This is a genomic window from Mastigocoleus testarum BC008 (assembly GCF_001456025.1).
GTDB lineage: Bacteria > Cyanobacteriota > Cyanobacteriia > Cyanobacteriales > Nostocaceae > Mastigocoleus > Mastigocoleus testarum.
The window spans coordinates 57,672-173,014 of record NZ_LMTZ01000140.1 but is presented as its reverse complement, the minus strand read 5'-3'; the positions used below and the strand labels follow the sequence as shown (position 1 = coordinate 173,014).

The 115,343-nt window shown below is 36.7% G+C and carries 78 protein-coding genes (2 of these 78 cut by a window edge); 31 read left to right on the top strand and 47 right to left on the bottom strand.

All coding sequences use genetic code 11. The annotated features are described in order from the left end of the window. From gmd to BC008_RS37655, 3 genes are all read right to left on the bottom strand, one after another. Positions 1-469, bottom strand: partial view of a GDP-mannose 4,6-dehydratase gene (gene gmd, locus BC008_RS37665; protein ID WP_027838846.1) — the start only. It extends 611 nt beyond the left edge of the window; the window shows 469 of its 1,080 coding nt (coding positions 1-469); it begins with the start codon at positions 467-469; its stop codon lies off the left edge, out of view. A gap of 798 nt (positions 470-1,267) precedes the next feature. Beyond that, on the bottom strand, positions 1,268-2,215 hold the full coding sequence (locus BC008_RS37660; RefSeq protein WP_407657097.1) for a sugar transferase: 948 nt from the start codon (positions 2,213-2,215) through the stop codon (positions 1,268-1,270). Between the two features lie 89 nt (positions 2,216-2,304). Continuing rightward, a complete protein-coding gene (locus BC008_RS37655; protein ID WP_036262338.1) occupies positions 2,305-3,483 on the bottom strand; it encodes a glycosyltransferase family 4 protein in 1,179 nt (392 codons plus the stop codon). A gap of 216 nt (positions 3,484-3,699) precedes the next feature. On the opposite strand from BC008_RS37655, the gene BC008_RS37650 reads away from it, so the two are divergent. Further along, entirely contained in the window at positions 3,700-4,635 is a 936-nt protein-coding gene (locus BC008_RS37650; RefSeq protein WP_027838844.1) for an NAD-dependent epimerase/dehydratase family protein, read from the top strand. 196 nt (positions 4,636-4,831) lie between these two features. On the opposite strand, the gene BC008_RS37645 is transcribed toward BC008_RS37650, so the two are convergent. From BC008_RS37645 to cysC, 4 genes are all read right to left on the bottom strand, one after another. Further along, a complete protein-coding gene (locus tag BC008_RS37645) occupies positions 4,832-5,383 on the bottom strand; it encodes a WcaF family extracellular polysaccharide biosynthesis acetyltransferase (RefSeq protein ID WP_027838843.1) in 552 nt (183 codons plus the stop codon). Next, entirely contained in the window at positions 5,370-5,999 is a 630-nt protein-coding gene (locus BC008_RS37640) for a YdcF family protein (protein ID WP_027838842.1), read from the bottom strand. Before BC008_RS37640 ends, BC008_RS37645 begins: the two co-directional genes overlap by 14 nt. 439 nt (positions 6,000-6,438) lie before the next feature. Then, the gene (gene sat, locus BC008_RS37635; protein WP_027838841.1) at positions 6,439-7,623 is read right to left on the bottom strand and encodes a sulfate adenylyltransferase; all 1,185 of its coding nucleotides are present in this window, start codon (positions 7,621-7,623) and stop codon (positions 6,439-6,441) included. Positions 7,624-7,730: 107 nt separating this feature from the next. Then, positions 7,731-8,285, bottom strand: a complete 555-nt coding sequence (cysC, locus tag BC008_RS37630; protein ID WP_027838840.1) for an adenylyl-sulfate kinase — start codon at positions 8,283-8,285, stop codon at positions 7,731-7,733. Positions 8,286-9,307: 1,022 nt separating this feature from the next. On the opposite strand from cysC, the gene BC008_RS37625 reads away from it, so the two are divergent. Beyond that, a complete protein-coding gene (locus BC008_RS37625; protein WP_027838839.1) occupies positions 9,308-11,098 on the top strand; it encodes an SLC13 family permease in 1,791 nt (596 codons plus the stop codon). Positions 11,099-11,205: 107 nt separating this feature from the next. Here the strand turns inward: BC008_RS37625 and BC008_RS52545 are convergent, their stop codons facing one another. From BC008_RS52545 to BC008_RS37545, 16 genes are all read right to left on the bottom strand, one after another. Beyond that, positions 11,206-12,645 carry a calcium-binding protein gene (locus BC008_RS52545; RefSeq protein WP_058184488.1) on the bottom strand — a complete coding sequence of 480 codons (1,440 nt, stop codon included), beginning with the start codon at positions 12,643-12,645 and terminating at the stop codon, positions 11,206-11,208. A gap of 1,004 nt (positions 12,646-13,649) precedes the next feature. Continuing rightward, the gene (locus BC008_RS37615) at positions 13,650-14,417 is read right to left on the bottom strand and encodes a glycosyltransferase family 2 protein (RefSeq protein WP_027838838.1); all 768 of its coding nucleotides are present in this window, start codon (positions 14,415-14,417) and stop codon (positions 13,650-13,652) included. 51 nt (positions 14,418-14,468) lie between these two features. Next, positions 14,469-15,653 carry a glycosyltransferase gene (locus tag BC008_RS37610; RefSeq protein WP_027838837.1) on the bottom strand — a complete coding sequence of 395 codons (1,185 nt, stop codon included), beginning with the start codon at positions 15,651-15,653 and terminating at the stop codon, positions 14,469-14,471. Between the two features lie 10 nt (positions 15,654-15,663). Then, positions 15,664-16,794, bottom strand: coding sequence for a glycosyltransferase family 4 protein (locus BC008_RS37605; protein WP_027838836.1), 1,131 nt, complete (start codon positions 16,792-16,794; stop codon positions 15,664-15,666). A 371-nt stretch (positions 16,795-17,165) separates the two neighbouring features. Continuing rightward, on the bottom strand, positions 17,166-18,119 hold the full coding sequence (locus tag BC008_RS37600) for a sulfotransferase family protein (protein WP_027838835.1): 954 nt from the start codon (positions 18,117-18,119) through the stop codon (positions 17,166-17,168). A gap of 256 nt (positions 18,120-18,375) precedes the next feature. Further along, complete coding sequence (locus tag BC008_RS37595) at positions 18,376-19,665, bottom strand: hypothetical protein (protein ID WP_058184486.1); 1,290 nt, start codon at positions 19,663-19,665, stop codon at positions 18,376-18,378. Continuing rightward, positions 19,658-20,794 (bottom strand): glycosyltransferase family 4 protein, encoded by a 1,137-nt coding sequence (locus BC008_RS37590; protein ID WP_027838834.1) that lies wholly within the window; start codon positions 20,792-20,794, stop codon positions 19,658-19,660. The genes BC008_RS37595 and BC008_RS37590 overlap by 8 nt, the downstream gene beginning before the upstream one ends. Further along, positions 20,770-21,954 carry a glycosyltransferase gene (locus BC008_RS37585; RefSeq protein ID WP_027838833.1) on the bottom strand — a complete coding sequence of 395 codons (1,185 nt, stop codon included), beginning with the start codon at positions 21,952-21,954 and terminating at the stop codon, positions 20,770-20,772. The genes BC008_RS37590 and BC008_RS37585 overlap by 25 nt, the downstream gene beginning before the upstream one ends. Before the next feature lie 64 nt (positions 21,955-22,018). Beyond that, entirely contained in the window at positions 22,019-23,038 is a 1,020-nt protein-coding gene (locus tag BC008_RS37580; protein ID WP_027838832.1) for a methyltransferase domain-containing protein, read from the bottom strand. Positions 23,039-23,050: 12 nt separating this feature from the next. Next, complete coding sequence (locus tag BC008_RS37575) at positions 23,051-24,256, bottom strand: glycosyltransferase family 4 protein (protein WP_027838831.1); 1,206 nt, start codon at positions 24,254-24,256, stop codon at positions 23,051-23,053. 268 nt (positions 24,257-24,524) lie between these two features. Then, the gene (locus BC008_RS37570) at positions 24,525-25,709 is read right to left on the bottom strand and encodes an acyltransferase family protein (protein WP_153009733.1); all 1,185 of its coding nucleotides are present in this window, start codon (positions 25,707-25,709) and stop codon (positions 24,525-24,527) included. After that, entirely contained in the window at positions 25,661-26,776 is a 1,116-nt protein-coding gene (locus BC008_RS37565; RefSeq protein WP_027838829.1) for a glycosyltransferase family 4 protein, read from the bottom strand. The genes BC008_RS37570 and BC008_RS37565 overlap by 49 nt, the downstream gene beginning before the upstream one ends. A gap of 45 nt (positions 26,777-26,821) precedes the next feature. Continuing rightward, positions 26,822-27,697 carry a sulfotransferase family protein gene (locus BC008_RS37560; protein WP_153009732.1) on the bottom strand — a complete coding sequence of 292 codons (876 nt, stop codon included), beginning with the start codon at positions 27,695-27,697 and terminating at the stop codon, positions 26,822-26,824. Positions 27,698-27,711: 14 nt separating this feature from the next. Further along, a complete protein-coding gene (locus BC008_RS37555; RefSeq protein WP_058184483.1) occupies positions 27,712-29,553 on the bottom strand; it encodes an ABC transporter ATP-binding protein in 1,842 nt (613 codons plus the stop codon). Positions 29,554-30,410: 857 nt separating this feature from the next. Next, complete coding sequence (locus tag BC008_RS37550) at positions 30,411-31,490, bottom strand: MraY family glycosyltransferase (RefSeq protein WP_027838827.1); 1,080 nt, start codon at positions 31,488-31,490, stop codon at positions 30,411-30,413. 117 nt (positions 31,491-31,607) lie between these two features. Next, on the bottom strand, positions 31,608-32,912 hold the full coding sequence (locus tag BC008_RS37545; protein WP_027838826.1) for a glycosyltransferase family 4 protein: 1,305 nt from the start codon (positions 32,910-32,912) through the stop codon (positions 31,608-31,610). A 1,495-nt stretch (positions 32,913-34,407) separates the two neighbouring features. Here BC008_RS37545 and BC008_RS37540 point away from each other — a divergent pair. Further along, the gene (locus BC008_RS37540; RefSeq protein WP_027838825.1) at positions 34,408-36,612 is read left to right on the top strand and encodes a GumC family protein; all 2,205 of its coding nucleotides are present in this window, start codon (positions 34,408-34,410) and stop codon (positions 36,610-36,612) included. A 57-nt stretch (positions 36,613-36,669) separates the two neighbouring features. On the opposite strand, the gene pgsA is transcribed toward BC008_RS37540, so the two are convergent. Next, entirely contained in the window at positions 36,670-37,203 is a 534-nt protein-coding gene (gene pgsA, locus BC008_RS37535; RefSeq protein WP_027838824.1) for a CDP-diacylglycerol--glycerol-3-phosphate 3-phosphatidyltransferase, read from the bottom strand. A 570-nt stretch (positions 37,204-37,773) separates the two neighbouring features. Between pgsA and BC008_RS37530 the strand changes: the two genes are divergently transcribed. The 4 genes from BC008_RS37530 to BC008_RS37515 all read left to right on the top strand — a co-directional run bounded on the left by BC008_RS37530 (position 37,774) and on the right by BC008_RS37515 (position 43,284). After that, entirely contained in the window at positions 37,774-39,198 is a 1,425-nt protein-coding gene (locus tag BC008_RS37530) for an aspartate ammonia-lyase (protein WP_027838823.1), read from the top strand. Between the two features lie 231 nt (positions 39,199-39,429). After that, entirely contained in the window at positions 39,430-40,548 is a 1,119-nt protein-coding gene (locus BC008_RS37525) for a hypothetical protein (protein WP_058184481.1), read from the top strand. Between the two features lie 269 nt (positions 40,549-40,817). Then, on the top strand, positions 40,818-41,783 hold the full coding sequence (locus BC008_RS37520) for a DUF362 domain-containing protein (protein WP_027838822.1): 966 nt from the start codon (positions 40,818-40,820) through the stop codon (positions 41,781-41,783). Positions 41,784-43,104: 1,321 nt separating this feature from the next. Further along, positions 43,105-43,284, top strand: a complete 180-nt coding sequence (locus BC008_RS37515) for a hypothetical protein (protein WP_058184480.1) — start codon at positions 43,105-43,107, stop codon at positions 43,282-43,284. A gap of 1,390 nt (positions 43,285-44,674) precedes the next feature. On the opposite strand, the gene BC008_RS37510 is transcribed toward BC008_RS37515, so the two are convergent. The 3 genes from BC008_RS37510 to BC008_RS37500 all read right to left on the bottom strand — a co-directional run bounded on the left by BC008_RS37510 (position 44,675) and on the right by BC008_RS37500 (position 47,835). After that, positions 44,675-45,499 (bottom strand): PspA/IM30 family protein, encoded by an 825-nt coding sequence (locus BC008_RS37510; protein WP_027838821.1) that lies wholly within the window; start codon positions 45,497-45,499, stop codon positions 44,675-44,677. Positions 45,500-45,737: 238 nt separating this feature from the next. Next, positions 45,738-46,415 carry a PspA/IM30 family protein gene (locus BC008_RS37505; protein ID WP_027838820.1) on the bottom strand — a complete coding sequence of 226 codons (678 nt, stop codon included), beginning with the start codon at positions 46,413-46,415 and terminating at the stop codon, positions 45,738-45,740. Between the two features lie 94 nt (positions 46,416-46,509). Beyond that, a complete protein-coding gene (locus BC008_RS37500; protein WP_027838819.1) occupies positions 46,510-47,835 on the bottom strand; it encodes a hypothetical protein in 1,326 nt (441 codons plus the stop codon). 186 nt (positions 47,836-48,021) lie between these two features. Here BC008_RS37500 and BC008_RS37495 point away from each other — a divergent pair, with 186 nt between their 5' ends. The 6 genes from BC008_RS37495 to BC008_RS37475 all read left to right on the top strand — a co-directional run bounded on the left by BC008_RS37495 (position 48,022) and on the right by BC008_RS37475 (position 58,178). Further along, entirely contained in the window at positions 48,022-48,573 is a 552-nt protein-coding gene (locus BC008_RS37495; protein ID WP_027838818.1) for a DUF721 domain-containing protein, read from the top strand. Positions 48,574-48,618: 45 nt separating this feature from the next. Beyond that, complete coding sequence (locus BC008_RS50015) at positions 48,619-48,780, top strand: hypothetical protein (RefSeq protein ID WP_161938210.1); 162 nt, start codon at positions 48,619-48,621, stop codon at positions 48,778-48,780. Between the two features lie 836 nt (positions 48,781-49,616). Beyond that, complete coding sequence (locus BC008_RS37490) at positions 49,617-51,374, top strand: VWA domain-containing protein (protein ID WP_235596000.1); 1,758 nt, start codon at positions 49,617-49,619, stop codon at positions 51,372-51,374. Positions 51,375-51,408: 34 nt separating this feature from the next. After that, the gene (locus BC008_RS37485) at positions 51,409-54,141 is read left to right on the top strand and encodes a tubulin-like doman-containing protein (protein WP_027838816.1); all 2,733 of its coding nucleotides are present in this window, start codon (positions 51,409-51,411) and stop codon (positions 54,139-54,141) included. Positions 54,142-54,242: 101 nt separating this feature from the next. Further along, positions 54,243-57,344: a GumC domain-containing protein gene (locus BC008_RS37480; protein ID WP_027838815.1), complete on the top strand. Its 3,102-nt coding sequence runs from the start codon at positions 54,243-54,245 to the stop codon at positions 57,342-57,344. A gap of 576 nt (positions 57,345-57,920) precedes the next feature. Continuing rightward, on the top strand, positions 57,921-58,178 hold the full coding sequence (locus tag BC008_RS37475) for a hypothetical protein (RefSeq protein ID WP_058184478.1): 258 nt from the start codon (positions 57,921-57,923) through the stop codon (positions 58,176-58,178). Between the two features lie 376 nt (positions 58,179-58,554). Here the strand turns inward: BC008_RS37475 and menB are convergent, their stop codons facing one another. Then, a complete protein-coding gene (gene menB / locus BC008_RS37470) occupies positions 58,555-59,388 on the bottom strand; it encodes a 1,4-dihydroxy-2-naphthoyl-CoA synthase (protein ID WP_027838814.1) in 834 nt (277 codons plus the stop codon). 676 nt (positions 59,389-60,064) lie between these two features. Here menB and BC008_RS37465 point away from each other — a divergent pair. Then, positions 60,065-61,465: a lamin tail domain-containing protein gene (locus BC008_RS37465; RefSeq protein WP_063800848.1), complete on the top strand. Its 1,401-nt coding sequence runs from the start codon at positions 60,065-60,067 to the stop codon at positions 61,463-61,465. Between the two features lie 239 nt (positions 61,466-61,704). Here BC008_RS37465 and BC008_RS37460 read toward each other — a convergent pair whose 3' ends face one another. After that, positions 61,705-63,393, bottom strand: coding sequence for a Vgb family protein (locus BC008_RS37460; RefSeq protein WP_063800847.1), 1,689 nt, complete (start codon positions 63,391-63,393; stop codon positions 61,705-61,707). Between the two features lie 114 nt (positions 63,394-63,507). Next, on the bottom strand, positions 63,508-64,992 hold the full coding sequence (locus BC008_RS37455) for a sodium:solute symporter family protein (protein ID WP_036262330.1): 1,485 nt from the start codon (positions 64,990-64,992) through the stop codon (positions 63,508-63,510). A 1,396-nt stretch (positions 64,993-66,388) separates the two neighbouring features. On the opposite strand from BC008_RS37455, the gene BC008_RS37445 reads away from it, so the two are divergent. From BC008_RS37445 to BC008_RS37415, 7 genes are all read left to right on the top strand, one after another. Beyond that, positions 66,389-67,141 (top strand): winged helix-turn-helix domain-containing protein, encoded by a 753-nt coding sequence (locus BC008_RS37445; protein WP_027838812.1) that lies wholly within the window; start codon positions 66,389-66,391, stop codon positions 67,139-67,141. Between the two features lie 40 nt (positions 67,142-67,181). After that, positions 67,182-68,522 carry a sensor histidine kinase gene (locus BC008_RS37440; protein ID WP_027838811.1) on the top strand — a complete coding sequence of 447 codons (1,341 nt, stop codon included), beginning with the start codon at positions 67,182-67,184 and terminating at the stop codon, positions 68,520-68,522. 709 nt (positions 68,523-69,231) lie between these two features. After that, positions 69,232-69,894, top strand: a complete 663-nt coding sequence (phoU, locus tag BC008_RS37435) for a phosphate signaling complex protein PhoU (RefSeq protein WP_027838810.1) — start codon at positions 69,232-69,234, stop codon at positions 69,892-69,894. Positions 69,895-70,498: 604 nt separating this feature from the next. Next, positions 70,499-72,760: a PhoX family protein gene (locus tag BC008_RS37430; protein ID WP_027838809.1), complete on the top strand. Its 2,262-nt coding sequence runs from the start codon at positions 70,499-70,501 to the stop codon at positions 72,758-72,760. A 658-nt stretch (positions 72,761-73,418) separates the two neighbouring features. Further along, positions 73,419-74,027 carry a Crp/Fnr family transcriptional regulator gene (locus tag BC008_RS37425; protein WP_058184473.1) on the top strand — a complete coding sequence of 203 codons (609 nt, stop codon included), beginning with the start codon at positions 73,419-73,421 and terminating at the stop codon, positions 74,025-74,027. 153 nt (positions 74,028-74,180) lie between these two features. Then, positions 74,181-75,803 (top strand): iron uptake porin, encoded by a 1,623-nt coding sequence (locus BC008_RS37420; RefSeq protein WP_027838807.1) that lies wholly within the window; start codon positions 74,181-74,183, stop codon positions 75,801-75,803. A 1,315-nt stretch (positions 75,804-77,118) separates the two neighbouring features. After that, positions 77,119-78,699, top strand: a complete 1,581-nt coding sequence (locus BC008_RS37415; protein WP_027841572.1) for an iron uptake porin — start codon at positions 77,119-77,121, stop codon at positions 78,697-78,699. Here BC008_RS37415 and BC008_RS52850 read toward each other — a convergent pair. Next, complete coding sequence (locus BC008_RS52850; protein WP_407657096.1) at positions 78,689-78,757, bottom strand: hypothetical protein; 69 nt, start codon at positions 78,755-78,757, stop codon at positions 78,689-78,691. The genes BC008_RS37415 and BC008_RS52850 overlap by 11 nt on opposite strands. A gap of 252 nt (positions 78,758-79,009) precedes the next feature. Continuing rightward, positions 79,010-79,267 carry a hypothetical protein gene (locus tag BC008_RS37410; RefSeq protein ID WP_058184471.1) on the bottom strand — a complete coding sequence of 86 codons (258 nt, stop codon included), beginning with the start codon at positions 79,265-79,267 and terminating at the stop codon, positions 79,010-79,012. A gap of 49 nt (positions 79,268-79,316) precedes the next feature. Between BC008_RS37410 and BC008_RS37405 the strand changes: the two genes are divergently transcribed. Continuing rightward, positions 79,317-79,898, top strand: a complete 582-nt coding sequence (locus BC008_RS37405) for a DUF3318 domain-containing protein (protein ID WP_027841571.1) — start codon at positions 79,317-79,319, stop codon at positions 79,896-79,898. A gap of 138 nt (positions 79,899-80,036) precedes the next feature. Here BC008_RS37405 and BC008_RS37400 read toward each other — a convergent pair whose 3' ends face one another. Both BC008_RS37400 and BC008_RS37395 read right to left on the bottom strand, forming a co-directional pair. Next, positions 80,037-81,977: a glycosyltransferase family 39 protein gene (locus BC008_RS37400; protein ID WP_027841570.1), complete on the bottom strand. Its 1,941-nt coding sequence runs from the start codon at positions 81,975-81,977 to the stop codon at positions 80,037-80,039. A 278-nt stretch (positions 81,978-82,255) separates the two neighbouring features. After that, positions 82,256-83,602, bottom strand: coding sequence for a glycosyltransferase (locus tag BC008_RS37395; protein WP_027841569.1), 1,347 nt, complete (start codon positions 83,600-83,602; stop codon positions 82,256-82,258). 262 nt (positions 83,603-83,864) lie between these two features. Between BC008_RS37395 and cofH the strand changes: the two genes are divergently transcribed. From cofH to BC008_RS37380, 3 genes are all read left to right on the top strand, one after another. Continuing rightward, complete coding sequence (cofH, locus tag BC008_RS37390; RefSeq protein ID WP_058184469.1) at positions 83,865-85,058, top strand: 7,8-didemethyl-8-hydroxy-5-deazariboflavin synthase subunit CofH; 1,194 nt, start codon at positions 83,865-83,867, stop codon at positions 85,056-85,058. Between the two features lie 102 nt (positions 85,059-85,160). Next, complete coding sequence (gene psb27, locus BC008_RS37385) at positions 85,161-85,565, top strand: photosystem II protein Psb27 (protein WP_058184467.1); 405 nt, start codon at positions 85,161-85,163, stop codon at positions 85,563-85,565. 650 nt (positions 85,566-86,215) lie between these two features. Further along, entirely contained in the window at positions 86,216-87,712 is a 1,497-nt protein-coding gene (locus BC008_RS37380) for a family 10 glycosylhydrolase (protein ID WP_027841568.1), read from the top strand. Positions 87,713-87,809: 97 nt separating this feature from the next. Here BC008_RS37380 and BC008_RS37375 read toward each other — a convergent pair whose 3' ends face one another. The 6 genes from BC008_RS37375 to BC008_RS37350 all read right to left on the bottom strand — a co-directional run bounded on the left by BC008_RS37375 (position 87,810) and on the right by BC008_RS37350 (position 95,481). Then, the gene (locus BC008_RS37375) at positions 87,810-88,274 is read right to left on the bottom strand and encodes a DUF2141 domain-containing protein (protein WP_036264809.1); all 465 of its coding nucleotides are present in this window, start codon (positions 88,272-88,274) and stop codon (positions 87,810-87,812) included. Between the two features lie 315 nt (positions 88,275-88,589). Next, on the bottom strand, positions 88,590-89,333 hold the full coding sequence (locus BC008_RS37370; protein ID WP_027841566.1) for a hypothetical protein: 744 nt from the start codon (positions 89,331-89,333) through the stop codon (positions 88,590-88,592). A 285-nt stretch (positions 89,334-89,618) separates the two neighbouring features. Then, entirely contained in the window at positions 89,619-91,190 is a 1,572-nt protein-coding gene (locus tag BC008_RS37365; protein ID WP_027841565.1) for an NAD(P)H-quinone oxidoreductase subunit 4, read from the bottom strand. Between the two features lie 313 nt (positions 91,191-91,503). Continuing rightward, on the bottom strand, positions 91,504-93,585 hold the full coding sequence (locus BC008_RS37360; protein WP_027841564.1) for an NAD(P)H-quinone oxidoreductase subunit 5: 2,082 nt from the start codon (positions 93,583-93,585) through the stop codon (positions 91,504-91,506). Positions 93,586-93,899: 314 nt separating this feature from the next. After that, positions 93,900-94,286 (bottom strand): thioredoxin family protein, encoded by a 387-nt coding sequence (locus BC008_RS37355; RefSeq protein ID WP_027841563.1) that lies wholly within the window; start codon positions 94,284-94,286, stop codon positions 93,900-93,902. A 478-nt stretch (positions 94,287-94,764) separates the two neighbouring features. Beyond that, entirely contained in the window at positions 94,765-95,481 is a 717-nt protein-coding gene (locus BC008_RS37350; RefSeq protein ID WP_027841562.1) for an NnrU family protein, read from the bottom strand. A gap of 209 nt (positions 95,482-95,690) precedes the next feature. Here BC008_RS37350 and BC008_RS37345 point away from each other — a divergent pair, with 209 nt between their 5' ends. The 4 genes from BC008_RS37345 (at position 95,691) to BC008_RS37325 (ending at position 103,022) form a co-directional block, all read left to right on the top strand. Continuing rightward, entirely contained in the window at positions 95,691-96,707 is a 1,017-nt protein-coding gene (locus BC008_RS37345; protein WP_027841561.1) for a LysR family transcriptional regulator, read from the top strand. Between the two features lie 1,301 nt (positions 96,708-98,008). Continuing rightward, positions 98,009-99,424: a serine/threonine-protein kinase gene (locus tag BC008_RS37340; protein ID WP_027841560.1), complete on the top strand. Its 1,416-nt coding sequence runs from the start codon at positions 98,009-98,011 to the stop codon at positions 99,422-99,424. 1,414 nt (positions 99,425-100,838) lie between these two features. Continuing rightward, entirely contained in the window at positions 100,839-101,879 is a 1,041-nt protein-coding gene (locus BC008_RS37330) for a PstS family phosphate ABC transporter substrate-binding protein (protein ID WP_027841559.1), read from the top strand. A 78-nt stretch (positions 101,880-101,957) separates the two neighbouring features. Beyond that, on the top strand, positions 101,958-103,022 hold the full coding sequence (locus BC008_RS37325) for a PstS family phosphate ABC transporter substrate-binding protein (protein WP_027841558.1): 1,065 nt from the start codon (positions 101,958-101,960) through the stop codon (positions 103,020-103,022). 1,257 nt (positions 103,023-104,279) lie between these two features. Here BC008_RS37325 and BC008_RS37315 read toward each other — a convergent pair. Next, complete coding sequence (locus BC008_RS37315; RefSeq protein ID WP_027841557.1) at positions 104,280-104,999, bottom strand: Crp/Fnr family transcriptional regulator; 720 nt, start codon at positions 104,997-104,999, stop codon at positions 104,280-104,282. Between the two features lie 387 nt (positions 105,000-105,386). On the opposite strand from BC008_RS37315, the gene BC008_RS37310 reads away from it, so the two are divergent. Continuing rightward, entirely contained in the window at positions 105,387-106,232 is an 846-nt protein-coding gene (locus tag BC008_RS37310; RefSeq protein WP_153009731.1) for a DALR anticodon-binding domain-containing protein, read from the top strand. A gap of 322 nt (positions 106,233-106,554) precedes the next feature. Here the strand turns inward: BC008_RS37310 and BC008_RS37305 are convergent, their stop codons facing one another. Together BC008_RS37305 and BC008_RS37295 are read right to left on the bottom strand one after the other, a co-directional pair. Then, positions 106,555-107,433, bottom strand: coding sequence for a Cof-type HAD-IIB family hydrolase (locus BC008_RS37305; protein WP_058184462.1), 879 nt, complete (start codon positions 107,431-107,433; stop codon positions 106,555-106,557). A gap of 422 nt (positions 107,434-107,855) precedes the next feature. Further along, on the bottom strand, positions 107,856-108,659 hold the full coding sequence (locus tag BC008_RS37295; protein WP_027841554.1) for an exosortase-dependent surface protein XDP2: 804 nt from the start codon (positions 108,657-108,659) through the stop codon (positions 107,856-107,858). Positions 108,660-109,193: 534 nt separating this feature from the next. Here BC008_RS37295 and polA point away from each other — a divergent pair. Next, entirely contained in the window at positions 109,194-112,178 is a 2,985-nt protein-coding gene (gene polA, locus BC008_RS37290) for a DNA polymerase I (RefSeq protein WP_058184459.1), read from the top strand. 429 nt (positions 112,179-112,607) lie between these two features. Here polA and BC008_RS37285 read toward each other — a convergent pair whose 3' ends face one another. From BC008_RS37285 to BC008_RS37270, 4 genes are all read right to left on the bottom strand, one after another. Further along, positions 112,608-113,174 carry a hypothetical protein gene (locus BC008_RS37285; protein ID WP_027841552.1) on the bottom strand — a complete coding sequence of 189 codons (567 nt, stop codon included), beginning with the start codon at positions 113,172-113,174 and terminating at the stop codon, positions 112,608-112,610. A gap of 32 nt (positions 113,175-113,206) precedes the next feature. Then, positions 113,207-113,479: a LapA family protein gene (locus BC008_RS37280; protein WP_027841551.1), complete on the bottom strand. Its 273-nt coding sequence runs from the start codon at positions 113,477-113,479 to the stop codon at positions 113,207-113,209. 145 nt (positions 113,480-113,624) lie between these two features. Then, entirely contained in the window at positions 113,625-115,064 is a 1,440-nt protein-coding gene (locus BC008_RS37275) for a phosphoglucomutase/phosphomannomutase family protein (RefSeq protein ID WP_027841550.1), read from the bottom strand. Positions 115,065-115,223: 159 nt separating this feature from the next. Continuing rightward, positions 115,224-115,343, bottom strand: the 3' end of a protein-coding gene (locus BC008_RS37270) for a transglutaminase domain-containing protein (RefSeq protein ID WP_027841549.1). It continues 1,551 nt past the right edge of the window; the window shows 120 of its 1,671 coding nt (coding positions 1,552-1,671); its start codon lies off the right edge, out of view — the gene reads right to left on this strand; the stop codon is at positions 115,224-115,226.

The window sequence follows — 115,343 nt, the reverse complement described above, 5'->3', positions numbered from 1 at the left end:
GATAAAAAGGAGTAGTTTCTTTTTGAGGAACAGCTTGTACTAAACCAAACATTTCTGAAGAACCAGCTTGGTAAAAGCGAACTTGGTTTCCAGTACGACCTTGATAGTCCCGAATTGCTTCTAGCAATCGCAATGTCCCCATTCCCACAGCATCAGCTGTATATTCAGGTGAGTCAAAGCTTACTCGCACATGAGACTGAGCCCCTAAATTATAAATTTCCGTGGGCTGAACTTCCTCGAGTATGCGACGCAAAGTCGTACCATCAGTCAAGTCACCATAATGAAGAAATAAACGTACACCTTGTTTGTGAGGATCTTCATAAATGTGATCTATGCGGTCTGTGTTAAAAGTTGAAGTACGACGGATAATTCCGTGAACTTCATATCCTTGTTCCAGCAAAAACTCGCTCAGATATGAACCATCTTGTCCTGTTATACCAGTAATCAATGCCCGCTTGTTTTGCATAATACTTGACGCTTCCTTATTTTCCCTAATAGTAAACTACTCGAACTAGGTATAAGTTAACAGGCTAAAATTTTATCTCCCACGTAAGACTTACCAGTTTTACGTACTTTATTTGGTATAACTTGCCTTTTCCCACGAGTAAATGTACTTAAGCAACTTTAAGTTTAACAACTTACCTATTTTGCATATTTATCAAATAAAGTGCTTATTTGATGGATACAAACTGTTTGATTTTCACGAAAACTTTATTAGTATATTCCTTTATATCAGAAATTTGCTAATTCACAATTACGCTTAGATGAAATTAAAAATTAAATTCAAATAACTAAAATTATTATTCGGGAAACTACAGCCTGTACTATCTGGGCCTGCTGGAAATCTACAATATCTTCTGATTAGATAATTATCGCCTTTGGACGCAGTGCGTCCAAACGGCAGAAGGAAGAGGGTTTGAGCGGAAGATGCAAGAATTAAGCTCAATAAAAACAACACGACCATTTGTACGCACTACGTGAACGCCCTGCAGGCGCGTCCAAATAAATACAACTAACTTTTGGGCAGCAAATGGGTTTAAAACCCCATCTAATTGACCTTCTTCCTCCTTACTTCTTCCTTCGTTTATTAATTTTAAGAAATCAAATAGGAATATTAGAATATTAATACTTGGGAGAATAATTTAGTCTGGCGATTAAAATTCGTATAAACATAGTTTTTAATTTATTCAAAAATAAACTAGTTTTATTTTTATTTAAGTAAAAAAATTGGGGCATAAATAGCCCCGTATTAACGAATTAAAAACTGTCAATAAGCACCGTTATCTTTTGGAATCATTACCACACCAACAGTTTTGATAACTATCCATAAATCCAACCAAAAGTTTCTAAATTTAACATAGTGTAAATCTATTTTAACTCTTCGAGGATAGGGAATATCATTACGTCCAGAAACTTGCCATAAACCAGTAATTCCTGGTCTGATCGTGAGAATTTCATCTATGTAAGGACCATATTTAGGCAACTCTTCAGAAACTAAAGGTCGCGGTCCCACAACACTCATATCACCCTTTAAAACATTCCAAAATTGGGGAAATTCGTCCAGGCTGGTGATACGTAAAAATCTACCGATCGCAGTAATTCGGGGATCTTTTTTAAGCTTAAAGTTTGTTTTAAACTCTTGACGTATCTGGGGCGAAGTTTCCATCATCTGCATGAGTATTTCATCAGCATTAGTCACCATTGTTCGGAACTTAATGCAATTAAAAGGTTTGTAGTTTTTCCCTACCCGTTCTTGAACATAAAAAATTGGGCCATCTGAGTTTAAAGCAATCAGTAAAGCCAAAAGTAAGTATACGGGAGAAAATAAAATCAAAACCAAAAGCGAAAACGTAATGTCAAATAATCGCTTAGTAAACTCTTTGTTGAAAGTTTGCGAAAATAAACCTCTGAGCCGAATTTTAGGGGTCTTTTTCCGTTGGATACGTTTTACAACATCACGGGGTGATGCATAACGCTTCCTACCTTTGAGAGATTTGCCAACGCCAGATATATCAAAATTTGGTTTCACCCTTTCTTCAACCGGATAGGTATTGTTGCTAAAACGACGCCTCGTACCGGATTTTCTACGCGAAGGCGCATAGATAGTTGAAGACGCGCGAAGCATAGCTTCCCGCAGGTTTAAGCGGCTTCTCTCAGCATCTGGTTCGCTCCCAGACGAAGATTTGCTCGAGAGGAGTGAGCTCTGTGCCGTCATCATACTCCTTAACAATCCACACCACACATAGTCCCAATCTTAAAGCCAAATGTAGTTGCTTCTAGAAGTGATTTTCCAAAAGCAAGGCTTTACTCAATATTTCTCAAGATATTTTTCAAGATTTTGCCCTTCTGAGACGATCTATTTTGATTGCAGGTATCGATAAATTCAAAGTAGCGTTGTGCAAAGGCTTGAGAAGAAAACTGGACAGCATTTTCTCGGGCTGACTCTGGGTCGAATTTCCCTTGGTATGCTTCAAAAGCTTCTACAGCTTCTATCAAAGCAGCTGTTGTTTGCTCCTTGAATAAAATTCCCGTACCTTTATGACCTGATGAGCGGATATCAAGCACAGTTTCTAATGCACCACCAGCCCCGTAAGCAATCACCGGAGTACCGCAAGCTTGGGCTTCCACTGGGGCAATGCCAAAGTCTTCACATGCTGCATAAACAAAACCTTTAGCACTAGCCATATATTTTTTTACCACATCATCAGGTTGCCACCCAAGTATTTTGATGTTAGGTTTAGCTAATTTCTTAATTTTTTGCATTTCATTACCTGTACCAATTATTACCAGTTCTTTTTTTAACTCATTAAAAGCCCTGACAATTAAAGATACTTTTTTATAACTAACTAACCGGGAAACTATTAGATAAAAATCTTCTTTTTCAGTTGAAAATGGAAAATGTTCGATATCAACAGGGGGATAAATTACAGTTGCTTCACGACGATAGCAGCGCCAAATCCGACTGGCGGTATACTTGGAATTAGCGATAAAATGATCGACCCGATTTGCTGTTAGCACATCCCACTGACGTAAGCTGTGTAATATATATCTTGTTAGCCAACCTGCTATTCCGTAACCAAGTCGACTTGCTTTTAGGTAATCAAAAGTCAAGTCCCAAGCGTAACGCATAGGGCTATGACAATAACAAATGTGCAACTGGTCAGGAGTAGTGATTACTCCTTTAGCAACAGCATGGGATGAAGACAAAATTATGTCATATTCCCGTAAATCTAACTGTTCAATTGCTAGCGGTAACAAAGGTAAGTACTTTTGAACCCCATTACGTGCCAAAGGAAGCTTTTGCAGAAAGGTTGTACCAATTTGCCGTTTATATAGATAACTTTCTTTTTGGCTGGATTCAAAATCAATCAGGGCATATAAATCAGCATCAATGTGATTCAAAATTTCTCGAACGACGAGTTCCGAACCACCAGTGGCTTTTGGTGTTAACCACTCATGCACCAAAGCATATTTCAAGGGCACAGTTAACTTCTCACACCTAGAGAAAACAAAAATCGGTAGATTTAATTTTGAGATTAAACGAAAAAATTGCCACCGTAAGTAAAAATTTGGACAATTTTCGCATCTAACTTCAGACGTTATCTTAACAACAGAGGTTCCAGAAGGACACCACAAGCTGATAACCTCAAAAATAAGGGAAAATCTCAATCTTTAAAAGTAAATCGAAAAGATTAATTTATGCGCATTTTAATTATGGGTGGCACCCGATTCATTGGTGTTTACCTAACTAAACTGCTAGTAGAAGCTGGGCATGAAGTAATATTATTTAATCGCGGTAATCGACCGTTACCTGTAAATGGTGTAGGACAAATTATTGGCGATCGCAAAGATCCCAGCCAATTACAGGAAAAACTAGGAAAAGAAAGATTTGATGTTGTTTTTGACAACAATGGAAGAGAACTTACTGATACTCAACCACTAGCGCAAATTTTTCAAGATCGCGTGCAACATTTTGTGTACATGAGTTCTGCTGGGGTATACCTGAAATCAGACCAAATTCCTCATATGGAAGGCGATGAAGTAGATCCAAAAAGTCGACATCGTGGTAAGCATGAAACGGAAGCTTACTTAATGCGATCGGGCACACCATTTACTTCTATTCGACCTACTTATATTTACGGTCCTCAAAATTATAACGACCTTGAAGCTTGGTTCTTTGACAGAATTGCTCGTGATCGTCCTATTCCAATTCCTGGTAATGGAATGCACATTACCCAGTTAGGTCATGTTGAGGATTTAGCCAAGGCAATGTGCCAAGTATTGGGAAATCAAATGGCTATAAAACAAATTTACAATGTATCCGGCAATCGCTTTATCACTTTTGATGGTCTAGCACGGGCTTGTGCGATCGCTGCAGGTAAGTCACCTGATGAGATTAAAATTGTGCATTACGATCCCAAGCAATTTGATTTTGGTAAACGAAAAGCTTTCCCAATGCGGTTACAGCATTTCTGTGCTTCTGTGAATAAAGCGATGACCGAATTGAATTGGAAGCCAGAGTACGATCTAGTTTCCGGCTTAAAAGATTCCTTCGAGCATGATTACCTGAGATCGGGAAGGAATCAGAAAGAAATAGATTTTTCCATTGATGAAGAAATCTTAAAAGTATCGTGATTTTTCGGTGAGTTCAATTTTGGCCGTCCATTTTTGTTAGTTCAATTTTGTAAATCACTTTTCCCAATAGAGTCTTGCAAATTAATTTACAATCTTAAATTCATTTCTGTTAATTAATTTTGACAAATTTATACTGAGAAATATTGTGAAGAGTTTGCAAAGAATCACAATATAATTCATCTGCATAAATAAAAAATCATTGTGGTTCTTTGTCTTTTTTCTTTTTAATTGCTCGAGCAGGATTTCCCGAATAAATGGTCATTGCTTCTAAAGAATGTCCAGTTACTCCACCAAGAGTTAATACTGTTCCCTTACCAACATTAACTCCAGGACCGATTGCTGAGTTTGCTGCGATCCAACTACTTTCTTGAATATGAATTGGAGCAGGAGTTAGTTTGAATTCAGGATGGTTCCAGTCATGATTACCGGTACAAAGATAAACTCTTTGTGATATACAGACATGACTTTCGATGGTCACGGGAGCTATATTATCAATCCAAGCCTCTTCACCAAGCCAAACATAATCTCCAATTGTCAATCGCCAAGGAAACTTCACCCTGACTCCTGGTTTTATTCTCACCCCTTGACCAATTTTGGCTCCAAATATTTGTAGTATCCACACCTTAATTGGTGAAATAGGAATCAGATGACTTTCAACCACAGGAGAGCCGAAGAAATACCATAGAAGTTGTTTCCAGTAGGGTGCTCCAGGAGTATAGGTACCAACAGTGTAATTATCTAAACGCATAATATTTATGACTTTTGAGGTCGGGGTTAAGGCTTGCTCCTGTACGACCGGTAAAAACCCAAATCAAAGAACGACCCGCATCGCGCATTACGTGAAGAGTAGATTCTTGAGGTCGATTTGACGGTATGGGGACAGTAGTAAAAGTGATTTCTTGACTACCAAGAACAAATGTAGCTATTGTTTTTGCTCGCCTCATATGAAATTCAGAAGTAATGAGATAGAGATGGTGAATGTTGCGACTCTTAAAATCTTGCACAAGAGAAGTAAAATTAGTTACAGTGTCTGCAGCGCGGTAGTCGAGGTGAACTCGTTCCAGATTTATACCAGCATTAAGGAAAATTTTATTAGCTTGTTTTGATGGAATTCCTGTAGATACCCAAATTTCGAGAGAAGGATAAGACTGAGCAAAAACAGCTGTGAATTCTTCTCTTCGTGAACCTCCACCTAAGGTGAGAATTGCTTCAGGTTGGGGTGATCTATAAGAAGCGATCGCTAAACGGATAGGAATATTAAGTACGGGAAAGGTGATAGTAGCAAAAATAATTAAACAAATAAATATTTTTATAATTCTTTTTTCTAAAATTTTGACTTTAAGCCTATATAGTAAAGCTTTCATCTTGTAGCTATGAGTAAAGACACGAGCATTATCTATGATTTATAGGTATTTTTTTCTTTTCACTTCTGGCTTGTTTTATTTTACACATTTTAGTAAATCTAGCAATAAAGTGAGAATAGATTCGATTTTAGTTTAGGCAATGTAAAAAATAAAATATATCCCCCGTTTGATATCATTTGTTGTTACCAATATTTTTAAATTAAACTTCTTAAATCTCTATATAATCGAAAGTTTCGAATTACTGTCTAATAGGAATATTTCTCTTCAAGAAGAACAGTTTGAAAGATTTGACTTATACAATTACATAGAAATTTTCAACCTCTTTCAGGATGAGGATTGTAGTAATCTAATCATGTCAAAAAATACAGGCAACAACAAAGTTTTATATTCCGGGGAATAATTAGGTAAATTGAACTACAGGAATTGAATAAAAGTTAATTTAATTATTTTGTTGCATTGCTTTAACTAATTCAGCTGCAACTTCTGGTCTCGAAAACTGGGGTGGTGGTAATTCACCATTGCGTAACATTTGACGTACTTTAGTTCCTGATAAGTGAATTCGTTCGTCTTGGGTGCTGGGACTAGTTTTTGCTGTAGCCATTGACTGGGTACGGGTGCAGTAAAAAGCATGTTCAAACTTCATTGGGGTAATACCCAATTCTCCAGGCTGAAACTCATCAAAAATATGCTGAGCATCGTAAGTTCCATAATAATCACCGACACCAGCATGATCTCTTCCGACAATGAAATGGGTACAGCCATAGTTACGACGCACCAAAGCATGAAAAATAGCTTCTCTAGGACCTGCATAACGCATTGCTGCCGGGTTGATCGCTAAAATAACCCTGTTATTAGGGAAATAATGCTCCACTATGATTTCATAACAATGCATTCGTACGTCTGCTGGTATGTCGTCACTTTTGGTTGCACCAACTAAAGGATGGAGAAACAAACCATCAACAGTTTCTAAAGCACACTTGATAATATATTCATGAGCGCGATGAATTGGGTTACGAGTTTGGAAACCAACTACAGTTTTCCAACCTTTTTCTTGAAAATGGGCTCTGGAAGCAACTGGGTCGATTTGATAAGAGGGGAATAAAGGATGCGGATCGCGTTGTAATAACCAAATTGGACCTGCTAAATTAACCTCTCCCTGTTCGTATACAACTTTCACACCAGGGTGTTTATCTTCAACAGTACGATAAACTTTAATCGCTTCTTGAGTCTTATCGTAACGATACTTCTGAGTTAATTCTAAGACGCCAATGAAACGTCCAGTGGGATCGTCCAAACGGATTAAATTACCCTCTTGTAAAGATGCTGCAACTTCTTCACCCACCGAAAGAGTTACAGGAATTGACCATGGTTGACCATTGGCTAATCGCATATTTTCAACTACTGATTCGTAATCAGCTTGTTCTAAAAAGCCTTGTAGTGGGCTAAAACCACCAATCGCAATCATTTGCAGGTCTGATGTAGCTCGTCCATCGAGCTGAATTCGAGGTAAACTATCGGCTCTATCTAAAAATTGAGCTCTATGTTCGGGGGTTGCAATCCGATTAACTAACTGATTACTGCTAGAAATGGTTTGTTGATGATTTTCTAGAGTTAGGCTCTGCATATTTTATATATTCGGTGTAGTGGAATATCTGTCATATAAGTGGCAAATATATAACTGCCACTCATTGCAAATTCTTATACATAAACTACTGTTTTAACAAAAGTAATTTAAACAGCTTGCATTTCTATTACTTTATTGAGATAACCTAATTCTTCAAGTTTTTTCAAAACTTTTGCTATACTCTCTTCTAAATCTTCAAGGTCGGTACGACATTCAACGTTAGGTTTAAAAGGTGCTTCATAGGGGTCATCAATTCCTGTAAAATTCTTAATTTCTCCTGCACGCGCCCGTTTGTAAAGCCCTTTAACATCTCGCTCTTCACAAACTGCCAAAGGAGCGTTAACATACACTTCGACAAAATCTTCTATCTTCTGCTTAACTTCCTCACGAATTTTAGAGTAAGGGGAAATTGCAGATACCAACACAATCACGCCATTACGAGTCAAAAGATGAGAAACAAAACCAATACGACGAATATTTTCATCTCTATCTGCTTTACTGAAACCCAAACCTTTTGTTAAATTTTCACGCACTACGTCACCGTCAAGAATTTCTAATCTATAACCCTGTAAACGTAGTTTTTCTGCGACAGCTTGGGAGATAGTAGTTTTTCCCGCACCACTTAAACCTGTAAACCACACTGTAACTCCGCGTTGATTCATGATTTTCTCCAATATTTTTTACTTGTCCGTGGAAATAACAGCATATATCAACAGGAATTAATTTCCACTCTTTATAACCAAAAAAATATTATCTAAATATAAGATTTACCAGTATCTCAGGATACAAATCATCAATTGTTATATTTTCTTATTTGGGCATCAAACTATTTTTTTATTCAAAAGTATTTATAAACACCTGTAGCAAATAAAATAATACATATAATGCCGCTATATTGTTTTTGCTTATATAAAAATTTAGTTTTATTTATACAGCAACAGATACATTGTTTAGGACATCACATTCTAACTAAAAGGAAACGGGAAACATGGAACAGTGCTTAGCTCACGCACTTTTTTCAAAGCTAAGCAGGAAAGATTTGCAAAACAGGGGATAGAAAATGTCCTAAAAATTATGGCGAATACTACAAATAAATGATTAATTTAGAATATTGTATTACCATGTGGTTTTTTAAGTTTTAGTATATTTTAAACCTCCACTGTAATTTCTATCTTAACGCCATATAACGCACTGTTTTAATAAGTAAAATTATCAAATATCTGTCTTCATATCGTTTAAGGTATATCAAATCTTTTGCACCCGACAATTAATCAGCGGAAATATATATTCTATTATCAATAAATTCGAGTTAGTCCGGGCACGCACTTCGCTTAAATCACCAAAATGATGAATAAATACATGTTTTTATTATTTATATCGGAGTCGTAAAAGAAAAAATTAACAAAAATTAATATTTGTACGTTACTAATTTATTGCATAATCTAGTTTGGATTAAATTTTTCTTCAATTAGTAATTTATGAATATCAAATTTATTGAATATCAAATTTATAAACATAAAATCATAAATATAATATTATAAATACAAAATTCAGAATTATATTTTAATTTAAGTCGATTTTTTATATTTAGATTAATACATTTTTCTGGTATAGATAACTTTTAAATGCAGCTTTATTTGTAACTATTCTTGGAACAAGATAAGGTATTCGACCTGAATTATCTATGAGTATTTTTGCAACCCTCAGTATCGTTGTTTTAACCTTAATTTGTTTTGTTTATGAATGGTTACCTGTTGATATGACTGCATTAGCAGTTATCGTAACTCTGATGGCTTTGGGATTAGTGACTCCCGATGAAGGTATTTCAGGTTTTGGAAATTCAGCAACTATCACTGTGATGGCTATGTTTATCCTAAGTGCGGGAATTGCTCGTACAGGAGCGATCGGATTAGTTAATGAATTGCTATTAAAATGGGGAGGGAAATATTCAAATAGACAAATATTAGCTATTGGAATTATTACAGGTCCAATAAGTGCTTTCATTAATAATACAGCAGTAGTTGCTGTTTTTCTACCAATAATAGAAAACTGGTGTCACAAGCAAAGAATTTCTCCCTCAAAACTATTGATGCCTCTATCTTTTGTCACCATTTTAGGAGGGATGTTAACAACAATTGGTACTTCTACAAGTGTTTTAGCAAGTGGTTTGTCTGAAAAATTAGGTTATGGTGCTTTTAACTTATTTCAGTTTACCGAATTGGGGTTGGTAGTTTTTATTATCGGTTTAGTATATTTAACTTTTATTGCACCCCGACTGTTACCAGAACGCGAAACATCAAACATTAATGTAATTACTCAAAAGTACGACCTTAAAGATTATGTTAGTGAATTTATTATTGCACCAACTTCTAATTTAATCGGACAAACTTTAAGAAGAAGCCAACTTCAAAGAAAGTTTGATTTAGATGTCCTGGAACTTATACGTAATAATAATCATTTTCCTCAACCCTTAGCGGATAAACTTTTACAAGCGGGTGATATTTTAATAGTCAGAGGTAGAAAAGAATGTTTACTCACGGTCAAGGATGAAAGAGGAATAGAAATCTTACCAGACGTTAAATTTCAAAATGGTTTCTGGGAAAAAGATCTCAGCTCTGGAGAAGAACGTATTGCAGAGGTTTTAATTCTATGCAATTCCAACTTAATTGGCTCTACTTTGAAAGATATAAGATTTAGACAACGCTATAATGCTACAGTTTTAGCAATTCGCAGAGGAGAAGAATTAGTTCGAGAAAGGCTTGGTCAAGTTAGGTTACGTTTTGGTGATGTACTCTTATTACAAGGACCTAATGAAAGCTTTTTAGGGCTACAAACAAGTAGAGATTTATTAGTTATTGGTGAACGAGATATAGAAACTTTACGGAAAGATAAAGCTGGTATTGCTGTCACCATTGGCTTGGGAGTTGTTATAGTTGCAGCTTTAGGAATAATGCCAATTTTAGTAAGTGCTTTACTGGGGGTAGTACTAATGGTTTTAACTGGTTGTCTTAAACCTGGTGAAGTTTATCAAGCTGTCCGTTGGGATATTATTTTTCTGCTTGCAGGGTTAATTCCTTTGGGGATAGCAATGGATAAATCGGGAACAACTCAATGGTTAGCACAAACTTTGGTTGCAATTGGAGGAAATCTCTCAGGTTACTGGCTACTAACTTTTTTCTATTTAATTACTGTTTTACTTACAGAAGTTCTTTCTAATAATGCTTCTGTAGTTTTACTTTTACCAGTCGCGGTACAAGTTGCAAAAAGTCTTCATTTTAACCCAATGGCTTTTATTTTAGTGGTGACTTTTGCAGCTTCTAGCAGCTTTATGACTCCAATTGGTTATCAAACTAATACTATGGTTTATAGTCCTGGTGGTTACAAGTTTTTAGATTTTGCTCGGGTTGGTGCGCCGTTGAGTTTTCTGATTATGCTGATTATTCCGCCACTGATTATTGCTTTATATGGTCTGTAAAATGATGAAAATATGCCATTACAACATTATCAATTATTCGAAATAAAAAACGATCGCTCTTTTTGTTGGAAGGGCGATCGTGAATATTATTAACTTTTTCAATCTGTTTAGATTGCAATAAAGTTACTAGCTTCTAATTCTAGTCCACTGCTCAAAACAGCAATCTTAACTTGTGCATTACCACCAACGCCATCAGCATCGAAGAATAGATCGCCGTTAGCACCGTTATAGATCACGCGGTGACTACTGTCTGAAGCACTCGAGCCGAAAGTGAATTGTGAATTGTCTAAGGCTCCGATGCTCAGTCCACCACCGAATTCATTTCTAGAAATTAGGATTTCATCATCTTGCAGGTTAAAGTCAGTAATCGTATCGACTCCCTCTGTCAGAGAATTGAATCTGAAATTATCGTTACCAGCACCTCCTGTGAGAGTGTCACTACCAGTACCTCCAACTAACAGATCGCTACCTTCTCCACCACGTAAAGTATCATTACCGTCACCACCACGTAAGGTATCATCTGCGGCTTCGCCAAATAAAATATCATCATCAGTACCGCCGTTTAGAATATCTTGTCCAGTACCACCACGCAAACTATCTTCACCACTACCGCCGTTAAGGGTATCTTGTCCTTCACCGCCAAACAGAGTATCATCACCTGTTCCAGCAGTGAGCCTATCATTTCCTAGATCGCCAAATAATCCATCGTTACCAACACCGCCGTTAAGGATATCTTGTCCTGCACCCCCAGAAAGGGTATCGTTACCAGTTCCACCTCGTAACTCATCATCTCCAACGTCAGCCAGTAATCTATCATTACCAGCTCCACCATTCAACGTGTCTTCACCAGCACCACCGTTTAAAGTATCGTCATCATCAAGACCGTTTAAGACATCGTTATCTGCCTCACCAAACAATCTATCGCTACCAACGCCACCGTTTAGAGTATCCTGTCCTGCTCCAGCACGCAGTTCATCTTCACCATCACCACCGTTGAGTATATCATCACCATCACCGCCGGAAAGAATATCATTTCCTATACCACCGCCTAAGCTATCGTTCCCGGCTCCGCCATTGAGAGCATCGTTCCCGGCACCTCCGCTCAAGGTATCATTACCATCATCACCAAACAGATTGTCATTGTCCGCGTTACCATCTAGACTGTCATTTCCCGCACCACCGTTTAACTTATCATTACCAGCTCCACCGATGAGGATATCATTTCCTGTATTACCGCGCAGAGTATCTTCGCCACTACTGCCAGAGAGAGTATCTTCTCCATCTCCACCAAAAAGGCTGTCATCTCCAGCACCACCATTTAAATTATCATTATCAGCAGCACCGTTGAGAGTATCATCTCCAGCACCACCTCCAATGGTATCTTCGCCATCATTACCAAATAGGTTATCGTTACCGGAACCACCGCTTAAACTATCGTCTCCTGCAGCACCGTTGATGTTATCGTTACCAGCAAGTCCCTGCAATGTATCATCATTACTTGTTCCTAAAATCAAATCATTGCCAGGTGTACCTGAAATATTAGCCATTTTTTGCTCCTTAGATTATAGTAATTACTGTCATTTAATGAACTGTGAAAGAGGAATATATATCGCAATCTTGGATAAAATTGAAAATCAAGTAGCTTGAAATCAATTGACCGCAAAAAGTGATACTCTAAAGTCAAGCAAGATTGTTACATCAATAAAAAATTGAATTTAAAATTTGCCAAATATTACCGTAAAGACTACCTTTTCAGGTGAAAAAATATACATTTGCTTCGCCAGTATTAGACTACTACAAACGTGTAAAGCAATTATGATGTCTAAATGCTTACATAATATAGCTTACAAGGTATACTGCTGGGTATGATTCAGTACATGATATCCTATGATTTAGTACCTGACATCCATCTAGTCATATTCACGGAGATAATTTGTCTTTAAATTCCAAAGTAATTACCAATACTATTAAACAGTTTTGTCTATTAATTTGTTATCAATAGGATCGGTAATTACTAAAAAATATTATCTCATATCCTCGATAATTCTTGTAACTTAAATCACACGTAGCTACTATCAGAACTAGTGTGCATTTAGAGGTAAAGTAGCACAAAAAATAGTAAATATGGAGGAGAAGCTCTGTTCGAGCTTGGTTAAAAGAAAGAATAGAACTATATTATCAGCGAAAGTGTAATGATTTTGTGAAGTGAATTCTAATTCTTTTTGACGTAGAATTTTCGTTTTTTAGGGGGGCTGCAAACGTACAAAATATTAGAATATATTTATAAATAAAACATAAAATTTTTGCGTTGTATGGATTATAGTCCACAACCGAGTATCCCTGTTAATAATAATTTAATTATGTCTAACAGATTGATAGAGTAGTGCTTGGTGGGAAATTACGGATCGCCCAAACAGTTAAATCCTCCTCAGGTAGCCATAACATAGCTTAATTTCAGATTTACTCTGCAAATACCATTTTGTATAAAATTCATATTGCTAAAAGTTGATTCTCTGATTTTACTTAACTATATTTTTACTTAACCATATTTTTACTTATCTAATTTTTCAAATTCTATTAATCTAATAGATAAAAGAGTTTCCACCAGCATTCTTTGAAACGCATAATACCAACCATGCCAACCATCGAAAATACCACCTTTAAATATTAAGCAGTAGAAAAAAATAATTAAAGGAGCGAGAATTTTCTGTTTGCGAATTCTATCGCTTAAGCTTAATTCATTATTTGAAGTGCTTGTTATCTTTTTTACTTCAATCGCCACATAACGATCTTGAGCCCACAGCCAACGAGTTAAAGATTTACGGTCGTCATGATGTATATATGAAGAGAGTTTTCCTGACTCCCCCTTTACACTGACTCGATGTGCGTGACCATCATCTTTATAAACTGCATTTTCTTTTCTGTACAGTACTGTGCGAGGTGGTAGCAAGGTATTATACAGAGGCTTACCAAAAACACAATACTTAAATTTGAGACTATAACTGCTTACCTCAGTTTCCGCCTGTAAAACTTTTAATTCTTCAATTAGCTCATCTGTTAAAACATAATCTGCATCTAATGATAATACCCATTGAGATGATATTTTTCCAAGTCCGTAATTACATTGAGCAGCGAAGGAATCAAACTTTCTTTGAAACACTTTGACTTGAGGAGTTGAATATAAAATTTCCAAGGTTTTATCTGTACTATAGCTATCAATTACAACAATCGTTTTTGCCCAGGTAAGACACTGAAGCGTACGGTGGATATTTGGGGCTTCGTTATAAGTGAGAATGAGTGGGGTAATTTTGTCTAGCATTTTCAAATAAGTTAGTAGTTATTTATAGCCTTAATTTATTATTTACCTATGTTAATTTAAACTAAAATTAGGTTTATCTAAGATGATATTTTTGTAAACTCCCATCAGTTTCTCCGCTATTGAATCCCAGGTATATTTTTCGAAGATTAGTTCACGAGCCCGCTCGCCCATTTTCTTCGCATCTATAGGAGATTTAAGACATTTGATAATCCCTCGAGCTATTGCATCGGCATCAATGTCAACCACATATGCAGCGTTAGTTTTTGCAGCTTCTGGGAAATTGCAACCTGTGGTGATTACGCAAGGTAAACCAGATGCCATACCTTCCAAGACAGACATGCTGAATCCTTCAGAGTAGGATGGAGCAACATAAATATTAGCAGCAGCAAGGGCAGCATATTTCAGAGGACCCGTCAACATTCCTGTGAAAGTAACAAATTCTAGACAACCGACCCTAGCGAAAAAATTTCTTGCTGTATGGGAAAAACCAATGTTGTCTGGACCGGCAACTATTAAGTGAGTGTGGGGAAATTGAGAAAGTGTATCGCTAAAAGCTTTTGCTAACAAATCAAGCCCTTTTTTGGGATCTATACGCCCTAAGAAAAGAATTAAAGTTTTATTACGAATCTCCGGAAATTTTTGGTAGAAAACTTCCGGATTAGGGAGTTTTTCAAAGTCGCGACGATGAATTCCATTAGGAGTGATAGCAGTAGGAACTGTCAGATTAAGTGATTTTATTTGTTCGGCTTCATTTACAGCCAGGGTTTGAATTAACTTAGCATTTTGGAGGGCAGGTTTTTCCAGTAAATTATAGTAAATACGTTTTTTCAGAGCTTTATAAGAAAGCGCCCAAGGATCTAGCATTCCATGAGGAATTACCACATACGGGACATCATATTTTCGGCAAGCCCAATAAGCGGATAAGTTTGAAAGCGAAAAAATTGCGTTGATTTGTACTAAGTCATAATCTTTGACGTGTTTGTACAACCAACTATTTAAAGAGAGACTAAATTTGTAATCCCCAATTCCTTTATAAGGGAAATACTGGGTCTGATAAGTTGTTTTAGATAACCATATTTTCAGTGGTACTTCCAAAAGTGTAGAACCATTGGCGTTAGTAGTTACTAGATCGACATCAATTTTTAATTTCCCCAGAGCTTGAGCTAGTTCTACTACACACTTAGATGGACCACCATAGACACCACCTAGAGCAGGAGTAACAATAAGAAGTTTCATCAGTCATTAATTAATTGTAAGTTAACGCATATTTAACGGCTCCAACCAAGCCTTGGGCGAAATATTCTGGAGAGAATTTCTCTATATGTTGCAGCGCAGCTTGACTCATATTTTTTAAGTTAACTTCACCCGAACTAATTTTAAGCATTAAATCGATTAGCTGCTGGCGGTCGTATGGGCAAAAACCAAATCCATTGATAGGTTCGACAACTAGATCTTCAAAACATCCGCAGCGATTAGATACTAATACCGGTAAGCCAGCAGCCATTGCTTCATTAACTACTAAACCCCATTGTTCATGGGTACTGGCATGGATAAAGCAGTTAGCATGAGCAAAGTAAGGTAATAGTTGATCTTGTTGTAAAAAGCCAGGAATATGAATAAAGTTGCTTAATCCTGATTCATTAATTTGTTGTTCGATTTGAAGGCGCATTTGACCATCTCCACAAAGTACCAAATCCCAAGCATTGTCTCCCATGACTTGGCGATACATACCATAAGCCTCGACAACAAAAGGAAGATTTTTCTTGGGAATGAAGCGGTTAATGGCTAAAAAGTAAGGTTTACGTAAAGGTATTTTGAGAGATTTAATTTTATTTGGATGTAAGACTTTGTTACCTACTACGTTATAACCAAAAAAGATAGCCGAACTTGGCATACCTAATTTAGTCAAATAGCGTTTATGAACTTCTCCACCGACTAAAGCTGCTTTGTAAGCTTTAAAGAGCCAAAATTTAAAAGTTTCTTTGAACCAATTACGAGAACCATCATCTTCTTTTGATTCTGATAGAAGAATTGCAGGTTTTCGCTTCCATACACTCCACCCTAAAGCTGCAATCATGGAAAGTCTAAAATATCCGGCAATTGCTATCGCATCAGGATTTACATCAGATAAAACAGCATAAAGTTTTTCTTGCAAATAAGCAAAACTTACCTCTCCAAGCTCTTTTTCCCCTAATACAGAAATAATTGAAAATGGAAATTTTTCTGGCTGAGTTTTCCAATCATAAGCGACTCCTGACCGAGTTAATTCAATACCAATTGCACTCCATCCTAAAACGCTGCATTGCTTTTGGAAGCCATTTAACCTTTCTAGGTGATAGGGTCCATAATTGACAAAAAGTATAGCAACTTTAGTCACTCCTCAAGTTCTCCTAAATCTTTTTCTGAAAATATTTTTAGATATTAAAATACTTTATCTAAATAAGTACGTAGTTACTATGTACGATATTTGATGATGCATGTAGTTTTTTTTTAGAAAAAGTTACTATTATCTAATAATTTCAACGTGTCCGTCAGCAAAATTAATACAGATAAATATGTCCCGCGATGAAACATAAGGCTCACCTCAACACAGTTCCATTAGATAGAGGGGATAATAGGCTATATAGTTATAAGATTATTTTCCAACAAATTTTAAGACTCCAATTGCAATAGTAAATTATTCTGGTGTCAGTCATAGTGGATAATTATTTACGGGCTTTACTTGCTTAAATACAGTGAAGAAAAATACTAATTTGAGTCGATAGCACGATTAACAAATCCATATCTTTCTTGATATTGATTAAAACTCGTAAGCATTTTTGGCGGTAAGTTTAGATTAGTTCCTCGATTGTGGGGACGAGAAGTAATTGCACCTGCAGCATCATCTAACCAAGATTGTGGTGAGTCAATATTTAAAAAAACACATAAATTTTTGAGTGTTGATTCTGGTTGTGCAATCAAGGTGTCATAAGTAATTTCTTGCAGTTGTTCGCCCAGATTTTGTTTCCAACTGTCAATTTCATGAAGAGTTACTAACCATTCGTATGCACCTTTAGACAAGTGGTTTTCTAGAGAATATACTTCATCACTATAATAGCCAGCAGCTGTTCCATCACGAACTAAAGCTTTCCATTTAGCATAATCTACTCCCCACCACTGATTTAATGCTGGTTTACCGGCTATTTTGTATGAATTAGTGCTAGCAAGTCTCTGAATAGAGCGACAAACATCTACACCGTCGCGGACAATATGGATAAACTTTGAGTTGGGTGCTATTGATTGGATATAGCCAATCCGCAAAGCATTTAAGGGGGTTTTTTCAATCAAAATTTTCGCTTGGGAGCCACTATTAAAACAACGAATGAGATGGTTGAATCTAAAGTGAGACTGTTCGCTGTAGTGAGAAGCATCCATCAAAAGTGTCCCATCTATCTGCTGAAAAAGGTTGAGTACATCGCATTTGCGATCAATCGCAGCCCACAGATGATAAGGCTCAAACAAATAACTTACTTGCGGATGATTAGAAAATATATCTCCTAAAATTGTAGTCCCCGAACGGCCGCAACCGATTATAAAACTTATTGGTTTGTAATTAGTATGCTTTATCTTTGAATTTGCATTAGCCTGGGAAAGAGCAGACCACCATAACCAATTATATTTAACTGCCCTCAAAGAGGGCTTTAATAGTTTATTAATAACCATTTTGTCGCGTTTAAATTTACGTAAAAGATATTTGCAATTACTTAATTGATATTACATTAAAACTCATTAATTGTATAAAAGATATTTACTGTTGATGAAAGCTATATAATTAAATTCAAATATAACCTAAAGTATTCAATAATATGAAACCTATTTTAGGTATGTTCAAATCAATTAAGACATGAAAAATATATTTTAATTTTTTTGAAGAGTCCTAAATATATCTGCTTGATTATTATTGACTTTCACTTTCACTTTATTCTTCAATTATTTCGCTATGACTATGATTTAGGAAAGTTGAACTTTTATCTTTAATTTTAGAATAATAAGCGACCCAACTTACAAATATAAATTGAAAAATTGCTTCTTGGATAAATCTTCCAATACCATGAGTAACACCAACTAAAGTAGGACTAATAAGTCCTGCATACAAAATCTGACTAAATATACTTCTTTGATAAACAGAAGATATCCAAAGGTGTTTAAAAAAGTAAGCAATACAGGCGAATATTAGACAACCAAAGTATCCAAATTCTAAAAATGAATCTCCAATTCCTGTCACAGTTGAACCTCTGGGTATCGAATACCCAAATAAGCTAGATAAGTCAAATGAAGTCCAATTAAATTGAAGAGAATTTTTAAAGTCTAAACCCACAATTTGACCCGGTACATATTGAAATATAATACGGTCCCAAAAACCAGTTCCATATCCATATTGATTATTTTTAACAGCCGCTTCAATTAAAATTGCTGCATTTCTTAATTCTAGTATTTCTCCCTCAATAATTTTGGCAAAGCCACTTTGTAAATTAATATTCTGTAAATTACCACTAACTATCGCCAACCAAAATTCCTCTCTTAACATACCAACAAGAGGTATAATAAAAATACCAATAATAATTAGAATCATTACTACTAACTTTGGTGGTAACAGGCGTCTAACATATAACAATGAAATACCAATAATTATCAGGAATGTAAATGTATTTTGACGGCGACCTTCCAAAAATGCACTTACAAAGATAGGATATCCTGCAATAATTGCTGCTGTAACATTTGCAAATTTTGGTTTCTTTACTACAGCCAACATAAAAATCGCAAAAGCAATTTCAACTACTTGAGCAAAAAATATATAAATAGTCGCCGGACCTGTCCAGTTACTATTTTCTCCTACTTGTATATTTGTTCGCAAAAGTAAAATTCTAAAAATATAGCCTATTATAGTTAGGATAATTCCAGCTTTAAATAATCTGCGTTCGTTTAAAGGAATATATAACTTCTTCAGTAGTCTAGTATTTATTTTATGTTGATAACCTAGCCAGCACATAGCAGCGCAAAGGCAGGACATAAGCAGAACTCTTTCTAAAGCTAGTTTGCTTACAACACCTGGATTATTAATTAAAGCAAATGCTTGAGGTAAGAGAAATGAAACAAAAATGGCTCCCATTAAAAAGGGATACTGGTAGATTCTATCTGAGCGATTTAATCCCCACAGCAATAAAGCGAGGCAAATAGCTAAAAATAAATATAGAAATAATTCAACCATTAGTTTTTTGTTTAACTAATCCTTTGTAAATACGGGCTAGGCTAGAGGCATTTTTCTCCCAGTTATGATGTTCTCGTAACTGAGATTGAGCATTTCTTTGACGCTGTTTCCATTGTTCCGGATACTGAAAAATCTCAATGATCGCTTGAGCCATCACTGCAGTGTCCCTTGTTGGTAAGATACAACCTGTCAAAGGAGTTAATAACTCTTTTACTCCCCCAGCACATGGAAACCCAATAACCGGAACTCGACAAGCCATTGCTTCTGCTACGACTAACCCAAAAGGTTCCCAATGAGAAGTAAGACAGAATACATCCATTGCTTGATAAGCAGAAACTGTATTCTCCAATATTCCAGTAAAAATAACCCGATCACCAATTTTCAAATTTTGGGCTAGTTGCTTTAAAATTTCAGCATCAGTTCCACAGCCCACAACCAGAGCATAAAAATTAGATGGTAAGAGCGCAATGACTCGCAAAAAATCATCTGTTCCTTTCATTGCGCAGTGAAGCCGACCAACAAAGCCGATTAAAATTGCATTATCAGGTATTCCAAATTCCTGACGCGCATTTAGCCTGTTCTTTGTTTGAGGTGGATAAAAGCGCTTCGTATCTACACCATTATAAATAACTTGAGTTTGACTCGGTAAGTATTTTCCCTGTTCGATTTGGCTTTGACGAGTATCTTCAGTAATGCATATCAATGTATCTGTGGACCAACGTTGTAACCAGTTAGCTAAGGTTGCTTTTGAAAATATTATCTTGTTAGGAGCAGGTAAGTGAGCGTGAGCAACTTTCACCATACTAGGATGGGAAAAGGTGAGTAATTGACACCAAAGGAGTCCATCATGGTGATGAATAACATCTGCTTGAAATTCATCCAAGAATTTTGTTAAGCGCCTGAATTTGAGAAAATCCTTTGAATTTTTAATATTTAAATAATGAGCATAATCTCCTAATTCTGACTTAAAGTAACCGGGAGAACCATATAAAAAAAGGCAATGAGCATCTATCTGGTAGTCACCTAAATGTTTGACGTACTCAACTGCTACGCGAACTGCACCACCTGTAGCAGGATCGTCTCTTTGGCAAATATGAAGGACTTTTAAACACTTTGCTGGGATAACCACTTTCTTTCCTCCAGCTGATAATGAAGTTTTTGTGCTTGCTTTTTCCAAGTATGATCTTGAGCTACCTCCCATCGTTGTTGTGATTTCCAATCTGGATTGGCTAGAGCGAATCTGATATTCTTAGCAAATTCTTTTGGATTTTTTGAAACGAGAATAATGTCATTCCACAAATTTACTTCTGGTACGACATCATTTGCTACGATTGGCAGGGAAGTTCCCATATAATCCCACAATTTCATGGGACAGGCGTTGAGGTTGAAGTTGCATTGGGAATAGGGCATTAAAAGTACATCAAAAGATTGTAAATATTCACCTACTCTTTCATGAGTAACCCGGCCAAGAAAATGAATATTAGAAAGACTACGCAAAGCTTCGACTCCTTGAAACCATTCAGGAGAACCATCGCTGGGTTGAGGAGGAGAACCACCTAAAACAATAGTGACATCTGATATTTGCTTAGCAACTTTTGCCAAGTAATGAAAATCAAAACGATAATTTAATGCACCAATATACCCTACAAGAGGACGAGAGTAAGATCTTAGCTCTACTGGCAAAGATTTGGGTTTTGATAATGGCTGCTCGACCATGAATTTTGGCGAGCATCCGTGGGGAATATGAGTAATTTGGTTAGCTTCTAATGGATATACTTTTTTAAGATATAAGGCTCTGTAGTTGGCTGTACATAAAGTTAAATTTGCACAATTTATTGCTAACTTTTCAATTTCTAAAGTTTGAGTTTCACGACCCATCCAGTAGTAACGATAATCATCAATATTGTAATAAATCGAATAAGACTTTAGCTTTCTAGCTAATGTGTGATAGTAGGGATAGCTAAACACGAAAATCAAAGGATTATTTCCTTGAAATTTTTGAATAGTATAAGTTAAAAAACTTTCTGTTAAGAACCAATAATGAAAAAGCCATCCGGGAGGGCAACAAATTTTCTGTTCCCAAACACCTTCGTTAATTTGCCTTGGTTTTAAATCAACAAAGTAACTTCCATATCGTTTCTTAAATGTCCGAAAATCAACAGGACGTAGTAGTAGGATATCTGCATAATCGCTGTATGCAGAAAATAGTTGTTCTGCCCAATAAAAATTAGCATCGAGAATAACTAGCTTTAATTTTTTCCTATTACTAACTAATTTTTGGGAATTCATTTTCGATTAAAATAATTTTTATGATTACAGATTTCCATTTGTATATGACTGAACTACTAGAATTTTACGGTTTTTGTAATATTAATAAGTCATTGCCAGCTAATAAACGACTGATTATAGTTTTGTGAGAGATGATTTTATATCCACGAGATTCGAAATATAATAATCCTTCATAACAATCAATATCAGCTGTTGCATCACAATCTGCGATAAAAACATCATTTCCTAAATAAGGATTTAGTTTTCTATACCTTAGTTTTGTGGGAATTTTAGAAGAAAAAAATGAGTAAGATAATTTTCTGATCAGCCTTTGAGGAATTTTTATTAGAAATTTATATGCTTTGCTTTTCAATAAAGGAATAAGAAATTTATGACAGCGCTGAAGAAAATTTAATTCACAATATGATTTAATTGGTAAAAGTTCGGTATTATATTTTGTACAATGCCAAGCAGGTTTAAGGATTGCATATCCACTAGGAACTAATACTCTATCAATTTCAGAAAATGCCAATTCTGGGTTTGGAATATGTTCTAAAGTATTGAAAGAAAATACTAAGTTAACTGATTGACTTTTAAGAGGAATACTTTCAGCAGAAGCTACTATTCTTGCATAGTCTGTAAATCCTTTGGCAAAGACACTAGATAAGCTATAGTCAAGACCTAAATATTGCGTGGAAACATCTGCAAATATACCTGTACCACATCCCACCTCCAAGCATGAACCATTGATACAATTTTCTTTAATAAAAGTTTCTATTAAATTGCGTTCTTTTAATAAATATGATGACTGTAAATCAATCGTTCTACTTCTATTGGAATAGTGTTCGTAATAAAAATTCTCGCGGTTCAATTGATTGTCTTGAATGTTATAATTTTTAGTATTATTGGTTCGTCGTATTATATGAGAACTTGAGTAATCTTCCGCTAATATTGGAACTCCATCCATAACATCATAAGTCATAGAGCAGCTAGCACATTTAAATTTATCAGAGTTAAGAATTAACTGATTAAAAGTATTTTTTTCCCTATTGCATTGCGGACAAATAAGAATATCTTTGTATTGCAAAGCTGTTTGAACGGTCATTTTTAATTCTCCCTATAAGTTATTGAGTACTGCTAAAATTCTCTGGGCGTATTTATCCCAGACATAATCTTTGGCACGCTCTTTTGCAGCATTAGCCACGCGGTCGCGTAACTCTCGGTTTTCAACTAACGCTTCAATAGAATCTGCTAATGCATCCGGATCGCGCTCTGATATGATCATTCCCTCGATACCATCTCGAACAACTGAACCAGCTGCTTTAGTTGTAATAATGGGTAAACCAACTGCTAAAGCTTCGTAAGTCACCCCTGCAGATCCTTCTGCAAGACTTGGAAGTACAAAAATATCTGCATTAGCGTACTCTTTTTGAATATCAGCTCTTGGAATCCGCCCGAGAAATTTCAGGCTCTGAGTTAATGGATGATTGCGAATGACATCAGAAACTCCCCCTGCAACTCTGAATTCATAGTTGTGATGAGCTAATTTTTGTGCAGCCATTCCCAGAATATGAATTCCTTTTCTTAAATCAGCGGTACCAACAAATAAAATACTTCCTCGATTCGGCTGATTATTGACGTCCAACCAGGATTCCCTTACTGTAGAAGGTACAATATGACACCGAACTGAATCTACACCAAACGCCTTTAAGCCTTCTTGAACGAACTCTGAAGGAACAACGTAAGCATCAGTAAACTGACACAATTTACGAAACCATTTGTAATCTCTTTCGATAATTTCATCAGGTAGCTTAAGTTCTAAATCTGGGAAAGACTCTCTTTCTTTTTGGAGTATCTGATGAGTTAAAGGAGAAATGTAGATATCTGTAATAGTTTTGAGACCTTGTCCTTTGGCAAATTCTAAAAAATCCAAACCTTCTCCAAACATGGAAAAAACATGAGTAGAATTACCTAAGCCTTTTTGAATTGCTGCTTGACCAAAATCTTTTACAAATTGGGAAAGTATCTGATGTTTTTTGACTGGACTGGCTTTTGTAAACTTCTGTCTTAATAGGTACTTTATGCTCGCTCCATCACAAGTACGAACTTTATTTTTAAGATTTGCTGGAACTCGTCGATTGAGAAGTCGCTGAAGATCGCTATTTTTCAAAAAATCAGGACAATAGCAATCGAGCCACTTTCCTAAGCCAGCATCAGCACATAAATCAGTATAAAAAGCCTCAAGAATGCCTGCTTTTTCTAGAATCGCTGGCACTGCATAGTTGCGACGAGCACCAACCTGAATAGTGATAAACCTGTTCATCTATTATTATTTTTATAAGAAATTACAATTAATAGATCCTAAATGTCAGATCGAAAACTTTTAACTTTTTTACGTTGACTAGTGAACGATAACTCTAATAATTTTTTTTTGGACGGTCTGTAGATATTTTCTTAAACTACATCCTTACTAAAACTACTGCAATCTAATTTTTAATTTACAAAAAATTCTCAATCATCAGTCTTTATTTCTTAAAAAATCGACTTAACAAGGAATAATAGAAAGTCTTATCTACTAATGTCTCATTTTCCTAATTAACTTTTTTAATTGAATAAGGTTTTACAGTCCATCGCTCAACTAACATGAAAAAAAACCATCCCACAACTAATGCTAGTGCAGTTGCAAGTAAAGTTGGCATAAGATTAGTTGATTTTGCGCCATCAGGAGCAAATTTGGCTTGAAAAAACAATAAAACTGGTCGGTGAATAGCATAAATTGAGTATGAAAAGACTCCAATTATAGATAACCATTTTCCTATTAATCCTTTCCAAAAATATTCTCCATCTTTGGAAATACTCCAGTACAATAAACCAGCAAATGCAAGCCCAGAACTAAATCTGGCTAGAGGCCAAAAATCTAACAATGACATCGGGACTGTTAGTATAGCTGCAATTAATGTAACTGGTAGGAACTTTTTAGGAAGACTAATTCGACCAGCCTCGACCTCTGCTAAATAAAAACCCAGTCCCCAAATAAACCAATATGATAGGAAAACAGGTCCTCCAGAGCCCTTATGTGGAAATTTATCAGATAAATTGATTAATACATCCACAATTATATAGCCCAAGCTCGATATCCAAATAAATCCGAGAGCTATAACAGTTCCATATCTACGACACAAGTAATAGCATAGTGGATAAAATAGATAGAAATGAATCTCTAAAGCTAAAGTCCAAAATACTGTATTGCTACCAAATGTCGGAGCTACTAAACCTTGTAGCGATAATAAGCTCGTCAAAAAGCTAAAAAGTGAATTTTCCTGCCCACTTATAACTAATTCTGGATTATTAAAAATAATATAATAATCAACAATTGCTGTTACACAAAGAGAAAAAAAATAGACTGGATAAATTCTTAAAAAACGGCGTAAGAAAAACTGCCTGAGATTAAGTTTTGAATGTGAGTTACTTGCTAAATTTCTTGCACCCCTACGATGAATACAATACCCACTAAGTACGAAAAAAAGGTCTACAGCTAGCCCACCAAAGGATAAAGGGAATGTCGCATATCCTAACCAAGCGTTTATATTTGGGCTTAAACCGTAACTTCTCCAAGTTTGTGCTAAACCTATCCAAAATATAGGTCTTGCGTGGTAAATAACTATAATAAGTGCAGCTAAACCTCTTAAAGCATCAATAGATGTTAAACGACTTTGAATAGAATTATTTACTGAAGACATAAATAAGATAGCCAAGATTGTTTTAGTACTGACCAAGAATAATTCTGAAGGTAAAACTGCTGTAATCGAATTCGATCTATTTCACCTTGACTTAAATTGATTGCCATTTGCTTAACTGCCGATATAAACTCATTTTCTTTTACTGGAACTACTAATACATCTGGATTATTAGTTGCGTAGTCAGATATTCCACCAACCCCGTAGGCAACAAATGGTACTCCACAAGCCATAGATTCCAAAAGTACTAAGGGCGCTCCTTCAGCACCAATAGTTGGAAGCAAAGTTAGATCATAACTACTGAGAAGGTCGATATATGCTTGACCTTCCGGATATCTACCAAAGCACTTCACGCGATCGCCTATGCCTTGCGATTTGATATATTCTCGAATTAGCGCTTCTTCTAGTCCCGAACCATGGATGTGTAACTCACCTAAAAAATCTTTAAGTAAATCCCACTGTTGCACTAACCAAAAAGCTTGTTTGTGGGGTGCTAAACGACTAAAAATTGCTGCTTTAGCTGTACCTAATTCCACAATTTTATGTACGGGTTTGGGCAAAGATGCGGTAATTTCTAGAGGTTCTGGCATTGCTGGAAGTGATTGGACTGGTTTGTTCCAGCCAAAGCACTGTGCAAAAGTCTTAGCTACATTGGGCGACTGTCCTATAACTTCATCAAAATACCAGCGCACGCACCAACGAGAGTCGCGGTATCCACTAGGAACACCTGACATAACCTCATGGAAAACAAGTCTTGTCTTTGACTGAGAAATTAGAGGAGGAATAAATAAATTCCAACCAGTACCAACAGCTAGATACACATCTGGTAAGAATTCTTCAATCAGGTTTTTGACTTCCAAAAAACGTTTAATTTTCCCAAAATCTAGAAAAGAATTTCTACTTTGATCGGGAGTACAAATGTAAGTACGAGCCCCTGATTCTTCAAAGGCTTGCAAAGTATGAGAATAATCTTCTGGACGCTTATCACCTCTTAAAGAAATAACAAGAGTTTCGACTCCCTTATCTCCTAAAGCTTTAGCTAACCATCTTAGGTGACTTTGAATCCCACCTTTTCCTAAAATGTGACCAGCAATAATAACTTTCATAGCTGTAATGACTTTTTAGTCTCAAACTAAGTAGTTGATAATTTCTTAAATGACTTCATAGTTGAATTGTTTCAATTGACTACCTGCAATATTCTGAAAAAGATTAATTTCTTCACTAGTCATTTTCTCTCGCCATTGACCTATACTACTAGGCTTTATAGGTTGCTTTAATCTTTCATGACCACTTTCACCGGCAAACATTTTAGTTTTTGAGTAAGAAGTTGTTTTGACTTGCTCCTCTAAAAAGTCTTCACCAAGAAAATTCATTATTTTCTGGGTTATCTCTAAAGGTTTATGGGTAAATTCTTCATACCTTATATCTATAATTTGTCGACTTTCTCCTAAGGATTGTCGTGCTTTAATAGAATCGCACCAGAGAGTTGCCTCCTTAGATAAAGGTTTATGGTAATGAGCAGCTAAGCGTTTACTAGAAAGATAACAATCGCGTCCATCACGAATCATGTGTATAAACTTAGCATTAGGAAAATGATTAATTAAAAACTTAAGATATAGAACATGAAAAGGAGTTTTTTCAAGGAAACGTTGTTTGCGATCGCGTTGTTTAATTAAGTCAGCTACATTATCATAAAGCTCTACAAGGTTACTTGAAGCTTTAAAGATATCTTTGATTTCTTGCTTTGTTGGACCACCAAAATTGGAAAGACGAGTGTAACATTCTAGATCGAGGACATTCCTAGGCACAAAAAAGAAGGTTTCTCTCTCTATAAAAGAAAAAGCCGGATGAGAGGCTAAAACAGAAAACATTAGGGTAGTACCACTTCTGGGAGCGCCGACAACGAACACATGAGGTTCCACAGATGTAGTCGAACCATAGCGCCACTGTATATTTTTGATGACTTTGATAGGATTGCAAATATTAACAAGCTTTCTTTGGAAGCCAAATATAACCGGGTTTTTCATAGCAATATTTATCACTATTTATGAGCAACAACTTGATTCTGAGGAATAACTTGAGTCTTTGATGAGGCTTGAGAATTATAAAGCGACCAATACTCTGCTTTTTTTTCTATCAATTCATTATGGGTCCCTTGTTCTACAATTTTCCCATTACAAAGGACGATAATATTATTCGCTTTTTCAACAGTAGACAAACGATGGGCAATGACGATAACGGTGCGAGCGCGACTAACTTCTTCGATCGCTTTTTGAACTATCTTTTCAGAGTTCGTATCTAAAGCACTAGTTGCTTCATCTAAGATTAATAAATCTGGATTGCGCAATATAGCTCTTGCGATGGCAATTCTTTGACGCTGTCCACCTGAAAGTTTTGTACCTCTATTTCCTACAATAGTTTCAAATCTATCGGGTAAATTTTGGATAAATTCATAAGCATATGCTTTTTTCGCAGCTTCAATGATTTCTTCATCTGTAGCATTTGGGTAACCATAGGCAATATTTTCTTTCACTGAAGCATGGAACAAAAAATTGTCTTGACTAACCATTGCAATAGAGTTTCTCCAAGAATTAATTTGAAACTCTCTTAAGTCAACTCCATCTACCTTTATGCTGCCTTTATCTGGGTCGTAAAATCTTATTATCAGGTCTGCTAAAGTTGATTTACCACTACCTGAGGGACCAACCAATGCAGTAGTAGTTCCTTTATTTATCTGGAAACTAACATTTGTTAAAGCTGGCTGGGAGTTACTGGGAAAAGTAAAAGAAATATCTTCAAATTTCAAGCAGGATCCAATTTCTCCATATCTAATTGAACCGTTACTCAGATGCATTTTATCGGTTCTCGACAAGAAATCTTGAATTGCTTCTAAGTTTGCAATTTGCAAAGAGATTTCGGATCTATAAGTATTGAGTTGACTAATTCTAGGCAATATTCGCATTAAAGCGAAAGTATATGTCAACAGTAATGGTAAAACAGTAGTCGAGGAGCCATTCAAAAAACCTGCCCCTATTGCTAATAGTAATAAAAGCGTCGTAATCCCTACTGTTTCTGTTAAAGGATGTATTGCAGAACTGAATTTTTGGGCTGATAGTTCTGCTTCATAACGATTTAAAAGAGAATTTTCTGCGTGTTTTAACTCTCTATTTTCAGCGCTAAATCCTTTAATTACACGAATACCACTAATCATCTCTGTTATAACAGAAGAAAATTCTTCGACGGACTTAGCTGCTTTACGCCCTTGTTTCTGAATATTTTTAAATATAGGTCTAAGTAGCTGAAATACAAGAAAAAATATAGAAGTTGCGATTAGAGTTAAAGAAGGAGAAATAAGAAAAAGTACATATATCAAAATAAGAATTGTTAATAAATTACGAATGATTTGTAATAAAAAAGCAACTAGTAGCTCACTACGTTGAACGTGCTCGCTGACATATGATAATAAGTATCCAGTTTTTGATTGGTTGTAGTAAAGTAATTCTAAATTTAGGAAACGTTCTACACATTTACGTCGGATAGATAGTCCTGTTTTAAGTCTCAACTTATGAATACTTATGAGACACACATACAAATTTATATTTTTGACAACCGTTACAATTAAAAAAGTTCCAATTACCGCAATTAATCTCTCCTGTCCTGAGAAGTTAGTATAAAAATTAGTTAATGACCGAATAAACTTAGGAAGATTAGAATTAATTACTGCACTTTCGTTACTAAGACTTTGGAGCAACGGTACTACCAGCGAAGTTGAAAAACCTTCTAGTAAAGATGCAGTAATAGCAAAAACTACAGCTGCGCCTACAAGGAATTTGTGTTGCTTTATAATTGGAATCAGTATTTTAGATGCTGGCGAATTTATCATTACAATTAATTTATATTACTTGACTAAATACTGAGTAACTTTTGAATAAAATAATCTAGATATTTTTTGAGCAAATTAGCCATTTTGATTTCAAACCTTGTGCTTACTGATTTTAATGTTTGATACTTAATTTTCCGAACTAAATTTTCTTTCTTTTGCCTTGGTCGTTTTTCTTGTCTTCTGCATAAGTAGAGAAGATACTTTTTTGTAGTAGTCCAATAGTCCACAAATTGATTCTTTTCTTATTAGTTTTAATTCATCTTATACTCTAAACAGTTATAAATTCTCCAGAACCTTTACAAATGAATTTGTTCTGAATAAATTTCTTACTATTAAGAAATAAGCATCACCAGATAAAAAATCTCATTAATCTACAGTGAAAGCTTTTCGGTATTACCAAGAAAATATCTCTGCGTCTCTTTAGTTTTATTAGGGCTTACGCAACGCCGCATATTTTTATTGTAGGGCATGTGACACTGAGAATTAATTTGAACCAATTAATAAGGTTTTTGGTGTCACGCACCACCCACATATTGTGACAGTTGCGTAATTTCTGTCCGTAATAAAGCGCTACTTACTCTATTCAATCCGGTATTTGTCTACCTCACAGTTTAGTTATATAAGAAAGAGTCAATATTCTCAAATGTAGACTCTAAAAAATTAGGCTCAAATAACGAAAATACTTTTTGATATAAGTTAAGCTTTTTCTACATAAGTGATTTTACTGTTAATAATCTTACCAGAACTAAATAACATGGATAGTGATTTAAAATACCTTCATGAATCATTCAAATAGCTTGACAAAAAGCATGGAGTGTTATAAGTGAATATAACAATCAGATACCAAAATTTAGTAATTAAACTCTCCACATTCTCAGGGAAACCGTAAAACCTAAAAAGACGAAAATACTAATACTAGTTGCAATCATTACGATCAAAGTCATTCCTTGTAATTTCATTGCTAGTTGATTAAAAAACCAAGTACAAAACCAAAGAGCAAATGCAGCGTGACGCTGAGATAAGCCCGAAGCTAGCAAACGGTGATGTAAATGATCTTTCCCTGGCGTATTCAAAGGGTTCTTACCCATCATCAGACGCCGAATAAATACTTGAGTCGTATCTAATACCGGTAAAAGTAGAAATAAAACCGGAGGTAATATCGTAACGACTGTGGTTATTTGTAATTTACCCAGAATGCTGGTTGCAGCTAGTACGTAACCAAAAAAGTAAGCTCCAGCATCGCCCATAATAATCTTTGACGGATGAAAGTTATGTCGTAAAAAACCCAATGCGGCTCCCGCTAATGCTGCAAGTACTAAAGTTGCTGCAGCACGGTTAGGAAACTGTGCGGAAACTGCTAACAAACTCATGGCGGTAATAAAACTAAATCCTCCTACCAAACCATCCATCCCATCCATTAAGTTGATAGCATTAGTAATTCCTACTACCCAAAGCAGTGTTAGTGATACTGACAAAAATAAGTCACTCGAAGTACCTAAGTCAAAGTCGAACCTGATACCATTGGCAATTAGTAATAGTGCGGACAAAATTTGAATTAATAAACGAAATGATGATGGTAAACCGAACTGATCGTCGATAAAGCCGACAAGAACTAAAATCGACCCACCCAACAAAATTGTTAACACTTGAACTAAAACACTCTGCAATTCAATTGGACGGATAAGAATTGCTAAAACTAAAGCTACAATTACCCCTGCATAGATCGCTAAACCACCTGCATTGGGTAAAGGTTCTTTATTTAAACGCCGTGCATTGGGTCTATCAGCCCAACTTACTTGCAAAGCAAATTTCCGTATTACTGGAATTAAAATCCATGTTATTGCCCAAGTAAATACCAGAATGAATATTACTGCAAGCCAACCAAAATTATAGGGGTTAGAAATTCCAAGCTCATTCAGGTTGTTGTAAAAATTCATTTTCCTACACCCTCTAGGTTTTTAACCTCCTTTATCACCAAATATTTGTCGGGCCCGACAGAGCCTATTTTTATGTAAAGAGAAAATATCCGTCTTGATGATTATTTAAGAGCGGACTCATTTTTTCGCTTGGTACAAAACTTCTAGATACTGCTTTGTTATTACCTTAGAGCTAAAATGAGACTCCATATACTCACGCGCTCTAATTCCCATTTTCTTGGCTAAATTGCGGTTTTGCTGGAGATTTTGAATAAATTTAGCTAATCCTTCACTATCTCCATTTTCAAATGTACTACCACATCTTCCATCTGCAATTAATTGTTTCAAATATGAAGTTTGTGGACAAACTACAGCCACTGGACGTCCAGTTGCTAGAGCTGGGTATAGCTTGCTAGGTGCAACGAGACTTTCAAAACCTTTATCCACACTCACCAAAGATAAATCACAAGCAGTCAAAGAATAAGGAAGTACTTGCTTATCTTGATATGGTAAAAACAAGAAGTTATTAAGCTTTAATTGCTCTATTTCCTTGATTAATTGCTTGTGTTTTGCTCCAGCACCAATACATAAAAACTGGATAGGCTCATCTTTAAGTAATTTTGCAGTTTCTAGAATTGTATCTACATCATGACATCGACCCATATTACCAGAATAGAGGACTGTAAATTTATTGTTGAGGTCATATTTTTTCGCGAACCAATTATCTTTTTTAGGTATGGGCTTTACAATTTCCGGGTTTCCCCAACTGTGAATAACAGAAATTTTTTCGCTTACCTCTGGACAGATTCCTGTGACTCTCTGCTTCATTGCTGGGCTAAGAACAACTATTCCAGATGCTTTGCGCCAAATCCTTTTATTGAGACTTTGCCAAACTTTTGCTAACCAATGATTCTTTTGAACTACATTCAAAGCGATCGCAATGTCTGGATAGAGATCGTACAAAATGCAAACGTAAGGAATCCGGTAGAAAATATGAATTAAATACCCCACAATTGGTAAAAATGGAGGAGCAGTTGTCAATAGCAAAATATTGTAACAAGATCCATGTCTTAACAGATGAAGCATTGCCCGTATAGTAAACAAGACTCCACCAAGGGTTTTACCACGAATTCTTTGGTGCCAAACATTAGTAGCCCGAGTACGTTGGATTCGGACTCTACCAACTTCTTCGCGTGCTGGAGCATGAGAATCTCCAAAAGCATATCCTGGTTGACCTGTAAAAACCTCAACATCAACCCCTTCAAAGCCTAAAGATTTTGTAAGCTCTTCTATTAACTGTCCTGTTGCAGCATAATCAGGTGGAAAAAATTGCGTGATGACTGATAACTTCACCGACGCTTTCATTTCACTGGAGGGATTGCTTTTTTTTGGAAGAGGTAAGTCTATCGAAAATCTATTTTGTGCCGGTTTAGAAATTTTCATCAGTCATATATACTCATGAAGTATTGTATCAATAGAAACAAAAGGAATTATACAACAGTACGAGTGATATAAATATGAATGTGGTAGATAGTGGATAATTTCAAAGAAAATTATTAATCGGGCCCGGAGATATTTTTTCGGTGGTTCTAGCGTTCGAATAAACTACTATGACGCACGATGAAAGAGATATCAACTTAAAAAAAATACACCTATATTGAGTTCCTAGATTGGTAGTAATAACCCAAAAAATATTTATTTTCTAATAGTAAAATAGAATAAGCTTATCATCATATCTGTGACTCAACACACAGCTGTCATGTTTTCTCCGTCAAAGGAATTTATGAAATTAACATCCTTTTGGGAACAAAGGTTTAAACCTTTAAATTCCTCTATCATCCTGCACTGTAAGATGTGAATATAGCTTGAGCATAAAAACATCATAATACAAATGCAGATTCTGTTTACAATGTTTTAATTTAGACAATTTAATTAATAATCGACAAAAATTCTTTAAACAAGAGTTCTAAATTACATTTTTATTTTTTTATTTATATACTCTTTACATTAAATCTCCAATAATTCGAAAATCTCCAATAATTCGAATAAGTAAGCATTTCAGCAACTAATACATTTCTACATAGCTTTTTAGGATTATTGTTTTAAAGTTTAATCCCCATTCAGTAATCTAGATTGTTCATTCTACCTTTAAGTTATAAAAACTATAAGTTATACATAGAGATTACGCAAAATTAACATTATTACGTATGACTAACGTCACGCTTTGCTAATAGCTACGCTGCGGGCTAGCGTTAGCGACGTAATCTCTAGATATGCTGGAATTACTTACCTAAACTACGTTTTGTCGCAATGACAAATCTATGTCCTACGGACACGCTATGCTTATGTTGCGTAAGTCCTGATACAATATAAGGGTTTGTTTGAAGTTTCAAAATCTATATAGATCGTGAGTACAATTACTCCTGAATAGCTTATATATCTATTTTTACTCTAACTTCAGCTAGATTTAGATACAAGTATGATAAAAACTTATATAAATTTATTTTAAACACAGTAATATTATTCTTGACTGTCTTCTAGTATTGCAAAGTGAAATGGCTATTTATCGTATTGATAATTTAAGTTATACGGGGAAAGGAAGGCATTATATTTATCTATATGAGAATTAGATTACAATCATGCACAAAAAAAAATGATACTTTTGCTTTTAAGATTGCCTAGGAATCATGCTATACATAATTATTTTGATGTAATCCAAGTTCTAATATTTATATAATCTAATCTACTTGATCGAGTAAATATAACGTTAAATCATTTATGAGATATATGTGAGAAACTAATTTAAATAGATCCTTCCTTTATAGATACACTCAAGTTATTAATTGTTTGCCACACTACAATACATATAAATTAGAACTACTCCGATACTAGAGTAAATCCGCTTTAAGGCTTACTAGAATTATCATTATAAAAATTTATGACACATAATTCTTTTGATTTTAACCAAGAAGATGACGATTTTATCGATCTGCAGCAATATTGGCTAACTCTAAAAAGGCGTTGGCTACCTGCATTAATCGTGAGTAGTTCTGTGTTTGGGATGGCAGCTTTTAATACACTTAAACAAGAACCGATTTATAGTGCAGAAGGTAAACTGCGATTTAACAGCGACCGCGTTTCTGCATTAACAGCTTTAAATAGTCAAATGGGAGAAGTTGCAGCAATCACTGGAAAAGGTAATCCTTTGGCGACAGAAGCACAGATTATTCGTTCGCGTCCCATAATTCAAAAGACTATTAGCAAGCTCAATTTAAGAGATAGTAAAGGCAAACTCTTAAAGCCTAGTGTATTGATATCAAAACTTAGGGTTAATGCCGTAGGTGATACAGATATTTTGAATCTTTCTTATGAGAGTAACGATCCACAAAAAGCTGCAGCGATTGTTAATTCTTTAATGAAAGACTATCAGGAAAATAATATTAGTACAAATACAGCAGAAGCAAGGTCAGCGCGCGAGTTCTTAAATAAACAACTACCTGAAGTAGAACAAAGATTAATCCGAGCAGAAGCAGAATTGCGTGAGTTCAAAGAGAAAAATGGAATAGTAGCTCTCGAACAAGAAGCACAAACAGGAGTTGAGGCTCTCAAGGATTTATCAGAAGAAATTGTCAAAGCCCAAGCATATCTAGGAGAAGTTACGACTCGCTCTGAGGGTCTGCAAAAGCAATTGCAATTAGAAACTCAAGAGGCTGTTGCAATCTCAACACTGAATCAGTCCCCAATAGTACAAGAAGCACTGACACAATATCAGAAAGTGCAGGATGAGCTAGCTGTTGCACAAACTCAGTTTACTAGCGAACATCCAATGGTTATAAGTTTGTTAGGAAAAGAGCAAGCTCTAAGAAATCAACTAGGAAAACGAGTCGGTCAACTTATAGATAATGGGAACTCCATATCCGAAAGAAATTTGCAAATTGGTGAAATTAAACAGAATTTAACTGCTGAATTAGTTAAATCGGAGGTAGAACGTTTAGCAGCAGCTAATCGGGTTGGGATATTAAGAAAAAACTTTATTACCCAACAAGGACGTTTGCGTAGTCTACCAAAATTGGAGCAAACACAGCGACAGTTGCAACGAAAGTTGGAGGTCGCACAGCTAACCTATACGGAACTACTAAAGAAACTGCAAGAAGTACAGGTAGTAGAAAATCGGAGTGTAGGTAATGCGACTATTATTTCCGAAGCTTTAGTTCCAGAACATCCTATATCTCCAAATATTACGCGTAACCTTTTATTGGGAGGAATCGGAGGAATTCTTCTAGGCGTCGGAACAGCTCTACTACTGGAAAGAACGGATAAATCCCTCAAGACAGTAGATAAAATTAAACAGTTACTGGATTATCCTTTACTAGGAACAATTCCAAAAACTCCTAAAACTACCAAGGGAAGTACTGATAATCAAGAAATTGAATTACCCGTATTAGACAACCCCTACTCATCAGTCACTTCAGCCTTTGAAATTCTCCAGACAAATCTAGCATTTACAGTTTCTGACAAAACTCTCAAAGTAATTGTCGTAAGCAGTTCTAATCCAAACGAAGGTAAATCCTTTGTTTCTGCAAATTTGGCAGTAACCTTATCTCAGCTAGGACGTAAAGTATTATTAGTAGATGCAGATATGCGTCGTCCTCGTCAGCATAGAATTTGGAGACGACCGAACTTAATCGGTTTAAGTAACGTCCTTGTCGGTCAATCAAAATTACAAGATACTCTTCAAAAAGCTTTACCTGCATTGGATGTGTTACTGGTAGGGAAAATTCCTCCCAACCCATTAAAATTATTGGAATCCCAGCGAATGTCTTCTTTAATTGAAGAAGCAAAAGGAAAATATGACTTTGTCATTCTTGACACTCCACCCCTAACAGCAGTTGCTGATGGACTAATGCTCAGTAAGCTAGCAGATGGAATATTATTGGTAGTACGTCCAGAAGCTGTTGACTCTGATACTGTTAAAGTTGTCAGAAACAGATTAAAGCAATCAGGTCAACAAGTTTTGGGAATGGTGGTTAATGGTGTTACCCCTAAAAATGGATCTGCTTACTACTATTACAACAAGGGTTATTATGGAGAACCAAGTAAGTCTAAGGAAAAAGTAGAAGTTTTTCAAGTTAGCAAACATTAAATACTGCGCTTCCAGAAGCTAAGTCAAAAGTATCGCACAACATAACAATTTATTCAGTTAGTCAGAACTGTCCTCTTTTGCAAGGTTTGATTGTTTTGGTAAAAGGTAAATTGCTCCGGAAATCAAAGTAAAACCTACGGAAATCCAGAAAACAACCAAAGAAGGTAACTGCCAAACTTGAGACAGAGGTGCGATTAAAAGTGCGATCGCAATTATTTGACTAACTGTTTTTAATTTTCCCCAAATATTAGCACCGGTAATAGTAGTTTTATTTGCGCGCCAACCAGCAATTGCTAGCTCCCTAGCCAAAATTAAAAATACGCCCCACGCTGGTATCTGACCCAGTTCAATTAAGGCTAATAATGGAGCTAGCACTAATAATTTATCTACCAAAGGGTCAAGAAACTTACCCAAATCGCTAACTTGGTTGAGTTTCCTGGCTAAATAACCGTCTAACCAGTCAGTTCCAGCCGCGATCAAAAAAATTATCAAACAGATCCATCTCGATTGTGGCGTTGGATTTTGTAAGCCATAAAGTATGAAGGGTATTCCAAGTAAACGTGAAAAAGTAATCCAATTGGGAAGTGTCACTCGCTTTGTTCCTATTTAATATTTTGGGCAAGAAGAAACATTTTGGGCAAGAAGAAACAACTATTTAGAAAGGTCTATATTTATCAAATATATTTGCTAAGTCGGTGAATTGTAGCACTGTGCAATATAGCACTACGTAATAAAGTTGGGACATTGGTAAATCCCAAAAGCTATGATTTATAAGCTTTTGGTCACCAGAGCCGTGTTTGTGACGTTAAGCCTAGGCACGGTCTATTATGTCCTACGAACACGCGCTTAGCCTTTGGCTGCGTCTGCGCTACCTATAGCTGCGCTACCTACGGAGCTGCTACCTACGGATCCGGAGCCGCTACCTATGGATCGGATTCGCTAATTACTTGCCCATCGCACCACATCATCTTTAGGCTCAATTTTATATAAAAGGGTAAGTTTATTTTATGCTGTTGCTGTAAAAAATAAATTATAATTTTCTTGCCCTTTCAGATTTATAAATTTATTGACGATTTTTAATAGTTAATAATAGTTTTCCTAACTAATAAGTAACAATAAATAGCCACCGTAAATAGCCACCGTTCATATTTGTAATTGCTGATGACCGAACAAACTAATTCTCAATTCCGCATTGAAACAGATTCTATGGGGGAACGCCAAATACCAAGTAACGTTTATTATGGTATCCAAACCTTACGAGCAGTAGAAAATTTTGCTATTAGCGGCATAAAGCCCCTACCCACTTATGTAGATGCTGGGATATTAATAAAAAAAGCAACAGCAATTACCAATGGAGAACTTAAATGTATCCCCCAAAATATTAGCAATGCCATTGTCCAAGCTGCGGATGAGGTCCTAAATGGTAAATTTCGCGATCAGTTTGTTGTAGACATATATCAAGCTGGCGCAGGGACTTCCCATCATATGAATATTAATGAAGTTCTGGCAAATCGAGGTTTAGAAATTCTTGGTTTCGCAAAAGGAGAATATAAGTGCCTCAACCCGAATGACCACGTCAACTACGGACAATCTACCAATGATGTTATTCCCACCGCAATCCGTATAGGTAGCTTACTGGCATTATCAAAAACTCTACATCCAGCTTTGGAGAATGCGATCGCGATTTTAGAATCAAAAGCAGAAGAATTTCAAGAAATAGTCAGATCTGGTAGAACCCACATGCAAGACGCAGTACCGGTGCGTTTGGGCGAAAATTTTCGTGCTTGGGCGCAAATTATTACGGAACATCAAAACCGGATTTATACTGCCTCAGGAGATCTAATGGTACTAGGTTTAGGAGGTAGTGCCACAGGTACGGGGTTAAACACCCATCCCCATTATCGAGCCCGAGTAGTAGAAGTTTTATCAGAAATTCTTGACATGCCTTTAACTCCTGCTTCCCATCCTATGGCAGCAATGCAAAGTATGGGTTGCTTTGTGAATGTATCTGGCTGTTTGCGTAATTTAGCCCAAGACCTAGTAAAAATTTCCCACGATCTACGTTTGATGGATTCCGGACCAAAAACTGGTCTGAAAGAAATCCAATTACCTCCCGTGCAGCCCGGTTCATCTATAATGCCCGGAAAATACAACCCAGTAATGGCAGAGATGACTTCAATGGTATGTTTTCAGGTCATGGGTTATGACAATGCGATCGTTTTAGCAGGGCAAGCAGGACAGCTAGAACTCAACGTAATGATGCCATTAATCGCTTATAATTTGATCCACAGTATTGAAATTCTTGGTAATACTATTGCTAGCCTTACCGAAAGGTGTATTAAAAATATAAGTGCTATGCCTCAGCGTTGTTTGGAATATGCAGAAGGTAGTTTAGCTTTAGTTACTGCACTCAATACTCATATTGGATATCTAAATGCTGCTGAAGTTGCAAAGGAATCTCTATCAACTGGAAAATCCTTGCGGCAAATTGTCTTAGAAAAAGGTTTATTGAGTGAAGTAGAGCTAGAAAAAGTATTGAATCTCGAAAAAATGAGTCAAATAGTCCCTTTAGTTGATAGGGATTAGGAATTGGTGATATCAGGAATAATATGCGAAGAGCAGAAGATCAGTAATTGGTCCCTAACTGTTGATCTAGATATTTATTCTTCCCGTCACAAGTCCTATATCCTATTCTTCTTTTTCACCCTTCGGAAAAAATTTCTAATTTCAATAAAATTATGTAACTATACGGGAAAGCTTATGGGACTATTGTAAAGCAGTACTGTAGGCTTTGAAATAGTTTAAAAGTAACGACATATGTCTGCACAGCACCGGCAAAATTATGCAATATCACCACCGAAGAAGAAAGCCAGTGACAACCTAAAATGGTTTTGCTCTGGTGCCTTACTTTGTTGTTCTGTTTTAGGAGGTATAACCGCCTGTCAAAACAGTAATTCATCTATAAATGATTCCACTCCACAACCTGCCAATTCTGTAACTAGCAAACCTTCAACTCTTACATCTTCTCAGGTTAAATTTGGAGAAAAACCTTTACCAAGAACTGTTGTTCAAAGTTCAACACCCAAAAGTAGTCGTGAAGCGATCGCACAAAATACAGCTAAGCCAAATTCAGAAAATCATTCTGATTCGAGATTGAAAACTCCTATCTTTCCTTCAATTGATCGAAATAATATATCTAATGCGACCCGAGCACTAGATGCTCCAGACTATAGTTTTCCCACCAAAGCACCCCATGTTTTAGAAGGAAAGACAAATCCCAAAGAAAAAATAAAACCAGCCAAAGAGGAATTAGATATCAGCCCCCAAGAAAATATCAGTCCCCAAGAAGAAAATAGTACGACTCAAAAACAAACCAATAAACAAGAAACTGGTAAACAAAAAACTAAGAAACAAGAAAAATTAATCAAAGCAATTTCTAAAGTTAAGACACCACAAATATTTAGTAGCCAGCAGTTGGGCTTTAGCTTTAAATATCCCAAGGGTTATGTAGTCAATAAGGGTCAGAATAAACCTAGTATTGAACCTGGTACAGTACAGCAACGAATAGATGTATGGAGTAAGATTGATTATCAAGCAATTAAATCTGGTAAATTTCAGGGTTCCGAATTACCAGCAAATGTGAGCATTTCCATCGAAGAAAATCCCAAACGTCTTAATGCCAGCGAATGGTTGAAAGAAAACAAAGATGAGTTTGGTACCACTCAAAATCAAGTAAAGCAATTCATTGCAGGTCAAGAAGCTGTTATCTTTCATTCCAGTGGTTTATATGAGGCTCAAAATATTGTCCTACCGAACCAAAATGGTAACAAAGTAATCGTAATTAGCCATTCCCAAAATCACAATTACTCAAATAGAGATTACGAAAAAGTATTTGAGCAAGTAGTTTCTAGCTTTGAACTTCGCAAACATCAATAGTCATCAAAAATACTCATAAAAATGTTAATTTCATGTATTTATATCAACAATTATGTTAGCAAATCAAACTAACCAGCAAGTTCAACTAATAGTTGATTCGTAATTTTAAAAATTCAATATGCCCTGGAGAAAATATTTTCAAATAGGCATCCCAAAATGGTCTTAGCCGAATATTTTTGATTTTTCTCTGCTAGACTTACCTATGTTCCACATTTAAAACTGTTACGTACTTCCTTCTTTAGAGTTTGCGAATAATTTAGGATCGCTATATGCAATCACCATCTGTCAGTTTAATCCGTGCTAATTCGTATCGTAGAGAAGTGTTGAGAAATTCTTTAGAAACATTGCTCGAGCCTCTTGGGGGCATAGCAGGATTTGTCAAGCCGGGACAAAAAGTTCTTCTGAAACCTAATTTACTTACCGGTTCGCGTCCAACGAAAGAATGTACTACCCGAACAGAATTAGTATACGTGGTAGCACAGATGGTAATGGAAGCTGGAGGTAAGCCATTTTTAGGAGATAGTCCCGCTTTTGGTTCGGCAAAGGGGGTAGCGATCGCGAACGGTTATCAATCAATTTTAGAAGATCTCAAGTTACCAATCGTAGAATTTCATGGCAAGCGTTATCAGGTAGTTAATAAAGAGTTTAATCACTTACTGTTGTCCAAAGAAGCAATGGAAGCAGATGTTGTAATTAATTTGCCCAAAATAAAATCTCACGTTCAGTTGGTATTAACTTTAGGCGTAAAAAATTTGTTTGGTTGTGTACCAGGAAAGATGAAAGCTTGGTGGCATCTCGAAGCGGGAAAAGATGTGAGCCGCTTTAGTAGTATGTTGGTAGAGACAGCTAAAGCTGTCAATCCAAACCTAACTATAGTTGATGGAATTATCGGTCACCAAGGGAATGGACCAAGCGGTGGTGAACCTCGCCATCTAGGAATTTTAGGCGCATCTGCAAATATATTTGCTTTAGACAGAACCTTAGTGGAAATACTAAAGGTTTCTCCAGATAAAGTTCCAACTATTAATGCATCGATGCGATTGGGAATTTGTCCATCACTTGCTGAAATTAATTTCCCTCACTTACATCCAGAAGTATTGCAAGTAGATGATTGGCTACTGCCAGATAGACTAGTACCTATAGATTTTCGTATGCCTCGTCTCATTAGATCCACCTTCAAGCATCTCTACATTCGATTTATTAAAGAACCAATGAGCGCATATGCAAAAAATTAGTTGTAATTTGAGTGGGATATATGACAATTAACGCAAAGTTTGTTACAACAGTCAGGAAAATAGCAAAGTAAGCTATAAATACCCTCCGATTGCTTAACTAGACCGCCCTATATTAGCGGCGGTTTTTTATCAGTACTTACTAGTGTTGGCATTTATTAAGTTTATATTTTTTATTTCATTAAAATAGTCATATATCTAATTAGTTGGTTAAAGATAGATTTACTTGAACTAATGACTCATGACCAAAATTAATTATGTGAATTGCTTAATTATGTGAATTAATGTAGTTCAAACCGGAACTAAATATATCTCAAACACTTAGAAAGTTAACAAAGTTAAAGTTCCGGGAGCATATTAAATGAATATTTTGACATTTTTCGCTTAAGATATACCTTAAATTAGCTTAATACTCGCAAAAAATACTACATCAGACAATCAAAATTAAAGATTCACATCTCCGATTTATCAGCAATTTTCGATCTCACGCTTTTGCAATCTGCTGATAGGATTTTATATTTATATAAATTAAATTTGTTATGAGGCCAAATTATCTTGGCCTATTAAAAATAATATTTTTATCTTCAAATTATCAACCTTGACTCTATCAATATATATATTGACAAAATTGATATTTATTGGGTCTAGAGAAAAGTATCTATCAATCGACATCACTATCCAAAATGCTTTGGAAAATATAAATAAATATCGACTAAATGTTATTTGTTCATTTTATTAAAAATTTTAAGTTAAACTACTTGTATCTCACTACAACTGAAACACATATCTGTATTTTTTCGGTATATAAACGCTGTTAAAAAAGTTTTATAACTATATTAGCCCATAGTATTTTATGCTTGAGTGCAAGCACTGATTTAGCAATTGAATATCTTATTAGCACTCAGTGTATTCGCGGTATATATAACCTGTATTATAATTAGTATTTATAAGCTATAACCCTTATGTGTCAAGAAATTCAATATTTTGACTATTTAAAAATATTCATTATTTCATTGGTATTTACTAAATACCATTAGTGACAAATGTGTTTTTTTATGCCATTCATTATAAAGATGAATGACGTAATCATTACACCACGTGTTGAGAGGTCTTGCTAGATTGATAACAAGTCGTATTGGGTATTATTTGATTTTTTTGTTTGTATCAACAGTTGCTAATATAAATTAAAATGTTAAGTAAATTAAAAATACTCTCAATATTAGCGATTAATGTATGTCTTAATTTCAAGAAAATAGCTAAAATAGGAATAAGACTCTTGAGTAAAGAGTTGAGATAAAACTGATATATCAAAACTAGATTTTTTATGGACTCAAATAGTCAGTCTTCCAATTCTGTCGACCCACACTCAATTCGGGTAGTAGACGTTTTGGGAGCTGCAATTGCTCTACTAACTTTGGCAACACCCCTGTTTATTATCGGCAACTATTCTCAAAGTCCTGTTCTGAATCAGCAGTCGGTGACCTACAATCCTAGCAATAGATAAACTTGAAGTGATTTTTTCAACTTTTGATGAGTGTTAAAGTGATAAAAATACCCTTCAATACAGAAAACCGCATTTTGCATTAAAGGTAGTGTATGTAGCCAACTGAATATAAAACAATTTTTTTGGAAAATAATTCTGAATTTAAATACTCATTGATTGAGTAAAAATATAATTGTTGACCTCAGAATCAACTATCTGCAAAAATATTCTACTGTTTGATGAACACAAATTTTATTTATTTGTGTCTACAGAGGGAAGATTGTTTGTCGGAAGTACTTAACAGGAAACTTCTGGTTAAACAATCTTCCTTCATTCCCATTCAACAACAAAATAAGAAAAAGAATCTTGATTAGTAGTATTCAGTATTTTGATCGTTTTTGCTGAAAACTATTGCCCTAGTTTCAGCAGTAACTAATCACTAAAAAATCATGCATTTATAGAAATATAGCGCTACTTAATTAGGGTCGAATATTTATGAATGCTAAAGCTATGAGTAGTAAATTTTTGGTCGCCTTACGGGCGCGCACGGTCTATTATGTCCTACGGACACGCGCTTAGCCTTTGACTGGGCTACCTACGGATCTGCTAACGAATTGCGCGTAGCGCCATATGACCCCACAGGTAAGTCTATGATATCTGGCACTAATATATTGTTAAGTTGTTTGCAGCTAAACCTAAAAAGCTTTGTTGCGAGCTAGTGAACGATGCATATCTCCTATTGTAAGGCAGCTACGCCGAGTTTAATATTGGTGAGTCGAACGGGTCAAACGAACACTGTCCGCAAATTCTTCCTTTGCAATGATGGTTATAGCGTTTTCACTTGAATCAAATTCCCAAACTTAGAGACAGGTTAGTGTTGCGCGATCGCTAGATTAAAATTTAGTTAGAGGGGTCTATATCCTGCAGACACGATTTCCTAACAATGAAGGCGTTTCTACAGACTGTACTGTACTCAAGTGTGAGATTACAAAAAGCTAAATCTTATTCACGGAGATTGTATTTTGTTGTGCTTACAGCCTACCGAGCTAATGATATGGTACGACACTATTAGGTTAGGACATTGCTGAAAGCTCAAACCAATTAGTAATAAAATGTATGGTGTGCTGACGCCCCACAAGGCTGGGCATTAACGTCATACGTGCGTCTATTTTGACTTTCAAGTTGCCCTTAGGGCTATATGTGCCGACGGATGCTGTGAGCAAAGGAGGGCGCGTAAACTTACATGGCCCATTATTCTGCGATAAATATTTAGCTTGGGAAGTTTGTACTCCAGAAAGGTAAAGCGACAACCCGCTATTAAATCTGAATTGTTAATTAGTTTAATTTTGATTGAGTAAACAAAATCCCACAACCGAGAGGAGGTGGGACAAATAAAAAAGATTATCAAAAGTTACATTTGATCTAATTGTTTGCGTAATGCTTCCAACTCAGCATCAACAACTTCGTTAGGTTGATTACTGGATTGATTACTGGATTGATTACTGGATTGATTACTGGATTGATTATTGTTTTGAGAGGTATTTCCTTGCTCTGGTAGTTGAGGTTGTTTAGGTGAAGCACCAGAAAGTTGTAGTTTCATTGCAGCCAACTCATCATCGATATCGCTCCCAGCTTCCAATTGGGCAAATTGGCTTTCTAAATCAGCACCGGTCAATTCTGCTGCCGATTGAGCGCGAGCTTCTTGGATCATGACTTTTTCTTCCATCCGCTCGAATGCTGCTGCTGCACTGCTAGTATTCATACCACCAACAATACCTTCAAGCTGTTCTTGAGCTTTGGCGGCTCTACTGCGAGCTTTAAGCATTTCTTTCTTGGTTTTTGCCTCAGAAATCTTGCTTTCTAGCTGAATCAAACTGCGCTTGAGATTTTCTACCGTCGCACTTTGTTGGTCCAAAGTACCTTTCAAAGCATTAGCATTTTCGTCAAAACTTTTCTTGCGTTGCAAAGCTTGACGTGCAAGGTTCTCATCACCTTTTTGTAAGGCTAGTTGAGCATTACGCTGCCATTTAATCACTTCATTGTTAGCATCGTTATATTGTTTTTCTGTTCGTTTTTGGGCAGCAATTGCTTGCGCTACGCCTTGACGTAGCTTGACTAAATCTTCCTGCATTTCCAGAAGAGCTTGTTCTAGAATTTTTTCAGGATCTTCAGCTTTAGCAACTAAATCATTAAGGTTTGCACTAACTACTCGTTTAAGACGATCAAATAATCCCATAATTTTTACTTTTCCTGTTTAGATTTACGCGCTGTATAGAACCGCGAGATTTTTTACGATTTAATAACTACTAATTCAAATGTAATTTTTTCTGTCTATACCCCTACCTCCAGGATAAAACTTTATTCTTAAGATATTCTGAACGATTGGTAATTGCCCAATATTAATAATTCTAGCTTTCAGGATTCTAGCTTTGAGATCAATTAGATTGGAACAAACCCCTTAGGTCGAAATCAGCTTATCTTTCATTGTTTTTATCCATTCCATCTGCAAGTTGCTGTTTCATTGCTGTTAATTCCGAATCAATTTCTTTACTTTTCTCTAGAGCCGCAAATTTTTGTTCTAATTCATTATTTCCACCAACAGAAGCAGCTTCTGATTGAGCTTCTATTCCTAAAATCTTCTCTTCCATACGTTCAAAAGCACTTTGTTCGCCAGTTAGATCGCCCAACATTTCTTGAAGCCGATAGGAAGCTTGGGCTGAACGAGCACGGGCGATATACATATCCTTCTTAGTTTTTGCCTCAGAAATCTTTATTTCCAAGCTTTGCATATTTTTTTTCAGCTTTGCTACCACCGTTTTTTGAGAATCTATATGATTAAATAATTCTTTAGCTGTATCTTGATAAGCTTTGCGCTTTGTCAGGGCTTCCCTTGCTAGGGATTCATTACCTTGCTGCAGTGCTAATTGGGCTCGACGATACCATTCTTCCGATGTAGATTGGGTTTGAGCGGCTTGTCTTTCTGTACGTTTTTGAGTTGCGATCGCCTGCGCTACACCTTGTCGCAATTGCACCAAATTATCCTGCATTTCTTTAACAGTTTGCTCCAGAATTTTTTCAGGATCCTCTGCCCCTTTTATTAAACTGTTGATATTAGCGCGAAGTACTCGCAGGATACGATCGATCAGCCCCATGAAAGCTCTCCAAAATTGATGAATTCGCTGTTGGCGCTAGTCTTTAACACCATACTATCCTACGATAGTCAGCATCTTGCTTACTTAACGTGGCTTATTTAATTTTTGCATTAAGCCCTTTACTTTTGAGTTCGGAGACAAGTTTTTTAGCTCTTTCTTTAGCTTTGAGAGCGCCAAGATGAATTAGTTTACCATCATCAGATACGTAAGCATCAGGAACAACTTGGCGAGCTTTAGTAACGGATTCTTCTCCTTGATTATCCACAACTACATGATAGAAACCATCAGCGCTGGGTTTGATATCTGCATCAGATTCGGTTTTTTGTGTTTCTTCAGTTGCTTGAGGTATCTCGACTTGTGTTACTGAATCATCGTTAACGGAAGATTGGGATTCATTGCTCTCAACATTAGGTTTGTTTACCGGATTTAATTCTGGTTCCAATGTTGTTGTTGGTGTGGGTTTTGGTTTAAGATTCACCACATCGTCAGGATTTTTGACCTCTGGAAATTCTTGGGTCGCTAAGTTTGGCTGTTTGGGAATAGGAGTAATTTGCGGTTGTGTCAAACTTCTACTACTACCTTTAATAAGGGAATCATCCGAGTCATTGTCAGAGTTTTGCTTGAATAATCTACCAAAACTCAGTTTTGGCAAATCACCAGGATTAGCAGCTACCCAACCAACTAAAATACAGGTGATTAGCAGCAACAACATCGAAGCGATACCCAAAGGTGTAAAAAAAATATCTGTTTTTGCTTCTGATTTTTTGCTTGATTTTTTTTCTGCAGAAAAACTTCGTAGAAGTTCTTCGGAAGATTCTAAATAGTCTTCTGGCGACTGAATAATAGTTTGGTCTTCTGTAGGGGAAGCCTGAGTTTTTTGATTCTGGGGAACTTCAGCAGCGATAATATTCCCCACTTTAGGTTTTACTTGTGACGAATTAGGCTGTTGTGAATTAACCTGTTCTGAATCAACATGCTCAGGACTAACATGCTCAGAACTTTGTTTTTCCTTGACATCACGATCAATTTCTAGTTTTTTTGTATCCCCCCTGGATAAATTTGATGGTTGTGGGTTAACCTGGGAGTGCGGAGGTACTGATGTCGTTGCTTCAATTTTGTTGACCGAAACTTGAGACTCAGCATTTGCTTCCTCTTTAGGAATATTTCCGACTTCCGGAGTTAAAGTTTGATTCGATTGTGTAGTAGGAATATCTTGTGATTGCGCCAATCCATTCGTAGTAGATGCCCAAAATTGGCTTCGATCTGGTTTTCGTTCTCTAAGACGCGTGCGTCTATATCGGGCTAGTTCTCGATCCAGTTGTACTTCTAAACTAGCTAAAGCTGCTGCTAGCTTTGGCTTAATATAATGAGTGTTTGATGATTCATTATCGCCTGTATCTGTTTTTAATTTTTGATTCATTCCCTGTGTGCCTTAAACTTAGACTGCTGAATTTAAACAATTGAAAAATATAAAATCAAACTTGAATATAAAATAAAAAATAATTTCAATAAAATACTTTTATGCCTATTTAGCACGAAAATTATCATAAAAATATTACAAAAACATTGCACGAACACTTTATTTTTTTGAATTAGAACCGGCAGAATGTCTTTTAAGTCTGTTAATAATATCTTAGATGTTCTGAAAAATCAGGCAAAATGGCAAGAAGATCCTTTTCAGAATTTGCTAGATAGTTGGTCGCAAATTGTAGGTAAGGTAGTTGCTACCCATACTCAACCCTTATACATTAAGCAGGGAATATTATGGGTTGCGACTTCCAGTGCTGCTTGGGCGCAGAATTTGACATTCGAACGACAAAACTTGCTTGTCAAGTTAAATGACTTGTCACTCGCTCCTCTGTTAGATATTCGTTTCTCCACTTCAGGGTGGAAACGTCAAAAGAAACATAATGAAGTTAATCAAAATCTATCACCTTCTCATCATCCCAGTTACATTGGTCGCCAAATAAAATTAGAGTCCAGTACAAAACCTAAGAAAGATAATCCCCAAAAAGTTTTTCAGGATTGGGGAACAACAATAAAAATGCGATCGCGTGGTTTGTCCCTCTGTCCTCAATGTAATTGTCCCACTCCACCAGGGGAATTAAAGCGTTGGGAGGTTTGTTTTTTGTGTGCAGCAAAAAGAGCAAAAAGATAATAGCTTGGCGTGTAGTGCACCTTATTTACTCATAAAGTGCTGTAAATGGAACCAATTCCTACTTTGTCAATTCCAACAAAAAACAATATTAAAACTTACCGCGCCCTTCGGGCTGTTCGTGGCGCAATGCCTACGGCATGCTACGCTAGCAGCCGCGCGTCTTTCATAGTCAGAAGTCAGAAGTCAGAAGTCAGAAGGGCGCGGTAACTGATTTAGCAGACATGACATCAATTAAACTTCATGTAATATAACCGTAAGCAAAGATGTAGGCTGATTAATATTACTAGTAATTTATCAGAGTAAATAAATAATTTAGAGCTTTTCAATCTATAAAGATATCAACAGGTGTTTAAGACATAGACTCTAACTTTCAGCAATATTTTAATTAAGACTTAATTAAAGACCTAAATTAAACATACCAAATAATTACATATATTTAGCTATCAAAATATTCATATAGCTTATTAAGCTTCAGTACTACTACTGAACAGCTTTCAAGTACTATGTCATAAAATTGTATAGTTAACATATACATTAGTAAGTTTATCTAGATTAATTATTTCTGCAAATACTTAAATATTTTACGACTTCAATTGTAGGACATAATACATTAAAGTAATTCTATGAAATAATTATTATTTGATATATTCAAGTAATAATCTACAGCAAAAATTTTACTTTTTCAATAATTTTTAATTTTTGTACTAATGAATAAACTCAACATTTATTATTTGTTATCACATATATTTAATAACAAATATTATTAGTTTATCTAGACTTTTTATAAGCCTATAAATTATTTGAAGATTAGATTTTAGTGGATATTTCAAGATTCTCTTTAAGAGATAATCCCTGAATAAATCTGTAAAATATACCATTTCATTCAGTAGTAAAATAGAAAAATTAAATCATAAAAAAAAAACCTATAAATCAGCAGATAAAAGTCATAAATGTATGACTGGAGACATCTATCCATGAATTTAAAATATATAAAAAAATGGTTTAAATTTACTTCAAACCTAAGTATTTTAATTTTGTCCTTCGTGTCAATTTCCCAGTTTAGTAGAGCTTTTGCTCAGAATTCAAAAGGTGGAATTGACTGGATTGTGGTAATAGATACTTCTGCTTCTATGCGAGGTGCAGGTGGTACAAAAAATATTTTTCCTCAAGTTAAGAGTTCTATTACTCAATTTGTTAATACTGCCAGATTAGGTGATACAGTCACTATTTATAATTTTGATAGTGACGTAACTCTACAAGCTCAAGAAATTACTATTAGAACTAATCCCGACCGGGGTAAACTCAAACAAATAATTAATAACCTCAAAGCTGATGGAATACGCACTCACACGGGTAAAGCAGTACAATATGCGCTGAAAAATTCCGCCAGATTAAACCAACGCCCCAATGCTGCAAATAGGACTGTGAGTATAGTTTTTCTTACTGATGGATTGGAAGATATTCGAGGGATTTCTAACCCCGTACCCATCCCTCAAAATAACCAACTTTTAAGGGAACAACAATGTAAACCTTATGTATTCTTCGTATCTTTAGGACAGACAGAACACGAAAAACAATTAAACAAATTTGCGAATCATCCAGCACTTTGTGGAAAAGGAAGGGTATTACGTGACCCCGGAGGAATACGATTAAATAAGCTGGCACACAATATTAGACCAGTATTAATAAAACCGCAAATTGATGCTAGTTTATCTGCAATTAATTTACCGCCTGTTCTGCCGGGAAAAACTATAAAATCAATCCGTATTAATAGTATTAGTAATGTTGACACTAAGGTAAATTTACAACTCAAAGATATAGAAAAAAGCGGCGTTAAATTAGTTTCACCTAGCACAGTTGACTTAATTGCTAATCAAGCAATAGCTATCCCTATAAAATTACAGATTCCAGCAAATACCAAAGGAGGTATCCGCAAGCTGCGCTTGGTATTGCAAGCAACAAATAAAGCCATTGCACCGCAAACAATTGATTTATCTTTAACTATTAAACCGCAATTATCAGTGCAGCCCAAAAAATTAGATTTTGGTTCTGTAGTTACAGGGAAAACCAGCGAAATAAAAACTTTGGTAGTTCGCAGCACAATTTCAGGAACCGCTAGCTTAAAACTGCAAGGGAATTTTCAAGATGTTTCCCTAAAACAACCTTCAGAAACTGTATCCTTAACTGTTGGAGAAACCAAAATACCTGTACAATTTAAGGCTTCCGAGAGCAGTTTTGAAGGTAAGCGTATCTTTAATGTGGTTGTGACTCCAGACGATCCGCTTGCAACTCCCCTCACTACTGAAGCGGAAATACAAGTTTTGATTCCACTAGGACGGAAAATAATCTTTTGGTCACTGTTAATATTACTACTACTTTTAATTGCTTTAACTATAATTTGCTTTATTCAACGTAAAACCCCCTGGGAATTACTTCAAGATATTCGCAGTCGCAAACATTTAGAAGGTGAATTGGAACTAATAGAACCACAACCAATATCACCGGAAGAAGAATATATCAGTCTTACCCATCAGCAGAAACCAAAAGTCAACCTGAGTGCATTAATACCAGCGATCGCAGCTACAAATTGTGATGCGGAATTAATCGTAAATTGGCAATCGGGGAAAAAATATGTATATATACGGGTTTTAGAAGGTGTAATTTTTGTCAATAATGAAAAAATAACTACATATCAACTTTACGACGAAGACACAATCGGGCTTGGTAACGTGAAGCTGCGATTTAACTGGCTCGGAAACCAAAGGCCCTATGAACCAAACAGTGGGCTAGAAAACTTTTGACTTTTAACTAATAACTAAAATTAGAGGAAATTAAATGCCGCGTCCCACAGTTGTTTTTCGCCCCACTGTTGTCATTGGGCTAGGAGGTACTGGTTATGAAGTCGTACTCAAACTAAAAAAGCGATTTATTGATGTTTATGGCTACGTACCAGAAATTATTCGCTTTATTTCTATTGATACAACCGAAAATATTCAAAGTCGAGAAAAAACACCTGATGGCACTAAAGTTATTTTAGAACCTAATGAACTTTATGCGATTTCAGTGGCAAATCCATTACCGTTAACCCGCAACGATCATATTGACGAATGGTGGCCTAAAAATATTCCCACATCTAGCTTGATTAGTGGTGCGGGACAAATTCGAGCGCGAGGACGACTAGCATTTTTTGCCAAGGTGGGCGATATTAACGGTTTGATAAGTCAAGCAATAAATGCTGTACGGGAGATTCGCACTAGCAAACAAGCATTTTCAGATAACTTTCAAGTTTCTAACCGTGATGGTATTGAAGTTTTTATTGTTGGTAGTTTAGCCGGTGGAACTGGTAGTGGTACTTTTTTAGATGTGGCATTTCTAACACGGCAATATCTCAACAGCTTTTCCAATATTACGGGGTTATTTGTATTACCCAGAGTATTTGCCAATCTTCCTCAAACTCATTTGGTAAAATCCAACGCTTATGGCGCTCTAAAAGAGATCGAACACTTTTGGGGATTGTCTCCATCTCATCCTTTAGAAATTGATTACGGTATTACCAAAGTCAAAGCAGATCGACCTCCCTTTGATGCAGTGTTTTTGATGGACGGTATCAATAAAAATGGTACTGTAGTTAGCCGTCCGAACGACCTGCAAAATTTAATTGCTGATGGCTTATATATTCAAATTGGCTCTCAAATTGGTTTAGATGCTGCTAACGTAGCCGACAACATTCGGGCTTATTTAGCAACTGGTGAAAAAGTTCGAGGACGAAATATAAATTACTGTAGTTTTGGCTTTGCGACCCTAACTTTGCCAGTACATCAGTACAAGCGCATGAAATTAGAAGATGCACAAAAGTTACTCAAAAATGAGTTGATGGCTGCTACTACCAGTATCGATATCGGAAGTGAAATTGATCGTTTTTTACAAGATTGTAAATTGGAAGACACCACCACTATTCTAGATAGTTTAATACAGAGCGCTCGCGGCGGACAAATCAAACCAGAATTCAGAATCGGTGAAATGAAATTTGATCGTACCTCCCCACAGACGATCAAAGACCTGTACAAGCGGCAGTTAGACCAAATGGAACAACGGACTGCTAAAGATTTAGCGATGAATTTTTACCGTTTAGAACAGACTGCGACAGCTACAATATCAGCTTGGTTAGAGCGTGGTATAAATCATCCTAATGGTTTAGCTTCTACTCTGCAATTTGTAAATAATCTTGCCCATAAACTAGATGAGTTACAACAAACCGTTCAACGCAAATCAAAAGAAGCACAATCTAGTTTTTCTGCTTTAAAGTTAGAACCACAAGAAGAAAAAATTAAAGAAGTTGCAAAAGGTTGGTTCCTGAATAAAAATAATCTTCAAGCAGCTTGTCAAAGGTACAAAGAACGGACGGATCAAAAGTGGAAGATATATTTACATTGGAAGCGTTGCGATAAAGCTGCAGAACTCTGCGGTGTCTTGCGGACTAAGGTAGAGCAAATTCAGGAAAAATGCCAACGTATTCACAGCAACTTAGATAAAGTTTATCGAGATTTGGAACAAAGTTACGCTGAAGTTAGTTTGCAAGGTAATTCTGATAATCCTTTCATTCATACCATTCAGCGCATTGACTTAGAATCAAAACGCCCGAAATTTACCGGGGAAGACTTCATCCGTTGGTATCGAGAACAATCTCAAAGCTTAACTAATTGGTCTGAGAAAAAAGCTGAAGAAGTCAAAGATGACATCTTAAGTTTTATGGAGGAAACTTATCGTCCGCTCACCAGTATGAGTATTGAGCAAGTTCTGGCAGATAGCAACCCAGAAGATGCAGGAGAAGATTTACAACAACTTGGTAAACTAGCAGTTCCATTGTGGCAGTATCAAGATTCAGAAATTCCAGCCAAAAAGCAGCATATAACTACGGAATTTTATTATTACGGCGTCGAGAGTAATAACACTATTTTTAGCGATCCACCCCTTTCCAATCGGATACCTAAAGGCAAAGGTAATGTTTCTTTTGTACCCACAGGTGAACCCCACAAACTTACGCTATTTCGAGTGGAAATAGGTGTACCTTTGTTTGCTCTCAATGGTATGAAAGATATGGAGTTAGCTTACCTAGATCCAGACAAAGTCTTTAAACATTTGCACCGGGGTTGGACAAATTTAGCAAATCTAATTCCCCCGGAAGATGACGGTGGATCGCTGCGCTGGTTTGCCTTAGCCTTAGCACCTAATCCATATTCATTGATTATTAATCATAAAAGAAAATATTTTATACATACCGAACAAGCAAGAAAATTAGAAGATGGAATTTTGCTGTTGGGGAACGATCGCAGATCAGCATTCAGAGCTTTTAAGAGTAACTCGTCATTGGTTAAAGAAATTGCTGATAAGGTTGATAAAATCACCCACGAAGATCTAGAAAAAGCAAGATTTTCCTTGGAAAATTACATTAAACAGATTAACCAACTTTTGAAGAACAATAAAGTTGCCGTTCAAATTAAAGAACAGGTAGAAATGGAAATTCAAGAAATTGATGCTTACTTGGAAGATTTGGATGTGATTAGCTAGTCACGAATAAGGTAAATAAAGCTACTATCACAAATTTTATTGAAACTTTGCAAACAAGGATTCTACTTCTGAATTTAGCTGCATAGCAGCTTACTAGCATCATGCCAAAACCAACTATCCTAATTGCCCTCGACCCCCATAGCGCTGCTTTATGTGCAGCTATCGAAGGACAACTCCAACAACTTCCTACGGTTCAAAGTCACTTAATTCAAACTTATACTCTCACTTGGGATGGTCAAGTTCTTGGGTTTAGTAAGGAGTTAGATCGCTTTGCCGATGGGAGTTTCGAACTCAAATTGAAAAATCCCAAACAAGCTTCTGTATCTCAACTGAGTCAACAGTTTGAACAGGGAGCCAAGGAACTGCAAACAACTCTAATTGATTTGATTAAATCAGTTAATCAATCTCCTGAAGTGATCGCAGCGAGAAATTCCGGAGTTGATATTAGTTCTTGGTATAGAATTTACATCATGTTCTCCGCTAGCGACCCTTGGGTACGAGAACTGGTATTTGACCTATCCCGCTTGATTCATTGGCTATTTAATATCTACTTTACTGATATTCCCCATAGCCTAGAAGCTTTGTTGCTCCTACCGGGGTTATTTGCTCAAGCTAAAACTGAACATTATGCTGCTGCTTACCAACTGCTCAAAGAGTTAGACGAAAAAATGACCAAAGGAGTGGTGATTTCTGGTGCTCAAAAAAAACCACCTTTTGATAATTGCTGGTTGATCGACGAACGCATTGGAGAACTGGGAGTTAATTTGGATAGCTACGCCGATGCTTTTGCAGGTTTTTTGACCGCTGAGCCAGAAACAGGCGGATTGTTAATTGGAACCCATACAGTACGGGGAAAAATTCCAGCATATAGTACATTCGGCTATGGAGAGTTACTTTTTCCCGCACAGACAGTTATAGATCGCTTGAGTTCAACCTTAGCAGCCGATATTCTGAGCCAAGAGTTTCTACCACAAGCAAAGTTTACTCCAGAAGCACATCGTCAATTACTTTTGAATGCTAAAGAATTTGTCCTGAGTGAAGATTATAACGATGCTTTACAGCAATTAGAAAGAGACAACGGTAAACCAGTTTGGCAAGATTTTAATCCCCGACTTGATATTCGTCCCGGTAAAGTTCAAGAATATGGAATTGAATTGGAACGTGCTTATAAGCAATTTGAAGATACAAAACTTCTTTCATATAAGCGCACTCTAGAAAATTGTGGCAAAAAAACGCAAGCTAAACTAACCGAACTCTTGGATCTTAGAATTAACCAATATGTTGATGCTGTCACCAATGGCTTGCAGAAAACAGTTAGGTTATCAAACATCCTGACTAATCCTTATTTGGAGTTACAAACTGAATTTATTAGCGATCGCCCCGAAAATTTAGTTACAGAATTACGTACTGCTGAAGCATTATTAGATTCTCGATTGCACGTTGCAATTAATAAAGAAAATAGTCAAAAGCTACTCGAGCAAGTTTTCACTTTAAAATCACAACAGCAACAACTAAAAGATAACTTAACCCAAGGTAATTTAAACCAGAATAATTTAACCCAGGATAATTTAACTGATCCTAATTCGGAAACAGTTATTGAAGAATTAGATAAAATTCAGGAACAATTAAAAATAGCTGTTACTGAATATCACCAAGCTATCAATGCAGAAATCGAACAAGCCCGCCAAACTCGCCTTACTGCAATTGATGATGCTCGCGCCAAAACATACGCAGCTATAAATCAAAGACAAAAACTGCTAAATTCTTTAGAAAATCAGCATGAAACAGCTACAGATCGGTTAAATGAACTGATAACAGAAGAGAAGCGGTTTCGCTCTTTATATCTAGTTACCCTTCCTGTTGTTGTTGTTATTTTTTTGATTGGAATACTGGTTGTAACTGGTCTTTTTAGTCAATCAAAATTTTGGTCACTATTACAACATATCGGAGTCAACTTACTTAACTATCTACTTTTGGGTTTAGTCGCAACGTTGACTTACTCGGTGGTCATTTGGCTGAAATATAGCAGTGGTATTCGCCAGCATATTCAGAAAGTTCGGAAACAGGTCGAACGACTTGAAAGCAGTTTAAAGGCTACTGCTGTAGAACTACGTCATAGCTATAACGATCAACTAAAGTTAGAGTACGAACTATACGCTCAAAATATTCGCGTTGAAACCCTAAATTATCTCATTAAAATTACCAAACAAAAAACAGAAGTTTTACGCCAAACTTTGTCGAATTTATCTCGAATACATGAAAATTTAATTAACAAACGCGATCAACTCTCTACAAATTCTTCTGAAACTAGATTAGCAGTTTTAACAACCTCTGATATTGATACTTATTATCATCAGAATTTTCCATCAACCCTATCCATTAATAAATTTTCACGAGAAGAAATTAGTCGTTCTCAATCGTGGCAAATTACTGCTACAGAATTTCGCCAGCGACTGCTATCATTCTCAAAAAAACAGTTTGAAAATTTAAGTCAATTATCAATTGGAGAAGTTTTAAAATCGGATTTAATTGCAAACGAGACAGCAAATGTCCGACTGAATCAACTTTCTCATAGTGCAAAAATACTGTTGCGCCTTCAAGATAGTGACGCTCATTTAAATCCGACTTCTCAACCAGAAATTACCCTTTGGGTAGGAGCAAAAGATAAAGAAGAAATACTTCAGCTTTATAGCCGCTTTAGCCGTTCTATTACTCCCATTGTTGCGGAAAATGAAGGCAGTTTGCGGGTTTTGGTACGTTCTTTAGGTTTTCCGGTGTATTTCCTCAGTCAAATAGAGTTTTATCGAGACTGCTATGAGCGCAATCATCAAGAACCATCGGAACAAGATAATAATATTCCCGATTTAATTCCTGAAGAAATTAGTTCTAGTGGAGAATTAAATGGGGCTTATGATACTCTGCTGTTAGCCATTGCTCTTGAGCTAGTGTCTCAAAATGCTCGGGATAATTATCAGTTTAATAATCAACCTCTTGGGAAAGAAAGAGAAAAAATTGCTTCAGCTTTAACAACTGAGTTTACTCACCAAGAACTATATGGAGAACTCAAAGAACGCATAGAATCTTTTGAAAATCACCTAATTTACCAGCAATTAGAGAAATTGGAAAAATCTGCGAAAGATTTAACGCATTACGAACGCAAACGCATAACACAACTATTATCGAATTACAACCCATTGAATTAATCCTTAACTAATTCAAAATCTAAGCCACTAATGTTCTTTTAGAAGATAAAAACTGAAGTAGGTGGAATATATTGGGCTTGATATTTTCATAGCCTCCAAAATCCTTTTACCTGTAGCAGATTACTAGAAAAAACCTTGCAGATATTATCTCAAGGTATAAGAAAAGAAGTAACACAAACTGAAGTACACCCGATCGCTCTTGCAAAATCCATAAGATAATTGAGCTATTATAAATCTATTCAAAAAGTATGTTTTTTTTTGAAAAGTCATTTTTATCGACTGATGTTCCTAAAACTAGGGGATCTAAAATTTTATATTTATAGTTGATCCCCAATTATTTTGAGCTATTATTCATATATTTCATACCGTAACTATTTAATTACTTTAGCTCTCCTTTTGTATCAACTTCTTAACATAAAAATTTAAAAATATAACACAAATATAAAAAAAAAGTAAAGTTACCTTTTTAATAGAAAAGGCTATAAACAAGATGAAACAATGGTTTGTAGCTGAATTCTGTATTTGTATCTAAGAGCAAAATAAAATTATGTTAGTTAGCCTATTTCGGCATTGAATATGAAAGCCATCAAATTCTTAGCTTCTTCCTGCAGATACTGTCGATATTACAGACCTGAAGGAAGGCGGGGTGGAGCCTGTCAACAATTGGGAGCGCCTGTAAAGGGAAATTGGAAATCTTGTTCTCTTTCCTTACCACCATTTGCACCTTCATGGGAAAGATTGGAAGACGTTTGGAACTTGGCAGATGCAACTCCTGTTTTGGGTTCAGACTTGAGTCAAGTTGAGCTTACTAGTGCAGAAAATAAAGTTGCTTGAATTAAACATAGATGCCAATAAATAAAGCTTGCCAAGTTTATTTGCTTTAACTTGATAAACAGGATCGAACTAAAATATTTGAGCAGTTTGAGATGGAAATTAAAGTAAATAGATAGCTTAGTCTTTCACCCGAACCATATGAATTTCAAATAATTTGCTTTGCAATATTTGAAATCTATTTTGTGAAAAATGTAAATATTGAAAATCAGCCAAAATTTACTAGTTCCACAAGGATCTAGAAAAATAAATTCTTTTTTAATATTTTTGGGTTCTGTTCTAAATCTTGTAACTGAATGTTGTAAGTTAAAATTTGGTTGATAAAAAACTGTCCCTTATTACTCTAGGGGACAATTTTTGTGAAATTAAAGTAACCGAATTAAGGTAACCAAGGATATTGATGAAAATTGGGCGACCGCTTTTCTAGAAAAGCCTGCTTCCCTTCACTTCCTTCTTCTGTCATGTAGTAAAGTAAAGTCGCATTCCCCGCTAATTCTTGTAAGCCAGCTTGTCCGTCACAATCAGCATTGAATGCTGCTTTCAGGCAACGAATAGCGATTGGGCTTTTTTCTAAAACCTCTTTTGCCCATTGAATTCCTTCTATTTCTAACTGCTCAACTGGTACAACTGTGTTAACTAAGCCCATTTCCAAGGCTTGTTGAGCGCTGTACTGACGGCAGAGAAACCAAATTTCGCGAGCTTTTTTTTGTCCGACGATTCGCGCCAGGTAGCTAGCGCCAAAACCGCCGTCGAAACTACCAACTTTTGGTCCTGTTTGTCCAAAGATGGCATTATCTGCAGCAATAGTTAAGTCGCAAATTAAGTGCAACACATGTCCGCCACCAATTGCATATCCTGCAACTAGAGCGATTACAACTTTGGGCATGGAACGAATTAAGCGTTGTAAATCTAGGACGTTTAGACGGGGAATGCCGTTATCATCGACGTAGCCAGCCTTTCCACGTACACTTTGATCGCCACCCGCACAAAAAGCATATTTACCGTCAGTATGTGGCCCATAACCAGTTAATAACACAACTCCAATTTTGATATCTTCGCGAGCATCGCAAAAAGCATCATACAGTTCAAAAACTGTCTGAGGACGAAAAGCATTACGCTTGTGGGGGCGGTTAATAGTTATTTTTGCGATACCACCCATTTTTTCATAGACGATATCTTCGTAGGTTTTGACTGTTTGCCAGTTAATCTGCATTTAAATAGATCGCTAATCTTTTTTAACATTAGCGATATTACTACGGTGGCCATTTATTAAGCCAATCCTATCCAGAGTTTCTTGAGAAAAGTTGTTTTAAACATGGTGCTTATTTCAAAAAGTAGATGCCCAAAAAACTCTCAAATATCTCCGAACTGGCAACATATAGCAGAATTATGGGCTGTCGCGCACGTACCTAACGCTCTACTGGCAGAAGTCAGAAGACAGGAGCCAGGAATGTAATGCTCTTTATAAATGACTTTCAGCTTTTGAACTATACCTCACTTACTTGCAATCTGCTACGAAATGATATTTATTGCCACCTCTACCGGCAGCTAAAAGTATTACATCAAAGAAAATTTAACTTATTTTTTATATTTTTTAAATATTAAATTAACCTGATTTTAGCTTTACTTGGATAACTAGTAATGGTAGTCCTACTTACAAAAAATAAATTTTGGGTTGGTTGCTAGATATTTGCCATATCACAATTTTTATCTTTAGTAAGATTGCTTTTCTACAAGGATTTCGGTGAAAGCGCAGGCAATTTTTGCAAACTTTTAATGGGTCATACCGCGATCTGCCTAGATGATAAAGTAACTGTGTCAATTATTTTACATATTGGACAAAGTTATTTTTTATGACTATACCTTAAAAAATTAGAACGAACTAAAACATGCAAACACTTCCATCCCTCGATAATGTAAATTCTGTTGAGTTGACAGGAGATAATATCTATCAAATTCTTTGGGAAAACGATGAAAATCAATTCTCTGTGAGTCCTCGCAATCAGAATGGAGAGTGGGAAAATCCAAATGCCGATATTTTGTTGGATGAACAGGTAAAAGCCAATGGGAGTCGGGAAATAGATTTAGCCACAAATTCCTTATTTTACCGGGTTAACGAAGAGAAACTATTTGATGAAAATCGAACCTATGTTAGTTTCATTAGTCTGTTGGATAATTATGCTATCCGTTCTGTTGATCCAGAATTTACAGACGAACAAGAGGAAGCAGAGCAACAACAGTTTATATCTTTAATTCTCAAAACTAAACCTATTCAGTTAGCGCTAAGGTACATCAACCAAGAATTTGGTGAAAATCTTTCAGAGCAACAATTTGCTTCCAAACTAAGCCGTATCTGGTTTGAACTTTACACCAATTACTTCAGGGGTAGAACAACTGAATTTGCTTCCGGTTTTGAGCATGTATTTGTTGGTGAAGGGAAATATGATATCGATGCAGGTAATAAGAAGGAATCCCTGGGTAAAATTTCTGGCTATCATTCTTGGGTAAAATTCTACCTTGACGAACAAAATCAACGGGTAAACTATTTGGGCTACAAATATGATTTGCAAGGACAAGAAGGACCACAAAACCCCAATGTTGTGACCCTACAACAATTGCAAACAGTCACGGATATGCGCGGTAATGTTGTCGCTAAACTTTTTAAGAAAAAAGGTGGTTTTTTTGTTGGACCTAGTCCGGAATGTGAAATTGCGATCGCAACCGTTGTCTACTATGAAAGTGTTTACGGTCGAGTTCGACGTGACAAACGGCGAGTAAATATTAATGGGGCAAATTACGATTTAGTTCTTTATCGCAATATCAACCCCAACGGTAGTCGAGGAGAGATGATTCGTTCATTCTTCCCCATATTTCTCAGTCTTGAGGATCAAGGAGGAGGACAAAATCAAGAATCGGAAATGGATCCTCCTCGTATTGTCCCAATAGATGAAATTCTTACCAATGACACTTCTGTTAGGATCGTGCGAGCATTACCTAACCCTGCAGGAAAAGATAAAGGTAAGGAGTGGGTTGAATTACAAAACACAGGCGATGAGGCAATTAACCTCACGGGCTGGCAAATGGAAGATAGGATCGGACGTCCTCAAGCGTTAAGTGGAACATTACAGCCCAATGAAGTCAAGCGTTTTACTGTAAGTCGTTCCACCCCTGATTCTATGCAAATGAGTAACAAATCAGGATTAATAACTGTACGCGACCCTAACTCAAAAGAAATTACAACGGTTAGATATTCCCGTGCTTCCTCAGGGACAATAATAGAGTTCGCGTAATCAATTTCTGTAGGGTGCGGTGCGTGTTTGCTTACAAGAAAATATATTTTTTGGGTTACCTTTATCACTTCGCCGTAATGCACCGCCCTAAGACTAAAAGGTTAACACGGGATTTATGACCAATAGATAGCGGGAAGCTGAAAAAGACATTACTTCTCGTTATCGCTGTTAAAATGCTGGTGATTCAATCAGGTACCAGCTGACGACTAATTTTTAAACAAGATAATTCAAATAGCTCATCAGGAATGAGATTTTCGATCTTCATGTCCCCAACCTTTAAGACCTAAGAAAGCTTTAATTCTTGGTTTGAGCTTGACTGTACGAATCGAATTATCAATATCTCCAGCAATATAAACTGTATTTTTAGCGAGGGTAATTCCTGTAAAACTATAAGGTGGTGGTCCGCTTGGAAAACCTGGAAGACCAATTGGTAAATTCTTCTTCAAAGTAACAGTTTTTCCTGTGGCTATATTAATAGCTTTAATACTTTGGGTTCCAACATCAGCGACTACTGCTATTCCTTCAGGGTGATAAGCTACTCCTTCGGGAGAAGATAAGTTTGAAGTAATAACTTGATTTTTCCCGCTCCGGAGGTCAAGTAGTGATAGTCGATTACCCAGAGATTCTGTAACTAAGACAGTATCTTCATCTACTTGCGCTAAACCTGTTGGACAAGATAAATCGGATGCTACTACACGTCGGTCTGTGCCATTTTTGTCCAAAATTTGAGTTATTTGACCGTTACCGCAGTTAGCTACCAAAATATTACTATCTGAAAGTTCGATCGCATCATAGGGTACATTAAAACCGGTGTAGGTATTCAAAACATCTCCAGTTTCTCGATTGAGCCGCTGTACTGTGTCAGCGAACCAACTGCTAACAATTGCATTTTCTTCATTAACAGAAACATTCAGAGGATTTTGAATCGGTGTAACAATACTACGTAATGTTTGCTTGATGCGTCCGGTTTTGCGATTTAAAACCCGATAGGAATTAGTGTCTGCAACATAGAGAGAATTATTATATACCGCTATCCCACCTGGTGCTGTTAATCCCCGACTTGGGATAATTTTTCGAACTTTACCAGTTTCTGTATTAACTTCGTTGATATCACTATCGACAAAGTTACTTACATACAACAAATCGTTGGGAGCAAATGCTAAATTATCCAAGCCTGGTTGCAACTGAGCAATTGATTGAGTTTGACCAGTTGTCCTATCAACTCGCAAAACTTGACCAGTTGCTGTGTCCAGCGCAAATAGCTCCCCTTTTGAATTAAATTTAACAGCAATTGGATTCACTAATCCTGTGGTGACTTGTTCGCTGACGCCAGTATCAACGTTAATTTTGATGATTTCACCCGTAAATTGACCTGGACTGTAAAGTAATCCGTCAGGACCAAATGCAAAAGCATTTAACCCCGGTTTGTTTAAAACTAAACGCGGGGGATTCACTCCCATGAGGTCAATTTCAAAAAGTCCTGTAGCATTTGGACTCAAACTTTGAGCAACAAAAACCCGACCATCTTGGTTTTGAGCGATTGGATCGACCAGTGGTATGTCTGAAGCTAGGATTGCAAGATCGCCTGTATTTAAATTGAAGCTTCTGACTTTACCTTCAAGCAATGATGTATAAAAGACATCTCCATTGGCTGTAAAAAAGAAATCGTCAGCCTGACCTTGGGGGCGATCAATTAATACATCAAGTTTTCCAGTTTCAATATCAACCCGATATATTCTTTGTCCAGCTACACTTCCTACATATAATTGTCCGTTACTATCAAAATTTAAACCATTCAATCCTTTGAAGGGTGAAGGTGGTACCAGGGTTTTTGGAACTGCTAGAGCTTCACCGACACTTAGTAGACAAAAGCTACTTGTTAACAGAAACTTCCATAGAATATTTTTCTTGAAACTGAAACCTTTCATATTCAGACTTTACTAATAGGTGAGTACTTGTGGAAAAGCCTTGTGCTTATCATCAACACGAAATTAATAAAACTCACTTTTCTCTAATAATTAATAGGTTTATGGTATTTAAACTTATTTATTTGTTTGATTTTTATTTGTTGAATTTTCGATAGGGTTGGATTTTGGTTTTATCAATAAACTTCCCAACAGAATAATTACTGAACAAAGAGTAACTATCGGTACAACTGGTAAAAAACCAAAAGTCAAACTTGCTGGGATTAACTTTAATTGAAAACTAAGTAATACTGCCTCCCCTATGAGAATGGAAATTATACAACTTAGGGGGTTGATATTTCTCCCATACAAAGCAGCAATAACCGTAGGAAACAAAACAGCCAAACCAGTAAAAGCTTGAGTTGCAATCGCAGCAATAGTAGCAGGTGGATTATAAGCAATGATTAATCCAATAATTGCCAAAATTACAATTAATATCCGTCCAACTAAAGTTTGCTCCGATAAGCTTGCACTGGGACGCAAGTAAGAAATGTATACATCCCTCGTTAACATGGAACTTAAAGCTAGAAGCTGGGAATCCAATGTTGACATAAATGCTGCTAATGCTCCCACCATAACGAATGAAGCGATCCAAGCAGGAGTATATTCTGCCAACATCATTGGTAAAACTTGGTCTGTTGCTTTTCCTGCTAGATCGGGAAAGGGAATATGTGCCCAAACCCCAATTAGTACGGGACAAATAAACATGGTTGCTGTTATCAAAGGATATAAAACAGCAGAAACCTTCAAAGATGTTGGTGTTTTGGGGATATAAAAGCGCATAAACATTTGGGGAAACATGGGTACGCTCAGAACCCACAAAAGCATATAGCTAAACCATTTGGGTTTTGTGAAAAAGTTATTGATACCCTGTCGGGAAAAAAGCTCTGGTACTTGTTGATAAACTGTGCTGTTTGCTGCACCGATCCCACCCAAATTATTGGCGACAGCAAACACCGCTAAAATCATCAACACAAACATTAGAACACCCTGCAAAACATCTGTTAATGCAACACTTCTCATACCCCCAGTAAATACATATAAGACGATTGTCACAGTTAAAACAGTTGCACCAACAAAATAAGGAATTTGTCCGCCAGTTAAATTTTCCAGAAGATACCCCGCACCAATTGGTTGCAACGTTAAATAAGGTAATGTAAAAATCGTCATTACCACCAGAAAAATCACTTTCAAAGTTTGACTTCCTAGACGCTCCGCAATTAACTCTGAGGGAGTAATAAAACCTTTTTCCCTACCTAAGAGCCAGACTTTATAACCAATAAAATAAAACGACACAGCAACTAAAGCTGTTCCAAAAGCCATCATGGGATAGTAGCTGATTCCCACCCGATAACCTGCACCAGCAAAACCTAAAAAAGTAAAAGCACTAAAGTTAGTTGCTATTAGAGTAAAGAATAAAACGATTGGTCCAATATTGCGGTCGGCGAGAAAATACTCCTGTGGCGTATCATTTTGTCTCCGATAGCCAACTATCCCCACCCCAAGAGTAAACAGCAAATAAACAGCGATAAACAAATAAGGAATTAAATTTTCTACAGCCATTGGTGTAGATGATTTTCACTATCAACTACTCTTACAATAGTGCCAAAAATGGTTATAAACACCTACTACTAATTATCAGTAGAGATATGTTGGCGTTAAAAATCTTAATTACTTACACAATAGAACGCTAGTTTGATGGTGTTTTCCAAAAAATAAGGGCAAATAACAGCAAAACAAGAGAAAGAAGCATTTGTAAGCCGACAAAATATATTACCCAGGGGGGAAGATAAAACACTGATAAAGATGATTCTGGTTGCCAAGACCAAAAATCAAGGGAAAGAAAAAAAATCACACTAAAACAGAAAAACCAAAAATGTGAAGCTTGAAAAATATTCATATTATTTTCTTGATTTTATGCTCGGACTGCAGGGATTGATAACTATATACCACTCAAACTGAATGTGATTCAGGTAGTAATTTTTTCTAACTTCCAGATCTTAGTAATGTTATTAATCCCGATCAAATTTCAACTTGGCTTAAGCTTTTAATTTCAAAAAAACTCTAAACTAATCATAGATTAGAAATAAAAACAAGACTAATGAAATACAATTATGAGTTCCGAACAAGATATCACGTAAATATTTGCAGACATTAGTGTTTTTTTGTTAAATAGTTTACCTGAGGAATAGAGGTATTAGTATTCTAACCAAACTAATACTTGATGTTTTTAATTCAAAAAAGTGCACTTTAGTACTGCAAGTTACAGCCAAAAGAACTAACAAGTCTTGTCAAGCCTGAATAGAAAGTTAGCGATTTCAGCCTTCACGCGTATCTAAGTAATTAAATGAACTTAAAACTAAACTAAAAAATAGGTCTTTCAAAGAACATAAAAATACTAAAAAATCAAAATAAATGCCCAGGTAAAGCTTAAAATGTAAACCTTAATAAACTTGCAAACAACTGTGAAATAAACCGAACATCGGGGTTAGACCCCTCAATTACCATCGAAATTTAAATTGAATAGTTTTGTCTAAATTACTTTTAAATTCTTTAAATCTCAGACATCAGGAGGCTATATTTCCTAGACATTTACCAACAGATAGGTTTTATTCTTACGGAAGAGTAATTTTAGAATAATGTATCCCTGAAACAGACTTTAATCCTGATACAATGCTGCTGGATATTTCTATTTTTAGAAAGCGAGTGATAATGCAAATAATGACAAAATAACAAATAAGCAACTGCAAAAAAATATCAGTTCGGTATAAATCAGTAAAAATAGGATAAAAATATTAATGTCTTAGTGTTTTATTGCTTTATAATAGTAAATACAACTGTTAAATATATTACATTTGCCCATAAATTTTGCACGCTAATTGAGCTAAAAAAGTAAATACATTGTATTTCTTAGTATCAATCAAATATAAGTATAATCACTGTTTATCAAATCACATCAATGTATACTAGTGAGCCAGCGAAGTATCCTGCAACAACAGATATTGGACAAGCAAACCGCGTTTTAGTGGTAGAAGATGAAGAACTTATCAGAGAAATGGTAGTTTTAGCTTTAGAGGCAGAAGGCTATGAAGTTTTAACTGCGACTGATGGACGTTCGGCAATTGAATCTTTGAAATGTTTCGAGTCTAATTCAGGAGAAGCTCTATTTGATTTAGTCGTTCTTGATTTGATGTTGCCTCACATTAATGGATTGGACATTTGTCGTTTGCTCCGACATCAAGGAAATCCAATTCCAATTCTCATGTTGAGTGCCAAAAGCAGTGAGACAGACAGAGTTCTTGGGTTAGAAGTCGGGGCTGATGACTATCTAAGTAAACCATTTAGTGTCCGGGAGTTAGTTGCTCGTTGTCGTGCTTTATTGCGTCGTCAACGCTTAAGCAGTCTACCGCAAACACCTGTCTTACAGTACAAAGATATTTCTTTATATCCCCAAGAATGTCGGGTTTTGGTACGTGGTGATGAGGTGAGCTTGTCACCAAAAGAATTTCGTCTCCTGGAAGTCTTTATGAGTTATGCCCGTCGCGTGTGGTCGCGGGAACAATTATTAGACCAAGTATGGGGACCTGATTTTGTTGGGGATAGTAAAACAGTGGATGTTCACATTCGTTGGTTGCGGGAAAAATTAGAGCAAGATCCTAGTCATCCAGAATATATTGTTACTGTCAGAGGTTTTGGTTATCGCTTTGGGTAGTTGTTGGCTATGATTTTTCCAACACAACTAACAACTAGTCATGTTAATACTAGGATTTTGTATCGGTTTTGGGCTTGGAATTGGTGTTTGCACCTGGAAACGAGTGCAACTCAATTCTTGGTTTTGTTGGTTACCGCAATTATTTTTTCGAAAAAGGTTTTCTCCAGCTAAAGCGCCTTTAATTCCACGCTTACAACGTGAGATCCAATTAGTTAAATTGGAGCAACAATCTTTAGAGCAGAAACTACAAATCTGCTATGAAGTCCTCGAATCAGCACCCATTGGCTACCTACAAGTCGATGATGAAAATCAATTATTATGGTGCAATCAACAAGCACGGGAGTTATTGGGTTTACAAAAATGGCAACCTGGGGAAATCCGATTACTCCTGGAATTAGTACGTTCTTACGAACTTGACAGGTTAATTGAAAAAACTCGTGATCGCCAACAAATACAAGTACGAGAGTGGATATTTCATCCCACTTGTGAAGATGCAACGGCAATTTTAGAAGTTAAAACTCGAGCTGTGCGAGCGACTAGCTTACCCCTATCTGAGGGTCGAGTTGCAGTATATTTAGAAGATTGTCAACCGTTATTGGAGATTACTCAAGTTCGCGATCGAGCTTTTTCTGATTTAGCCCACGAGTTGAGAACGCCCCTCACCTCAATCAGGTTAGTAATTGAAACTTTACAAACTCAAATTGAAGCACCACTCGACCGATGGTTAAATCGATTATTAAAAGAAATTGACCGACTAATTGGCTTAGTACAGAGTTCTTTAGATTTAAACCAGTTAGAAACTGGCGGTTCTATCCGTTTACATCGCGAGCCTTTAGAATTACGCGGTTTAATTAATACTGTTTGGGAAAGTTTGGAACCAATAGCCCAAAAACACAATTTAAAACTAGTTTATGTTGGACCGGAAAACCTTTGGGTAAATGCCGATCCCCAACGTATGCATCAGGTCTTTCTCAATTTACTCGACAACAGTGTTAAGTACAGCCCACCAAACACAAATGTGCGGGTAGAAACCAAGGTTATATCATCTTCAGATGTTAGTAAATCAGAAGCGGATAATTCCTATTCCGTAGAGATTAATATTATTGATTCGGGTGTTGGTTTTACTCAAAACGACCTACCTCATATTTTTGAACGTTTTTATAGAGGAGATGAAGCTCGTTCCCGTTCTTATGAAGCTGAGGGGGATAAAAGTACAGATATTGTTGGTACGGGTTTAGGCTTAGCAATTGTCAAACAAATTATACTTTCTCACAAGGGTAAGATAAGTGCCATGAATCATCCCGAAAGTGGGGGAGCTTGGTTAAAGATTGAATTGCTTGGCGAAGAGATGGCAGATTTTAACGACACAGATTATATTTAATGTGTCCTGTATGGAGAAAAATTGCAAGACACTTTTTTTGCTTGTAGCTCTTCACTATCGCAGGTTATTAATGAAAGATATTTTCAATTTATAATCTATAGGATATTAAAAAATTGTTTTACTATGTTATTTACCACTTATACTGTGATAATATAATCGTTTACAACTATTTATCATTGTCAAAATAAAATCTAAATGCATCACATTCAGTCTTGCTATCGACCGATATAGTTTTGTTCAATCGACAGTCACTCAGTAACTTAAAATTTACTGATATATGAGTAGTTCAGAAAGTTAGTGAAATTGGTAGATTTACCATGAATTCAAGTGAGGGAAGGGCTTCTGTTGTAATCGTGCATGGCAAGATTATGAAAAACTTATACTCATAAATTTAAAGTTCTGAAGGTCAGCAACAAAATTTAAAAACAATTAAGTTGATAGAACCGAGCAAAATTTTGTGGAGATATCGACTTTTGAATCCTAAATGTGGTGAGTAACAAAAACGACCTTGACTAGTGTTGTCACTGGATATCGTAATTGTCAGGCATAAAAAGAAAATAACGGGGATTTATCATCCCCGTTAGTTACTTTTAGTCGCATCTAAATTTAGTACCACACCACAATCTGTCAACCAAATCGTTTTTTCCCTAATGAAAAAGTGGCTCCCCAAAAACAAAAATATGAGTCTCCTAGCTCCCGGAGGTTTTTGATGAGAAGTATGAAGCTACAACCAGGAAGACCCCAACTGACCCGTGAAATCAGGCGTGTAGAAAGAGATGTTTTACGTATGGGTGCTTTAGTCGAACAATCTTTTCGCCTCGGTCATCAAGCACTTTTTGAGCGTAATTTATCATCGGCTGAAGAACTATTTTTATTAGATAAGAAAATCGACAAATTCTATCGGCAAATTGAATCGGACTGCACAACAATAGTAGCACTTGAAGCTCCTGTAGCTCAGGACCTGCGTTGTTTGAGTGCTTTTATGCAGTTGGTAAGAGATTTGGAACGTATTGGTGATTATGCTAAAGATTTAGCTGAAGTCGCAATTAAAATTTTTCCTTATCCGCCTCATTCTTCATTACCAGAAATTGCTAACATGTCGCGCTACGCCCAAGCTATGTTAGCAACTAGTTTAAAAGCACTAGCTGACATGGATGCTGTTTGCGGTCAACAAATCAAAGTTTTGGATAACGAGGTGGATACTGCCTACGAACAACTTTATCAAACCTTAGCCTATCAACGAGATATTGAAGGATTTGTAGAACCAATTTTACTGCTGGTTTTGGCAATTAGATTTTTAGAACGCATGGCAGATCATGCAACTAATATCGGACAAAGAGTCGCATATATAATTACCGGTCACCGAGCATGATGAATACTCAGATTATTCTAGCTATTTTCTTGGAATATAGCTGAACTAATTCTAATATCTCAGTTACAAAAATCAGACTCTAACCCTTAATATTTGAAATTCCAGCCTCAATATTTGCATGACATATATAAGCATATCTATCCTTAAATGATAGGATTCATCTGTGGTAAATATAATTGCTGGTTTTCTACCCCACAGGATAGATGTACAAAAAATTTTACTGAGTTATTTAGATAGTATATCTGAATAAAAAACTCTTTATGATTAATAATACTACATATTATTTATGTCTGGAGGTAGATGCCTGAAAAAGCATTATAAATTTTAAGAAATTTCAAATTTTACAAAATGTGTTGTTAATTAGTTCACAAGAATCCGCTCATCAATTGATAAAACATCGAATATTTCCTATACCATATTATGCCGATATTTTGTTAAACAATGTCTTAAAGTTTTTCCATTAACTTTAAGATTCAGTTAACTAACTTACATTTTATAAAAACCTTACCTCCTCTTAAACTTCTAAGTTTACAGTATCATAGGCAACTGAAGGTTGTTTGCCATCAAATAGGTGTAGATGGTAAATTTGTAGTCAATCAAACTGATGGGTATTACAAGTCGTCGTCATTTTTTGCTCTGGATGGCAGGAAGTACTGGTGCATTAGCACTCAGTTCTCTGGCTGGATGTAACAATAAAATCGACCAAAATTCTGTCAAACAAATACAGAATGCTGCTTTTTCATTTAATCCCATCAATGGTCCAATTCCCTTAGAGCCTTTGGGGTTAAAAGAATCACAACAGCAAGAAAAATATCGTAACTATAAAGTTGTAGATGACTTGATATTGCCAGAAGGTTACGAATACCAAGTAATAGCTGCTTGGGGCGATAAAGTTGGTGATTCGCGTTTTGGCTACAACAACGACTATTTATCGTTTATCCCGAACGGTGATGACGAAGGCTATCTTTCAGTAAATTTTGAATATATTAGTGCTGTTCCTTGGGTACAAACATACGAACAGGTAATCGGTAAATCTCTTCCATTTGCAGAGTTGCAGGCCGTACTTAAAGATAAATCATCTGGAGAAAATGAAGTAAATGCTTATGCTTTACCAGATGATGAGCCCATAAAAGCGAAAATTGAAGAAATTTGTGCTGAAGCATTGATAGATCAAGGTTTAGGCATAATTTCTATTCGTAAAACAGCCAGCGGTAAGTGGGAGCGAACAAATTCTTCATCCGACCGGCGAATATCAGGGATTTCTGGTTTAAAAGATGGACGGTATCTCAAAGCTACTGGTCCAGCTGTGGAGATTTTTCAAAAAAAAGAAGGTCAGGGTTACATTGATAATTTAGGCGATCGTATTATTGGTTCCTTTGGTAATTGTGCTGGTGGAACAACACCTTGGGGAACTGTTTTGAGCGCCGAAGAAAACTTTCAAATCCAGGTACCAGAAACTGTTTATGCTGATGGTACATCTTTAGACCCAAGTGCCAAACCGTTTGGGTTTAATAAGAAGTCTATTTCCGGACAAGGTAATATATTTGGCTTAGCCGGAAACAAGTATGGTTGGATTGTAGAGGTAGATCCAGCAAATCCCAACGACTACGGTACTAAACATACCTGGTTAGGGCGTTATCGTCATGAAGCGGTGGGTGTACGTGTTGAAGCAGGAAAACCACTGGCATTTTATTCCGGATGTGATCGTAAAGGTGGGCATATATATAAGTTCATTAGCAAAGATACAGTTCGCGATCCCAAGGATAAAAGTAATTCGCAATTACTAAGTCAGGGAATGCTTTATGTTGCCAAATTTGCTGCTGATGGTACGGGTCGTTGGATACCTTTGAAATCAGATACAGAAATAGAGCCAGACTTACCCAGCAATATTGTTGGAAACTTAATTCGCTTACCGAAAGGTCCGCTAATAAATAGCGATAAGCAAAGGGAAAAACAGGCTTTATCTAATTCGTCTGAAAAATTACCCGAAACTTCTAAAGGTACAGACTTGCTCGTCACTCGTGACGAACAAATTACCAAGTATAAACAAATATTTAAAACTCTTGGCGATCTGTATACTGGTACACCTTCAGAAAAACAGGGCGCAATTTTAGTCGATGCCCATTATGCCGCTAGTGCGGTTGGAGGTACTTGCACAGCACGTCCGGAAGATACAGAAATCGCACCGAATGGAGACTTATTCATTACTTTTACCTCCGGTTCTTCTGGCGAAGATGGTGGTCCAGACGCACGGATATTCAAAGGTCCAAGTAGCGAAACTCCCTATGAGTATGGCTGGGTCATGCGGCTTAAAGAAGACAGCAATGATTTAGTTGCAAACACATTTCGCTGGGAAATTGTAGCAACTGGTGGCGAACCTAATGATGGTGGAATGGGCTTTGCAAACCCCGATAACTTGTTAATAGATCGTCAAGGAAATGTATGGATGGTAACAGACATTTCTACGGGTAAGCTCAATAATGCTGTTAAAAGTCGCACCAGTAACCGAGGAGAACCAAAAACTGTATCAGGTGTGTTTGGTAACAACAGTATTTGGTATATTCCTATCAGTGGTGAAGGTGCGCTTAAACCTTTATTATTTGGCATCGGACCGATGGAATGTGAAATCACTGGTCCTTGCTTTACACCTCAGGAAGATACCATGTTCGTCTCGGTTCAGCATCCAGGGGAAATTAATGGTATTCGTAACAACCAAGCTTCCGAAACTAGAGAGTACGCAATTTATACCACTACTGGTCAAGAATTTGTCCAGACACGCACAGTACCAATTGGCTCTAATTGGCCTAGCAAAAAGTCCGATTTTCCTCCAAGACCAGCTGTAGTTGCCATAGGTAAACTCTCATAAAAATAGTTGACAGTAATTATCAACTATCCTAAACTATCCTAGGATGTATAAGGTTTCACATTCACGATACTTGGGTGCATCTAAACTAAAACTACTATCGCTGAAAGAGAATAGTGCCGGAGTGTATTAAGCTTAACTGCTATGTCTTAGCGTTTTCGTTCGGGTTATAGACGTGACTGACTCAAGCAGATATTAGGGAATTTTGCATAAGCTGACACAAAAGTTGCTAGCATGGAAATTAATTTTAAATGTGATGTGATTAGCATCATATCCAATGTCTAGTGAGTTGTCATACTCTAACAATTAACAGGTTGTCACAGTCTAAGTACAGAATACCTATGAGCCCGCATTTATCTTTTGATTTGCATGAATTCTCATAAACCTGAGTTCCCATATAAAGTTATTGGAGTTTCAACTTATCAATACTCCGCGCACTATTAATCTTCAAAAGCTACGCTATAAGCGATTACCAGGGTTCATCGAAAATAAATTATTTATTCCGGGTTATCAAACTAAATTAGTTGATTTTTCTTGTGACTGCTTGAACTGCAATAACTCAATTCTGCCACGAGTTATCAGGTAGTGAGAAATATCCTGGATACCTCCTCCCACATTTAATTCCAAAATCACTGCGTTAATTTACTAAAATATACCGATGATGTACCCAACAACTCGTCCAGCAACTTCTAGCTTCTCTCAAAACTCTGCTGTTTCCACTCAACAATTACCCCAACGTTTATTTAGCCGTCGGGAAATTATTCCCCAACGCAATGATGTTTTGTGGCGCATCGAACGAGGAGCTGTTCGTACTCTAACCTGGAGTGAAGATGGGACCTTTATTACCTTGGGCTACTGGGGTGCTGGTGACTTAATTGGTTATCCTCTTTCCACAGTTAAGCCCTATCAAATTGAATGTTTGACAAATGTGGAAGTCAGCGTTTTACCGCCCCACATTTGGAATCAATATACAGATGCTCTGTTATCTCATATACAACAATCAGAAGAATTGCTAAGCATAGTGCATCGTAAACCAATTTCTCTGAGACTGTGGCAGTTTTTAGTTTGGTTGAGTGAAAAATTTGGTCGCGACGTAGAACAAGGTAAGCTAATCCACCTCAACATTACTCATCAGGAAATAGCAGAGGTGTTGAACACGACTCGCGTTACCGTAACCCGTCTTTTACAACAATTTGAAGAAGAAGCTTCACTTGTACGTCATAAACGTCAAATTATCCTCCGTTTGCCTAATCAAGGCAATACAAAGTAGTCAGAAAAATAAGTGGTTGACTTAGTTGTTAACCACCAAATCTTTCCAGAAAAATTATAGTATTATGGCAGTAAGTATATTTCCTGACAAATATATAAGGGTTTAGGGATATACTTACTATTGAGTGTTCGGGTGTGAGTGAGACTGTAAATAATGAATAAATTGATTTTTAAATGCCTAAGGCTGAGTCCAGTTGTACTAGCAGCAACCTTTTCCACTGCTGGCACTGCTTTTGCTGAGGAAATTAAGAGTGAAGTAACATCTGTTTCTGAGCTTTCCGCGCAACAGCAATTACAAGCTGACAACAGCATGGGGCAGGTAACCTCTGTTTCCCAGTTTTCCGATGTACAGCCTACTGATTGGGCTTTCCAAGCACTGCAATCCTTAGTTGAGCGTTATGGTTGTATTGCTGGTTATCCTAACGGTACATATCGTGGTAATCGTGCTCTCACTCGTTATGAGTTTGCTGCTGGTTTAAATGCTTGTTTGGATCGGGTAAATGAATTAATTGCAACAGCAACTGCTGACCTGGTTACTAAGCAAGACTTGGCTACTCTACAACGGTTACAAGAAGAATTTTCTGCAGAACTTGCAACTCTACGTGGTCGCGTTGATGCATTGGAAGCCCGCACCGCTGAGTTGGAAGCAAATCAGTTTTCTACTACTACCAAATTGAAAGGTGAAGCAATCTTTAACCTAACCAATGCGTTTGGTGATGAAGCAGTTGGTGGTGCTGACTTAGATAGCAATACCACATTCGCCAATCGGGTTCGTTTAAGTTTGGAAAGTAGCTTTACTGGTTCCGATAACTTGCAAGTTCGTTTGCAGGCTCGTAATATTGAGCAAAATAGTAACCAAACGGGTACTGATATGACTCGTTTGGGTTTTGCTGGTGATAACGGAAATGATGTTGAAATCGATAAGATTAACTACGCCTTCAACCTCGGTCCTGCAAGAATAAAGGTTGATGCTAATGGTGCTGAGATCTGGGAAAATATCAACACCTTTAACCCCAACTTCAAAAGTAGTGGTTCTGGTGCAATCTCTCGTTACGGACGTTTCAGTCCAATCTATCGTTTAGGCGATGGTGGTGCAGGTGTAACTGCAAGTTTCGAGGCTAGTGATAATCTGACCTTGAGCGCGGCTTACTTATCACCCAATGGAAGTAGTCCAGAAGATCCCAACGGTGCTTTCAATGGTTCTAATGCCGTTTTCGGTCAAATAGATTTCAAACCAAGCGATTCCTTTAATATCGGTTTTACCTATGCTCGTGCTTATCAGAATGATAGCGATAATGATATTACCACTAACAATATCAATCTAACTGGTAGTACCGGTAGCGATTTAGCGCAAAACCCATTTGGTGGTGCAGCAACTACATCTAACAATTACGGTATTCAAGCCGCATTTAAGCCTTCTTCAAAAATCACTGTTGGTGGCTGGGCTGGTTTAGCTGACGCTACAGCAGTTTCTGGTATTAACGATGGTGCAGATGCTGACTTGTTCTACTGGGGTGCTCATGTTGGAATTAAAGACGTTGGCAGCAAAGGTAGTCTCTTCGGTGTAATCTTTGGTCAACCCCCCAAAGTTACTGATAATGACATTGCTGCAAATGAAGATCCAGACACTTCATATCACCTAGAAACTCTTTACAAATTCCAACTTAACGATAAGATTGCAGTTACCCCTGGTTTATTGGTCATCTTTAACCCAGAGCACAACGATAACAACGATACCGTCTATGTAGGAACACTTCGTACTACATTTAAGTTCTAGATTTTTTTAGTTCTGGAATGTCAAATTCTAGAACTTACTATTGTTTTGATATTTGTCAAGCAAATATTTTGTTTGAGTATGCAACTACTGTTACCTCACTATTGGGTAGTAATAAGTAGTAATAAATAAATTTAAATTTAACCTGCTACTGCAGGTTTTTTTTTGGCTTAATAAATACTTCCTTATACAGCACTATGAAGGCATGTTAGGACATATATTAACCCTAAAAGCTATACACATTAGGCTTATGTCCTACGGACACGCTATGCTAATGACTTGCGCGTAGCGCTATAACCGCCTTGAAATAAATGATACTGTTGGCCAATTCATGTAGGGTTTAACCCCCCAACCTAAAAACCTTGATTCTGCCTTATTTCTACGTCCTGGAATAAATTATGGGCTAATATGCGGGCGTGGGTTTCAAGAGACTGGAATCCAGGAAATTAATACAAGTTATATGATGTCCGCTTAATTACTTATGAAAAAATATGTTTGTAGTAGCGCTTTAGCGCCAATGTTTGCCTATTGCGCTAAAGCGCTACTACGAACCTTATTACAAGTGTTTTACCGGACATGATATTAGATGTGAGGTGTGAGACCCCCTTTCAATTCGCCAAAAGCATCGTTTATTTCAAGGTAAGATTTTGGTCTAAATAAGGTTGCTGCAGGTTGTCAGTGTGGCTTATAAACCTACAATACGTACATTATGTAGTAATCCTAAATCATTCGTGTGTAAAAATAAATACGATTGCTATATCTCTATAAAAATCATCTACAAATGATTGTAAATATACCTAATTTTGTGACAACTTTTAAGTATATATCGTTTAGAAAAATTACTTATTTACTTAACAAGAAAATACCACTCAAATTAGTTATAAAAAATTGCTCTGGCTACTATTTTAATTTTGAAAAATAAGTAAACTATTGTAGAAACATAAGATATAAATTGTATTTATACAGTTGCTATACGCTTAACAAAAAGTCAATAAATTTAACTTGAAGCGATTATATAGCAAAGACTAAGACATAGTATTACTTAACACCAATTTGCTACAGAATTAGAGATAAATTAATATCAATTAAATAAAAAATTATATATCAATAAAAATAAAATTATTCTATTTACAATAAATAAAAATAGTAGGAAATACTTGAACAAATGTGGCAAATAACACAAGTTAAACGCCATATATTTTCTAGAATTATGACAGGCGAACTTAAGTAAATTCCCTGAAATAAAAATATATGAGGGAGTTCTACTATGATTCGACCGCGAGGTGTGAGCAAATTTAGTGTGAGAGAGATTAATAACATGACAAAAGGATTCTTCAATCTTCTGAAGTTGAGTCCGGTTGTTTTGGCTGCAACATTTTTCGCTGCTAACAGCGCAGTTGCTGAGCAAACTACCGTAGCTCAATTGTCCAACGAAGCTAACAGCATCGGTCAAGTAACATCTGTTTCTCAGTTCTCTGATGTACAGCCTACTGACTGGGCATTCCAAGCTGTACAGTCTTTAGTTGAACGCTATGGCTGTATCGCTGGTTATCCTAACGGAACCTTCCGTGGTAACCGTGCAATGACTCGTTATGAGTTTGCTGCTGGTTTAAACGCTTGTTTGGATCGCGTTAACGAATTGATTGCTTCTGCAACCGCTAACGCAGTAACCAAAGAAGATTTGGCTACTTTAGAGCGTTTGCAAGATGAATTCTCCGCTGAATTAGCTACCCTACGCGGTCGTGTTGATGGTTTAGAAGTCCGTACTGAAGAATTAGAAGCTAAGCAGTTCTCTACCACTGCTAAATTGAAGGGTGAAGCTATATTTGCAGCTTCTGGTGTTTTCGGCGATCAGAAAGCTGATGGAAGTGGTGATGAAATTGATAATAACGTAATCTTATCTAACCGCGTTCGTTTGAAGTTAGAAAGTAGCTTCACCGGTAAAGATAAATTACAAGTTCGTTTACAGGCTCGTAATACTCCTAAATTTGATGGTACCGCAGGCACCAAGATGGCTCGCTTGGGCTTTGATGGTGACAATGGTAACGACGTTGAAATCGATAAAATTAACTACGCTTTCAACTTAGCGAAAGGAGTACGCGTCAAGGTTGATGCTGCTGGTGCCGAAATGCAGGACAACACTAACGTGTTTAACCCTGTATTCAAGAGCAGTGGTGGTGGTGCAATCTCCCGCTACGGTCGTTTCAGCCCCATCTATCGCGTTGCGAATGGTGATGCTGGTGTAACCGTTACTTTGGGTAGCAAGAAGAAGAAGTCCCGCTCCCCCATCATCTTGACAGCAGCTTACGTTACCGACAATCAAAACGATCCTGCTGACGGTGTTTTCAGTGGTAATAATGCATTCTTCGGTCAGGTTGATTTCGCACCTACCAAAAAATTGAATCTTGGTTTTGCTTATGCTAATGCTTACGAAGATAGCACTGGCGGCAAAATCAACATTGGTAGCACCGGTAGCTCAAACGCTAATACACCTGTTTCTGGTAAGTCTAATACTAACCACTACAGCTTAATGGCTAGCTACAAGCTAAACAAGAAAACCATCTTAAGTGGTTGGTACGGTATTGCTGATGTCAATGAAATTGGTAACAGCAACCAGTCAGATATCAATTACTGGGCAGCATCTCTAGGTATTAAGGACTTTGGTGCTAAGGGTAACACCTTAGGTTTGATCTTTGGTCAGCCTCCTAAAGTTACCGACAGTAATATCGCAGGTAAAGAAGATTCAGATACTTCTTACCACTTAGAAGCTCTCTACAAGATGAAGCTCAATAAGAGAATCGCTGTTACTCCTGGCTTGTTGGTAATCTTCAACCCAGAGCACAACAACAACAACGATACAGTTTACGTTGGTACCGTTCGTACCACCTTCAAGTTCTAAAATTAGAGCTTCTCAGATTAGAACCTCTAAGATTTGAAATTCTCAAATTAGCTTGAATAAGCCTCCGCTCATTATTTGAGCGAGTCTAAATATAAAGCCTGCTTCACCGCAGGCTTTTTTATTTATTGGGGATTAGAGATTGGGGACTGGCGATTGGGATTTTTTTCAAATTGTGAGTTACTTCTTAATGGTCTTTTTCATTAATTATGACGGATTGGTTTGTCGTCTAAACCTCTGTAGAGATGTGGCACTGCTACATCTCTACAAAACGTCAAAACTAATGAAAAGAACTAATAATGACTAAATTCATTCAAGAATTATCTTCCCGTTGGGGCGACAAATCCGAAGGTGGCCGATCGCTACTCCAAGCCCACCAGACACACCCACAATGACACTGGTAAAATTCCTGCCATTTACGACGATGTTCTGGTGTAAAAACCGGTGCACGTTTATTTATCCATACTTTTTCTGCCTCGCGGCTGGTGGCGTTGCAAGTAGGACAACAGAACTCAAAAGCATGAGTAGCATTACTTGTCCATTTTGGTGGGGTCGGTGCGAATGCATCCATGTAGCGAAAAACCTAGTTTTGATGCTTATTATGGCTGATAATTAATATTATGGAGCCAAAGCTAGAAATTCGCCGTTTGTCATCATTGATGCCTGCTTCTGGTAGGATGAATACTAAAATTATCACCAAGCCAGAACAAGCAAAAGTCATTGATGTATCCTTTCCTCCACCTTGGAGGGGAGAGCGACCGATATACATTAACTTTGATTTGTGGAGTCGTTTAACGAAACCACAACGGGATATGTTACTTCTGCAAACTGTTTGTTGGTTGACCGGAGTTAGGTGGTTTAAACCCGATCTGTACCAAGGTTTGGTAGTTGCAGGGTTGATAGGCGGACTGTTTGAATCTAGCCAACAAGATGCTGTAGGTGTGATTGCGGCTTGTGGTGTATCAACACTTGCATTGCTGCGCATCTGGCGCGTTAATAATTCTCAAGAATCACAAGTAAATGCTGATACTGCAGCGATTCGTATTGCACAACGTCGGGGATATTCCGAGGTCGAAGCAGCAGAATATTTATTAGGGGCAATTGAAGCTGTTGCAAAAATTGAAGGGCGTTCTACCTTGAACTTTATTGAATTGATTCGCTGTCAAAATTTACGTTCGATTGCTGGTTTACAAGTTTTTTAAAGCAGGGAACAGGGAACAGGGAACAGAGAAAATTTTTACAGAGCAGGAAATTTATAAAGTTGTGACGATAACTTATACGATCGCAATTCCCGATCCCTAATCCCTAATCCCTAGTCCCTAGTCGCCAGTCCCCAATCCCTATTCGCATCGATACAATTCGTAGTTATAACCATTAATCTGGGGTAAACGTCTCTCAACTCGAACGCAATTATCAACTTGTGTTGGTGCATAAAAGTTTACTAACCATAAATCAAAAGGTCTAGGTAGATGTTTTAGGGTATTTTCCAAAACAATACTAGAAGTATTAGGATCTTCATCCTGGTGTGCTAGCAAAAACAATGGAGACGGGGGAGCAGATGGTCGGGGAGAAGCAAAAAACTGAAAATCTTTGAGTTTATCTGTTGTATTTTGAATTTTGAATTCTCTGGCTACCCCAATCATTTCGCCAATTTGGACGTGGGTTTTTTGGGTAGTGGCAATTAATACTGGTAATTTTGAAGTGTTTTGAATTAATTCGACAAATAAATCTGGACGGTAATATTTTTGATAACCTAAATTATAAATAACAGTAATACTACTAATTAGGCTTACTAACCAAATTATGCTTACAGCTTGTTTACCAGTAATTCTCCACTGCCAAAACTTAACTATTGGAGTGCGCCAACAAACGGCTAATATACTTCCTAATAATATGACAACAGCTGGAAAGTAAACAAAGTTGTAACGAGCACCCCTTGTTAAATCAATTCCTAAAAAGTAAGTAAAAATAAAGAATAAACCAACTGCTCCGAAAATTATCGCCACAAAGACTTTGGACATTAACTCAGTTTGCGGTTGTTCTAAATTAACTTTTAGACTTCTAAATAAAGTTGGTATTGTCCAAATCAAAAAAAATAACATTACAAATCCAGAAGCAATCACCAAGCTTAATTGCGGCGCTTCAACTGGTAGTAAAACAATCATCGTAATCCAAGCAGCTAAAGCTTGAAATATTGGGCTAATCCAAGCTAGTCCGCTTCTTTCTCCTTGGATCCAGTCTGTTAATTTATTACCGTAACTATTTTGAAGAAATACTGGTAACCAAACTAAAGCAGAAATTGCAGTACCCATGGCTACCAAATAAATCCGTCTCCAAGGAGGATGGAGTAAAAATCCAAATCTAAAAGTTTTACTAAAGTCTTCCTCAGAATTTTCACTTAGATTTTTTCCAGAATTATCAATGTTAGATTTATTTTCCCTAGGTTTTTTTATCTCAGAATTTTTTATCTCAGAATTTTGTACCACAAATTTTTTGGTAGCAAGGTTTTGAGTCTCATAATTTTGAGTCTCATAATTTTGAATCTCATATTTAGAACTACCTTGCTTTTTCCCATTTCTTATAGCCAAAAAAATTAAAGCAATCCCTTCAGCAATTAAAGTTAAAACAAAAAAATAATGAGTAGCAATACCCAAAGCATTGATTGCAACCCATAACAACACCACTTGTATTGGTAATTGAGTATGTTCATTAATGTGACGTGCAGCAACCACTAAACAAGCAAATGTAGCAATGACCCATAAAATTGCTAATGTGTAATGACGTGCTTCTTGAGCAAGAAAGACACCGTAAGGAGAAACAGCCATAAATGCTGCAGTGATATGACTTATTGCGCGATCGCGAAATACTATCCAACTTAAACCGTAAATTGCACCTACAGATATAGCGCCAAAAATTGCAGATAAAGAACGGGCTCCCCAAACAGAAACTAGACCACCTGGCGTCGGAAAAAATCCCAACCACCAATGGGTAAGGAGAAAATAAATAGGTGGATGATTACTTTCTGTAAACAAATTTATCCAGACATCTTTAAAACCAGCAGCAGCTTGTGGTTGTAGTGGTTTCAACAAAATATCCGCAGAAATTGCTTGGTCTAAAGGTACTGGTAAAAAACTATTTCCCAGACTGAATACCAAGGTAGAAAATTCATCCGTCCAAGGAGGCTTAGCCGTCAAATTAATTAAACGCAAACTAATGCCGATGACTAGCCAAATCAACAGTAGTGAAATATGGAACCAACGAGAATTTAGTTTAGCTGTCATTACTGTGTCACAAAAAAGAAACACGGACTGGACTACTTATCACGCGATCGCAAAGATTTTAATTATGGTGAGGTCTTTAAATATTGTCTTTAAATATTAATTAACCCCTAATAACTCTTAATAGGAAATTTTCTATAACTCAAATTATCGAGGTTATTCTTAAGAAAATCGAGAATTTTAGGAAAAAACAAAAGCAAAAAAACAATTTGTTTTTGTTTCTCGTTTTACTTTAACCAAGATATATATTTTTCATACTTAGCGATCTAAAGTGAAATGATTTATTTCACATCTGTTACCCGCCAACTTAACTTGAGATTTACCCAAAAGTTCCAGATAGTTGTTACTGCGATTGCAATAAAGTTAGCTATATATAAGACTCGAATTTGAATTGTAAAAATATGCTGGAACTCAAACACAGATTTTACAAAATTTACCGGTAAAAATATTTTCAATAACCAAACATGATTCCTATATTGATAGGGGATAACAAAATTCAACAGCAGACTTAGTATTAAAACATTCAACACTAATCCGGCAAGGCAAATCGTGTTAAATTTAAGAAAACGCTTGAGACGTTGTCGCCACTCCTGCTGTTTATAAGTAACATCAGCAAAAGTCCAGGCATCATTCCATAAGAAATTATTGATAATTGCAATTTCTGCAGCAAATATTTTACTGGACGTCACAGGTAAACCTAGAGTACTTGGGTCACTGAGTAAGTAAAGCAATACCATATCAACAAATACTCCACTCAAACCAACCAAGCCAAATCGAATAAATCGATTAAAAGGAAAATCAATTCTTTGATGAAAAATTTTCATCTGTTTTGTTGATAAGCGTAACCTCACTAAATGATGAATATACTCTACATACTGTTTCCAGGTAACCTTACTTTCTCCCTGCTCCCGTTCGCAAAAAACGTAGCCAGCTTCAGCAATACAATCGATATTTCCCCTTGCAAGCACTTCTAGTAAAATCTTATATCCAACTGGATTGAGGTTTTGTTCGGCGATACTACTTCGTTTAACTAAAAAATAACCACTCATTGGATCTGAAACCCGACCTAAAACATGGGGTAGTAAAATCAACCCTATAACCTGGGCTCCACGTGATAAAAATCGCCTGATAAAACTCCAACTGCTAACCCCTCCCCCTTCAACATGACGACTAGCAACAGCTAAATCAGCCCCTTGTTTAATCAAACCCAAGAGTTCGATTAAAACCTCTGGTGGGTGCTGTAAGTCACCATCTATGACACCTAAAATTCTACCCCTGGCTATTTGCCAACCACGAATGACAGCCGATGAAAGTCCTCGTTCTTTTTCGCGACGCATTACCCGCAATTGCGGATATCGCTTAGTCAAATTCTCTGCGACCTTCCATGTTCGATCTGGACTATCGTCATCGACCACAATTATTTCGTAATTCCCAGCTAAACACTCATCGAGTAAACTACTTAACATTTCAATTGCTAAAGCAATATTTTCACGTTCCTGGTAAGTTGGGATGACTAGGGAAAAGTAAATATTGCTATTTGCAGCATTCATCAAAGCCGGAGGTGATTTCGGTATTCTTAAACTTTTCTCAAACACCGGAGAAACAGACTCAGAAGAGATGAAATTCATAAATGATTTTGAATTTTGGGTCACATCACTCGTGTGTGCGGAGCTAGAACCTTAATAGTTAGGAATTACACCTTATTGGATAGATTACTAAATTAAGAATTTGGAGATTGTGTTTCTCTCACACCTTAAAACGTACCTTTGACGAACAAGGTTTATTAGAGAGCTTGGGTGAATCTTGTTGATTAAAAAATGTAAGTAACTCTCAAGAAAGTTTATTTTTTGCGAAAATTTAGTTAGATGATGAGCCCATCCCGAATTTCTAGTGAGTAATAAAATTGTTGATCGCATTCTCGATTGTGTTTATAAAGGCAATGACCTGTCTGTGGAGCAAGGGACTACATTACTGGAGCAGACAGAACCAAAAGTCATTCAAGCAATACGGGAAGCAGCAGATAAACTTCGCCAACAACATGTAGGTGAAACAGTCACCTATGTTATCAACCGTAATATCAACTTTACAAATATCTGCGAACAGCACTGTAGTTTTTGTGCTTTTCGCCGAGACGAGGGTAAAGAAGGCGCTTATTGGTTAGATGAAGCCCAAATTTTAACAAAAGTCCAAGCAGCACTAAGAAAAAATGCCACAGAAATTTGTATTCAAGGAGGTTTAAATCCCCAAGCCAAGCTCCAAGGAAAAACTTTACCTTATTATCTGCACCTAGTAGCAATTATCAAGCAAGAATTTCCACAACTTCACCTTCATGCTTTTTCCCCCCAAGAAGTACAATTTATCGCCAGAAGTGACAATTTATCCTACGCCGAAGTGATAGCTGCTTTGCACGAAGCAGGTGTGGATTCGATGCCTGGAACAGCTGCAGAAGTATTAGATGATAATATCCGCAATATCATATGTCCAGAAAAAATTAATACTGATACTTGGTTAGAAATTATTAGTACTGCCCATAAGCTAGGTTTAAATACAACTAGCACTATGCTTTGTGGACATATTGAGACACCAAAACAGCAGGTGATGCATATGGAAAAATTGCGATCGCTGCAAAAAACTTCTCTCGAACGTAATTATCCCGGAAAAATCACAGAGTTTATTTTATTACCATTTGTTGGGCAGGAAGCACCCAGAGCCTTACGTAACCGTGTGGGAAGAGACCAACCAGTATTAACAGACACATTACTATTAACTGCTGTATCTAGAATTTTCTTAGGGAACTGGATTATTAACCATCAACCCAGTTGGGTCAAACTTGGTTTAGAAGGAGCAAAAGAAGCCTTAACTTGGGGTTGCAATGACATTGGTGGAACTCTCATGGAAGAACATATCACCACAATGGCAGGAGCAACAGGGGGTACCTGCATGGAGATAGAAACTTTACAAACTGCAATTACTTCCCTAGGAAGACCTTATCAACAAAGGGATACCTTGTATGGGAGAATTCAGGACACACCAAAGGTTACAGAGAATAAAGATAGACAAGAAACATTAATAACCAATTATTAATTCTCCAATCCCCAATCCCCAATCCGTAGTCGCCAATCCCCATAAGACACAAATACAGGATAGGATGGACGATAATTAGGTATTTACTCACTAAAGATGTTTATGAAGCGCTATTTGTCACGTCTGCTTGCTTTAGTATTAGTTGTATGTATTGGCTTAACAGGGTGCTCCGCCAATGATGCTCCTGGCGCTTTAACAGGAGATTATCGCCAAGATACTCTGGCTATAGTCAGCACTTTGAGAGATGCCATCAATGTTTCAAATGATGCAGCAAATAAGGCTGAAATTCAGGCAGAAGCGCGGAAAAAGATTAATGATTTTGCCGCTCGCTATCAAAGAGATAACTCAGTATCTTCTCTGAGTTCTTTTACTACTATGCGAACTGCTCTTAACTCTCTTGCTGGACATTATAGTTCTTATCCCAATCGTCCTGTCCCAGAAAAATTAAAAACTCGCCTTGAACAAGAGTTTAAGCGGGTAGAGTCAGCACTAAGACGCGGTAACTAAGTAAATTGAAAATGTAACTCATTAGCCTAAACCTAAAATCTGCAAATTTAATCTTGTTCGGATAAGACAAAAACTGAAATTAAGACTTTTCAAAAAAATACATCTGTATCTGTACAAAATCATTTTTTGTACAGATTTCTGTTTTTTCAGGTGAAGTTATTTTCGTGGGTTTATGGCAGATGTAGAGAACTTAAAATCATCTTTAATAAAGATATTACTGCTCCAGAGCCGATACTAAAACACTAACAAACGCTTACATTATGCTCTCTGCTAGCAAAGCGGCGCATTACTGCACATAATTTTGCTTTACTAATCCACTCAGCAACTTTTTAAAGCTAAGAAATTTCCAGAAAAAATACATAACGCATCAAATCGAACTAGATATACTCAATTAATTGAATATTAAAATAACGTTTATTATCTTATCAGTAATATTACTCATCAGAAAAAACACAAAAAATAACTGGAAAATTACATAAAAATTTGTTGTAATTGGACTTTATGTGGGAAATACGGCAACAGAAGTAAGATTTTAGGAGTCACTAAAATTTAGGCTTGTCCATCCATATTCCAAAAATTTCTTTTATCCCATATCATCTGAAGTCATTAACTTCTGCTGATGGTTGTTGTTCAATTGCGGAAAAGTAGGTATGTCCAATTTTTCTTTGAATCGTGTCAACTCAATGTTATTTCGGCGACGCTTGTATGTAGTATTTTTTACTACTGCTCTGCTCTTTTCCCAGTTGGAGAACAAACCAGTCCAAGCACAATTATCACAATTTTGTCAGCTTCCTAATTTTGCACTCAAACAAAAAGAAAACCTCCTAGCGTCAACATTAAAAGGTAATAAAGGAGCGAAACAGCGCTATCAACAATTACTCCAACAACACGCACGACAACTACAAGAATGTCGTCGCCGTAATTGGCCGCAAATTCAAGCTATTTGGCTGCGCTTATATCCCTGTGATGCTAGACCAGGTGCAATCGAGCAGATAATGGATCGCATCGTTAGCAAGGGCTATAACAAAGTTTATCTAGAAACTTTTTATGATGGGCGGGTACTGTTACCCTCTTCTAATAATCCTACTGTTTGGCCTTCCGTTGTACGGAACAAAGGTAAGGAAAAAGTTGATTTACTCGCACAAGCGATTGAAAAAGGACAACAGCGTGGTTTAAAAGTCTACGCATGGATGTTCACAACCAATTTTGGTTATACCTATAGTCAGCTTCAAAATCGACAAAAGGCGATCGCTCGTAACGGTAAAAGTCAAACTAGCTTAGATGTAGTTAGTGACGGTTCGCAGTTATTTATCGATCCTTATAATTTAGACGCCAAGCGTGACTACTATCGCATGGTTTTAGAAGTTATGCGCCGACGTCCAGATGGAATATTATTTGACTACATTCGCTATCCTCGGCAAACAGGAGCTAATTCCATTGCAACCAAAGTACAAGATTTATGGTTGTACAGTGAAGCAGCACAAAAAGCTTTATTTGGTAGAGCTGAAAATGCCAAGGGACTAGAATTAATTCGCCGTTTTTTGAGTAAAGGTTATATTAGTGCAGCTGATATAGAACAAGTAGATCGAACTCATCCTCAAGAAGGGGAACCGATGTGGCAAGGTCGTATACTTTCAGGAGAAAAGTCATTACTCAGCGCTTCTGAACGACAACCGCTACTGCAATGGGAACTGTGGCAGTTATCAGTTGCCCACGCAATGCAAGGCATCATTGATTTTGCTACTCTGGCTTCCTATCCAGCCAAACAACAGGGAATACCTGCAGGAGTCGTATTTTTCCCGGGTGGTAATGCAAGGCTTGGTAGAGGTTACGACTCGCGCTTGCAACCTTGGGATAGATTTCCTAGCTCATTGGAATGGCACCCAATGTTATACGCTAATTGCGGCACCACTAACTGTATAGTCAAGCAAGCACAACGAATTTTAAACACCGCCAAAGCTGGAACTAAAGTAATTCCAGCTTTAGCAGGTGATTGGGGTAAACGGATTAGAAACCGACCTTCTTTAGAATCGCAAATGCAAGCTTTACGTCCATTCGCCTTTAAGGTTAAGGGTGTAAGTCATTTTGCTTATTCTTGGCAACATCCAGAACATGACCGCCAACGTAAAAGTTGTCCCATACGCTAATTGGTAATGGCTAATTGGTAATGGTTAATTGGTAATGATTAATTGGTAATTCATCTCCCAATCACCAATTACCAGTCGCCAATACCCAATCCCTTTCCTAATGACCTAAAAAATATTGAAATTGAATATCTATATTAGTATTTCTACCCGCAACTATAACTGCTGATTCGTTAAACTTGGGCGGACCTGTAATCACTCGTGGGTTACCCGAAAATCCAAAACCTTCTGTGGGAATACCAAGGACATTACGATTCAGAGTTCCATCATCATTAACATCGTGAAACATAGCAACAGCATAACTTCCTGCTTTCACCGAACCAAGGCTAAATGGAACTGAAGCATCTTTGATTTTCACGCACTTTGCTTCTAAAGCTTTTTTCTTGTCGCCAGGAAAACCTTTATTACTGTCAAATAAACTAAAACAGATCTTTCCCTTATGGCTTTTTAAACCCGCGATACTAACAGTTAGATTACTACTACTATCAATACCTTTGGCACTTTGCAAACAAAGTAAATTGGTCAAAAAAATTAGAGCTAAAACACTTAGCGGAAATTTTTTCATTTTTAAATTCATATAGCAGATAACAATAAAGTTTTTTTGGTGGAAATAAATAAACTAACTTCTACAGTAAGTAGTACAGATTGATACTCAAAAATCAGCAAAAAAACTGAATTATTTTTTTGTTAATCTTACTTGTTATCCGGTCTTTGATTGGCTTATGCAACTTTTATCAAGCAAATTAATTAGTTGGTTTGCCAAAATTTTGATACTAGTAAACTAATAATAACAAAACCTCCTTTTGTCTCTTGCTAGCAAAGGAGGTTAATTTACAAGGTGATATTTTACGATTGACTCACAACATAGTCAATAACTAAATTAGCATTTGAGATGGTTTGGGTGCAGTTTAAGATAATCGATAAAATCAAGTAATTCTTCATCAGTAAGTTGTTGACGCGATCGCTTCCTATATTTTTGCTGTAAAAAATCTTGTCCTTGCTGTGAAGTCCAATGGATTTGAGCGAGGTAAATATCGGTTTGCGCTATCAGTTCGTTTCTAAGTTCGGTGGTTAACTTTTGCGCTGAGGAAATTGAAGTAACCGATATTTGCTTTTGATGTTCATTTTTTACGGACTGTGCTTGTTTATTGTAGACGTAATCAATTTTTGTACTTACTTTTTGACCCAATGCTTCCCAGTTAATATCCTTATGTTCTTCCCAACTAATTTCAAACGCTCTATATATTAATGGGTCATAAATCCGACAAAAAACAACTTTTTTATCCCCTGGATTAACCGTAATAGTCACTGGTCTTTGTAATTCCTCTACATTGAGTGCATTCAAAGATAGCAACAAACTTTTAGAAAAATATGAATCACTTCCCGAGCGCACAATATAAGGTTTATCAGCCAAAACATGTAAATCGGTTTTTTCTGACTCCCCAAATGAGGTTTCTATTTTTTTACCGACTTCTATTTTAGTTACAATCCCAGTTAAAGCCTTGTCATAAATCGGCAAATGCTTTTCTTCCTCTCCAAGTTTGTACCAACAGTAATCATTTTCTCTACTAACAAAGATGTACTGTGGCTTTGGTATTTCCCCAAATCCTAATTTTATATCCATGATTTTTATCTACCCGATTACCTGACGATAATTGTTTGCAACAAATTACTAAATGATTTTGCAAAAATATTATTTGCTATGTGGATATAATTCCCCAATTATCTTATGTGCTATATGCTGATGACATGCGCGAAGCGAACGCCTAATAGTAAATATGTTCTTTAATTTATTACTATTTCTAAAAGTAAAATAGCAATCGGAATAAATTGTCCACGGGACAAATAGATATAAAAAAAAGCGGGTATAAAACCCACCCTTAAATCGAACTAAAAATAATTTCGCGTTCTAATTCCCAATCTCCGGTGCTGCAATGGAAACAGCAGGTACCTTATCTTGTGCTAAAGTCGGTACAGAATCCCGCAAACGTGCTGTTAATTGCACAGTTGTCGAATCATAAATTTGAGTCAAAATTTTGGGATATAAACCAATACCAATAATCGGTACTAGCAAGCAAGCGATGATAAATATTTCCCGAGGTTCGGCATCAATTAATTTTTGTTGGGAAATTAACTCTTCGTTTTCCTTACCGTAGAAAATTTCTCGCAGCATTGATAACAAATAAATCGGAGTTAAGATTACCCCAACTGCCATCAAGATAATTACAATCAATTTGAAAGTTGGATTATAAGCATCGCTAGTGGCAAAACCAACAAATACCATTAACTCTGCAACAAAACCACTCATTCCAGGTAATGCCAAAGATGCCATCGAGCAAGTGGTAAACATCGCGAATATTTTACCCATTTTCTTACCGACACCACCCATTTCATCCAACATGAGGGTATGTGTTCGGTCGTAAGTCGCACCGACTAGGAAGAATAAACTAGCTCCAATTAATCCATGGGAAACCATTTGTAGAATTGCCCCATTTAATCCCAAGTCGGTAAAAGAAGCAATACCAATGGTAACAAAACCCATATGGGAAATTGAAGAATAAGCAATTTTCCGCTTCAAGTTACGCTGGGCAAAAGACGTGAGGGCAGCGTAGATAATATTAACAACCCCCAATATCACTAGAACCGGCGCAAAAAAAGCATGGGCGTCAGGTAACATCTGGGCATTCATGCGTACCAAAGCATAACCACCCATTTTCAACAAAATACCAGCCAGTAACATGTGTACTGGGGCTGTAGCTTCACCGTGTGCATCCGGAAGCCAAGTATGTAGAGGAATGATGGGTAATTTGACGGCGTAAGCAATCAGAAGCGCAGCGTAGAGAAATAATTGGAAGTTCAGCGCTAAGTTTTTGGCAGCCAGCGATTGTAAATCGAAGGTGACGGTATCACCATAAAATGCCATCGTCAAGGCTGCAACCAAAATAAACAGCGAACCACCAGCAGTGTACAAAATAAATTTAGTCGCTGCATATTGCCGCTTTTTACCACCCCAGATTGCTAGCAGCAAGTAAACCGGAATTAATTCTAATTCCCAGACCAGGAAAAACAACAGCATATCCTGGACCGCAAATACGGCAATTTGTCCGCCGTACATCGCCAAAAGCAAAAAGTAAAATAGCCTTGGCTTCAAGGTTACAGGCCAAGCAGCCAAAGTTGCAAGGGTAGTAATAAACCCAGTCAAAATGATTAGAGGCATGGATAAGCCATCTGCCCCTACTGACCAGTTCAAGTCTAATTGCGGCACCCAAGGATAACTTTCTACCAACTGTAAATTGGGGTTGGAAAAGTCATATCCGAAATAAAAGGCAGCAACAATTAGGGCAAAATCTACTAGCCCGACAATCAAAGAATACCAGCGCACCACTTTACCGTCTTTATCAGGCAAGATGGGAATCAGTAGTGAGGCTGCTATTGGCAACAAAATAATTGTCGTCAGCCAGGGGAAGTTAGCTGTATTCATCGAAAATTTAGCTATTAATTAGTGTTCGGCTATTAGCTACTAGCTACTTACTAGCAGTTTTTTGGTGATTTGGTCTCTATTCTCAGCTTGATTTAACAAAAGATAAAGAAGGATGAAGACTGGTAAATAAAATCTCCCTGTCTTCATCCATACACCAAATAATTTTGAGTTTAGCGATAGGTGATAGGTGATAGGCGATAGGCGATAGGCAATTAGGGATTAGGGATTAGGAATTAGGGATTAGGAATTTTCCCAGTCGCTAATCGCTAGTCGCTAGTCCCCAGTCGCTAGTCCCCAGTCGCCAGTACCCAACCTAAGTTACACCAAAGAAAATCACTAAGCCTAAAACAGCTCCAAACACAACTAAGGCGTAAAATTGAGCCCGACCATTTTCAAAGTACTTAAGACCTTCGCCACTTACTAAAGTGAAAAAGCCCGTTAAATTCACAGCGCCATCAACAACGCGGAAATCAACTTCCATAACTTGTCTTGCTAAGCGACGCAAACCAAGTACAAATACCTGATGGTAAATATCGTCAAAGTACCACTTGTTGAGGGAAAAATTATAAAGTGGCTTGATTTTAGCAGCAATACCTGCTGGGTCAATCTTTTTACCCAAGTACATTAAAGCTGCAAGGGTAATACCGACGATTGAAATTGCTACAGAAGCACCTGCCATGACATAAAACTCATGGGGGTCAAACTCCGCAGCTTTTTCCATGACTTCAACCACAGTTTCATTCGGGGAGAAAATAAACTCCTCAAAATAATTAGCAAATGGGGTACCAAGTAAACCAATAGAGATTGAGGGAACCGCCAAAATTGCCAACGGCAAAGTCATTGTCCACGGCGACTCATGGGGTTCGTCATTATGACTTTGGACATCATGAGTACTCGTAGCTTCAAGCTCTCCTTGTTTCATTGCTCCAGGACCAAATAATGGCGCGGTCTCTGATTCAACAAGGAGAACATTATCAGCGGCTTTTTTGAGTTGTTGGCGGATGCCGTTATCATTACCGCGGAAACTACCTTCAAATGTCATAAAGTACATTCTGAACATATAGAAAGCAGTAATTCCAGCAGTTAACCAACCAATCAACCAAAGTACCGGATTAGCTTGAAATGCTGCCCCGAGGATTTCGTCCTTAGACCAAAATCCTGCGAAGGGGGGAATACCAGAAATTGCTAAACAACCGATCAAAAAAGTAATTGCTGTTACAGGCATATATTTGCGCAGTTTGCCCATTAATCGCATATCCTGCGCTAAAACTGGGTCGTGACCGACAACCCCTTCCATGCCATGAATCACCGAACCAGAACCCAAGAACAGCATCGCCTTGAAGTAGGCGTGGGTCATCAAATGAAATAATCCTGCGCTGTAGGCACCTACTCCCATTGCCATTACCATATAACCAAGCTGGGAAATGGTGGAGTAGGCCAAGCCTTTCTTAATATCATTTTGGGTAATTGCAATTGTAGCGCCCATAAACGCAGTGAACGCTCCCACAAAGGCAATTACGCTCATTGCTGCAGGAACGTTTTCAAACATTGGGTACATTCGGGCTACCAAGAAAACCCCTGCAGCCACCATCGTTGCAGCATGAATCAATGCTGAAATGGGTGTAGGACCTTCCATAGCGTCCGGTAGCCACACATGTAGGGGAAATTGAGCTGACTTGGCTACGGGACCCAAGAAAACTAAAATCGCCAGTAATACAGCAAGGAAATTACTAATACTTCCTGTTTGTAGTAATTCCGCCAAGCGATCGCCAATTACATCAAACTCGAAACTTCCTGTTGCCCAAAAAAGTCCCAACATTCCCAACAACAGACCGAAGTCACCAACACGGTTAGTGACAAATGCTTTTTGGCAAGCGTCTGCTGCTGCTTTGCGGTCATACCAAAAACCGACCAGCAAATAAGAACACATCCCCACCAATTCCCAGAAAATATAAATCTGGACGAGGTTAGGGCTAACTACTAGACCCAACATTGAGGAGCCAAACAAGCTCAGATAAGCATAAAACCGGACATAGCCAGGATCGTGGGCCATGTAGCCATCAGTGTAAAGCATCACCAAGAAAGCTACTGTGGTCACGATCGCCAACATCAGGGCGCTTAAATGGTCAATAGTGAACCCCATGCTCAGGCGAAAATTACCTGCTGCAGCCCATTCTAGACTGTACATGTAAGGTTCATGTCCTTGGATTTGACTCCACAACAAGCTCAACGACAACACCATCGCCGCTCCCATGAGGGAAATAATAAATGCGGCGTTTAGCTGCCGTAGGCGGTTTGTAGCATGATTGAACGAGATTAATCCTAGACCGACCAGCATTGCTCCTAGTAATGGCAATACTGGAATCAGCCAGGCATACTGATAGATTACTTCCATCACTAACGCCTACTTTGAGAACTGCTAACTAAATTGTTGGATCTGTCTGTCATTGTGACATACACTTTTTAGGATAAAGTACCCCACCCAATTGAGATTAGGTGGGGCAATTAAATTTGGTCTTAAATTTTATGCCAATAGTTAGGAGCTAACAATTTAAATCTTGCCTTAATTTTTGGCTTATTTCTTGGCTTAAATCCTGGTGTTGCATGCTTTAAATTTTCTGTTTACTTAACTTTTCTCTTCGTGAAAAATAATTTTCTTAGTGTTCGCCAAAGCTGCGAAAGATAATTTTGTACCTTCAAGGATCAATTTCAAGCAGAACGATATTCTAAATCTGGCATTTTATTACCAACGTAAGCTTGAGATTTATGGGCACAGCTATCTTTTATCACCTCTAAAGCTAGAAGTAAATCTTCTCTAGCACGAAAACTTTCTAAACGGTATCTAACGATGCCATTTTCAATTAGCAATAAAGTGGGCAATGATTTGAGTTTATAAGCATTAGACAACTTAAAATTCTCATCAGCATTCACCCGAACCAATTTGATTTGACCATTGTACTGAGTTCTAAATTGTAATAGTAAAGGTTGAATAATCCGACATAAGCCACACCAAGGCGCTTCAAAATTAACTAGAACTGGAATCGCAGATTCTAAAACTTCTTGGGTAAATGTTTGCTCGCTAACCGACAACACCATGATGCCTCTGAAAATATAGGTTTTTTATATCAAATCGCTATCAGCAGAAGAAAGTTTCCCCGTTCGCTAGCTTGTAGATGCAATGTTTGATTATGGATAGACTCGCTCCCAACTTTCCTTGAAAATTCATCACCTTGCAAATTCATCACCTTGCAAATCTAGTGCTTTCAAGATTCCCATAATAATTTTCGTTGTGGCTTGGGAAATGGTTAACATGTCTGAGCCTTATAGCAGGCAAAAATTTGAGTAGAGTGATGTTACCGAATTCCATACTTGAGTTAATAAACAATTGAGGAATAACTTCCAATATTTAATTTCTAATCTAGAAAAACAAACCCCCACCGATAGCTATATCAATCGATCCTACATTGATTTGGTAGTAATTGATTAGATTGATAAACATCTAGATGAGTATCAACTACTGCCATCTCACTGCAATTAAGTACTAACTACTGCCGTTAATAGGTATTCTCTAAAACTATAATCTTATCTCACTTGTTACCCTCATTAAAAGGGGATGAGACCACCATAACAAAATAATAAAAATCGTGACTCCCAAATAGGCAAAAGAAATAAATTCCTGCCATTGGATAGATTGACGACCGTCTAAAATTGCGGCAAAAGGGATAACGGAAGTCCGTTGTTTAACGCTTTCAAAAGCTTCCCCATAGCGATATTTTAAACGACGATCGCCGTGCCAAACTCCAAAGATGTGGTGCAATATTAAGCCAATTGAGGTAACAATTGTAAAAGTTGTTCCTAACCATAGAGTGTGGGCGACGCACCAAATGACTTGACCCACCATTTGCGGATGGCGGGTGATGCGGATAATTCCGGTTTCGTAGAGATGTACTTGGGGTTTTTGTAAGGCAGCAATTTCTAGTAGATTGAAGGTAGCAGGATACAAAAAGAAAAAAGAAATAGCAGAAAGTGTCCACACTGTTGCTTTTACTCCCACAACACCTTGGATTTGCCATAATTGCAAGCCATCATAGCGGTGATTAAAAAAGTAAACAATCATTAGGAGAGCCAATGGCAAACTTAAGGACGCAAACAAGATGCGATAAAGTCTTGCACCAATATATTTTTCTACCTTATGACGTAAAGCTGCTCCCCCGCTATGGACAATTGCGAAACCGAAAAGCATCCCCAAAATGACAAAATGACTGGGTGTTAACCAATTTGGTAAAAACATGTACTTAAGTAAAGTAATTTGAAGAAAATTTAATTCAGCACAAACAATAACACAAAGTGTTCAAGGGGGGACTTTATTCAAGATGTTGTGTTACTGTCTTTTTCGAGTAAAATCTCCAAGTTTAAGATGCAAAAAACATGCGGTAGTAAAAACTACTTGCCGTAGCTTTTTTGCTTTTTCGCTCCTTTCTTAAAAGCGGGTTAAGCCATATGTCTGACCTTCCATTTACATTAGATCAGTTACGAATTCTCAAAGCGATCGCCGTAGAAGGGAGCTTCAAGCGCGCAGCTGATAGCCTCTACGTCTCTCAACCAGCAGTAAGTTTGCAAGTACAAAACCTCGAACGGCAATTGGATGTCCCATTATTCGATCGTGGAGGACGACGCGCACAATTGACTGAAGCAGGACATCTACTTCTAAACTACGGGGAAAAAATCCTCAGTTTATGTCAAGAAACTTGTCGCGCGATCGAAGACCTGCAAAATCTCCAAGGCGGTACTCTCATAGTAGGTGCTTCTCAAACCACGGGCACTTATTTATTGCCACGAATGATTGGTCAATTTCGACAGAAATATCCTGATGTTGGGGTCCAATTGCATGTTCACTCTACTCGCCGTACGGCTTGGAGTGTTGCTAACGGACAGGTAGATTTAGCAATCATTGGTGGTGAAGTACCTGCCGAACTAATGGAATCATTGGAAATGGTTCCCTACTCAGAAGATGAATTGGCATTAATTTTGCCCACATTTCATCCTTTTGCTAAACAGGAAACAATCCAAAAAGAAGATTTATACAAATTACAGTTCATTGCTCTAGATTCTCAATCAACTATCCGCAAAGTTATCGATCAAGTACTGACACGGGGTGATATTGATACTCGCAGGTTAAAAATTGAAATGGAACTCAATTCAATTGAGGCAATTAAAAACGCAGTTCAATCAGGTTTGGGAACTGCATTTGTCTCTACAAGCGCTATTTCTAAAGAACTGCAAATGGGTGTATTACATTGTACTCCGATTGAAGGTGTTGTCGTCAAGCGGACGCTATGGCTAATTTTCAATCCTAATCGTTACAGATCTAAAGCGGCAGAAGCATTCAGTCGAGAAATTTTGCCCCAATTCGCCAATCCTGGATGGAAAGAGGATATTTTAAAATCCTCACAGAACACTAGTTTTGCCGTTAATAGCCTGGAAGCTACGACGACATCCAACAAAAGCGAAGAATAAAAACTGGTCGCCTGTTATTACTGATTCAATATATTTGTAGGGGGTTTTCTTCTTAAAACATGGTTCCCAGCTTCCAACAACTTATATTACTTGCTGAAATAAAATTCCATTTCTTATTTTCTGAGAAAAGGTAGCTTGCAAAACCAAAGATGTATCAATTCCTGAGGTAATGTCCCGAATTTCGTGAATAATCTGGATTCTACCCTTTCTAGATTACCGAAATTCGGAGGGCGCAAGCCCCTAAACTTATTTGTGACAATACAAGTCCCCAGGCAATTACGTGGTTACTGCATTCTATTGGAATATGTATTCAGCATCTTTTTCCAATAGCTATGGATAAGTAGTTGCTACTGGTAAGATTCGTCAGTATTGCCCAATTATTAACAATGTCAAGCAATGCTAGTAGTAGAAACAAAACTACTAAAAACCTGAACAATAAGGGTTTTGTAAAGTCGCGACCGCCAATAAGTGTAATTTTTTCAAGAAAAAAGTAGGGCGCTATCTTAACCCTAAGACAGGATGCGATATTCCAGTATGCTTGTGGATATTAACCCTGATTACACTTACTTAAGTTAAATGGTGCGTTAATACCTAGTAACTTAGTACGAGAAATCACGGCACTCTTGTGCATTAAAGTTAGTTCAGAGAAACAAGAATTTCCTGACTTCTAACCATGGGTAACTTCAAATATCTTTATCTCTTATAAAAGTGTTGCCTTTTTATCCCCGAGGTGACAAACACTAAGACACACGACACACAAGCGTATTTACAGGATGATCGTGCCGTTAGGCTCAGAACTGGGGGAAGAGCGCCAAATCGAATATTATCTTCCCCTAGTTTAAACACCAGTTTCCAAAACAAAACTGTGGACTCAAATAGTTAGCCGCAGTTAAGGTGAGATGCCAATAGTGACAGCAAGGCTTGTGCCCTGAAGGAAAATGTATTAAGTAAATGGTTTATATAACGACTTTTTTAAGGTAAAAATAAAAATTACAATATACCCAGGGTAATTATTTCTCATCCACTAATTATTCAGTGAAATTGTTAGTAACCCTTGCTCGGCTTAAGAATAAGTGATTTATTAGTGGTTCAGTGGAACCACAAAAAATAAGTCAGCAGTTCAGAAGTAGTTCTATTACAAACGGCTCTTATAATTGAAGTATTGACATGTTATTTGCTCCTTAGGTTCCCTGTAAACTTTTTTCGCATATATCGTGGTGAATAACATTCAGTATCTATTGTTTTGAAATATTACCATTTAGGGTTAAAGTCGCGCGCGCAGTAAGGCGCAAAAGACCAAAATGAAAGTTTACTGCACTCGTCCAGGATGCCCTCGCCCACATAACTACTTTTCAGATTTGGAGAATAACTCCATTATCAGAACTGTACAACAAAAATATTGTATGACCTGTGGAATGCCCTTGATCCTAGCTGGGCGTTATTTGCCAACCAAGCTTCTTGGGAAGGGAGGCTTTGGGACGGCATTTTTAGCCATAGACCGATATACGCCTGGAATGCGTCAGTGTGTAGTCAAACAATTTCAACCAGCTGGTAATCTAAACCAGACTCAAATGCAGCTAGCACAAGATTTGTTTGAAAGAGAAGCAATAGTTTTAGAAGAACTTGGTAACCAACACGACCAAATTCCAGCTTTATTTGCTTACTTTCCTTTACTGGTTGAAAATTTGAACTGCAAGGAAGAGCAATTTTTTTATCTGGTACAAGAATATATCGATGGGCAGACATTAGAAGAAGAATTAGTCGAAAAAGGTAGATTCACCGAAACCGAGGTTGTGCAGATATTGAGAGATATTCTCAATTTACTTAAATTTGTTCATAACAAAAATATTATTCACCGGGATATTAAACCTTCCAACATAATGTACCATCGCAATGGTAAACTTTTTTTGCTAGATTTTGGTGCAGTTAAACAGGTTACAAACAATCCTATTGGCTCAAATCGTTCTTCTACAGGTATTTACTCTTTGGGTTTTTCTCCACCAGAACAAATATCAGGAGGACAAGTTTTTCCATCCACAGATTTGTATGCTTTAGCAGTGACCATAATCACTTTACTGACAGGGGAACAAGAGGTAAATAAGTTATTTGATGTTCACAGCAATCAAATTGAATGGCGTTCTCGAGTTCAAATTGATTCTAATTTAGGAAATATCTTGGATCGGATGCTTATCGCAGCAGTAAATCAACGCTTTGGGACAGCAACAGAAGTTTTGGAAGCGCTCAGTAAGCTACCGCAATTTTCTCAGCACCAGGATTTAGAAACTAGTAAGTCAATGCAGTCACAAATTCAAACACCAGTGGCCATCACTAATAAATCAAGGACAATACCAAAAACTAGAATTAATAGGTCATTTTCCAGTTTTGAAATTTTATTTGGAGCTGCATTTACTGGTTTTGAAGGTACTTTAATTGCGATCGCATTACTGAATTTATTTTCACTTACAGTTGTAAGCTTGATATGTGCTGCAGCAGTGTTTGTAATGCTAATTTTTTCTCAAATAAATCGTTGGATTGAAAAGCAAGATTTATTAATAATTTCGGCAATAACATTCATTGTTTTATTTTTTATTCCCTTGTTACGGGGTAATCTTGGCATTGGAGAAGTAATTATTTTATCTTGTGGAATAAGTTTAATTGCAGTTGCTATTACATCACTATTCAGTCTGATTCAGAAATTATTATCACTTTTACTTTAGATATACCCAGAGAATAAAAAATATGTTCCTCAAAAATGATTTAACTCTTTTGTCATTGGCCCTGCTCATTACTTTAGGATTAGTGGGAATTGGTGTTTGGTGGCTGAGAGATAATGTATTTTTAAAAAGTCTACCTAGCGACGCAGTGATACTTTCAAAGAATGTTATGACTCTAGCCAATAGTTGTAATCTGGATGTCCTACAAGACTTTCCAAATTTTTCCAACTAAACGAGTTTCAATTCAAATTAAGTTACGCAAAAGAAATTATGTAAATATCTCCTAGAATTTCCAGGGTATTTATATGATATTGCGAAGAGCAAAATGTTTGATATGCAATGCTACGTAGATACACAGTTTAGTTATATTTTTAGGCACTCTTGTAAGATAATTATTAGATTTCAAAGTCATCTATAAAAAATCCTGAAATTGAATTTTTATTTTTGGTATAAATATAAAACATCTCTCGAACTGATTAAAGTTCAGGAGATTGAAATAAGATTCAGAGAAAATAATTATATGCTACTTCCGTATATATTCAAAAACCCCTTTATGATTACTTGGAATCTTTTAAGAGTATTAAATGCCTGATTTAATCCAAGATACAGTTAAAAGTGACTGCTAATCTAAAAATAATTATTTTAGTGTAAATAGATGTTTGCATGTCATCAATATGGTGTAATCGTAGTAAATTTATAACAAGCTAAAAAATAAATCAAAAAGCTATAGTCAATACTAATTTTATAAAGTAAATATATCAACACATAAATGAACTTAAATCTATATTCTTTCGACATTGGGGATATACATAGGAAAATATTTGATTGTTATTTCTCTATGATTTTACACCTAAGAATATTGGGATATATTGGCTTTATTTTTTACAGAAATTCTTTGCAAAAATTCGATGAATGCTTTCATCTAATACATGACATTAAATCTAATCTTTATTTTCCCAGAATATGATTATATTTATCTGCAATTGGTGAAAAATAAATAAAAATCCTATATAAAATAAAGGACAAATTTAATATATTACTTTCTAAATAATTATATAGCTATCAGTACTTATAATTAAATAACTATCATTAGACTGATAGATTCAAAGCTATCTATAAAGGCAATTATACGGTCAGACATTTATTTATAATCTTACAAATAAATCTCATGACTGTACGTCAATATTTTAAATTAAGATAAATATATTATGATTTTAATCATATTGAGTTGCTTACAGCACACTAAATTAATGTTATTTTCGGTATATTTTATCAATATTCAATAACTAAATATTTACAAAAAACAAATTTAGTTATTGAGATTTTTGGTATTAAAAATAAAACATATTTGTCTAAAATTATAGACAAATTATAAAACGTTAAATTTTTGTTTATCTATTACAAATAGAAACTAATGATGTTTGAAAAAAACGAAAATTCGATTTTAGTAACTACACTACTAATAACTTTAGGATTAATAACTGGGGTCTATTGGTGGATAGCTCATACTCATAGCATCAACATCAGCAGTTATTTCCATAATTCTCTCAAAAAAACGGTACAACCAAACTCATTGCAAAATAATAAATTTAAGGAAATATCCCATATACCTTCTGGTTTATTCAGTTATGGCGGTAGTACCACCTGGGCACCGATTAGAAGTAAAACAGAAAAAGCAATAGAAACTATCTTTAAAAAATATGATTTGCGTTATACCAACCCTGCTACAGGTTCTCCTGGTTCTGCTGTTGGTATCAAAATGTTACTCAATAACCAATTGGCTTTTTCCCTTAGTTCTCGTTCTCTAAAAGAAAAAGAATACCAGCAAGCCCAAAAAAAAGGTTTTACCCTCACAGAAATTCCAGTTGCAATTGATGGTGTTGTAATTGCAGTTCACCCAACTTTGGATTTACCTGGTTTAACTATTGATCGACTTAGAGAAATATACACAGGAAAAATTACTAATTGGGAAGAATTAGGAGGACCAAACTTAAGAATCATACCTTATTCCAAACAAAATGAAGGAGGTACCGTAGAATTTTTTATAAAAAATATTTTACGCCGAGAAGAACTGGGGAGTAACATTCAAGGAGTTAAAACTACAACTGAAGCTTTGAGAAAAGTAGCGAGAAATCCAGGTGCTATTTTTTACGCATCTGCACCTGAAGTTGTTGGACAATGTGGTGTTAAACCCCTGGCAATAGGGCGAGTTGCAGATCGATTCATTCCACCGTACGAAGAACCTTTTATCCCACTTTCCCAGTGTCCGCGAAAGCGTAATCAATTGAATCTGGAAGCTTTTAAAAACGATGAATATCCAATGACCAGAAGATTATTCGTAATCGTTAAACAAAACGGTCAAGTCGACGAACAAGCAGGACTAGCATATGCAAAATTGCTACTTACTCAAGAAGGTCAAGAATTAATTTCTAAAGCAGGCTTTGTAAGAATTCGTTGAAAAACAATTAGCTGCTCTCTTCTAAACTTTTAAATATAGGTTTATTAAAAATTTAGTACGCAGTCTTTTTGTTTACTTATGTCACACAAAAATGAAACAACTGTTTTTGTATTATCCCTGTTGATTACTCTTGGGCTAGTTGTTAGTGGTGCATGGGCGGTCAATAATTCCCTTATTGATATTACTAGAATATTGAACCTGGTAGGAGATAGGAATGGTAATTCTGCAGCTAGACCAGGTTATGCGATGAAAGGGCTGAGTGGAAGTAGTACTTTTAATTCTGTAACCAATATCCAAGCAGGAAGATTTCCCTACGGTGGAAGCACCACATGGGCACCAATTCGTAGAGATGTTGATGCAAAAATAAGACAAGGAATACCACAATTTCAAATCGTTTACATTGATCCAATCGGTTATCCCCCTGGCTCGGGTACTGGAATTCAAATGCTTTTGCGCAATCAACTAGCTTTTTCTCAGTCTTCCCGTTCTGTCAAGGAGCGCGAACACCTGCAAGCACAAGTACGGGGATTAAAACTGAAAGAAATTCCTGTTGCGGTAGATGGGATTGCAATTGCTGTTAATCCAAGTCTTAATATTTCTGGATTAACTCTTTCCCAGGTCAGAGGTATATACACAGGTAAAATTACCAATTGGAAAGATATAGGAGGACCAAATCAAAAAATAATTCCATTCTCAAGACCAAACCAAGGTGGTACGGTAGAATTTTTTGTCGGCAATGTTTTGAGAAATGAAGATTTTGGTAGTAACGTCGAAATAATTAATACTACTACTGAGGCTTTAAGAAAACTAAGTAGGAACAAAGGCGGAATATATTATGCTTCTGCACCAGAAATTGTTGGACAATGTGGTGTTAAACCTTTACCAATTGGTAAAACCCCTGATGAATTAATCCCTCCTTACCAAGAGCCTTATATTCCTTCATCGGCATGTCCTCGAAAACGCAATCAACTCAACACAATTGCTTTTTCTGAAGCTAAATATCCTATTACCCGCAGGTTATTTGTCATCGTAAAACAGGATGGCCAAATTGATGAAGAGGTTGGAGAAGCTTATGCCAAATTACTACTCACTTCACAAGGTCAAGATTTAATCGCCAAAGCTGGGTTTGTCAGGATTCGTTGATAAAAGACTTTTCAAGTGCTGATTAGAGTCTATTACTAATCCTGAGAAATGTAATAAATATTTAGGCAGAAAAATATCTAGGTAGGAAAGATAAAAATTCTCTACCCATTACAAAAAAAAGTAAGAGTCGAATCGTATTGTTATTCTTCCCATGTCTGATAAAAACTAAATAAGAGTTTATGTATAATCTTTACTAATTTCAATTACTTTAATTGGAAGTGGTTATTGGTGGTTAACAAAAAATTTTCGTAGTGATATCAATTCAATTTAGAATTCAGAGGTTAAAACAGATTATTACCATTCAAAAAAATGATGTACCTAATATCTTTTCTAAAAACGTTTCTGGCTCAAATTTCGATTCCGTAAAAAATGTACCGACTGGAATATTTAACTATAGAGGTAGTACTTCATAGGCACTAATTTAGACAGGTAATCGATCCACAAATTAGAACTGCATACCCTGAGTTTACATTACGTTACATAGAATTTAATAATAAACGTGGCTTAGGGACTGGCATTAAAATGCTAGTTGATGGTCAATTGGCATTTGCTCAGTCTTACCGACCAGTTTCTGATAAAGAGTTCGAGCGTCTCGAAAGCATGGCTTTTCTTTAGCCCAAGTTTCTATAGCAGTTGATGGCTCTTAGCTATTGTCGTTAACTCGAAACTCGATATAGATAGACTTGGCTTAGAGCAGTTAAAGTCTACTTATAGCAGGAAAAACCACTAATTGGAGTCAGCTTGGTGGTTCAGATATTTTCATTCAACCGTTCTCCCGTCATAAAAGTGAGGGTGGAACTATCAAAATGTTTATTGAAGATATTTTGGGAGATTGGGCTTTTGGGTCTCAAGTAAAACTTGTTTCTACCACCACGCAAGCGTTAAATAAAATAGCTCAAAATCTAGAAGATATTTAATTTTGCTTTTGCTCCAGAGGTAGTTCCCCAATGTTCGGTCAAAAGCTTACCCATACAAAATAAACGAGGAAAGTTTATTGCTCCTTACCAAGGACGACTTGTCCTCCCATCTGAATGTCCTAGTAAACGCAACAAGTTGAACATTGAGGCTTTTCGGTCTGAAGCTACCCGATTACGCACAATCTGTTCGTGGTGGTCAAACAGAATGGGCGTATTGAAGAACAAGCAGGTAGAGTATATGCCGATTTGTTGTTAACCGAGCAGGGACAGGAATTAATTAACCGATATGGGTTTGTCAGAATTCGCTGACACCTGCTGTAGTTAACCAAACTGCTTTAACTTAGCTAGCTCTACTGATAGATTCTGCTGGCAGACAAATCAAATTATCGCCTTGAGTCAGGATTAAGCCACGCTGACGTAACTTACCCATCAAGCGAGTAACTGTGACGCGAGTTGAACCAATAGCACTACCAATTTGAGCATGGGTTAGTGGGAATGGCAGACAATAGCCACGAATTACATCGGGGTCTGTTTCACTCATTGCCGGCTCGCCGTATTCCTCAATCAATAATGTTAGGAATCCTAAGAGTCGATCAATTGTCCGTCGTTGCCCTAAGGCACTCAGCCACAACAGCTTACGCTGGTGCTGATACCTGAAAGCATCCATGACTTCTCGACGAAAATGAGGCCAATTATCTAGATCGTGCCAATACATCCATAACACGGCAGTTTGATCTACATGAGCATAGGATTGCAGGGTAAATGGTGACTGAGCCACTATTTCAAATGGTTGACCAGCTCCCACAAATCCCAAAAATGCTTCTTCTGGTGTTCTGTTAATCCGTCGAGATGTTAACTGAGAAGCAGTGGCACTAACTTGTGCTGTTCCTACCATACGGATTGCACCCCTTTGCACCAAATATAGCAATCCAGGTCTTGCTGGAATGCGCTCATCTTTGCTAAAGGTGCGGCAGCGGTAGTGTTCTTGAGCCCAATCAAGAATCCGTTGCCAAGTTAAAAAAGGCCTTGATGCTTCTGAAAAGGAGGATGGAGATTGCATAGGTAACAAAGAGCGTTCGGCTGAAGACAAAGAAAAGACGTCAAAAAAAAAGGTGCAAGGAGTGTCTTCTCGTTGGCGACATAGGACTTAACCTAAAGTCACCAGCCATGCAAAAAGTAGAAATATAATTTTCTACTCTTTTGTTATACTTCTCTACTGTACAATGATTGTAGTAAAATTTACCCATAATTCAAGAAATTTTGCAAAATTCTCATATTTTCTCCCTCAATATTAAAATTATGTCTAAAGGGAGATGACAGCGAGTCAGTATTTTAAAGCAGAACTCCTTAAATAATCATACAAACTGGATTTTATGTGTATCCTAGAGCCTCAGTAAATAAATACACAGCGATTATACAGCTACTACGCGTTATTTTCGTAGAAGCCTTGAGTAACACAAATACGACTCAAGAATTAGCACCCATTAGTCAAACAAATATTCATCTGCATAAAAGTAGAGATTTGAATAGGGTTTTATATATTTCCGGGGTCGCACTACAGCAAAAAAAATCTCAGAATCTTTATTCTATGAATTTCGCTCAAGAGATAGCGTGTTATCTCTGGGCAAACTATGACCAAGAATTGAAAGTAGAAATTGTTTCCCCGGGTTTAATTTATATAGAGCTAACCCCACATTTATTAGCTGCTTTTTTACAGCATTTCAGCAGTAAAGAAGTCTGGAATGAAATAAAAATAGATGAAAATCAAAGTACAAGTTCTCATAAATATTCAAGTTCTCATCAATATTTGAGTTTGAGTAAAGGTTGCTTGAGCCAAAAGTTGATAAATTCCCATGGCTCATTTGCTCTGCAATATGCTCATGCTCGTTGTTGCTCTCTAATACAGCTAGCAGCAGGCGAGGAATTCATTAATTTGGGTGTCGGCTCCGCTTCATGGGCGATAATCCAACCATCGGAAATACCCTGGCTTAAAGAGGAAGGACAGTTACGTTTCGTCCATCCTGCAGAATTTTGTTTAATGAGTAAGTTAATCGAAACTTTAGATAACCTGGATAATAGTTTTGTCGATCAGACAGTTAAATGGGAAAACATAGCTCTGGGTCTGAGCCAAAGTTTTGAAAGTTTTTGGTCTAATTGTCGTATTTGGGGTGAAGTAAAAATAAATAATCGGGAATTAGCCCAAGCAAGATTAGGGCTGATAGCGATTACTCGGTTAGTGTTTGAGCGAGTAATAGAAGAAAAACTTGGTCTGACCGCATTTTCAGAATTTTAATATTTCTGAGATGTTGGAAATTAGACATGATTATGAAGTAAAAGTAAAGACTTCAAATAAATAGTTGACTTGTCAAAAAAACAGGTATATATTGTTAATTGTGTGAGGAGCGAACCAGCGAGAGCACCGAGACGAAACACGGCCAGTCGTCGGTGCTCTTTCTGATGTTTATAAGTATCCTAAGATATTGATTAATAAGAAATTACCTGTGTTGTAAGGCTTAATATTAGGTAATTATAACTAATAATAAATCAGTCAGCAGTTCTTACTATCTTTTCAAGACTTACTGCTGACTTAATTTTGTGTCATTTAAAGAGTATATTTAGTTTGATAATAAAAAGTTTTCAATTGCGACTGCTGCTCCATCCTCATCAACGCCGGGAGCAATCCACTGAGCATGGGCTTTAACTTCTTCAGGAGCGTTTCCCATCGCGATGCCAATACCGGCATACTCTAGCATTTCAATATCATTGAAGTTATCGCCAATAGTCATAACGTTATTTCTTTGTAGCCCTAATAGTTCTTCTGCTAAATAACTAACTGCTGCACCTTTATTTACTAGTGGATGAGTTGCTTCAAAAAAAGTCGCAACAGATTTAGTCAAATATAACTCTTCTGTAGTGTATCTGTGGCGCAAATTAGTTAACAGTTGATTTATTACGTCTGTATCTTTACATAAAGCTAAAATTTTTGTTGGTTCGTTGTCCAAAGTATTCCGTAAATCCCCAACTGCGATCGCATCAATATTAGAGCGTTCGGCATATAATTTAGTTTCTGGGGTTAGCTCCCGTACATAAAGTTTATCCCCAATGTAGAAGTGGATAGATAAAATTTGGCGTAAGGAAGGTTGCTCAAAATGATCGAGCAGTTGTTCAGAAATATTTTTGGGTACAGATAAATGTTGATGTAACTGTTGTGTAGCAGGGTCTTGAATCCAGGCTCCTTGATAAGAAATTAATGGTAATCTGGAGTTAATTTCTTGATGGAAACGTAACGCGGAACGATACATTCTACCGGTAGCAACAGCCACTTCGATTCCTTTTGCTTGTGCGGCGTCAATTGCTTTTTTTACTCGTTTGCTAATTGAGTTAGATTTTCCAGCAATTGTACCATCAATATCTACCACCAAAAGTTGAATATCTGATTTAGGATTTACCCCAGTTTGTGACAAGTCTAGTTGACCGTTAGAATTTAAATGCATAAGTTACCTTTTGCTTACCCTGTGTTTAGTTTAGTAAGTTATAGTAACGAGGTTAACAGTCTGAAATATTTTTTCGGAAGTTTTGAAGGTAAATTATTGATTATTAGTACAAGAAAAAACCAGAGATTAACTCTGGTTCAAAATGATAATTTTGCGTTCGAAATAATTTTTTTATTTTTCTAGAAACTGCGCTAATAAGTATAGCAATCGTATTTGATTTCTGAACGGGTGATCCTTGTAGAGGCGTTGCATCCAACGTCTCTACAATATTTATTTTAACGAATGATTTAGGATTGATATATTAGTAAAACCAAATGTCGATTTAATCAAAGATGTAAACTTTTATTGTTCAATTGAAGCTTGTAAAACTTTATTTTTTAAGAGAATTGATGTCTAAATTTTGATTACTATCAATGGGAACTTTAAAAAGAAGAGGTTTTTTTGTGTCTGCGACGCCAGAAAGCCATTCCCACTACTGCACCTAGACCTAATACACTTCCTGGTTCGGGTACTGAAGTCTTTCTCGCAGCTAACTTAAAATCAGGACCGCTAAATGTTTTGTCCGCAAATACTTGAACTCCACTTAGAGATTCAACTCCTAGTTGGTCAAGACTGACTCCCCAAGAGCCAACTTTTTGAGAACCGCCAATTTCCGTTGTATTTATGGAATAATCTGCATCGAATTGATTTTTTCTTAAAAGTTTGATTTCATTACCAATTACGTTTCCTGCGCTATCAATGGCTCGAACTCCTAAATCACTATTTTTGCCTCTTTCCCAAAAGAATAAACTGTCCAATCCTGAATTATCTTTTTGAATCAAGCTATCAAAAAATAAGTTGATCTTAAATTCTCCATTCCCTTCACCATCAACAATATTATTCAAATTATTGTTGCCCAAGTATGCATTAATTTCAGCACCATTGGGGTCTTCATTTACTCCAATTGCTCCTGGGTTATTTGCATTATCACCCCTATCTGTACTCGCTTCGCCACTATTTGGATCGCTATTCCGTGGCGTGTTGAAAAGGATATCAGTTTTTGTTACGAAGGAAAACTCACTAATTGTCTGACCATTCTGTTCTATCGACTTTAATAAAATATCAGCAGTTGGGTCACTTGTTTGGCTGACGTTAGTTTTAAAACTAGCTGCATGAGCAGAATTAGATACTGCTAAAAGTGTTCCCAATATTAAACTAAGAGAAGTCAACGTGCTTTTAATTTTCATGATTATCTCCTAATTATTTGAGGAAGTTCAAAATTAAAAAAATATCCTTGGTTATTACATTAATTATGTTTAATTGAGGACCCTATCATCATCCGTAAACATGCAGATAAGTATTTAAATTTTCGATATAGTGAATTGTTCTTATTATGTAATTTGGGATATTCTTAATCTTTCAATCAAGCATATTAACAGCAAATAAAATATCAGTAGGATAGATAGTATTTTTCTAAAAATTCTGAGTTTAAATCTGATTGCAAACTAGTTCAAATTATTAGCTTCGACTCAATGATGATTCATAAATACAACTATTGTGTTAGGTTTTGTAGCGGTAAGACACTTAGGAATGTAGATTAAATAAAGTATAAAACTAGGGTGCTGTTAGCATCGCGTAACGCACGATTCTAAATTTCAGAATTACAGTTTATTAAATTCTCATTCCTTACAATTACTTCGTTTCAGGTAAACTCATTAATACTTTAGGTACTACAGTAAATTTTTCCCTTTGCAATTAAAGCTGCTACTTCAGATAAGTCTATGTCCGAAACAAAAGTCTCAAACCAGTTGAATTCTAATCCTTTGATTTCTGATTCTTTAACTTCTGACTCTTCCAATTCGAATCGCCCCAAGTTTATTTTAGTTGATGGACATTCCTTAGCTTTTCGTTCCTACTACGCTTTTGCTAAAGGTCGGGATGGAGGATTAAGAACAAAAGAAGGTATTCCTACTAGTGTATCTTTTGGTTTTCTTAAATCTTTACTGGAAGCGATCGCCAGCGAAAAACCCCAAGCAATTGGTGTTGCTTTTGATTTGGGTATACCAACATTCCGTCATAAAGCAGATAGTACTTATAAGGCTGACCGAAAGGAAACACCGGAGGATTTTATTCCCGATCTGAAAAATCTCCAAGACTTAATTTCCAAGTTAAATCTACCTATCTTAACTGCTCCGGGTTTTGAGGCTGATGATGTATTAGGAACTATAGCCCAACGTGCGTCTGTTGCTGGTTATCAAGTAAAGATTTTAAGTGGCGATCGCGATTTATTTCAGCTTGTAGATGATAAAGAACAAATCAGCGTACTTTATTTAAATAAAGATTCTATTAAGCGCTCTGCGACTGGTTTTGGTGAGTTTAACTCGGCGGAAGTTAAGGAGAAACTAGGTGTTTTCCCGTCACAAGTAGTTGATTTTAAAGCCCTTTGTGGTGATAAGTCAGATAATATTCCTGGTGTAAGGGGAATTGGGGAAAAAACAGCAGTTAAATTAATTGAAACCTACGGTTCCCTTGATAACATTTATGATTCTTTGGATAAAATTAAGGGTGCAAACCATAGAAAGTTAGTAGAAGGGAAAGAAGATGCAGAAAAGTCTCGCTTTTTAGCAAAAATAGTTTTGGATGTACCTTTAGATATTAATTTAGAGGATTGTAAACTTACAGGTTTTGATACGAGTAATCTTTTACCGATTTTAGAAAAACTAGAATTTAAGTCTTTCATCACAAAAATCAATCAACTTCAAGAACAGTTTGGTGGAAAAGTTATTGAAGTTGGAGATCAAGAAACTGGTAATTTATCTAATTCATCTAATTTGAATTATGAAGGTGAGGATTTATGGTTCTTCAGTGCGGAAGATACAGATGCAGCAGAAAAAGAATCTGTATTACCTATTGAACCGCGCATTATTGACACAGAAGCAAAGCTTCAAGAGTTAGTGGAATTACTACAAAGATTTACAGATCCAAAAGTACCTGTGGCTTGGGATACAGAAACTAGTGCTTTAGAACCCAGAGATGCTGATTTAGTTGGAATTGGTTGCTGTTGGGGTACAAAAATTGATGAAGTTGCTTATATTCCTGTGGGACATAAATCGGGAAATAATCTGAGTAAAGATTTGGTTTTAGAAGCATTACGTCCAATCTTAGAAGATAAAAAATATCCCAAGAGTTTTCAAAACGCTAAGTTTGATCGCTTAATTTTTCATACTCAAGGAATTCAGTTAGATGGGGTTATTTTTGACCCGATGCTTGCAAGTTATGTAATTAATCCAGATAGCAGTCACAGTCTTGGTGAATTATCCCAAAAATATTTAGGTTTAATCATTCAAGATTATTCTGAATTAGTTCCTAAAGGTCAGACAATTGGTGACATAAATATAAATAAAGTTGCAGCTTATTGTTGCTTTCAAGTTCATGCGACATTTCAATTAGTACAAAAATTACGGGAAGAGTTGGAAAAAATTCCTACTTTACATAAATTACTGTTGGAAGTCGAACAAACTCTAGAACCTGTTTTAGCGGATATGGAATGTCAAGGTATCCGTATCGATAGCGATTACTTAAAAACGCTATCAAAACAGTTGGAAACCGATCTAGATAAGTTCGAGCAACAAGCTTATGAGATCGCAGGAGAACAATTTAATTTGGGTTCTCCCAAACAGTTAAGTGTAATTTTATTTGAAAAACTCGGTTTGAGTACTAAGTTCTCTCGCAAAATTAAGACCGGATATTCAACTGATGCTGCAACTTTAGAAAGGTTACAGGAAGTTGATACTAGTGGAATTATTGATGCGATTATTGAATATCGGACTTTATCAAAATTGAGATCGACTTATGTAGATAAGTTACCGGAATTAGTACGTCCTGATACTCATAGGTTACATACCAATTTCAACCAAACAGTAACTTCTACGGGAAGGTTATCTTCTTCTAACCCTAATTTACAGAATATCCCCATTCGTACAGCATTTAGTCGTCAAATTCGTAAAGCTTTTTTACCAGAAGAAAACTGGTTGATGGTTGCTGCAGACTATTCGCAAATTGAGTTAAGAATTTTAGCGCATTTATCTCAAGAGCCGATTTTAGTGGAAGCTTACCAAAATAATCGGGATATTCATACTTTAACGGCTCAGTTGATGTTTGAAAAAGACGAAATTACATCAGAGGAAAGACGAGCGGGGAAAATTATTAACTTTGGGGTAATTTATGGAATGGGTTCTGTAAAATTTTCCCGTTCTATTGGTGTGGATAGAAAACTAGCAAATGAGTTTATTCAAAGATTTTACAGTCGTTACCCAAAAGTTTTTGAATTTTTGGAAGGGGTGAAAAAGCAAGCTATATCCCAGGGTTACGTAGAGACAATTTTGGGACGTCGTCGCTATGTGCAATTCACTGGTAATAGTTTACAAAAACTCAAAGGTCGTAATCCAGAAGATATTGACTTAAGCAAACTGAAAAATTTGGGACCCTATGATTCTGGTTTACTCCGTGCTGCAGCGAATGCACCAATTCAAGGTTCTAGTGCTGATATTATCAAAATTGCAATGGTGCGATTGCATAAAGTTCTGCAAAATTATCAAGCTCGGTTATTGTTACAAGTTCACGATGAATTAGTTTTTGAGGTTCCACCACAAGAATGGGAAGAGTTAAAACCAATAATTAAGTCAGAAATGGAAACTGCTGTAGAGTTAAGTGTTCCTTTATTGGTTGATATCAATTCAGGTGATAACTGGATGGAAACCAAGTAGAAGTTTGCTTAGGACACTCGCATAAATAATTTCCTAAGTTTTGAATGGCGAAGGCTAAGTAATCAAGCAGAGCAAGAAAAATTCTTGGGAAGTTATTTTTTCGAGTTTCCTTATTTAAAACTTTGATAGGTTATCTCCTGTAAATAGGATATTTTGTAGCTCTTGTGCAACGTACCTTATTGATGATGAGAATTTTAAAATAAGTCTATGCTTTCCAATTTATGTCCAAGTAAAAATTTCAATTATTCAGTATCTACTATGCCAACTATTAGTTAAAAATTATAGATGACTTTAAAACTAAAGTCTAAATCTTCAGATGATGTCAAAAGAATAAAATATTAACAAATCAAGCTAACTTTTGTTTTACAGTAGCCTTTTCAGAAAATTGCTTATAGTATTTAGCATAATATGAACTGAAAAAGCAAAATTTCATTTAAAGCGTTTCCCTGTAACAAAAATATAAATAAACACAAGCGTGAAAAAAAATAATTCAAAAAGATTAACCCATATAAGTTGATCTCTGTATGTCGATGACCACAAGTTTATATTCCCAACTACTATAGAAATAAAAGCAAGAAGAAAAAAAAGAGCTATGATTATGAGATAATTCCATTGAAGCTGAGGAGTACCGGAAATTCCATTAGAATTTCGCAAGTAAGTTTCCCATGATAATGGTTTTGTTTCATTTGGATATTGAGATAAAAATTTTTGATTTATTTTCTCCTCCAGTTGTAGTAAAAAGTAACCTGCTCTAATCATTCTTGCCACTTCCCCAATCCAGATAATAAGCACTGCATAGCATATAAGAGGAAGAAGCACTAGAAAAACTATAGATGCCAAATTAATCTGATTCCAGGATGTAAATCCAGCACCTATAACAACTCCTACAGATCCTAACCCAAAACGTAGTACAGATTGCTGTGTTTGCATAGCAAGTAAGCTTTCAGCACGTAATGTTCTGTACTCTTCGAGAACTACGTCAATCCACTCGGTCACTTAGCTACTCCTTATTTTACGATTAGCTTTATTCAATATTCTCCATCATCAACAAAAAAATCAGCATCATCGTCATACCTAGATTTACCAGAACTTATGAAATTCCACACGGGTTGTAATATCGCCATACCTACAATCCCGATCGCAAAACTAAAGGCTAGTACTAAACCAAAAGGAATTCTAGCTGATTCTAAACCAAAAAATCTTAAATATACTAGTTCAGCATTTTGAACGGAGACGATCGCAATAAACAATACTAAACAAGCAATTAATATAGATATCAGCAAGCTTACAAAATTTTTCATTGATCACTCATTACTCATTACTTATTACTTATTACTTATTACTCATTACTCATAATGGTTTGGTGGAGAGACGCGACAGAGCCTGCGGCGTCGGCGTTAGCCTCTGGCGCGTCTCAACATAATTCATCAAAATTAGCTCATAAAATCAAGCTGTTACAGGCTGAATTTGATGAATTTTGTTGTCCATTTCTTGAGCAAGTTGGTCTAATTTTTGAGCGGAGTTAGTTTCCATATAAACCCTTACCAAAGGTTCGGTTCCTGATGGACGTAGTAATACCCAACTACCTTCTTCTAAATAAAGTTTAACGCCGTCTTTACGCCCTACTTCTTTAACTTTAATTCCTGCTACTTCTGAAGGAGGATTTTTAGTATAAGATTCCATCACAGCTAATTTATGGCTGTCGGTAAGGTGTAAATCCAAGCGCTTGTTGTATAGGGGACCGTCAGCTTCTGCAATCGCTTCTTTGACGAGTTCGCTTAAGGGTTTACCTTCATAAGCAATAGCTTCTGCGACTAACATGTCCGCTAAAACACCATCTTTCTCAGGAATATGACCGAGTACGCTTAAACCACCCGATTCTTCTCCACCTATTAAAACGGTGGTTTCCCGCATTTTGGCACCAATATATTTAAATCCTACTGCTGTTTCAAATAATTCTAGACCATACTTTTTGGCAAAATTATCTAATAGGTGAGTGGTAGCAACAGTACGAACAATAGCTCCTGTCAAACCCTTATTCTTCATCAGGTGACGTGCGAGCAATAGTAAAACTGTGTTGGGAGTGAGAACATTACCCAGTTCGTCCACAACTCCAAAGCGATCACTATCCCCATCAGTTGCTAAACCTAAAGCAGCTTTATCTTTCTTAACGGCTTCCACTAACCCTACAAGTTGTTCTCCTTTGGGTTCAGGCATTCCTCCACCAAATAATACATCGCGGTGGGTATTGAAACTTTCCAATTCGCAACCACAATGCTCTAAGACTTCATCTAAATAACCGCGAGAAGTGGAGAATAAAGCGTCATATTTTACTTTTAGCTTAGCGCTGCGAATTTTATCCACATTCAGAAGATTGTAGATAAACTTCATGTATTCTGGTTTGGGGTCAAAGCTGGAAATGGAACCCGAAGGATTACCAGAAGGAAGAGCATCCGATGCATCTGCAATATTCGCAACAATGGTATCAGTAATTTCAGGTGTTGCTGGACCAGCATAATCAGGAATATATTTAATTCCACAGTAGGGTGCTGGATTATGACTAGCGGTAAACATTAATGCACCAGCCGAGTTAAGATGGCGAGCATTATAAGCAATTACCGGTGTGGGGCAATCCCGCTCGCTAACTTTTACATTCCAACCCAAATCAGCTAAAACTTCCGCTGATGTTTGGGCAAATTTATCAGCTAGAAAGCGAGTATCATAAGCAATCAGTACGGGTCGGTCTTTTGTATAAGCTTTCTCTAAATAACTGGCGATCGCTCTTGTGACTTTGCGTACATTTGGGAATGTAAAGTCATCAGCGATAATTCCTCGCCAGCCGTCTGTACCAAATTTTATCTTAGTAGTATTGCTATCAGCGCTCATTGATGCCACCATTACTCATCCATCATCAATACTACAGGATGGTCACTGGTGATTGGTGGAGTATCACTTGTCATTTGTTACTTGTTACTTATTACTGATCGCTTTTGGCTGCAAATTTACGAACAAAGTAAAAATTACAAATAACAAATGACAAATGAACTACAGAGGAGGTAATTCTTCTAAGATTGTAAATCTAATATGATTGATAGCCAGGTCGCCAATGGCTACATCTTCTTTGGTAAGTCGTTTACCATTACTAGTAAGAGTTTCAAAGGTAAT

Bases quoted from the DNA above. Each gene is read 5' to 3' on its own strand.
- BC008_RS37355 (WP_027841563.1), bottom strand. From the start codon at position 94,286: ATGGTGTTGTCGGTTAGCGAGCAAACATTTACCCAAGAAGTTTTAGAA.
- BC008_RS37325 (WP_027841558.1), top strand. From the start codon at position 101,958: ATGTCACACAAAAATGAAACAACTGTTTTTGTATTATCCCTGTTGATT.
- BC008_RS37475 (WP_058184478.1), top strand. From the start codon at position 57,921: ATGAAAGCCATCAAATTCTTAGCTTCTTCCTGCAGATACTGTCGATAT.
- BC008_RS52545 (WP_058184488.1), bottom strand. From the start codon at position 12,645: ATGGCTAATATTTCAGGTACACCTGGCAATGATTTGATTTTAGGAACA.
- BC008_RS37645 (WP_027838843.1), bottom strand. From the start codon at position 5,383: ATGCGTTTAGATAATTACACTGTTGGTACCTATACTCCTGGAGCACCC.
- BC008_RS37530 (WP_027838823.1), top strand. From the start codon at position 37,774: ATGACCGAACAAACTAATTCTCAATTCCGCATTGAAACAGATTCTATG.
- BC008_RS37520 (WP_027838822.1), top strand. From the start codon at position 40,818: ATGCAATCACCATCTGTCAGTTTAATCCGTGCTAATTCGTATCGTAGA.
- BC008_RS37555 (WP_058184483.1), bottom strand. From the start codon at position 29,553: ATGATAAATTCGCCAGCATCTAAAATACTGATTCCAATTATAAAGCAA.
- BC008_RS37640 (WP_027838842.1), bottom strand. From the start codon at position 5,999: ATGAAAGCTTTACTATATAGGCTTAAAGTCAAAATTTTAGAAAAAAGA.
- BC008_RS37330 (WP_027841559.1), top strand. From the start codon at position 100,839: ATGTTTGAAAAAAACGAAAATTCGATTTTAGTAACTACACTACTAATA.
- BC008_RS37420 (WP_027838807.1), top strand. From the start codon at position 74,181: ATGAATAAATTGATTTTTAAATGCCTAAGGCTGAGTCCAGTTGTACTA.
- BC008_RS37395 (WP_027841569.1), bottom strand. From the start codon at position 83,602: ATGAATTTCATCTCTTCTGAGTCTGTTTCTCCGGTGTTTGAGAAAAGT.
- BC008_RS37445 (WP_027838812.1), top strand. From the start codon at position 66,389: ATGTATACTAGTGAGCCAGCGAAGTATCCTGCAACAACAGATATTGGA.
- BC008_RS37625 (WP_027838839.1), top strand. From the start codon at position 9,308: ATGAGTATTTTTGCAACCCTCAGTATCGTTGTTTTAACCTTAATTTGT.
- BC008_RS37375 (WP_036264809.1), bottom strand. From the start codon at position 88,274: ATGAAAAAATTTCCGCTAAGTGTTTTAGCTCTAATTTTTTTGACCAAT.
- BC008_RS37440 (WP_027838811.1), top strand. From the start codon at position 67,182: ATGTTAATACTAGGATTTTGTATCGGTTTTGGGCTTGGAATTGGTGTT.
- BC008_RS37660 (WP_407657097.1), bottom strand. From the start codon at position 2,215: ATGACGGCACAGAGCTCACTCCTCTCGAGCAAATCTTCGTCTGGGAGC.
- BC008_RS37455 (WP_036262330.1), bottom strand. From the start codon at position 64,992: ATGGCTGTAGAAAATTTAATTCCTTATTTGTTTATCGCTGTTTATTTG.
- BC008_RS37510 (WP_027838821.1), bottom strand. From the start codon at position 45,499: ATGGGATTATTTGATCGTCTTAAACGAGTAGTTAGTGCAAACCTTAAT.
- BC008_RS37485 (WP_027838816.1), top strand. From the start codon at position 51,409: ATGCCGCGTCCCACAGTTGTTTTTCGCCCCACTGTTGTCATTGGGCTA.
- BC008_RS37545 (WP_027838826.1), bottom strand. From the start codon at position 32,912: ATGAAAATTTCTAAACCGGCACAAAATAGATTTTCGATAGACTTACCT.
- BC008_RS37370 (WP_027841566.1), bottom strand. From the start codon at position 89,333: ATGGATATAAAATTAGGATTTGGGGAAATACCAAAGCCACAGTACATC.
- BC008_RS37500 (WP_027838819.1), bottom strand. From the start codon at position 47,835: ATGAATCAAAAATTAAAAACAGATACAGGCGATAATGAATCATCAAAC.
- BC008_RS37410 (WP_058184471.1), bottom strand. From the start codon at position 79,267: ATGGATGCATTCGCACCGACCCCACCAAAATGGACAAGTAATGCTACT.
- BC008_RS37305 (WP_058184462.1), bottom strand. From the start codon at position 107,433: ATGCATTTAAATTCTAACGGTCAACTAGACTTGTCACAAACTGGGGTA.
- BC008_RS37340 (WP_027841560.1), top strand. From the start codon at position 98,009: ATGAAAGTTTACTGCACTCGTCCAGGATGCCCTCGCCCACATAACTAC.
- BC008_RS37600 (WP_027838835.1), bottom strand. From the start codon at position 18,119: ATGGTTATTAATAAACTATTAAAGCCCTCTTTGAGGGCAGTTAAATAT.
- BC008_RS37575 (WP_027838831.1), bottom strand. From the start codon at position 24,256: ATGAACAGGTTTATCACTATTCAGGTTGGTGCTCGTCGCAACTATGCA.
- cysC (WP_027838840.1), bottom strand. From the start codon at position 8,285: ATGAATCAACGCGGAGTTACAGTGTGGTTTACAGGTTTAAGTGGTGCG.
- BC008_RS37480 (WP_027838815.1), top strand. From the start codon at position 54,243: ATGCCAAAACCAACTATCCTAATTGCCCTCGACCCCCATAGCGCTGCT.
- BC008_RS37415 (WP_027841572.1), top strand. From the start codon at position 77,119: ATGACAAAAGGATTCTTCAATCTTCTGAAGTTGAGTCCGGTTGTTTTG.
- BC008_RS37550 (WP_027838827.1), bottom strand. From the start codon at position 31,490: ATGAATTTTTACAACAACCTGAATGAGCTTGGAATTTCTAACCCCTAT.
- BC008_RS37365 (WP_027841565.1), bottom strand. From the start codon at position 91,190: ATGAATACAGCTAACTTCCCCTGGCTGACGACAATTATTTTGTTGCCA.
- menB (WP_027838814.1), bottom strand. From the start codon at position 59,388: ATGCAGATTAACTGGCAAACAGTCAAAACCTACGAAGATATCGTCTAT.
- BC008_RS37610 (WP_027838837.1), bottom strand. From the start codon at position 15,653: ATGAAACTTCTTATTGTTACTCCTGCTCTAGGTGGTGTCTATGGTGGT.
- polA (WP_058184459.1), top strand. From the start codon at position 109,194: ATGTCCGAAACAAAAGTCTCAAACCAGTTGAATTCTAATCCTTTGATT.
- phoU (WP_027838810.1), top strand. From the start codon at position 69,232: ATGAGAAGTATGAAGCTACAACCAGGAAGACCCCAACTGACCCGTGAA.
- BC008_RS37295 (WP_027841554.1), bottom strand. From the start codon at position 108,659: ATGAAAATTAAAAGCACGTTGACTTCTCTTAGTTTAATATTGGGAACA.
- BC008_RS37495 (WP_027838818.1), top strand. From the start codon at position 48,022: ATGTCTTTTAAGTCTGTTAATAATATCTTAGATGTTCTGAAAAATCAG.
- BC008_RS37580 (WP_027838832.1), bottom strand. From the start codon at position 23,038: ATGACCGTTCAAACAGCTTTGCAATACAAAGATATTCTTATTTGTCCG.
- BC008_RS37540 (WP_027838825.1), top strand. From the start codon at position 34,408: ATGACACATAATTCTTTTGATTTTAACCAAGAAGATGACGATTTTATC.
- BC008_RS37460 (WP_063800847.1), bottom strand. From the start codon at position 63,393: ATGAAAGGTTTCAGTTTCAAGAAAAATATTCTATGGAAGTTTCTGTTA.
- BC008_RS37345 (WP_027841561.1), top strand. From the start codon at position 95,691: ATGTCTGACCTTCCATTTACATTAGATCAGTTACGAATTCTCAAAGCG.
- BC008_RS37560 (WP_153009732.1), bottom strand. From the start codon at position 27,697: ATGAAAAACCCGGTTATATTTGGCTTCCAAAGAAAGCTTGTTAATATT.
- BC008_RS37515 (WP_058184480.1), top strand. From the start codon at position 43,105: ATGGACTCAAATAGTCAGTCTTCCAATTCTGTCGACCCACACTCAATT.
- BC008_RS37430 (WP_027838809.1), top strand. From the start codon at position 70,499: ATGGGTATTACAAGTCGTCGTCATTTTTTGCTCTGGATGGCAGGAAGT.
- sat (WP_027838841.1), bottom strand. From the start codon at position 7,623: ATGCAGAGCCTAACTCTAGAAAATCATCAACAAACCATTTCTAGCAGT.
- BC008_RS37615 (WP_027838838.1), bottom strand. From the start codon at position 14,417: ATGCTAGACAAAATTACCCCACTCATTCTCACTTATAACGAAGCCCCA.
- BC008_RS37350 (WP_027841562.1), bottom strand. From the start codon at position 95,481: ATGTTTTTACCAAATTGGTTAACACCCAGTCATTTTGTCATTTTGGGG.
- BC008_RS37275 (WP_027841550.1), bottom strand. From the start codon at position 115,064: ATGAGCGCTGATAGCAATACTACTAAGATAAAATTTGGTACAGACGGC.
- BC008_RS37595 (WP_058184486.1), bottom strand. From the start codon at position 19,665: ATGGTTGAATTATTTCTATATTTATTTTTAGCTATTTGCCTCGCTTTA.
- BC008_RS37650 (WP_027838844.1), top strand. From the start codon at position 3,700: ATGCGCATTTTAATTATGGGTGGCACCCGATTCATTGGTGTTTACCTA.
- BC008_RS50015 (WP_161938210.1), top strand. From the start codon at position 48,619: ATGGAACCAATTCCTACTTTGTCAATTCCAACAAAAAACAATATTAAA.
- BC008_RS37360 (WP_027841564.1), bottom strand. From the start codon at position 93,585: ATGGAAGTAATCTATCAGTATGCCTGGCTGATTCCAGTATTGCCATTA.
- BC008_RS37565 (WP_027838829.1), bottom strand. From the start codon at position 26,776: ATGAAAGTTATTATTGCTGGTCACATTTTAGGAAAAGGTGGGATTCAA.
- BC008_RS37585 (WP_027838833.1), bottom strand. From the start codon at position 21,954: ATGAATTCCCAAAAATTAGTTAGTAATAGGAAAAAATTAAAGCTAGTT.
- psb27 (WP_058184467.1), top strand. From the start codon at position 85,161: ATGAAGCGCTATTTGTCACGTCTGCTTGCTTTAGTATTAGTTGTATGT.
- BC008_RS37405 (WP_027841571.1), top strand. From the start codon at position 79,317: ATGGAGCCAAAGCTAGAAATTCGCCGTTTGTCATCATTGATGCCTGCT.
- BC008_RS37315 (WP_027841557.1), bottom strand. From the start codon at position 104,999: ATGCAATCTCCATCCTCCTTTTCAGAAGCATCAAGGCCTTTTTTAACT.
- BC008_RS37465 (WP_063800848.1), top strand. From the start codon at position 60,065: ATGCAAACACTTCCATCCCTCGATAATGTAAATTCTGTTGAGTTGACA.
- BC008_RS37505 (WP_027838820.1), bottom strand. From the start codon at position 46,415: ATGGGGCTGATCGATCGTATCCTGCGAGTACTTCGCGCTAATATCAAC.
- BC008_RS37525 (WP_058184481.1), top strand. From the start codon at position 39,430: ATGTCTGCACAGCACCGGCAAAATTATGCAATATCACCACCGAAGAAG.
- BC008_RS37425 (WP_058184473.1), top strand. From the start codon at position 73,419: ATGTACCCAACAACTCGTCCAGCAACTTCTAGCTTCTCTCAAAACTCT.
- BC008_RS37380 (WP_027841568.1), top strand. From the start codon at position 86,216: ATGTCCAATTTTTCTTTGAATCGTGTCAACTCAATGTTATTTCGGCGA.
- BC008_RS37280 (WP_027841551.1), bottom strand. From the start codon at position 113,479: ATGAAAAATTTTGTAAGCTTGCTGATATCTATATTAATTGCTTGTTTA.
- BC008_RS37400 (WP_027841570.1), bottom strand. From the start codon at position 81,977: ATGACAGCTAAACTAAATTCTCGTTGGTTCCATATTTCACTACTGTTG.